Here is a 105597-nt window from a genome sequence, read left to right as displayed (position 1 = left end):
GTATTTACAACAATCATAACAATAAACACATTGCGATGACCAAACTGGCACATTGGTACAAGAATGTAGAAGATTCAGGGTTTAAAAATTTTAATATCCTTTTAAATACTATAACGGTTAATTACCAATCAATCTTAAACTATTTTGGCAATAGAAGTACTAATGCTTCTGCAGAATCATTCAATGCTAAAGTAAAAGCGTTTAGAAGTCAATTTAGAGGAGTGCGTAAAGTAGATTTCTTCTTGTTCAGATTATCTAATCTTTTTGCCTAATCCCCAACTTTTGCACCTGATCCTAAAGAACTGTACTTGATTTATTTCGTAAAAGCACAAAGTTCGTAAAGCTTTATTACAAAGCTTTGCGAACTTTGTGCTTTTTGAACACACTCTTGGATGAAAATCTTAGCGACCTTTGCGGTAAAAAAATGCGGTAAATTTTCTAATTCTACAGGTTTTTGTATTGATCCGATTTCTTCTTGTTCAGATTATCTAATCTTTTTGCCTAATCCCCAACTTTTGCACCTGATCCTTTATAATTAAACTTTGGACTTTCGAAGTTAGGCTTTCTTGGAATTTGGATTTTTTAAAATTGGAATTTAAATTTTCCAGAAGTATTAAAAACAAAAAACCCGAATATTTCTATTCGGGTTTTGTGGTACCTCCAGGGATCGAACCAGGGACACATGGATTTTCAGTCCATTGCTCTACCATCTGAGCTAAGGTACCTTTGTGTGCTTATTGCGGGTGCAAAGATAGAATCATTTTCCGTTTATCCAAAACATTTTTTTAAAAAAATCAATTCGTATCTTCGCAGAGGTAAAAAAATAAATATGGTTTTAGCAATTGATGTAGGGAATACGAGAATTAAAGCTTCTGTCTTTGAGGATAATACTGTCTTGGAAAATTTCGTTTTTGAAAAAAATGAGCTCGAAAAAAAAATTAAAAAAATTTTAGAAAAATTTCAAAATTGCTCCGATTTGATCGTTGCTTCGGTAGGAAATGTCGAAAAACAATCTTTTTTAGCTTTCGAAAAAGAGCTAAATATTCATTTTTTTACTCATGAAGATATTTTTCCCTTCACAAATAAATATTCGACTCCAAAAACTTTAGGAATTGACAGGATGATTTTGGCTTCGGGGGCGACTTTACAGTTTCCAAAACAAAATAGATTAGTGATTGACGCCGGAACATGCATTACCTACGATTTTATCGACGAAAATGATAATTATCTGGGCGGAGCAATTTCTCCGGGCTTACGTTTAAGGTATGAAGCACTCCATAATTTCACGGCCAGACTGCCTTTGTTGACTTTAGACGCGCCTGAATCCTATATAGGAGATTCAACTGCACAAGCCATTCATTCGGGAGTTGTCAATGGCTTCGTCTATGAGATTGATGGTTTTATCGATGAATATCAGGGAAACTTTGCAAATTTTATAATAATTTTAACGGGTGGCGATGCAGAATTTTTGGCTAAACGATTAAAAAATACCATATTTGCCAATTCAAATTTCTTACTGGAGAGTTTGAACCAAACATTTCAATATAAAATCGACAATGATTAAAAAAATTATAGTAAGCGCTTGTTTGCTTATCTCGTTCGTTTCATTCGCTCAGGAAGGTACCGCTTCTCCTTATTCTTTCTACGGAATTGGGGACGTAAGGTTTAAAGGAACTCTTGAAAACAGATCCATGGGTGGAGTTGCTGTGGAGCAGGATAGTATCCATTTAAACATTGAAAATCCTGCAAGTTATGCAAGTTTGATTCAGACAACTTTTACTGTTGGTGGAACATTTGGAACTTCAAAATTAAAGACAAGTGAAGAATCTGCAAAAGCGCAGAGAACTACTTTTGATTATTTGGCGATAGGAATTCCAATGGGAAAATTCGGTGCGGCATTTGGTTTGATCCCGGTATCTTCAGTTGGATATAAAATTAGAAACGACAGAACGGATACTGAAGGAGCAACAAGTTCGCAACTTAGCGGAACCGGTGGAATAAATAAAGTATTTTTTGGTGTAGGATATAAAATTAAACCAAATTGGACTATTGGTGCAGATGCTCAATATAATTTCGGAAAAATCACAACAACAAGTGTCGAACTTCTTACAGGGGTTCAAAACTCAACTGCAGAAACAAATGCTTCAGAGTTGTCAGGTCTTGGATTTAGTGTTGGTACAATGTATCAAACTAAGATTACTCAAAAATTACAATTGTTTACTAGTTTGAGCTATGCTTTTGCAACTAGTCTAAGTTCAAATACAACAAGAGTTATTTCGGTTGATGGTGATTCTACTCCAATTACATTCGATCCGCATGGTGATGATTTGAAATTGCCAAACAAAGTAACCTTTGGCGCAGGTATAGGACATGCCAGAAAATGGTTAGTTGGTACTACGGTTGCTTTTCAAGGAGATGGACAATTTGCAAATTATTATAATTCAGAGCAAAATGTACGTTATGAAAAATATCAAAAATATGCTGTAGGTGGATATTATATTCCTAATTATACTTCTTTCTCAAACTATATGAGCAGAATTACTTATAGAGCGGGATTGAAATATGAAAAAATAGGTTTAATAATCAATAATGAATCAATAAAAGACGTTGGTATGACTTTAGGAGCTGGAGTTCCGATTCCGGGATCTTTTTCAAATTTAAACTTTGGTGTTGAATTTGGAAAAAGAGGTACTGTTTCTTCGAACCTAGTTCAGGAAAATTATGTGAACTTTAGTGTGAGTTTCTCTTTCAATGATAGATGGTTCATTAAAACTAAATACAATTAAACATAAAATCTTATGTTTTTTTAAGCACATACAATTTACTACATTTGGCAAATGAATTTACCAAAGAGATATATTATAAATGTTGTCACAGTTCTCGCTGTGACACTGTTTTTTGGATGCGAAAGTAACTTTAAGGATGTTCAGAAAATCAACTTCTCTGAATTCGTTCCGGGCAGTGATGCTGATACCGTTAATATTAAATACACAGATTCAGGACGTATAACCGGAGTTTTGATAAGCAGGAAGATGCTGGATTATTCTAATCTGGACTTTCCTTTTACCGAATTTCCTTTAGATTTTAACGTTACTTTATACGACAAAAAACAAAAACGTACCTTTATACGATCAAATTATGCGATTTCTTATAAAAATACAGGCATAATAGATTTACAGGGAAAAGTAAAAATCACTTCTGAGACTGGTCAAATGCTGGAAACAGAACAATTGTATTTTGATCAGAAAAACGAATGGTTTTATACCGAAAGAAAATTCAAGCTAACAGATGCTAAAGGAGTTTCATACGGACAAGGAATAGATTTTAGCAAAGATTTTAAAGTGATTAATTCACAGCGTGTAAGCGGTGAAATTGAATCAGAAGAAAAAATATAATTATGGGAATTTTAAAATACACACAATATCTTTATCTGTTAATTGCAGCTGCTTTTATTTTTGATGGAGTTACAAAGCTAAATTCACCTGGTGAAAATCCGTGGTTAAGCTTTATAATTGCAGGCGTGAGTGTTTTTATGTTTTTCTTCAGAAGAAAATATGCCAAGAAATTTGATGACCATTATAAAAAACAATAAAAATGGAAATTAGTATTATAATACTATGTTTAATACTATCAGCCTTTTTTTCAGGAATGGAAATAGCTTTTATTTCCTCGAATAAAATTTATCTTGAAATTGAAAAAAAACAAGATAATTTTCTTTCTCAGATTTTAACAAAACTTACCGAAAACCCTTCGAAATTTATTGCCGCAATGTTAATTGGTAACAATGTAGCTTTGGTTGTTTATGGTTTTTTTATGGGAGATTTGATTCTGAAATGCATCATAAGTTTAGGATTTCATTTTTCTGATTTTAGCAGCTTACTGATTCAAACCGTAACTTCAACTTTTATAGTTTTAATGACGGCTGAATTTCTTCCGAAAGTTTTTTTTCAGATTTATGCCAATACATTGATTAAGGCCTTTGCGCTTCCGGCGTATTTGTTCTATCGTTTGTTTTATTACATTTCGACTTTCTTTATTTGGATTTCTGATTTTGTTTTGAGAAAATTTTTCAAAACAGAAGGAGATCAGGCGCAGCTTTATTTTAGTAAAATAGAATTGGGAAATTATATTACAGAACAAATGAATTCTGTCGAAGACGATGATGAGGTGGATTCTGAGATCCAGATTTTTCAAAATGCTTTAGAGTTTTCCGGAGTTAAAGCGCGCGACATTATGACGCCGCGAACAGAAATTGTAGATATTGATTTGTTTGATAGTATAACAGATCTCAAAGAATTATTTATTGAAACGGGATATTCGAAAATTGTAGTAAGTCAGAACTCGCTGGATGATATTGTGGGTTATGTGCACTCTTTTGACTTGTTTAAGAAGCCAAAAACGATTAAATCAGTTCTCATGACTGTTGAGTTTGTTCCGGAAACAATCCTGATAAAAGACGCCTTGAATTTGCTGATTAAAAAGCGAAAAAATGTCGCCGTAGTTCTGGATGAATATGGAGGGACTTCAGGAATTATTACAATAGAAGATATTGTAGAAGAACTTTTTGGGGAAATTGAAGATGAACATGATTCAGAAGAAGAAGAGTTGATTGAGGAAGAATTGGGCGACGGAAGATATTTGTTTTCAACACGCCTGGATGTGGAGTATTTAAATGAAACTTACAAGTTAACGATTCCAGAGGAAGATTCTTACGGCACTTTAGGGGGTTTTATTGTTAATTTTACGAAGGAAATCCCTCAAAAGGGCGATGAAATCGTGATTGACAACTATTATTTTGTGATCGAAGAGGCCACAAATAAGAAAATTGAATTAGTCAAAATGACAATAAAAGAGTGATTTTTTAAATTAATAAAAAAAATTGTTGAAAATAAAACGCTAGTTGTATTGTTATTAACTAGATAATTGTATTTTCGCAAACTGAATATAAAATTAACGATAATAAAAATGGCAGTTTTAGCAAAAATTAGACAGCGTTCCGCTTTATTGATAGGAGTTATTGCACTTGCATTATTTGCATTTATAATACAAGATCTTTTCACTAGAGGAAGTTTCGGTCAAAGTTCAAAAGATGTGGGAAGCATCGATGGAAAAGATATTTCATTTGAAGACTTTAGAGTTAAAGTTAGTAATGTTGAAAAAAGTGGTCAAGGAATTACTTCCACTGAAGCTGCAAACAGAGTTTGGGATCAAGAAGTTTCAATCGCATTATTATCTGCTCAGTTTGATAAATTGGGATTAAGAGTTGGTGAAAAACACTTACTTGAAGTTTTAAAAGCAGATCCAAATATTGGTAAAAACCCAATGTTCTTAAATGCTGCAGGAATGTTTGATGTTGCAAAATTTAAAGAGTACTTCAAAACAAATCCTGAAGCTGCTCAATATCTTTCTCAAAAAGAAGATGATGCTGAATTAAACGCAAAATATCAAATTTACAATACACTTGTTAAAGCTGGACTTTATACAACTGTGAGTGAAGGAAAGTTGAAATATGAAATGGAAGCTAACAAAGTAAACTTTGCTTATGCTGCTGCATTATATTCTTCTATTAAAGATAGCGATGTGAAAATCTCTGATTCAGATATTGTTGATTATATGAAGAAAAACGAGAAAAAATTCAAAGCAGATGAAACTCGTGAAATTCAATACGTTTTAGTAGAAGATAAAGCTTCAAAAGAAGACGAAGCTGAAATTAAAGCTAAAATCACAGCATTATTAAACGGAAGAGTAGAGTATAACGCAAAAACGGGTAAAAATGATACTTTAGCCGGTTTTAGAAATGCTACAAACATTGCCGAATTTGTAAACTCAAATTCTGATGTTCCTTACGATTCAACTTATGTTGCTAAAAATGCTTTGCCGGCTGTTGATGCTGATAAATTATTTAGCTTACCTGCAGGATCTGTTTATGGACCTTATGTTTACGGAAAATATTATGCTATCTCTAAATCTTTAGGATTTAAAGCTGGTGTTAATGCAAAAGCAAGTCATATCTTAATTGCTTATGAAGGATCTCAAACTCCAAATGCTAAAGAAAAAAGAACTAAAGAAGAAGCTAAAGCTAAAGCTGAAGAAATTTTAGCACAAGTTCAGGCTAATCCGGATAGTTTCATGATGTTGGCATTTACAAGTTCTGATGACTCATCTGCACAGCAAGGTGGAGATTTAGGATATTTTGGTCCAAACCAAATGGTTAAGCCATTCAATGATTTTGTATTCAATAACGGAATTGGAAAAATTGGTTTAGTTGAAACTCCTTTCGGATTTCACATTATCAAAATTACAGACAAACAAGACGGAATTCGTTTAGCGACAATTGCTCAGAAAATTGAGCCATCTGAAGCTACTTCTGATAAAGTATTTACATTGGCAACTAAATTTGAAATGGATGCTGCCGATAAAGATTTTAATGCTACTGCAAAAGAATTAGGTTTGAAAGTTGCTGCTCCGGTAACTGCAAAAGCTATGGATGAACAATTTGGTCCTTTAGGAAACCAACGTAACATCATCAGATGGGCATATGACAAAGAAACAAATAAAGGCGATGTAAAACGTTTTGAAATTGCTAATGTTGGACACGTAATTGCTCAATACAAAAGCGAAAACAAATCTGGTTTAGTATCTGTTACTTTGGCCAGACCTTATGTTGAGCCAATCTTGAAAAACAAGAAAAAAGCTGAAATGTTAAAAGCTAAATTGACTGGATCTAGCCTTGAAGCTATTGCTAAAAGTGCTGGTGTAACTGTTCAACAAGCTGCTAATGTTACTATGGATAACCCGGTATTACCTGGTGGAGTAGGTCAAGAGCCAAAAGTTGTAGGTAATGCATTTGCGTTGACTGCAAACAAAATCTCTGCTCCAATTGAAGGAAACACTGGAGTTTATGTGGTGAAAAACATTAGTACTATTAAAGCTCCTGCAGCTGCAAATCATGCTGAGTATGTTGCTAAAGTAAAAGCTCAAAGCGCATCTGACGCAAGCAGAATTTTACCAGCGTTGAAAAACAATGCTAAAATTGAAGATAACAGATTGCAATTTAACTACTAGTTTTTAGTAAGTAAATTTAAAATATATAAAAACCCGAAACGTTCATTTGAATGTTTCGGGTTTTTTGTTGAAAAATATAGTAGTTTTTGTAGTAAATTTTAGCCGCTTTTCTTAAAGTATATAGGAATAATAGAAATAAAATTTTAAAAATTTGTGATATTCAAATTATTACAGTTAATTTGCTGCGATTTGACGAACTAACTTCAGAGCTAAGACGTTAAGTTGAATAATTAATTAACGATGATAATAATCAAGTACGGTGGATAAACAAACATTTTATTTTTTTTATGTTTAATTTGTTGAGAAGAAAGCCTAGGGTATATTCCAAAATTGAAAATCATATTTTTGGAATAATTACAGAACTTTTAAAACTTGGAAGTACTGACATCAATAGTGATGAGCTGGGAGGTAAGTATTATCTGAGTAACGAAGAACAGCATTTTAAGGTTACAATTATGAGCAATGATTATGTCATTAGGCTCACAAATACTCGTGATTCTGTTGCTGAAAAATATGAAAAAGCTTTTGTTGAAGATGTTCTGAGAGCTGTAAAAGAGGAGAAACACCGTAGAATGGAAGTCGTTTATGATTCTATTAATAATAGTATTGAGAAAATGGCAGAGCGTTTACACAATACGTTGATTGAGTCTAATGAGCAGGAAACGCAAAAAGTTCGAAAACTAGAAACAAGACATATGAAAACAAAAAAAGTGAATTAGTAATTCACTTTTTTTGTTTTTAAGGTTGTCTGGAATGCAAAAACCTGTGGAGCTATAAAATTTGTTCCATCGGAACATCTCATCGGTAGAAAAAAAATGCATCGAGAGAAACATCGTCCCATTGGGACGTTTGAGAAATGGTGTACGTAATCTGTGTCTGTTTTTGACAATTATTATTTATAAAATCAAACGTTCCTACGGAACGTAAAAAAATACCGTATCTATTGGACTACTACTACCAATGAAATGTTCCGATGGAACAAAAACAAATTGTTCCATTGGATTTTTCTCTAAGTTAATGACATTGCCCGAAATTTCGGAATCGGGATTGCGAACTTTGTGTTTTTTAAACATACTATTAGATAAAATCTTAGTATGCTTTGCATTAAAATTATTTGCAATACAAAATGTTTTATGTTGCTCCACAGGTTTTTATGTTGACCCCATGTCTGGATACTCTGATGACTTTATTCTTGTAAAATCATTTCTTCATACGTTAGAATTGTCTCGTATCCTTTTGAGATAAAATATTCCCTTGGATTTTCTTTTGAAACTACCATTACAAAATCGCCGCCCCATGCGCCGAGACTTTTAACGACTCCATTAAAATCCGGAAAAGCAATTTCTTTGATGGTTTTCAGTTCTAATATATTGCTTAGATGTATTTCGTGTTTTTCTAAAGCGAAGGCAAACTCTTTTAGTGTTTTTGCATTTAGAACAGCTTCAGTGATTTTATTGTTGTCAAGAATGTTATGAGCCAGGTTTTGGTTTTTATTATTGTAATAAGCGTTTATAGCGGTTTTACTGTTTTGTTTTTTATTAAGGTAAACGAAGTAAATATTTTTAGTAAAATCCGGACTAAAATTAATTGTTTCTACAGTTGGTAAATTTTGTTGATCGAGACGATATATAATTGGAGTATTATTTTGCGCGCAGGCAATATCGTAACCACTGCCTCCAAAACTGTTTTTAAGAAGCGTAAAAGCATCAATTTTAGTCCATTGAGCAATATTGTTCAATAAGGTTGATGATGTGCCTAATCCCCAGTTTTTAGGAAAAGTAAGCTGTGTGCTTATTTTATATCCTTCGGCATTATTTATGAAATCCGGATTTAAGAGATACGCTTCGTGCAAAATGTTTACTAAAACACTTTTTACCGTTTCGATTTGGGTTGGAATATTGGCTGTAATTTCAGAAAATAAAATAATATCCTCAAACCAAAGATGTTGGTCAAAATCGTAACTTTTCCATTGGATTTCTTTGTTTGAACCATTTTCTACAATTAGATCTTGTCCAAATTTGGTTGGTAACGCAAAAGCTTTGGCGCCATCTAAAACTAGATATTCACCTGTAATCAAGAGTTTTCCGTTACTGTAAAAGGTTGTTTTCATTCTGTAATTTTAAAATAAATTCCAATATCTTAAATTCCAAATTCCAATTATTGTTGGGATTTGGAATTTTATTCGTAGGTTGTAATAATTGGAATTTTTATTTATTTTCTTATGTTTTCTATAAACTCTACAACGGCACTATGAGATACAGCATTTTTCTTAAAATGATTTTTAATTAAATGGCGTTCTTCGTCTGTTGCTTCAAATTGGTTGATTATGTTGTTTAAGTGCATTTTCATGTGTCCTTCCTGAATTCCGGTTGTAGTTAGGGAGCGTAACGCAGCAAAATTTTGAGCCAAACCGGCAACAGCTACAATTTCCATTAATTCTTTTGCAGATGGTTTTTCGAGTATTTCTAAGCTTAATTTTACTAATGGATGTAAAGAAGTTAATCCGCCAACGGTTCCTATTGCTAATGGAATTTCCAGCCAGAAAGTAAAAATTCCGTTTTCGATTTTAGCGTGTGATAAACTTGCATATTGACCATTTTTTGAAGCATAAGCATGAACTCCGGCCTCTACAGCTCTAAAATCATTTCCAGTTGCCAGAATTACAGCATCGACACCATTCATAATACCTTTGTTGTGCGTAACGGCTCTAAAAGGCTCAACTTCGGCAATTTGAACTGCCTGTACAAAACGGTCGGCAAATTCTTGGGGATTCGGAATGTGTTTTTCGGTTAAATCTTCAATTGGGCACGAAACTTCGGCTCTAACAAGGCAATTAGGAACATAATTAGACAAAATACTCATGATTACTTCAAGTGTTTCATTGCTTGAAAATAAATCAGAATTTTGAAATTCATCTTTTAAAGTCGTAGCGAATTGCTCTAAACAAGAGTTTATGAAATTTGCTCCCATACTATCTTTGGTTTCAAAAGTAGCGTGAAGCTGAAAGTAGTTTTCGAGTAAACTTCTTTTGTCTTTTAGTTTAATATCTAAAATTCCGCCGCCACGTTGTTGCATGTTTTTAGTAATGCTTTGAGTTTCAGTAAAGAATTTTGGTTTTATTTGATCAAAAAACGATTGCAGTTTTTCGGCGTCTCCACTGAAGGTAAAATGCACTTGTCCAATCTTTTCAGTATCAATTACGGTGGCTTTAAAACCTCCGCGTGTTGCCCAATATTTGGCTGCTTTTGAGGCAGCTGCGACTACAGAACTTTCTTCGATAGCCATTGGGATTGTTTTATATTTTTCGTTAATTAAAAAATTTGGAGCGACTCCTAACGGAATGTATAGGTTGGTTATTGTGTTTTCGATGAATTCGTCATGCAATTGTTGCAGCTTTTCGTCTGAATTCCAGTAATTTCTTATAATATTTAGGGCTTCTTGAGGCTCTGAAAAGTAGGTATTGGCGATCCAGTTAATTTTTTCTTTTTTGGATAATTTAGAAAATCCGGCAACTGCGTTGTTCATTCTCAGTGTATTAAATAATAATGTTGCGACAAAGATACCAATTTAAGAGTTTTGTTTGAAATCTATTTAAATTTAGAAACTACGCAATCGTTATTTTTTTTAACATTTAACACTTAAAATGTGTATTATGTTTATTTTTTTTACTAAAATTGGGCTCTTTTTTATATTTAAAATAATTCGGATGAATACAAGTAAAATTACTGTTATACTTTTGTTATTAGTTGCTACTGTTTTTGGGCAACAAAAAATTACAGTTGAGAATATTTATGGCGGTGTTTTTCGTGCCAAAGGAATGGATGAATTGCAATCCTTAAAAAATACAGACCAATATACTGTATTGAATGTGGATAACGCCAGTAGAAGTATGCAAATAGATTTATACGATTTTGCAACTTTAAAAAAAGTATCTAATTTGATTGACACCAAAAATCACGCAGCATTAGCAAACGGAATTAATAGTTATACTTTTGATGCTTCTGAAAAAAAGATCTTAATTGCTTGTAACTCCAATAAAATCTTCCGTCACTCCTTTACTGCAGATTATTATTTATATGATATCGCTTCTAAATCACTAACAAAACTTTTCGATTTTCAGGTTCAGGAGCCAACTTTCTCACCTGATGGAACTAAAATTGCTTATGCGAGAGAAAATAACCTTTATGTATATGATGTAGCTTCAAAAAAATCGACTGCCGTTACGACTGATGGAAAGAAAAATGCAATCATCAATGGTATTACAGACTGGGTTTATGAAGAAGAATTTGCTTTTGTCCGGGCTTTTGACTGGAGTAAAGACAGTAAAAAACTAGCTTATATCCGTTTTGACGAAAGCGCTGTTCCAGAGTTTTCAATGTCAATGTTTCACAAAGATTTATATCCAACAATCGAAACTTTTAAATACCCTAAAGCGGGAGAAAAAAACTCAGTAGTTTCATTACATATATATGATGCAGCTGCAAATGCGACCAAAAAAGTTGATTTAGGAAATTACAACGACTTTTACATTGCAAGATTAAAGTGGACAAATGATAATAATACATTGTCGGCTCAGGTTTTAAACCGTCACCAGGATAATCTTGATTTACTTTTTGTTGATGGAACTACAGCTGCTGCAAAAGTGGTTTTGAATGAAAAAGACAAAGCATATGTTGATGTTACGGATAATCTAACTTTCTTAAAAGACAATAGTTTTATCTGGACTAGCGAAAAAGATGGTTTCAATCATATTTATGTTTACGATAAAACCGGAAAACTTAAAAATCAGGTTACAAAAGGAAACTGGGAAGTAGTAGCTTACTACGGTTTTGACGAAAAAACAAAAACTATTTTCTACCAATCTACAGAAAATGGTTCTATCAACAGAGATATTTACAGTATTGCTTTAGACGGAAAAAACAAAGTGCGTTTGTCTAAAAACACAGGAACAAATGCGGCGACTTTTAGTCCAAATTTCCAATTCTTTATTAATACGTTCTCAAGTGCATCTCAGCCTACGACTTATACTTTAAATGAGGCAAAAACAGGAAAAGAAATTCAGGTTATCGAGAATAATCAGGCACTTGCCAATAAATTGAAAGACTATAATTTACCAACAAAAGAATTTTTTGTTTTAAAAACGGCTAAAGGAAATGAGCTTAATGCATGGATTTTAAAACCAAAAGATTTTGATCCTTCAAAAAAATACCCTGTTTTCATGTACCAATATTCTGGTCCGGGATCTCAACAAGTAAATAACGATTGGAATAATAGTGATGATTATTGGTTTGTTTCCCTTACACAACAAGGGTATATTGTGGCTTGTGTTGATGGCAGAGGAACGGGTTTTAAAGGTGCTGATTTCAAGAAAGTAACTCAAAAAGAATTAGGGAAATACGAAGTTGAAGATCAGATTGATGCTGCAAAAGTAATTGGAGCTTATCCTTATGTTGATGCTTCAAGAATTGGAATTTTCGGATGGAGTTATGGTGGTTTTATGGCTTCAAATTGTATTTTTCAAGGAAACGATGTTTTCAAAATGGCAATCGCTGTTGCTCCGGTCACAAACTGGAGATTTTATGATAGCGTTTACACAGAAAGATATATGACGACTCCGCAAGAAAATGCAAGCGGATACGATCAAAACTCTCCAATAAATCATGTTGATAAATTGAAAGGGAAGTTTTTATTGATACACGGTTCAGGTGATGACAACGTTCATGTGCAAAATTCTATGCAAATGATGGAAGCTTTGATTCAGGCAAATAAACAATTTGATTCTCAGATATATCCGGATAAAAATCATGGTATTTTAGGAGGGAAAACGAGAATTCAGCTTTATAATAAAATGACTAACTTTATCAAAGAAAATTTATAATTTAAAACTTTTAACCTTAAATAAATAATGAATAATATGGGAGAAACTCAAGTAAAAACTGCGCATCCAAAAGGACTTTGGGTATTGTTTGGAACGGAGATGTGGGAGCGATTCAATTTCTATGGAATGCGAGCTTTATTGACATTATTTCTTGTAAACTCATTATTGATGAAAGAAGAAGAAGCTTCTCTTATTTATGGAGGTTTTCTTGGGCTTTGTTATTTAACGCCAATGTTAGGTGGTTTTGTGGCCGATCGTTTTTTAGGTAACAGAAACTGTATTTTATTAGGTGGTTTATTAATGGCAATAGGACAAATGTTGTTGTTTACCAGCGGTACTGTTTTTGACGCTAATTTAGGTTTGGCTAAAATTATTATGTATTGTGGTTTAGGAGTTATTGTTTTTGGTAACGGATTCTTCAAGCCAAATATCTCGAGTATGGTTGGGAGTTTGTATCCAAAACAAGAAAAAACAAAATTAGACACTGCTTTTACGATCTTTTATATGGGAATTAATATTGGCGCTTTTTTGGGTCAGTCAATTTGTCCATTATTAGGAGATGTTGTTGATAAAGGTGGCGTTAGAGATATTCATGCTTTTAAATGGGGATTTTTGGCTGCTTCCATAGCAATGCTTTTGGGAACAATTCTTTTTTATGTTTTAAAGAATAAATATGTAGTTTCTCCGGAAGGAAGACCATTAGGAGGTTTGCCTTCTAAAAATGAGGCCTCAGATTTTGAAGAAGGAGAAGCTCAACAAGCTAATTTTTCTACAAAAGCTCTAATAGGTGCCGGGATTGCATTCGTGGCATTAGGATTCTTTTTTCATTACGTTGTTGGACAGAATTTAATTTATACTTTAATTTATTCAAGTGGATTAGCTTTAGCCGGATTGATTATTTCTGACTCATCTTTGACTAAAGTAGAAAGAGATAGAATTATTGTAATCTATATTGTTTCGTTTTTTATTATTTTCTTTTGGGCAGCTTTCGAGCAGGCTGGATCTTCGTTAACTTTTATCGCGAATAATCAAACCGACAGAAACTTCTTTGGATGGCAGATGCCACCATCGATGGTTCAAATTTTTAATGGATTATTTGTTGTGGTTCTTGCAGTTCCTTTCAGTATATTATGGGATTATCTAAGAGCAAGAAGCAAAGAACCTATATCTCCAGTAAAATTAGCTATAGGTTTGGTTGTGATTACTGTAAGTTTCTTCATGATTGCTACTCAGGTTTCTTATATCGGAACTTCTGGATTGTTACTAGTTAAATGGCTTATCTTATTGTATTTCTTAAATACTTGTGCTGAGTTGTGTTTGTCGCCAATTGGATTATCATTGGTGGGTAAATTATCTCCAAAACGTTTTGCTTCTTTATTGTTTGGTGTTTTCTTTTTGTCGAATGCTTCGGGTTATGCCTTAGGTGGAACTTTGGGGTCGATTTTACCTCCAACAGGTGATAAATATAAAGCGGCAGAAAAAGTAAATATTGATTTAGCGTCAATTTTAGAAAATAAAACTGTTGCAAATGGAGTGGAATTATTTGCTTTGGCAAAATTACAGATTGCTAAAATTGATAAAGATAAATCTAAAGAGTTTGGTTTAGATGTAGAAAAGAAAATTGAAACTATTGCTGAAATTAAAAGCCAAAAAGAATTAGCGGCTAAGACTAACGTGAAATTTGAGAATACTTTTACAGCAAAAGACACGACATTTACAGCAAAAGAATTTGATATTATCAAAGAAAAAAATATTGTAACTGTTTCTTATCCGGAATTTGCAGGATTTATAATTCATAACTTATATGAGTTCTTTATGGTTTTTGTTATTCTTACAGGTATCGCTGCATTACTGTTATTTGCTTTGACTCCATTCTTGAAAAAAATGATGCACGGAGTAAGATAACATGGAAAACAAAATCACATTAGAAGAAATTCAGAATTTTAAAGGCACTTATCCAAAACAACTGTGGTATTTGTTCTTTGTTGAAATGTGGGAACGGTTTTGTTTCTACGGAATGCGCGGGGTTCTTACCTTTTTTATGGTAGACCAGCTTTTATTAAAAGATGAACATGCCAATTTACAATATGGTGCCATTCAGGCTTTTGTATATGCCTTTACTTTTATTGGCGGTATTTTTGCTGATAAAGTATTAGGGTTTAAGAAATCATTATTTTTTGGAGGGATCGTAATGATTCTTGGCAATCTTTTGATTGCTTTTTCTCCTCAGACAATGTTTTATTATGGTATTGCTTTTTCGATTATTGGAACAGGTTTTTTTAAGCCAAATGTTTCTTCAATGGTTGGAGAATTATATCATGAAGATGACGGAAGAAGAGATGCCGGTTACGGAATGTTTTATGCCGGAATAAATGTGGGAGGTCTTTTAGGAGGTGCTTTGTGTATTTATCTTGGAAAATATTATTCTTGGCAGTTGTGCTTTTTATCAGCAGCTGTAGTAATGTTTTTAGGTTTAGTTACTTTTCTATTTACTAAAAAATATTTGGGACCAATTGGAGATTCTCCGTTGTTGCATTTAGATACCAGTAAAAGGAGAATACGTGAAATAGCAGTTTATGCATTGTCAATCCTTAGTTTGCCATTTATTTTTATAATGGTAAAAAATACAGATTATACAGACTATTTCATGTACACAATTGGTATAGTTGCAGTTTTGTATTTTACTTACGAATTAATAAAATTAGGCGATATAAAAATGCAGAAAAAGCTTTTTGCAGCCTTTTTGTTTGTCTTCTTTTATTTGTTGTTTAATGCAATTTATGAGCAAAGTGGTGGATCATTATCGCTTTTTGCAAAAGATAATCTAAGTAATAAATTACTGGGTTTTACTATTGATCCCAATGTGGTAAACAATAGTTCAAATACATTCTTTGTAGTGGCTTTAAGTCCGCTTATTGGTTTGTTGTGGATTTGGCTTGGAAAAAGAAGAATTGAACCAAACACCTTAATTAAATTCGGAATTGGATTCTTGTTCTTAGGGGCTTCGTTCTATATCTTTTATCTAACTAAGTTTTTTGCAAATTCAAAAGGTATTGCATCATTAAACGTATTTACGTTTGCGTATCTGGTAACAACAATCGGAGAGCTTTGCTTAGGACCAATCGGAATGTCGATCATTACAAAATTGTCTCCAAAAAGACTGTTTGGGATGATGATGGGATTGTGGTTTCTGGCGAGTGCTTTCGGACAATTGTTTGCAGGTAAATTAGGTGCCGAAATATCAAGATCAAATACAGGAGATACATTAATGTCTAAGTTGCAATCTTATACAGAAGGATATTACCAATTGGCAATTTATTCGCTTGTTGCCGGGGTTGTTTTAATTGCAATTTCGCCAATTATTAGAAAATTAATGCAAGAAGTAAAATAGACGACATTTAGCAATTCTTTTTTTGCTTAAATTTGTAGAAAATAATAAGGATATGAAAAAAATAATACTCGTAGCATTGTTTTTTGTTGGTGCATTTGCAACACAGGCTCAGGAATTAAAATGGTATACAGATGTAAAAGAAGCAATAACTGTAAGTAATAAAGCGCAGAAGCCAATGCTTTTGTTTTTTACCGGAAGTGATTGGTGTGGATGGTGTATTCGTTTACAAAACGAGGTTTTAAAAACTCCTGAGTTCAAAAAATGGGCTGAAGATAATGTTGTTTTAGTTGAGTTGGATTATCCTAGAGCTGTGCCTCAGACTCCGGAACTTAAAAATCAGAATAATGAATTGCAACAAGCTTTTGGTATTCAGGGATTTCCAACAGTCTATTTTACAAGTGCCGAATCAAAGGATGGAAAAGTAAATTTTAAAGGTTTAGGAAAAACGGGTTATGTTGCCGGTGGTCCATCAGCATGGTTAACGGTTGCGGAAGAAATTGTTCATCCAAAAAAATCTTAATTAAAGTAAATTCTATTTTAATAGTATAGAGCTCCTTGCATATTTTGCAAGGAGTTTTTTTTGTTTAGTAAGAAAAATTATTCACTATCCCGGTTGGTTTTGTAGTTTTATTATTTTATTATAATTAAAAAAATATATAATGTATTTTTTGTATCAATAAAAATTGGAAAATTAAAATAATATGTTAATTTAGTCGTGCTATACTAACCAAAACCAATTAATACTATGACCAAAAAATTACTTATCCTACTGTTTTTTTTAGGTTCATTTTTTCTGCATTCGCAAAATTTAGTTTGGAGAACAAACATGACAGATGCTATTGCAATTAGTAATGAACAGAGAAAGCCAATGTTAATTTTATTCACTGCCTCAGGTGTACCGGAAAATCTTCAAAACGAAATCTTTAAAACTCCTGATTTTGCCGTTTGGTCACGTGACAATGTGATCTTGGTGAAACTAGACTTGTCTGACTCGACTACGGCTGATGGAGATAGAGAACAAAATCTGAAACTGAAAAGTGCTTTTGGTGTCGAAGATTTACCAGAGGTTTGTTTCGCGAGCGCCTCTATTCGAAAAAACAAAACAACTTTTAGCGCATTAGGAAAAATTGCATACAAGCCTGGTGGCGCTAAATCTTGGATCGCAGAATCAAATGCAATTTTGCATCCAAGTGAATAAGATAGAATTTAAATTAAGTTTCTTAGTTTAATTTGTAGAATCCCTTTTCAGCTACGGTATGAAAAGGGATATTTTTTTTGAAAAGAGAACGTGATAACGGTGGTTTTAATTTTTTTTCGGGATTAAATTTTCATTTTGTTTAAAATTTAACGTTTAAACAGTAAAATTCATTATAATGTAACTTTTTATAAGTATTTATACGGGAAGTGTTTGTTAACTGGGCGTTTTTGTGTTAATTTGGATTTTGTAACCCCCAATGAAAAACCAATAATATTATGACCCGAAAACTACTTACACTACTATTTTTTTTAGGTTCATTTTTACTGCATTCGCAAAATTTAGTTTGGAATACTGATTTAAGTGACGCGTTTATAATGAGCGATGCACAAAAGAAACCATTGTTGATTTTTTTTACTTCTGCTAATGCCGGACAGAAAATTCAAAATGAAGTTTTTACCACACCTGACTTTGCAGTATGGTCTCGCGATAATGTTATTTTATTAAAACTGGATCTGTCTGATGCTTCCTTGACTGATGCAGAAAAAGAGAAAAATGTGATGATGAAAAATGCGTTAGGCGTCGAGGAATTGCCACAGGTTTGTCTTGTGATGATTACAATCAAGAAAAATAAACCAACAATTAGTAAGATGGGAGTTGTAGCCTATAAACTGGGCGGAGCAAAGAAATGGATTTCTGATTCAAATACAGTTTTGCATCCAAGCAGCGAATAAGATAAAATTCCTAGTTTAACTTATAAAATCCCTTTTCATTTGTTGCGTGAAAAGGGATGTTTTTTTAAGACATGTTGTTTCCCAACGCTTAATTATAGAATAAGAATTTGAGGCGTCTGCAATTATAATTATCGGATGTAAGTCTTTTAAAACCCGATCTAAATTTATCTTTGGAGATTGAGTAAGAAGTAAGATATCCGGGTGAGTTTTATTCTCATAAACACCCGTGCTGTCTATTATCAGGATTTTTTTGCCGTTGAAGAATAATGTATTCTTGATTTTACTTGTACTTTTTAAGATACCAAAATTCCCAACTAAATAGGAAGTTGAGATATTGCTTTTAGAAAGCGTATCGCTTGTGATAAAGCGGATGTTTTTTCCAATTCGTTCAGATATAAGAGTGTTTTTCTTTGTGTTGTAAATGATTAATTCCTGTTGGCTTTCGATTTCTTTTTTGGTATGAATAACCGAAATCTGAACTATAATAATGGTAAACATAACTAAAATTGTTTTATTGAAATTAGGCTTGTTCAACCAAATAGTGCCGGTAATTATTAATAAATAAATAGTTACCAGATAATAGAAATTGAAACTAATATCCCGAATTACAAACGATTCAAATGTTGCAACAAAGTGAATCATTAGATTTAAGAGATAAATACTTTTTTCAAAAATGACCACAAAAATCACTGGCGGACTATAAAAAACAGCAATGATCATTACTATAATTCCGGCAATCATTATAAATGATAATAAGGGAAGAATGATAATATTAGTTACAAAAAATAATCCCGGAAATTGATGAAAATAATATAAACAAACGGGCAAAGTACCTATTTGTGCGGCAAAAGAAACTGTTAATGCATTCCAGATATAGATTGTTATTTTATGTTTTGGAGTCCACATTTTTTTTAGAATAGGCTGTAGCCAAATAATAAAAAATAAGGCGAGATAACTTAGCTGAAAACCTACATCAAACAAGAAGTAAGGTTCAAACAATAATATCAATAAAACGGAAACCAGCAAAGTGTGATAAATGTTTCCGCTTCTGCGCAAATGGTTTCCTATTGCAAGAAATGAAAACATAACAACGGAGCGCAAAACGGGCGGAGATAAACCGGAGATTATGGCGAAAATGCCCAAGGATATTAATATTGAAATCAATTTTATAAAAGAACCTTTTCTATTATTTGGAATTGGCTTGAGAATAAAATTTATAAATAACATTATAAACCCTACGTGCAATCCTGAGACGGATAATACATGCGTGGTTCCTGAATATTGATAATCTTTTATAATATCTGCAGAAATCTCTTGTTGCTGCCCTAAAATAAGCGCCAGAGCAACGTTCATTTCGGCTTTGTTGAAATGTGCCTTTTCGAGATTATTTATTATCCTGGAATGTAAACGACCGGAATAATACCAAATGTCTTTTTTGAGATTTTTATTAATCGTTATTTCAGATTTTCGACAATAAGCTTGTCCGTAAATTTGTTTGTTGGATAAATATTTGGCATAATCAAACTGATTAGGATTTTTACTTGAAGAATTACGCTGTAAAATTGTTTTAACACGAACTATATTCCCTAAAATTAGCCTGTTTTTTGTGCTGTCTTTTTGAATATTTACAATGATTGTGCCTGAATAATTTTTGGTTCCAATCTGGTTTATAATGCCGATAAATCGATCGTTAAAATCATTGCTTTTTAATTTTTCACGTAAAGTGAAAGTTATAAATTGAGGTTTTTCAAATACTGTTTTAGAATGAATATAATTTGATTCCTGATAAGAATCTGTTTGTAACTGTAGCGTAATCAAGCCTATAAAAAAGGAAACGATAAAAGTGCTTATTCCAAAAAGAATATTTATTTTTTTATTTTCAGCAATAAAAAAGTAAAGTATGAACAATATTATTGCACTTATAATCAGGATTATTCCAGCAGTTAATATTGACGGTTTTGCATAGTATGAAACTATAATGCCGAGAAGAAAACTAATTGTAATTTTAGCCAAAGGAAAATCTAATACTTTCATTTTTTAAAAGTATTAAAATTTTGTAAGAAAAAAGATATATTTTGATTTATTTCAACTTATTCGATTACCCTGTTGATTTGAGCAAAAGAATTTCCGTAATAAGCTTCTTTCGTAGAGGATATTATTACTCCTTTTGATGTTGAAGAATGCACAAATTTAATTTCGCTTGAATTTACTTCGACTATAAGCCCAACATGATTAATTTGCTTGCTTTTGTTTGTTTTGAAGAAGATTAAATCGCCTTTTTGAGCGTCATTTGAATTGATGATTTTGCCTATTTTTGATTGTTCAAAGGAGCTTCTGGGAAGTTTTATGTTTTCGGACTCAAATGAAGTATATACCAATCCGGAACAATCGAACCCGCTTTTTGTTGTGCCGCCCGCTTTGTAGCGAACACCAATATTGTCTTCGGCTTTGTCGATTATTTTATTAACGGTATATCTGTTTTCTTTCTTAGGCTCATTTTTGCCCACAGCATTTGACGTCGATTTACACGAAGCCAAAGCAATTGCAAGAATAAGGAAAAGGAGTATTTTTTTCAAAACAAAAATTTTTAAACCTGTTTTAAATCAGCTACAATAAGTTTTGCCGTTTTTTTACTTGCACCAACTCCGCCTAATTTTTGCTCCAGAATATCATAATTTTTTAATAGTTTTTCACGATATTGAGGTTCAAGTAATTTTTGCAACTCTTCTTTAATGCGTTTCGTGTTGCAATCACTTTGAATTAATTCGGTTACAACTTCCTGATCCATAATTAAATTCACAAGCGAAATGTATTTTAAGGTTATAATGCGTTTTGCAATTTGATAAGAAACCGCACTTCCTTTATAACAAACTACTTCCGGAACTTTAAAAAGAGCCGTTTCCAGAGTTGCAGTTCCTGAAGTTACTAAAGCTGCCGTCGATGAACGAAGTAAATCATAGGTTTTATTCGAAACAAATGCGATGTTTTTGTTGCTGATAAATTGCTGGTAAAACTCAAAATCCTGACTCGGGGCACCGGCAATCACAAACTCATAATCCTGAAAATCATCAACAACACTTAGCATAACGCTTAGCATTTTGGTAATTTCCTGTTTACGGCTTCCTGGTAAAACAGCAATAATTGGTTTTTCTCCCAATTGGTTCTCTTTTCTGAAAGTTGCTTCATCAAATAAAGGTTGATTTTGGATCGCATCAATTAGTGGATGTCCCACAAAATCTACCGGAAAATGATGTTTGTCTTCGTAGAAACTTTTCTCAAAAGGCAAAATCACAAACATCTTGTCGACATCTTGTTTTATGGCCGTAATTCTGCTTTCTTTCCAAGCCCAAATTTGCGGAGAAATATAATAATGAGTTTTATAGTTTAAAGCTTTTGCCCATTTTGCAATACGCATATTAAAGCCAGGATAATCAATAAAAATCAAAACATCAGGTTGAAATTCAGTAATGTCTTTTTTGCAAATTTTGATATTATTTAAAATGGTTTTTAAATTGAAAATAACTTCAATAAAACCCATAAAGGCCAATTCACGATAGTGTTTTACTAATGTTCCACCAGCTTTTTGCATTAAATCGCCGCCCCAAAATCTAATTTCGGCTTGAGGATCTTCTTCATACAAAGCCTTCATTAAATTTGAACCGTGTAGATCTCCTGAGGCTTCGCCAGCTATTATGTAATACTTCATATAGATTTCTTTGAAAGTGTGTTTCGATTTTTAAACACAATATTTTTTTGCAGTGCAAAGATAAGATTTAAATAAATAAGGTAGAAATTGCCAAAACAATCACAGCCAACACGACTCCTCTTGCCATCAATTCTTTGTTTCTTTTTAGAAGAATTAAAAAAACAGCAAGATCTAAAATGGTTCCCAAAGTAATTACTTTTCCTAAATAACCTTGCTTTCTAATAGTTTCAATTCCTGTCGAAATGTCAAAAGTGGTAAAAAAGGTAATAAACAAATAACTTCCAAGAATAGAAGTAAAAATACCGATCATAAATCCGATAAGAATGTCTGCTTTATTCATTTAATTTCCAAGTATTAAGTTGTTGTATAGTATGGTGTGCCGTTAAGTCAAATTGTACCGGAACGACTGAAATATATCCGTTTTCTAAAGCCCATTCGTCAGTATCTTCGCCTTTGTCTTCGTTGGTGAATTTTCCTGTAAGCCAATAATAATCTTTCCCATAAGGAGTTTGTCGTTTGTCAAATTTCTGTGCATAATAAGCTTTCGCCTGACGACAAATTTTAATTCCCTTAATTTCGTTCTCTTTTAATTTTGGAAAATTAACATTTAAAACAACGCCTGGCGGTAATTTATTAGCCAGAGTTTCCAGAGTTATTTTTTTAACGAATGATTTTACTTGCTCAAAATCGGCATTCCAGTCAAAGTCTAATAAGGAGAAACCAATTGCCTGAATTCCTTCAATTCCGGCTTCAACTGCAGCACTCATAGTTCCGGAATAAATTACATTTATAGAAGAGTTAGAACCGTGATTGATTCCGGAAACACACAAATCGGGTTTTCGTTTTAAGATTTCGTTTACTGCCAGTTTTACACAATCAACAGGAGTCCCGGAGCAGCTGTATTCGGTAATAATGTCATCTTCTTTTGAGATTTTGTCCAGGAACAATGTATTATTAATGGTTATGGCATGTCCCATGGCGCTTTGAGGTTTGTCAGGAGCAACAACGATAACTTCGCCAATTGTTTCCATAACGCTTATTAATGCTCGGATTCCGGGAGCCAAAATACCATCATCGTTGGTAACTAATATCAGTGGTTTTTCGCTTTTCATTTACGAATTATAGTTTTTAATGTAGGATTTTAAAACAAATGTAGTGACAGATTTTGGTTGAATAGTCACAAATAAAGTAAAATTTGTCAACTAATTTGAAGAAGGTTTTAGCGCGTCAAACATTTTTATATCTTTAACAAAAAATTATAGTGGGCTTGGCTTTGTTGGCACAGTTTTTACCGTAACTTAGATTAAAAAATTTGATGAATGCTATTATTCAGTTTATGAAAAGAAATTATAAAATACTTATAGCCGTATTATGCTTGTCATTGACCTTGTTTGCTTTTAAAATTAATGCAGATAAGACGGTAGATCCGGACCCAAATAGAGATAAAACGCTTTTAGAATTGCTTGCTTTTGTTATTGAAAAAGGACATTACAGCCCTGCAGAAATAAATGATGAGTTTTCGAAAGGAATTTTTAAAGATTATATCGAGGCACTGGATCCTTCAAAAAGATTCTTCCTGCAATCTGATATTGACGAATTCAAACAATATGAATTGCAGTTAGATGATCAGTTTTTGAATAAAGATCTGACGTTTTTCAATCTTACTTATACTAGATTGATGAAACGTATGGAAGAAAGCAAAAAACGTTATAAGACTATTTTGGCGCAACCCTTCAACTATACTGTTGATGAGAGTTTTAATGCAGATTATGAGCATATTCCGTATGCAAAAAATCTGACTGAAATTAACGAAAGATGGAGAAAACAAATCAAATTGTCGACACTTTCTTCGCTTGTTGCTAAACAAAAATTAGAAGAGGATAAGAAGAAAAAAGATCCTGCTTATAAAGAAAAATCTTTTGAAGCATTAGAAAAAGAAACTCGTGACAGTTCTTTAAAATCATTGGACGACAATTTTGGTGTAATTAAAGATTTGAACAAAGAAGATTGGTTTTCTGTATATGTAAACTCAATCATGACTCGCTTTGATCCGCATACAAGCTATTTTGCACCGGAAGAAAAAGACCGTTTTGATGTTAATATCAGCGGAAAACTGGAAGGTATTGGAGCAAGATTAACTAAGAAAAACGATTTTACTCAAATTGACGAATTGATTTCTGGAGGTCCTGCCTGGAAAGGAAAAGAATTGGAAGCCGGAGATTTAATTTTGAAAGTGGCACAAGGAAACGAAGAACCGGTTGATGTAGTAGGAATGCGTCTTGATGATGTTGTGAAAAAAATCAAAGGACACAAGGGAACTGAAGTTAAGCTTACTGTTAAAAAAGTTGATGGAACAATTAAAGTGATTTCAATTGTCAGAGATGTTGTTGAAATCGAAGAAACATACGCTAAATCTAGTATTGTAGAAAGAAATGGATTGAAATACGGGGTGATTTATTTGCCTAAATTCTACATTGATTTTGAAAACAAAGATGGTCGTGATGCCGGAAAAGATATCGCTCTTGAAGTTGAAAGACTGAAAAAAGAAGACATCAATGGTATTGTGCTTGATGTACGTGACGACGGTGGAGGATCTTTGTCTACAGTGGTTGATATTGCAGGTTTATTTATTGAAGAAGGACCAATTGTTCAGGTGAAATCTGCCGGAAAAAAGAAAGAGGTTTTATACGATAAAGATAAAAAAATCGAGTGGGATGGACCATTAGTAATTATGGTTAATAGTTTCTCAGCATCTGCATCAGAGATTTTGGCTGCTGCAATTCAGGATTACAAACGTGGAGTTATCATTGGCAGTAAACAAACTTATGGTAAAGGAACGGTGCAAAATGTACTTGATCTGAATCAATTTGTGCGTAATGCAAATTATGGAGATTTAGGAGCTTTGAAAATTACCGGACAAAAGTTTTACAGAATCAACGGAGGTTCTACTCAGTTAGAAGGTGTTCATAGTGATGTTGTTATGCCGGATCGTTATGCTTATTTAAAAATGGGTGAGCGTGATATTGACAATGCAATGCCTTGGGATAAAATTGATCCTGCAGATTATAGCACTTGGACTTCCAACGAAAATTTTGCTAAAGCAATTGATAATAGTAAAAACAGAATCGCTCAAAATGCACAATTCAAATTGATTGAAGATAATGCAAAATGGATCGATGTTAAAAATAAAGAGAATACTTATAGCTTAAATATTACAAGCTTTAAAGCTACTCAGGAGCAAGTTGAAAATGAAGGTAAAAAATACAAACCTATTTCAGATTATAAAAACAGTTTGCTTTTTAAATCATTGCCTTACGAAGAACTTGAAATGAAAAATGACGCTACATTAAAAGAAAAAAGAGATGCTTGGCATCAAGCTTTATCTAAAGATGTTTATGTAGAAGAAGCTTTAAATGTTTTAGATGATTTACAGTCTAAAGGCTTTGTGAAAAACGCTGTTTCTCCAAAAATGAAAAAAGATAAATTAGTAAAATCTTAGTTCTACAAAGGATTAATTTGTTATTAAAACGCTCCATAAATTTAAATTTATGGAGCGTTTTTTTGTAAGTTTATATCTGGTAAGAAGTAATTTGTAATCTGTTTGAAAGTACTCATTGCGAGTCAAATATTGAAAAAAAAACTATTGTATGAAGAATTATATTGTTTTGGGATTAATTAGTTTTGTATTATGGTCTTGTAAAAAAGAAAGTAGTACAGAAAGTGTAACATTACAAGAAAAACAATCTCCTTTTTCTTCGGCTCAAAATACAACTGATTCTTTGTATACGATTGCATATTTGCCCACTTCAACCACAAAACAAATTGTAAAGCACAAATATTATACACTTTCTTATAATGAAAAATATGAGCAGGCTGAATGGGTTGCTTATGAATTAAAGAAAGAATATCTTAAAAATGGAGATTACAAACGTCCTTATTTTATTGAAGATCCTAAAGTAACGACTGGTTCTGCAGATTGGAGAAATTATAAAAAATCAGGTTATGATAAAGGACATCTTTGTCCTGCCGGTGACATGGAGTTTGACAAAAATGCTTATAATGATACGTTTTACACCTCTAATATTTCTCCTCAAAAACATGATTTCAATAGCGGAATTTGGAATAGATTAGAACAAAAAACACGTTATTGGGCAGATAAATACAATGATATTTATGTGGTAACTGGCGGAATTTTGAATGATTCGGATAAAAAAATAGGGACAGAAAATGTTGCTGTCCCTAAATATTTTTATAAAATTATTCTAACTAAATCAGGCAAAGAACATAAAGCAATTGCTTTTCTGGTTCCGAATGAAGATAGCGATAAGTCACTATATGATTTTGTAGTTCCTATTGAAACTTTGGAGAAAATGACCGGAATTGATTTCTTCCCTAATTTGAAAAACTTAAAAAGCAGTAAGGATTTCTAAATCAGTTTTTGAATTTTCTTGGGTTAAAGAGTATAAAACTCAAAATGGCTAATATCCAAACGCCAATTCCTCCATAAAGCAATATTATTTCAAAACCATGAGCAAGCGCGGAATGTAAGACTGAATTTGACGAATCTAATATTGCTAATTCCGGAAAATCTTGCTTAAGGGATGAAAAATTTCCTGCAGCTACTTTTTCTGAAATGGAACGCAATGCTGCTTTATTGACAGATCCTGAAAATGCAGTATTTAAGTGTGAAAAGATTCCTTCGACTAATATAAATCCCATTAATGCAATATTAATAGACAAGGTAATTAATCTTGCACTCATGTCTATTCCTGATGCCATTCCTGAGCGATTGGAAGAGACTGAACCTGTTGTTGTATTGGTTACAGGTGTATTGGTTAAACCTAATCCAATTCCTGCGAGTAGAGAACCGGGAAGCATTGTTAACCAACTTGCATGTTCAGCAGTACTGCCATATCTCATAAGAATAAAGCCTAATCCTATTACAAACAAACCTAACGGAATCACAATTCCCGTGCGATATCGTACCGAAAGATATTCGGCAAAAGGAGGGATAATTAAAGTTGGAAGAGTGTAAGCCAGCAAAGACAATCCTACAGTTACCACGTCATATCCTAAACAACTTTGGAAATAAATAGGTAAATAAATTATAAAGGGCCAAAAGCTAAAATTCATCCCGATAGATCCCAGAATGGCACCCGAAAAATTGCGGATTTTGAAAACCGAAAAATCAAACATTGGATATTGATTCGTTTTTTCGACTTTTAAAAAGATAATAAAACTTATAATTGTAAGGCTTATAATACTCAAAGCTATAGGACTGGTAAAACCAAGATCCGGACCTTGAGTAATAAAATAGGTTAACCCAAATACGGATGTAGACAAAGTAATCATTCCCCAAATGTCTATTTTTTTAGCGTCAGAATCTTTAGATTCGTCTACGTAACCGTAAACCAAAATAACAGCCAAAAGCGCTATGGGAACATGTATTAGAAATACCCATTGCCAGGATAACAGGGCTATTATTGATCCGCCTATTATAGGTCCAAAACCCAATCCAACGCCCAGAATAATTCCCCAGATGCCAAAAGCTTTACTGCGTTCTTTTCCTTCTTGAAATTGATGGGATAATGTGGCAACTTGGCAAATAAGCATTGCGCCGCCACTTATTCCCTGAAAAAAACGACTGATTATGAGCACAGCAATATTTTCTGCCAAACCACAAATTAACGAGGAAATGCCAAATAAAATTAAAGTAATTATTAGAATGCGTTTTCTGCCATATCGATCTGCTAATGTTCCGGCAGCCATAAGAACTGTGGTACATCCTATTGTATAGATGTTCATAATCCATTGCATGTCTTTGAGATTTGCATTAAGTACTTTTTCGAGCGTTGGGAGTATAACCGGAACACTTGAAATTTCCAAAGAAAACATCAATGTAGCCAGACAAATAGCGATTAAAACAATAGTGTTTTTGGCGGAGTAAAATTTTTGCTTCATTTTTTTTAATATTTTTTAGCAAAAATAAACTGAATTAATATTGTTTGTCAGTACAATTAAATGATAAAGAAGTACTTTTGCAAGATGAAAAAAGAGAATATGCATCAGTCTGTTGAAGTACTTTATAAGAAAGTAGATGAATGTCCGATTGTCAATTCGAAGTTTAGTTTTTTTCAGATGGTTTATGTGGTTTCAGGCACCGGATTTCTTCATATTAATGGAAATTCAATTTCTTATCAAACGGGAAATCTAATGTTACTGACACCAAATGATTATCATAATTTTGATATTACTACGACAACAGAGTTTTTATTGGTTAAGATTAATAATGAATATGTAAAAGAATATCGATCAAAAAGTATTGATCATATTGAATGTTTGCTGCATTATGCATCGCATTTGTCAGGCTGTATTTTGAAACGAAAAGCAGACGAATTTCTTGTGAGATCAATTGCCGAATCGCTAATCTATGCTATTGATAACAAAGATATTTATGATGAAGATTTAATTACTCATTATGTAAATGCACTTATAGTAATTGCTGCCCGAAACATTGCGATAATAAAACCATCCGGCGTAAAGGAAAATGCTGATAAAAGAATTTTGGAAATCATTAGTTATATTCAGACCAATATTTTCTTTCCAGAGAAATTAAAAGCTTCGGCTATAGCAGAGAAATTTGATATATCGGATACTTATCTTGGGAGTTATTTTAAGAGTAATTGCGGAGAAACGCTTCAGTCTTTCGTTTCAAATTATAAACTAAGACTGATAGAGCATAGGTTGACTTTTAGTGATATGAGAATTAATGAAATTGTAGATGAATTTGGTTTTTCTGATGAAAGTCATCTGAATAAATTCTTTAAGAAACATAATGAGATCAGTCTTACTGCGTATAGAAAAGCTAAAGTTTTATCGAATTGATTTTGCTTTTTAACCACAGATTTCAAGAAAGTGTGTTTGGGGCTTTGACAAATAGTAGCTAACTTGTGTAAGCGAATAAAGCCTTTAGTCCTAATTTTTAAAAGCTCTGGAGGAGCGCCATATTTATAGCTAATATTAACGTTCTTAGGGTTAAAGCTCCATCGGAGCGACATCTATATTAAGATCTAATTGCTAAGATGCCACCCCTATGGGGTTTTATCAACTAACCGTTAATTTTTTCTATAAATATGACGTCCCGCCAGGATTTATTTATCAGCAACTTAAAAAAATAGTTAGATAGAATTTAAAAGATAATATTTTAGGAGTTTCATAAAGAGTTACTAACTCAAAAAAAACTACTTAAAAAAGTTAGATAGAATTCTTAAGATTAAAATGATTTGTTGTTTCACGCAGATTTGAGAGATTAGAGCAAATCTAATTTTGGATTTTTATTAAATTAATCTGCGCTTATCTGTATAAATCTTTTTAAATCTGCGTGAAAAAATAATTCATGAATTGCTTCACTTGTTCACTATAGTTCGGTTCGTGGCAAAAAAAACTACTTAAAAGAGTTGGATAGAATTAACCGTGATTTTGCTGATTTTCTTAAGAAGACAGGATAGATTTAATTCAATAAAAAAGCCGAAGATTTCTCTTCGGCCTGTGTTTTTATATTTTTGTTTAATTAAAAAGTAGTCAGAGTTTTTAATTCTGCAACAGTTTGAGTTGGGTTTTCGGCTTTAAAAACAAAACTTCCGGCAACCAAAACATCCGCTCCGGCTTCTACTAATTGCTTTGCATTTTTGCTTGTTACACCGCCATCAATTTCGATTAATGTTGAAGCATTTTTGCGTGTAATTAAAGCTTTTAGTTTTTTGACTTTATCGTAAGTATTTTCGATGAACGATTGTCCTCCAAAACCCGGATTCACACTCATAATACAAACTAAGTCAATATCATTGATTACATCTTCTAGTAAATCAATATTTGTATGCGGGTTAATCGCAACTCCGGCTTTCATTCCTTCGGCTTTAATTGCTTGTAATGTTCTGTGCAAATGCGTACAAGCTTCATAATGTACTGTTAAGCCATTCGCGCCTAAATCGGCAAAAGTTTTAATGTATCGATCCGGATCAATAATCATTAAATGTACATCAATATATTTTTTTGCATGTTTTGAAATTGCTTCTAAAACAGGCATTCCAAAAGAAATATTCGGAACAAAAACTCCGTCCATAATATCAATATGAAACCAATCAGCCTGACTGTTATTGATCATTTCGAGATCACGTTGTAAATTGGCAAAATCAGCTGCAAGAACCGAAGGAGCTATAAGTGTATTCTTCATTGTGTAGTTGTGTGTGTTGTTTTTTTTACAAAGATATTACATTGAAATTTAACCGCAAAGCCCGCTAAGATTTACGCAAAGTTCGCAAAGTTTTTATGCCGAATGTTTGATGAGTTTATGAAGTTCAAAAAAGCTTTGCGTGAAGTTTGGTCAACATAAAGCTTTGCGAACTTTGTATTTTTACAAGATTCAAAAGATGAAAAACCTTCATGAACTTTGCGGTAAAAAACGTTCTGACAAAAAATAAAAAACTCCGGTAATCAGCCGGAGTTTCAATCATCAATCAAAAAACGAACAGTCAATCAAACTGTTGTTTGCTTTAATGTCCAATATAAGCACTTTCGCAATAAATTCCAAATCCCAACAATGATTGGAGTTTGGAATTTTAAAATATTGGAATTTATTTTTTATATGTTATCCTAAATAAGTTTTAAGGATTTTACTTCTTGAAGTGTGTTTTAATCTGCGGATTGCTTTTTCTTTAATCTGACGAACACGCTCACGAGTTAAATCGAAAGTTTCTCCAATTTCTTCTAAAGTCATTGGGTGTTGATCGCCAAGACCAAAATACAAACGAACAACATCTGCCTCTCTTGGAGTTAATGTTTCTAATGAACGCTCGATTTCAGTACGCAATGATTCGTGAATTAACTCTCTGTCCGGGTTTGGAGATTCTCCAGAACGTAATACGTCATAAAGGTTAGAATCCTCACCTTCAACAAGAGGTGCATCCATTGATAAGTGACGACCAGAGTTTTTCATAGACTCTTTTACGTCATTTACGGTCATGTCAAGTTCTTTTGCAATTTCTTCAGCAGAAGGTGGACGCTCGTTAGATTGCTCTAATAAAGCATACATTTTGTTGATTTTATTGATAGAACCAATTTTGTTTAATGGTAAACGAACAATACGCGATTGTTCAGCCAAAGCTTGAAGAATCGATTGACGAATCCACCATACAGCATAAGAAATGAATTTGAAACCACGAGTTTCATCAAAACGTTGAGCCGCTTTAATTAAACCTAAGTTTCCTTCATTAATTAAGTCAGGAAGAGTTAAACCTTGATTTTGATATTGTTTAGCAACCGATACAACGAAACGTAGGTTGGCTTTTGTTAATTTTTCTAATGCTTTTTGATCACCGGCCTTTATTCTTTGTGCTAATTCTACCTCTTCATCAGCGGTAATTAGGTCAACTTTTCCAATTTCTTGTAGGTATTTGTCTAACGATGCAGTTTCACGATTGGTTACCTGCTTGGTGATTTTAAGTTGTCTCATGTTTTTTGTCTCCTCAATTTTTAAGTGTACAAATAGTTATACGTAAGAAGATACAAAAAAGTTACAAATAGTTGGAAAATATTTTAAAAAAGAAAAACACTCCGGCATAAGTATCTAATTAGGAGTGTTTTATCAGGGTGGGGCAAAAGTTATTTTTACTCGGAAAAATCATCTGAGGTGTCTAAAATTTCGTCAAATATCTTTTTAAGTGATTTTATGTAGATCGGAAATGAGATTAACAATACTATATATTCTTTTCTAAGAACCGTAATATCATCCAGAATCTCGTATAAACATGGAATTATTACAGCTAATGAAACAAGAACTCCAACCCAGGGATTATTGATTATTTTTTTTATGATTACTAAAGGTCTCATATCGGGTTGGTTGATTAATGCAATTCTCATTTATAGTTGTTTTGTAGGTTACAAGCGTAAAAATAATTTCGATTTTGCTTTTTTAGCGGAGAAATGTCACGAAAGCCAGTTTTCCTGTCATAAAAATCTTTAAAAAAGGTTTTAGATCAGAATCTGAGCAAATAAGAAAACGACAAATCCTCTTTGAAACAAAGAGGATTTGTCGTTTTCTTATTTTAAAAGAATGTCTTTTTAGGATAAAATATTCATTTTTTTGATAAAATCTTTATAAGTATCGCTTAGATTTATTTTATGATTTCCTTTTAGGATCACAAGATTATCAGCGAGAATGATTTCTTCGATTTTGTCTGTATTGACAAGAGTGTTTCGATGGGTTTTTATGAATTTATTTTTGTCCAATAAATTACTGATTTTAGTCAGGGAGATTTGAATGACAAATTTTTCTTTTTCGGTAATAATATTGCAATATCGTTCTTCGACTTCAATGTATAGAATGTCGTTTATAGAAACTTTTTTTAGGGAGTTTTTCTTTTTTATAAATAAGTAATCACTGCTGATTACAGTGTCTTGTTCTTCGCTTAAAAATACATTGGTTTGTTCATAGAATTTCTCGACCGCCATTTCTATAGCATACAGAATTTCTAACTCATTAAAAGGCTTCATTAAAAAACTGAACGGTTTCGTGAGCTTTGCACGTTCAAAAATCTGACGATCATGCGAACTGGTTAAAAACACAAATGGTTTTGAAGCGTTTGGAATAATGTTTATGGATTCTGCAAAAGTGATTCCGTCTGGTTTTCCGTCAAGAAACACATCGATGATAATAACATCAACGGTGTTTTCGTAAAAAAGCTTTATAGCATCTGTAAAGTTTTTGGCTACTCCGGCAACGGTGTAATTGTTTTCAAGCAATACTTTGGTAAGAGCATCGCCTTGTTCTGGAGTATCTTCTATTATTAAAACATTGATATTATCCATTATTTATTGTTTTTGGGAAAGCAAGTATTGTTAATAAGACTTTTGGTGGAGTAAAGTAAAGAATTATTATAGAGAAAAGGATTGTTTAAGGCGTATTTTTTAAGGATGTTTATATAAACAGAGATAGTATGGTGATTTAGAGAATGCATTAAAGTAAAATCCCAATCTATTAATTTATAATCATAGATTGGGATTTTATAAAAAGATTAATCTCTTAAATTTGATTAGTTAAAGAAAAATTATGGATTATCAGGTATACTTGTCTTTGTGCCTCTAAAAATTTTCGGATCTTCGCCTCCTAAAACAGTTTGTAATTGTGTTCTGGAAAGAGCAGAGAAGTTTTTAAGGCTTGATGTTTTGTCTGTGTTTTTGGTTGCTTTGTTTTTCATAGGGTTTTATTTTTTGGTTATGGTTCGTCTGGTATACTTGTTTTAGTACCTCTAGATGTTACCGGATCTCCTGTTCCTCCTAAAATAGTTTGTAATTGTTTTCTGGAAAGAGCAGTAAAGCTTTTAAGGCTTGATTTTTTCTCTGTGTTTGTGGTTGTTTTATTTTTCATAGTTTTTTGAATTAATCTCCCGCACTTGTCTTTGTGCCTCTAGATAATGTTGGATCTGTTCCTCCTAAAATAGTTTGTAATTGTTTTCTGGAAAGAGGAGTGAAGTTTTTAAGGCTTGATGTTTTTGTTGTGTCTTCGGTTGCTTTATTTTTCATAGTTTTTAATTAATCTGACGCACTTGTTCTTGTACCTCTAGATATTGTTGGATCTGTTCCTCCTAAAATAGTTTGTAATTGCTTTCTGGAAAGAGGAGTGAAGTTTTTTAGGCTCGATATTTTTGCCGTGTTTTTGGTTGTTTTGTTTTTCATAGTTTTTTGATTAGTCTCCTGAACTCGTTCTTGTGCCTCTAGATGTTGTTGGATCTGATCCTCCTAAAATAGTTTGTAATTGTTTTCTGGAAAGAGCAGAGAAGTTTTTAAGACTTGATGTTTTCTCCGTGTTTTTGGTTGCTTTATTTTTCATCGTTTTTTGAATTAATCTCCTGCACTTGTTCTTGTCCCTCTTGATGTTGTTGGGTCTACTCCTCCTAAAACAGTTTGTAATTGTTTTCTGGAAAGAGCAGTGAAGCCTTTAAGATTTGATGTTTTTGTTTTGTCTTCGGTTGCTTTATTTTTCATAGTTTTCATTTTTGGGTTAATAAAATAAAAGTAGTCAAAAAAATAAGGCAACTATAAAAAATATAAGATAATTCGGAATCAGATGATTTTTTTGATCTGGCTAATAGACTTTTGAAGAAAACGATAGGATTGCTTTATTTTAAAAATAGGGTATTAAGCAATAGTTTTTGGGAAAGCCAAAATCATTTTTGTTCCCTTGTTCAGTTCACTTTCTATAGCTAAGGTTCCGCTGTTTTTTTTGATCATTTGTTTACACAATTGCAAGCCTAAACCAGTTCCTATAATTTCGGAGTTGTCTTTCTTTGCCAATAATTCTCCCTCTGAAAGCAATTCTTTAATAGTGTTTTCTTTCATTCCTATACCTGAATCTTCAATAATAAGTTTGCAAAAGTCAGTATTGGTGTCTTCTGTGTAAAAACTTATTTTTCCATTTTCATTAGAAAATTTAATAGCATTATCTAATAAATTTCGAAGCACAATTTTTAACGAATCAAGATCTACAAAAATGAAAATGTTTTTAGAAACTGAATTTTCAAAGGTTAATGTCTTATCAAGAAGTAAAGGTTTGTAATTGTACTCGATTTGTTGTACGATAGAGTACAAATGAACGGATTCTTTATGAAAATACAATTGTTTGGTTTGCAGCATTGCCCAATGCAATAAATTGTCTAGTAAACTGTAAGCGCCATTTGCAATACTACTATTTTGTATGATAAGCTGGTGTAGTTCGTCGTAATTTTTAGTTTCGAGAGTTGCGGATAATTTTGCATTACTGGTTTTTAATGCATTTACAGAAGATCTTAAATCATGACTTACAATCGAGAACAATTGATCTTTAGTCGCGTTGAGTTCGTCGAGTTTATTTTTTTGAAGTAATATAATTTTGGCATTTTTTACTTTTTGAGCATAAACATAAACACCGGCAGTTAAAATTAATAATAAACCAATTGCAGCAAAAAAGAAAGCGTTGCGTTCTGCGTTTTTAAGCTTGTTTTGGACTTCAAGTACTTTAATTTGTTTTTGTTTTTGCGCCACGGCAAACTTTTTCTCAAAATCAGCGACTGCCCATATTTTATTTTGATTGTTGAGTGAGTCTTGCCATTGTTCGGATTCTTTTCTATATTTTAAAGATTTCTTAAAATCACCTCTGTTTTCTTCTACAACAGCCATGTTGAATGCTGTAGTTTGTTTTAAGTTGAAATCGTTTATACTTTTAGATAAGGTGTAGGCTTTTCGAAAATAGTAAATAGCTTGTGAGTCTTTATATTGTTGATAATAAAGACCGGCAAGATTTATATTGGATCGAATTACATTTTTTGTAGCTCGTTTAGAATTTAAAAGGAGGTCTTTTTTAAAATAAGATTCTGCTTTTGCAAATTGATTTAAGTGTAAGTAGCATATTCCAATATTTGTATATAAATCAGCTATTTCGTTCTCATCTTTACGATTCAATATTTCATTTTCTGCCTTTAAAAAATAAACAATTGCTTTTTTTATTTCTTTTTTTAAAAGAAATAAATGACCAATATTGTTATCGACCAGATAATAATATTGGAAAGATTTGTTTACTAAGCTGAATTCAACTATTGCTTGTTTGTAAAGTTCTTTCTTTTTTAAGGAATAACCTCTAAAATAATGACAATAATCTTTTGTTTCTAAATCAGACTTAGAATTCAATTGCTTCATTGCATATACCAATGTTGAATCCCATTCTTTTTTTAAAAAAAAATAATGTGCTTTGTTAAAGTTGATTTGACTCTTATCCGACTTTGCTTTTTTTTGAATAGCAATCTCAAAATAATTCAAACTTTTATGTTGTTGTGCTAAAACTATTAAGGGAAAAAAAAGAAGTAGAAAAAGAAAGCGATTTATTTTTCGAATCATCAGTGGTATTTTGAAAATTACTAGATCTAATAATAGTATTGATGATTATCGTTTTATTGTAGGTGTCATTGCATCAAATACTTACAATAAAACGATAATCATCAACACATAATGATGGGAATCTATAAATTTAGCGTAGCACTGGTTTTGGATCAACCTCCTGAACTTGTCTTTGTACCTCTAGATAGTGTCGGATCTCCTCCATCGCCAGGGCCTACAACAGTTGTTGAAGGTGTATACTTTAAGTAAGTGATAACTTCTGTGATATCTCCAATAGTGTCAGAGGTATAATCTGTTTCTATGTAATAGACGTTATAAGTGTCTGGAGAGATCTCGTCCCATTCGTAGTCATAATAAATGGTTAAAGTGCTGTCGTCCTGTGTTGTTCTTTGTACTGTAGGTTTTTCTGTTCCTTTAGAATTGATATATACGGTAGAACAGACTTTTAAGGTTTGTACTCCGTCATTGTCATAAAAGTTTGCCGAAGCCAGCGGAGGAATTGGAAAAGTTATATTTTGTATGTCTTTAAATATAAAATCTTCGGTGTTGATTTTTGTAATCTGGATAACTTGATCGTCCATAACAGGGTTTTTAGGGTTAAAATTTTTATTTTTGGTAGGCTAAAGGTATTTTTTTTCTTTGAATAAATTATGAAATACCTTTAGTTTTTCTTTATTAACGCTAATTTTATTGACTATTTGTTAAAACTCTTCCTGAATTTGCCCCATTTTGTTAGTTAATTCCTCAAAAAAACCTGTTTTTTATTCCACACTAATAGTTTTAGAAAGATAAACGGGTTGTCCTTTTTCAGTAAAGCCTTCTAAAACAACTTCAAAGCTTCCTTTTACATCAGAGGTATAAAAAGAGATATCATCTTCTTTTTGATCTAATGTTACATCTGGTTTCCATAACAATTGGTATCTGTAATCCGGAATTCGCTGCAAATTGTTTCCAGCAGCATAATCCGGACTATAATATGATTTTTTTACTGAAGGTCTTAAAACAGTAGGTTTAAAGATGTAATTGTCTTTTTGTAAACTGGTGAAATTACCCTCTAGGGTAACAAAACTTATTACACCATTAAAAACTTGTGGACCTACATAATACTGACCCGTTATGATACTAATACTGTACACGTTTGCCATGTTAAAATTGAAAAGTTCATTTATATTTTGCAGCATAAAACCGTCAACTATCACTAATGGCTTTTCAGGTAATTGCGTATGAAGGCTATAATCATTTACATGCAAAGAATAATCGGCGCCGCTTTGTCTATAATACAGTTCTGTTGCTACTTCGGTAATGGTTTCTTTTAAAGATGGGAATCTTGTATAATCACTAAGAATATATTGTTTGGCAACCGGATAGTAAAACGGATTGATATAATCCGGTTTAATTATACTGTCTGTTTTGTCTGTATAGTAGGCGTTTTCGATTTGGCTCGCAACAGATCTTTCCAACAAGGTTTCTTCGATCTCGCCCGGTAAATTAAAATAGGATTGAAACGCTAATTTTGAATAATCCGGCTCGCTTGCTTTATCAAGTTCTATAGTGTAGTTTTCTTTTTGTTCCCCAATAATTTGTATAACGATCTCGTTGTTATAATAAGGTTTGTCTACATTAAAAATAAAACGACCAGCTTCATTTGTTTTTATAGCTTTATAAGCAAATGATTTTCCTGGTATAGACAATGCTACAATTATATTTTGTAGACTATTGTTTACAGAGTTTTTTGAAATCACTTTACCGGAAATCATTTCTCCACGAAGTTCAGGAAGAACTATTGCGTTTTTATTTTGGACATTATTTTCAATTTCAGATGGAATTTTAGAAAAATCACTTGCCGTTAATTGAGTTGTTGTTGGCAAATTGTCTTTTTTACGCACAGACAATGAATAGCTTCCTTTTTCTGGTGATAAAGCAGAAGATTCTATGCCTAATGTTACTTTTTCACGATTCGAGAAAACGTCTTTGTTTACTTTTATTTTAAAATTTTTGTCTGATGCGTTTTCTTCTGTTACAGATGAAGAAGTTAATGCTGAGTTTATCTGATTTGTTTTTTCAGAAACTGCTTTACTTTCTACTGCATTCGATTCGCTGATTTGATACGGGTTTATTATTTTAATATCAATTTGGAATATTTTAGAAGCATCTGAGTTTAACATCCAATTGGTGTATCCAATAAGTTTATAACCACCGGTTTTAATGGTTGTAGGGATAAAATAATCACCTTCTCCGCTGCTGTTTTTTAAGTAGAGTTTGTTCTTGAAAATGTTTTTTCCACAGGCGTCTATAAGTTCAACATAGGCTACTTTACTAACGGTACTTGGAGTTTTGTCTGTGTTTTTTAAGCTATAAATTTTATACAAAAGTTTCTCTCCGGTTACAAAAGTCGTTGCATTTGCATGGATAAATACACTTTCATTTATTGAAGTGTTTTGCGCTATAATCGGTTTTGTATTGATAAGCAATATCAATAGTAAAATGTATTTTATTCTTTCCAAAATGAAGGTATTACGTTAGACGAAAATTTTGTACAATCTCCACATATTGCTTCTACATAGCTACCAAAGTAGTATAATAGTCCACCACCTTGAAGGCCTGAAATTATGGTATATCCATCACATGGAGGGGTTGTATTAGCTTCAAAACAAAAGTTAAGTTTCATAGGCTCACATTCACTAATATAAGCAGGTTTATCTGTAGAAGGAAAAAAATCTGTATAGTTAAAAAAGATTCTTTGAGAGGATACCGATGCAACATCAAAATAGCCCATAACTTTTTCGTCTACATTACTAATACATCTTATGTTTCCGGAAAATACACCAGGCTGTTTTGGAGATAATACACTAGTAGAGCTCGATATCTCTTTCATAGTTTTATGAAAAGTATAAGCTGCTTTATTTTCTACATACTGTCTTACCAGGATACTGTATCTTTGGGCAATCTTATAATCATCTTGCTTGATAAATCGTACAGGAAAATTAACACGATCTTCTGTTAGATTGTTGGTACTGGTTACGATTATATCGGTTGATTTTTGTGTGGAATAACAGATTTTTTTGGCTGGATCATTGTCATCGTCTATTCGTATGTTTTTAGGCCCGGTTACGACAGCTCTTTCTGAAGTCCATCTGGGAGCTACAATTTTAAAAGTTTCTTCATATTCATAACGATAATAATTAGAAGTTCGGTTTGCATCATAGCTGTTTGCATTCATTTGTATACCAGTCTCATTTTTATTGTTTACGACCACGCTTGGAGTAATGTCAGTAATAGGACTTACGGTTGGTAAAGTTTCTGAAGATGATTTATAAACTTTACCATCTTTAGTTTTTATTTCCAAAGAATATTGTCTGCCGGAAACCACCTCAAACGCTGATTCCGAAACATACTTACCGGATTTCTCTGTAAAAAGATATTCGTTGTTAAGATTATCCTTTACAATCACATTTGCACCGGTTTCTACAGTGACTTCTTCGTCTTCGAATCGGGAAGTTTTGGTAATCTTTATTTCCTGGTTTTTAAGTTCATTAGTCAAAGTTGCCTCTATAACTATAGCTTCTTCATAAGTGTCTGTCTGTAAGTTATAGCTTTCTGAACAACTGCTAATGAAAAAACTTAGCAGAAAGAACAGAATGATTTTATTGGTATGTTTGATTATTTCAGTTTTAAAATGCATTTCGTTAGAATTTAAAATTATAAGTAATACTAGGAACCGGAATAGAAAATATAGACGTTTTGTATGCCTTTATTTGCCCTTTTTCGGTTACAAAATAAACAGAATACGGATTGCTTCTGCCTAACACATTGTACACGGATACATTCCAGAAACTATGTGCCAGTTTTTTTATTTTATGATTCCCTTCGATGTTAAGCCCAATATCTAAACGGATATAATCCGGAATTCGATATTTATTTCTGTCACTATATAAGGTATATTCAGCATTTCCATATTGAAACGTTCCAATAGGATATGTAATTGGTCTTCCGGTCTGGTATAAAAAGTTGGTTGATAAACTATAACGTTTTGTAAATTTATAATTTAAAACAGCACTCAAGTCATGAGGCTTGTCAAAATTTGCGGCAAAATATTTACCGTTATTTACTATTTCCGAATCAAATTTACTGTCCAGTTTTATAAGCGTTCTGGAATACGTATATCCAATCCATCCGTTTAATTTTCCAATTGATTTTTTTATTAAAAACTCAACACCATATGCTTTTCCTTCTCCTTGCAAAAGTTGGGTTTCTACATTGTCATTCAGGATTAATTCTGCACCAACTTTGTAGTCTAATATATTTTGTGATCTTTTGTAATAACCTTCCAGACTAAGTTCGATTTCGTTATCATGCAAGTTTTTGTATAAACCTAAAGAATATTGCTGTCCGCTTTGCGGTTTTACATTTGTATTTGATAAAGTCCACGTATCTGTTGGAGATTGAGTTACATTATTCGAAAGCAGGTGTATGTATTGTCTTGTTTGATCAAAACTGGCTTTTATAGAAAAATCATCTGTAAAGAAATAACGAGCAGCGATACGAGGTTCAAGACCTCCGTATGTTTTTATAACTTCATTGTTTCCGTAATGTTTTGTTTCAATATAGGATGCGTCATCCAGAGGTAATCCGCTTTGATATACTGCCTGATTGGCTTCTCCCAATGCTGCATAAAATGAATAACGTAATCCTATATCGATTAATAATTTACTGTTTAACTTAAAATTGTCTGATATAAAAATAGCCGATTCAAGACCCCTTTCTTTTTCAATGTCAATTGGAACCAAAGGTGAATCAGGACTTTTGGCATGTTGATATCCCGGATCAACATTGTATAACTTGCTCGAAATACCATAGTTTATACTATGTTTTTCACTGTACACATAGTTAAGCTTAGCCATAAGCTGTGTTTCGTTGATTTTGTATCCAAAATCAAAAGAATTATTTTTGTTGTTAGAATCGTAATCAATGTTGAATTTGTATTCACTATTGGTAAAAAATAAGGATCCTTTATTTTTCTTATTAAAAGTATGATCCCATTTTGCAGATGCAAGACGGTTACTGTATTTGTACAAGGAATCAGAGCTTATTCTAAAACGGTCATGGCTGTAATACAAAGTCGCTTCTACTGAATTGTTTTTGTTAATAGTGTTGTTGTATTTCATAATTCCGTCATAGAATCCGGCTTCACTATTTTTTAAATCTTCATTGTCTAAAGATTTTAGAATCCAGTCAGAATAAGTAGCTCTTAATCCAACAATAATGCTTGATTTATTTTTTTGAATAGGCATTCCAACCGTAATATTAGAAGTAATTGGACCTACGGCGCCTTCGCCTGAAAATTTTTCGGCGTTACCATTTTTTGTAGTTATATCAAAAACAGAAGATAAACGTCCGCCAAAATCAGCAGGAATACTACCTTTATAAATATCGGCTTTTTTGGCGGTATAAGGATTTATTGCAGAGAAAAAACCTAAGAAATGCTGCGGATTATAAAGTACAGCATTGTCCAGAAGCACTAAGTTTTGGTCTTCTTTTCCTCCACGAACATTAAATCCCGCAGAACCTTCTCCGGTAGTTTTTATCCCGGGGAAAGTAGTTGCTATTTTAAGGATGTCGCGTTCTCCTAATATTAAAGGAACCGTCTTTGAAGCTTCGATATCAATAGATACAAGCCCTGAAATAACACTTTCTACCGTTTTTGGTCTTTTGCTTCTTATAATAACTTCATCCAGTAAGTTGGTGTCTTCCTGAATTTCAATATCAAGCGGTCCATCATTATAAACCATTATTGTTTGTGCAAGCTTTTTAAAACTAAGTGTTTTAATTTCTATTACATTAATTCCGGGAGGAACCTGTAAGATATAATGTCCGTCCTGATCGCTAACGGCACTTATATTTTTGTTGCGTACCTTCATGTAGATATTAGGCTCAGGCTTGTTGGTCGAAGCGTTTCTGATATATCCGGAAATAGTAGAATTCTTTTTATCTGTAATATCAGTTTCTTTTCCTATAAAGGTTATCGCTAAGTTCTTTTTGGAACCACTACTATTTTGTAAAGAATCATATTGTTGGTAAAATATTGGATTTTGAATTGTTCTACCAGTTTGATTTGCTAAGTTATTATTTGATTTAGGAAAATAATTAGCAGGCAATTTATTGTGAATAATGCTGTTGTTTGTTAGAATTATTTTCGATTTAAGAACAAGAAAGTTAAGGTTCGTATTGCTGAATACTTTGTTTAATACTTCATCAATAGAAACATTTTTGTAGCTTCCGGTATATAAGTTTTTATTTGATTTAATCCATTCAGCGTCAAAATAGAATCTATAAGACGATGATGCTTCAATAGTTTGAATTACAGTCATCATATCCGCATCTTTAAATTCAAGAGATACTTTATCGCTTGTTTCCTGTGCAAATATGAATGGATTGAAAAGTAAAGTAAGTATAATAAGTAGAAGTTTTCTCATAAGATTATTTTTCTGTAATTAATAGAGAAGTGTTAATGAATTTAAGGAGATTGATCATAAATTGATCGTTGTCTGATTTTCGAATTTCTCTATTCATTGCATAAAAATCATTAATCTGTTTCTTTTGATCCGGGAATATTTTTATAATTTCACTTTTACTATTACTGGTATAAAAAGTCTTATTATAAAAGATGAAATAACTATTGTCTTCTGTAAAATAAGAATATGCTTTATAGTCTTGTGTCTTACTTTCCATCTTTTTAAAATGTTTGATGTAAAAGTTAAAGCCTTCACGAAGAGCAGTCAATTCATAATAACCTGTTGTCAGTTGAGGTAATGTAGACACCTCTTTGTTCAGTTTTACGAAGTTTTTTCCATTTACATAAAATGCAGATGTCTTGTCCTGAATAACTGCTATTGAAGAATATTTGGAGTCCCCAATTGGATTTATGATCAATTGATCGCTATTAATGTTGTATTTGATATTGATGTCGTAATAAATCTGTCCGTCATAAGTTACATTGCCCTTCATGAATTTATTAACATAGTACATATTATTATCGCCAATAGTTACATAAGTGTCTTTGTAAGCTGGTCCATTGTTGATACTTAAGTTTTCTTTGCCTACAGAATTGTCAAACCAATTGTAAAATGACTCTTCTTTATTGTTTTGGCTGTATAAATTTGAAATACTTAATAAAAATCCAAATATGATAATGCAGATGTGATTTTTTTTGTGATTTTTCAAAGGAATTATAGTTTTCATGTTTTTGGTTTGGTGGATCTCAAAAGTATTGAAAAATTATCTGACAAAAAATTCAACAAACGTTAAAATATAATAAAAAATTCGTATTTTTTTACGGGAAACCTCATTTTGTTTAATAAATAGGGTTATTTTGTAGACAAATGTCTTGAAAAACTAAAAACTAATTATTTTTTTTGAAAAATATTAAAAACCGAAAACCTCAATTCATTTATTTGAATAACCTTTAGTAAAGTAAGATAGGGGAGCGTTTTAATTTTAAAATAATAGATCAACTTGAGAATTAATCTTTTCGATATAATAATCAATTTTTCGAATGGCACGGTTAAAGAATAGATTTTGTTCCTTAATCCCTGATTGTCCCAAAGGTTTTGAATTTATAATTTGCTGTTTAAAAAATTGGTGCACGTTTTTACAGCTTTCTTCATTGTCAGTAATAAAATATCCCAGCAGTGTATAAGGAACGAACATCGTTAGTTTTTCTTCCGTTTCTATGAGCATATTATTGTTTAATAATATTAACTCATTGTAATAAATATTAAAGTTATTATTTGATGCATTACATTTTTCCTGAATTAAGTTGATGATTCTTTTCAAGTTTTTGCATAAGGCGTTTGCATTTTTTAGAGAAAGTAAACCTGCCTCATGAAAGTATAAAATTTGTTGTAAACTACTGTTTATAGTAGTGTCGTTCCAAATTTCATTTACTACAGTGTTTTCATATACACTTTTTAATTTTTGCATATATTCTGCAAATGATTCCTCGATTATAAAACTTTCAAAAGCCACTTTTTTTTGATTTGTGTTTAAAAGATTGAGCCAGACAAAAGCTTTGAATTTTGATAAGATTGTTCCATCCATAAAATAAAACAACGGAATATCTTTGGCAGAGTAAAATAGTGTTGTTTTAGGATTTCTAGTTAATATTTCGATTTGTTCTGCTGATGTCTTGAAATAATGAAGCATGTCTTTTAAGGTTTCTATTTCAATTGTTTTTTCGACAATTACCTTTTCTTTTTTAGAAAATAAATTATCCAGCGAGATATTAAAATGATCTGCCAGTTTGATCGTTTCATCTATCGAAAATTTACTTTTTTCAGATATTCTTCTATGCGATGCATCATAGCTTATCTCTAAAACTGTTGCAATTTCCTCTATTACAGAAGCTGATTTTGGGATTTTACTTCTAATTGCCTTTAAAAATGATTCTTGATATTTCATAATTTGCGATAATCACAAATATAAGAAATAGTTTTATTGATTTAAGCAAATCCATATGTGATTATTGCAATAGGTTTGCCCTGTAATTATTAAAATTAAAAGATGAAAAAAGTTCCCTTATTACTTATTGCTATTAGATTATTATTGGGTTTTGTAATGATTTTAATTGCGAATAACAATTTTGCGCATGTTAGAATGATTTTAGTATCATTAATGATATTCGGATTATTGACAGATATTTTTGATGGTATTATTGCCCGGAAAGTTGGTGTGTCATCAGAAAAATTACGGCGAATGGATAGTCAGGTCGATTTAGTTTTTTGGTTGTGCGTAGGTTGGTGCACATGGCTGTTAAATCCTGAGATTATTATTGAACATAAATATGCTATTATTTCAATTTTTGTAATGGAAGGTCTGACGTATGTTTTTAGTATTCTGAAATTCGGAAAAGAAACCTGTACTCATGCTCTTTTATCTAAATTATGGGGTATAACATTGTTAGTTGCTTTTGTTTCTATGATTGGTTTTGGTCATGCCGGAATTCCTTTTTTTCTAGCCGTATTTTTTGGAATAGTTGGTCATATTGATGTTTACCTGATTATTTATTTTTTACCTAAATGGACACATGATGTTCCCAGTTCCTATCATGCCTATTTAATTAGAGAAGGAAAATCAATCAAAAGACACAAATTGTTTAATGGATAGTTGTTTGAGAAAGTGATTTGAATTAAGAAAAAGATAAAAAACGAAAAACCCCAAGTCAAATAAATGAATTGGGGTTTTCTATGAATAAACCTTTAGTAAACTAAGATCTGATTACTCTTTTTTCTCCTCACGTGGAGGTCTTTGTAAAAGTGCTTTTCTTGACACTTTTTCTTTTTTAGTTTTAGGATCTACTCCCAGGTATTTTACTTCAAATACATCACCCATGTTTACAACATCAGTAACATTTTCAGTACGTTCCCAAGCTAATTCAGATACGTGTAATAAAACTTCATTTCCTGGCGCAGAAGTATATTCTACTACAGCTCCAAAATCTAACATTTTAATTACTTTAACCTCATAAGCTTCTCCCATTTGTGGTTTGAAAGTGATTGACTTAATTTTAGCCAATACTGCTTCAATTCCAGCTGGATCTGTACCTAAGATTTCGATAACACCTTCATCATTTACTTCGTTGATTACGATAGTTGTTCCGGTAGCTTTTTGTAATTCCTGAATTACTTTTCCACCAGGTCCAATTAATGCTCCAATAAAGTTTCCAGGAATAGTTCTGGTAATGATTTTTGGAGAATGTGCTTTAACATCTGCATTTGGTTTAGCAAGAGTTTCAAGTAATTTTCCTAAAATATGCAAACGTCCATCACGAGCCTGAGCTAAAGCCTGCTCCATGATTTCGTATTTCAATCCGTCAATTTTGATGTCCATTTGACATGCTGTAATACCTACGGAAGTTCCAGTTACCTTGAAATCCATATCTCCTAAATGATCTTCATCACCTAAAATATCAGATAAAACTGCAAAACGGTCACCATCAGTGATTAATCCCATTGCAATTCCAGAAACTGGACGAATCATTTGAATACCAGCATCCATTAAAGCTAATGTTCCTGCACAAACTGTAGCCATAGAAGATGAACCATTTGATTCCAATACTTCAGAAACAACTCTGATTGTATAAGGATTTTCAGCAGGAATCATGTTTTTCAATGCTCTTTGTGCTAAATTTCCGTGACCAACTTCTCTTCTTGAAGTTCCTCTTAACGGACGAGCTTCTCCTGTAGAAAATGGTGGAAAGTTATAGTGCAAATAGAATTTTTCTTCTCCTTGTTCAGATGGTGAATCAATTTGGTTTGCTTCTCTTGATGTTCCTAAAGTTGCAGTTGCCAAAGCTTGAGTTTCTCCACGTGTAAACAATGCAGAACCGTGAACAGATGGTAAATAATCTACTTCACACCAGATTGGTCTGATTTCTGTAGTTTTTCTTCCGTCAAGACGAGTTCCTAAATCTAAAGTTACGTTACGAACAGCTTCTTTATTGGTTTTGTAGAAATATTTAGAAACTAAATCTCCATTTTCTGCCAATTCTTCTTCTGTAAATAAGGCTTTTACTTCTTCTTTTACAGCATCAAATGCAGCAGAACGTTCGTGTTTAGCCGAACCAACTTTAGCAATGTTGTAAATTTTATCATAAGCCGCTGCTTTTACTTTTGCGTAAATAGCATCGTCAGTTTTTTCAGTTTCGTAAGTACGAACTTCTTTTTTTCCAAAAGCAGCCTGTAAACGTTCTTGAGCAGCAATTTGGTTTTTAATATGTTCGTGAGCAAATTTAATTGCTTCTAACATTTCAGCTTCTGAGATTTCTTTCATTTCACCTTCTACCATTGCGATAGAATCAGTCGAAGCTCCAATCATCATATCTATATCAGATAATTCTAATTGTGCACGAGATGGATTGATGATAAATTTACCGTCAATTCTTCCAACTCTTGCTTCAGAAATTAAAGTTTCAAAAGGAATGTCAGACAAAGCAAGTGCTGCCGAAGCTGCTAAACCTGCTAATGCATCTGGCATAACTTCTTCGTCATGAGACATTAACTGAATCATAACCTGAACTTCTGCGTGATAATCACTTGGGAAAAGCGGACGTAAAACACGGTCAACTAATCTCATTGTTAATACTTCGCTATCGCTTGGACGAGCTTCTCTTTTGAAGAAACCACCAGGGAAACGACCTGCTGCTGCAAATTTTTCGCGGTAATCTACCGTTAACGGTAAAAAGTCAATACCTGGACTTGCTTTTCTTGATGATACAACTGTTCCTAAAATAACAGTTTTACCAATTCTTACTACTACAGAACCATCAGCTTGTTTTGCTAAACGTCCTGTCTCGATTGTGATGCTTCTGCCATCACCTAAATCGATACTTTCTACAAATAATTGTGGAATCATAATTTTTTCCTTATTGGTTATACAATGGGTTTTAGTTGTGTTGTAGTTGTTGTGTGTAGTTGTTGTTTATTCTAAAACCCAATGAAAAACCAAACTTTTTTTCTTTTTAAAAATGCTTGTAATATATATAATCTGTAAAAACAAAAAGAGGCACTTTCGCACCTCTTTTCTATATTGATTATTTTCTGATATTCAATACTTTGATAATCTCACGATATCTGTTGATCTCTTTCTTTTTCAAGTAATCAAGTAACGATCTTCTTTTACCTACTAGTAGTACAAGTGAACGCTCAGTGTTGTAATCGTGACGATTTTTTTTCAAGTGTTCAGTTAAGTGTGAAATTCTGTAAGTGAACAATGCGATTTGACCTTCTGCGCTTCCAGTGTTTGTTGCAGCACCGTGTTGTGCGAAAATCTCTTCTTTCTTTTCTTTAGTTAAATACATTCCAATATTATTTAATGATTTTTATGTATGTCATACATCCTTTGTAAGACGGGTGCAAAATTAGTACTTTTTTTTTGAAAAAAGAATTTTATAGATCATTTTTTGCAATTGTGATAGGTAATGTAAAATTAACCTGTACTGGAATTCCTCTTTTTATTCCGGGATTCCAGTTTTTAGCAAAGTTAATTACGTTAATTGCGCTTTCATCTAATCCGTAACCAATTCCTTTTAATATTAGTGGCTCAATCAGCTTACCACTTTTATCTACTATAAAGGTCATATATATTTTTCCAGAAACTTTATTTCTGGCTTCTTGTGGAATATGTAAGTTTACTCTAATAAATTTATAAAAAGAATCCATGCCTTTTTTAGGAGCTGCAGGTTGATATACAACATCGTAAGGATGTTCAATATTTAAAGAATCGGTACTTATTCCGGAAATTAATTTTCCGTTTTCATAATTTTCAATAAAAGTATATTTCTCTTCCAGACTTTTTCCTTTCCAAGTACCATCAGGGACTCCATTTTTTACTTTTCCTCTTTCTTCATAACCATCCTCATCTATATCTTCGTAGTCACCATTTCCGTCAGAAACCATTCGCTCTTTTTGAAGATTCCAATAATTGTTGATTCTGGAATCTTTAGTTTTGTCTTTGTTCTCGAAATACTCAATCTCAGATTTTAAATTTCCATTGTCGTACCAATTATATTCTTTTCCTGCTTTTTTTCCGTTAGAGTAATAAACAGATGATTCCTTGTTGCCATTTTCGTAATAGTAAATGGTTTGCCCTTCTTTCTTTATAATGTCTCTGTCGGACGAAGCACTAATCATCTTTAAAGCTTTAGACTTGTAGAAATCTCTAAAAATGTATATTTTTTTTTCGGAATAATATTCTTCGATATGTCTTACATATTTATACTTTTCCTCTGAAGTTTCAGCCCACATAGAATCTAAATAAATTACTTTACTTACGGCTATTGGTGTTTGAGAAATTGATTTAGTACTTATCGATAAAAAAAAGATAATTGTAAAGTAATAATAAGAAAGGCCAAATTTCATTATAGATGTTTTAAGATGAAACAAATATAATAGTATTTTTAATACAATTTGGCAACTTCTTGATTTACAAATTCTAAAAATCTTTCGTCAGCTTCTGTAAAAGGGTCAATTACGTGACTATCAATGTCAATTTGTCCAATATTTATTCCGTTTACAAATAAAGGAACTACAATTTCAGATTTTACCGTAAAACTGCAGGCGATATAATTATCTTGAGCGGCAACGTCCGGTACTACAAAATTTGCATTGCTTTCAGCTACTTGTCCGCAGATTCCTTTCCCAAACGGAATAACAGTATGATCTGTTTCTGCGCCTACATATGGACCCAGATGTAAGGTTTTGTTTTCGTGATTGGCAAAATAAAAGCCAACCCAATTATAATATTCTACATTTGCATTTAATAGTTGGCAAATGGCTAAAAGTTTTTCGTCTCTAAGAGTATTAGTGTCAGCTATAATAGCGCTTATTTTTGGTTGTAATTCTTGAAATGTCATGATATAAAAATTTTATACAAAAGTATTTAAAGCTAAACTCAAAAAATACATAAATTTGAAAAAAAAATCCCTTTGAGAAAATATTTAATACAGTTCAAACCTTTCTTAGTTTTTATAGGTACTTTTTTTGTGACTTACATCGCGCTTACCTATATATATAAAATCTATTTGGATAGTTTTGAAGTAAGCGACCTTGACGGAATTACAAAAGTCGTAGGTCGCAATGTCGAACAATTAATGCAATTACTGAATGCTGATTTTATAGTGAGCAAGAATTTATCCAGTTCCTGGATGGATGTTTGGTACAATAAAAAACATATGACACGAATCATTGAAGGATGCAATGCTGTTAGTGTAATTATTTTGTTTGTTTCGTTTGTTGTCGCTTTTTCCGGAAAACTTAAGCCAACATTCTTTTTTATCTTATTTGGTATATTTTTAATTTATATTCTTAATGTTATCCGCATTGCCTTATTAGTTGTTTTGAAATTTAATTTTCCTGAATATGCACATTTCCTGCACGGAGTCTTTTTTCCTTTAGTCATATACGGACTGGTATTTGCTTTATGGTTTTTTTGGATTAATAAATTTTCAAAATATGCTGGATAATATAAAGGAACACAAATTAAAAATTCTGGTTACGATTCTGGTTGTGTTTTGTTTTGGAGTTATCAGAGCATTTGAAGATCAATTGTTTTATGACCCATTTTTAGTTTATTTTAAAAGAGATTTTAAAAACCTGCCTTTTCCTGAAGCGGATCATTTAAAGCTTTTTTTAGGGCTTTTTCTTCGATATATTCTAAATAGTATTTTGTCTTTAGCATTAATTTATGCATTGTTTCAGGATAAAGAAATTCTTAAATTCAGTACATTTATGTATGCCTTTTTTCTGGTGCTTCTTTTTGTAATGTTTTATGTAATTATTGAATGTTTTCCAGATGCAAACTGGCTTCTTTTTTATGTAAGGCGATTTATCATTCAGCCTATATTTATATTGTTATTTATACCTGCATTTTATTATCAGCAACAAAATCTTAAAAAATAACATTTCATTAAATCTTTTTCAAGTCTTTTTAGGTAGTTTTGCAGTATGAATGTAAAAAAGTGCACAGGATTATTTTTAGCGTTCCTATTGTTGGTTTCCAACATTGGGTTTGCTTTTGATGTGCATTATTGCGGAGGCGAAATTGCTTCTGTTTCATTAAATACTACAGCTTCTGCATCTCCTGAGAAAAAATGTTGTGGAGCATCTGAAAAGAAATCATCTTGTTGTAAAGACAAAGTAGTTCATTTCGAAAAAAAATCGGATAATGCTACTTTTAAGATTTTCTTTTTCCAACTAGCTTTTCCAGCGGTAATTCAAGAATATAAACCAATTGTTTTTGTATCAATTCCAAATTTCAAAAACAATCAGATTACTACGTATTATTCTGATGCGAATGCGCCGCCATTATTCAAATTATACAATCAATACATTTTTTATTCCTGATTTTAATGTTTAGAATCAAGCTGTTTATTGGCTTGTATTATGCTGTTTAGTTATTTCTCACTTATTGAAAAATTCTATAAAAGCAGCTTTTCTAATTAACATTAAAATCATTTTTTATGCAAAAAAATATCATGCTTTTTTGTATGGTTTTATTTTCTATATCTGCTTTTTCACAAGAAGATTTAGAGGAAGTCAAAATCACAAAGAAGCAAAAAGGAATAAAAAAATCCTATACACTTACTTCAAATACATCTGTTATTACAAGTAAAGAACTGCTAAAAGCAGCATGTTGTAATTTGGCCGAAAGTTTCGAAACAAATCCATCAATCGACGTCAATTTTTCTGATGCTTTAACGGGGACAAAACAAATAAAAATGCTGGGTCTGACAAGTCCGTATTTAATGATTACCGAGGAGAATATTCCTTCGGTACGGGGAGCTTCCCAGGCTTATGGATTGTCATTTACTCCCGGAACCTGGATCGAAAGCGTTCAGATCACCAAAGGAGCCGGAAGTGTAATTAATGGTTACGAGAGTATTTCGGGACAAATTAATACAGAACTTTTAAAACCATTAAACGACATTCCGTTCTTTTTGAATGTCTATGGTTCTACTGATTCAAGGTTTGAGGTAAATACACATTTCAACAAAAAGTTATCTGATAAATGGGCGACTAGTTTGTTTGTTCATGGAAATGCCCGTGTTGCAAAAAACGATATGAATAATGATGGTTTTCTGGATAATCCGTTAGGGAAACAAATCAACGTTTTAAACCGTTATCAATATTATAATGCCGAAAGCGGTTTGGTGAGTTTTATCAATTTCAGATATATGAATGATAAAAAACAAACCGGAGAAGTCGATTTTGATAAAGATAGAGATCGTGGAACCACAAATCATTGGGGTTCAGAAATCAATACAGAACGTTTTGATGTTTCGACTAAAATTGGTTATGTTTTTAAAGATATGCCATATCAAAGTATTGGTTTTCAGAATGCTTTTAACAGTCACAACCAGAATTCTTATTTTGGATTGAATTTATATGACATTAAACAGAATAGTTTTTATTCGAATTTAATCTTCAATTCGATTATCAATAATACGATGCATAAGTTTACCACTGGTTTGAATTTTTCTTACGATCAATATCAGGAATTTGTAAATACAACTGATTATAGCAGAATTGATAATTCAGTTGGGGCGTTTTTCGAATATACGTATGATAATACAGATAATTTTAGTTTGATTCTTGGAGGAAGAGTTGACAATCACAATCGTTTGGGCTTTTTTGTTACGCCTCGTTTACATATGAGATACAATCCCTGGAAAGATGGAGTTATTCGTTTTTCTGCCGGAAGAGGAAAACGTTCTGCTAATATTTTTGCGGAGAATCAACAGCTTTTTGCAAGTTCCAGAACATTTTCGATCTTAGATCATAGCGGAAAAATTTATGGACTGAATCCGGAAATTGCATGGAATTATGGGATTAGTTTTTCTCAGAAATTTAAAATTTTCAATAAAAATGCTGAGGCAGGATTTGATTTCTACAGAACAGATTTTCAAAATCAAGCCGTCGTGGATTTGATGCAGAGCCCGCAAGAAGTTTTGTTTTATAATCTAAAAGGAAGCTCTTTTGCAAATAGTTTTCAGTTTGAATTCAACTACGAATTGATTCATAATTTGAATTTGAGAACAGCTTATAAATATTATGACATTCAAACAGATTATTTGAAAGGAACTTTCCAGCGCCCATTGCAGGCAAAACATCGTTTTTTAGGGAATCTGGAATATGAAACTCAGTTAAGCAACGGAAAGCAATGGAAGTTTGATTATACTTTTAACTGGTCAGGAAAACAACAATTGCCTTACACGGCATCAAACCCCGTAGAAGATCAGTTTCCTGATTTTTCGCCATCTTATGCTGTTATGAATATGCAGGTAACAAGAGTGCTTTCGCCTGTTTTTGAGGTATATGCAGGAGGAGAGAATATTGGAAATTACAAACAACAGAAAGCGATTTTGGGTGCCGAAGATCCATTTGGACCCAATTTTGATGCTTCTGTAGCATATGCGCCAATTTTTGGACAAATGTATTACGCAGGATTACGATTTAAAATAAAATAAAGAATCCAATTTCAAAAATCAATTTCAATAACAATAAATAATATATAAAAATGAAACACTTAATTTTAATTGCAATGATCACTTTTTTAGGATTTTCGGCGCAAGCCCAAACTAAGAAAAATAAGAACTTAAAATACACCACAGAAGTAAATGGTAACTGTGAGCAATGTAAAAAACGTATCGAAAAAGCTGCGTTTGGTGTTCCCGGAGTTAAATCTGCAAGTTGGGATATAGGTTCGCATGAATTAACAGTGATTCTAAACGAAGAAAAATCGTCACCGGCAGATTTAAACAAAGCAATTGCTAAAGTAGGGCATGATACTAAAGAGGTTAAGGCAACGGATTCTGATTATGCTAATTTGCATTCTTGTTGTAAATACGACAGAGAAAAATAATCATAACGAATAATAGTTAGAGCCCAAGTGTAACTTGGGCTTTTTTAATAGTTAATTTATCTTTAAAATACCGTATTTTATTGTGGCTAAACTAAATTATTGTTACTTTCACGAACTTATAAATATAACCAAACGCATTTATGAATAATTTTGATTGGACTCAATTAATTAACCCTGAATTTTATATTACACTAAGTATCGGTGGTTTTCAAATTGGTTTATTTATTGTTTTGTTTATAGTTTTTGCTGAAACAGGACTTTTTGCCGGGTTTTTTCTGCCTGGAGACAGTTTGCTTTTTTTAGCAGGTATTTATAGCCGTGATCTAATTCAGAATGTTGTCGATATACCAGCTGATTTTGTAAACGTATTTATACTTTCAACTCTGGTTGCTATAATGGGAGTTTTGGGTAATATGACAGGGTATTGGTTTGGAGCTAAAAGTGGGTATTATCTGTTTAAAAAAGAAGATACATTTTGGTTTAAAAAGAAGTACTTATTACAATCTAAAGATTTCTTTGAAAAGTATGGTGGTAAAGCAATTATTTATGCGCGTTTCTTACCAATTTTCAGAACCTTCGCACCAATTATTGCAGGGATAGTTTCTATGGATAAAAAGAAATTTATGTTCTATAATATTCTAAGTTCATTTTTATGGTCCTTTATATTGATATTTGCAGGACATTATTTATATGGAGTATTTTTAAAACATGGAATAGATTTAAAAGAGCATATTGAGTATATCATTATTATAATTGTAATCATTTCTACGTTTCCTGTTTTATTAAAACTGTTGAAGAAAAGACCAAGTGAGAATATATAATACTGAGATATTAAAATAAATAAAAAAGTCCGAAGTTTAGAACTTCGGACTTTTTTTATGCTTGAAAGTGATTTGGAATATATTGTTATAGAGATTTCTCCGGAACTTAAGAATGACAAAAATATGGATACAAAAATGGACGGATTAAAATCCGTCTCTACCAAATGTTTCGTTCCTCCGGAACTTCGTTGAAACATTCCAAGGAAATGATTTGTATTGTAAGATGGATTTTGTCAATCCTTCTTAATAATAATCGCGATCTTGTCATTTCGACCGAAGGGAGAAATCACATAAAGTAGCTCGACAACAGTGGGTGCTCTCTGGATGTGATTTCTCCCTTCGGTCGAAATTGACAAAAGATGCGAAAACATTGAACTCTTTTGACCTATATAGTTAAATAGAATTCTATTATAAAAGTTGGAATTTGGTTCCGAAGCTTTGGGATTAAATTTGGAATTTAGCTAAATGTTCTACCACTCATTTACCTTATTTGCATCCATTTTTAAGAAGATAAACAACAAAATAGTGAATCCCCAAAGTCCTGAGCCTCCATAAGAAAAGAACGGCAGAGGAACTCCAATTGTTGGAAAAATTCCGATAACCATTGCGATATTTACAAAAAAGTGAGTAAACAGAATTCCTGCCACACAGTAACCGTAAACTCTGCTGAATTTTGTTTTCTGTCTTTCGGCAAGATAGATTACTCTTAAAAATAAACCAACAAAAAGCGCAATAACAACTATTGAACCAACAAAACCCCATTCTTCACCAACAGTTGTAAAGATGTAATCTGTATGTTGTTCCGGAACAAATCCTCCTTTTGTTTGTGTTCCTTCTAAGAAACCTTTTCCGATCCAGCCTCCAGATCCAATTGCAATTTCAGATTGATTGGTATTGTATCCAATACCTTTCATGTCAACGCTTTTTCCTAATAAAATATTGAAACGGTCACGGTGATGTTGTTTGAAAATATGATCAAAAACATAGTCTACAGACAATACAAAACCAGACATAACAGCTAATAAAATACCGCTTAAAATAATGTTTCGATCGACTGCCCGACCTTTAAAATGTATAATTGCTAATACTCCGAAAGCGATTAAAATAACAGCATAAGGTTCTAAAACAAGCGTTAATACAAACAATAGAATGGTAATGAATCCAGTCCAAACATACCAGGATGGTAAGCCTTCTCTGTATAACACAACGATGAATATACTGTAGATCAAGGCACTTCCCGGATCCGGCTGAGGTAAAATTAATAATACGGGCAAAAAGACAATTGCCAAAGCCTGAATTTGCCTGTTTGTCTCTTTCAGATTGATCTGGGTATCACTTAAATACTTGGCTAATGCCAATGATGTAGCAGCTTTTGCAAACTCAGAGGGTTGCAAAGTAAAACTTCCAATCGCATACCAACATCTTTGACCGGCAATAGTTTTTCCGAATAGAAATAAACCGGCTAAGGATAATAAAGCAACTCCAAAAATTATACTGGCATATTTTTCATAAAATTTTCCGTCAACAAAAAGTACGACAAAAATCAAAGGAATAGTACAACCAATAAAAATTAATTGTTTTTGATAGGTTCCTTCAGTTGATAATAATGATGATGAATAAATATTTAGCCACCCTAGTGTCACCAAGGCAATGTAGATAAAAACGCTTATCCAGTCCAGGTTATTTTTTACACTTTGATTTTTCATTTGAAATAATCTTTGTTAATTTTCTTTAGTGGTGTCTACAGGTATATTTTTGACTTCTACTTTCGGTTTTACAATTTTAGCTCTCATAACAGAATCTTTTGGAGTAGATTCAATTGCGCTGGCTGCTGTTAAACCACCAACTTTAGCATACTCGCTTAAAAGGCTTTTGTTTAAAACACGAATTTCTAAATCATTTCTCGTGATTTTCTTTCTCAAATATTTTTCGATCATCAAACTTGCAATAGGTCCTGCAACTGTGGCACCAAAACCTCCATTTTCAATCATTACCGCTATAGCAATTTTCGGATTGTCTTTTGGGGCAAAAGCCACAAAAATAGAGTGATCTTTTAGTTTTGTTCTGACTCCGTCAATCTTTGCGTAGTTTTCGGCGGTACCTGTTTTTCCGCAAATGTCAATTCCTTCAACTCTAAGTGCGTAAGCCGTACCTTTATTGTAAACATCAAATAAACCGCTTATAACAGGAGGGAAATATTTTTGATCAATTGTTGTAACGTGTTTAGTCGTGAACTTAGCATCAATTTTTTTTCCTTCAATCTTTTTAATGATATGAGGCGTATAATAGTAACCCTGATTGGCAACTGTTGCCATCATATTGGCTAATTGAATAGGGGTCATTAAAACTTCTCCCTGACCAATCGCATTTGATACAATCGTTGTACTTCTCCAGCCTCCGTTAGGATAGATTTTCTTGTAGGTTTTAGATGTTGGGATATTTCCTTTTTTACCTATTGGTAAATCATACCCCATAAATTGGCCTAACCCAAAACTCTTGACGTGATCGCTCCAAACATCTACTGCTTTTGCGGGATCTTTATATTTATTGATCGTTAACATGTAAGATTGCGCAAAATAGGTATTACATGAATTATAAATACCATTATGTAATTGATGTGGACCAAAACCGTGACATTTCATGAAACGACCTCTACCATAACTAAATCCATGATGACACATAAATGTAGTTTGCTCGTTGATAACGCCTTCTTGTAATGCTACTAAACCAGTCAGGATTTTAAATGGAGATCCAGGAGGATACTCTGCCAAAAGTCCTCTGTCGTATAATGGTTTTGCAATAGAATCGTGATATAAAAGAGTGTAGTTTTTAGATCTTTGTCTTCCAACTAAAATTCCGGGATCATAAGATGGTGCAGTAACTAATGCCAATATCTCACCGGTTTTAGGTTCGATGGCAACAATTCCTCCTCTTTTATTGATCATTAATTCTTCTCCGTATTTCTGAAGTTCGGCGTCAATGGTTAGATTAATGTCTTCTCCGGCAACGGCAATAGTATCGTATCTTCCCTCTTTGTAGGAGCCAATTTCTCTGTTGTATTTGTCTTTCTGAACGTATTTTACACCTTTAATTCCTCGTAATATATGTTCATAGCTTTCTTCAACACCTTGTTTTCCAATTAAGTCTCCGCTATTATAGTATGGGTTTTTGGCAATCAGTCCTTCGGTTACCTGTACAATAGAGCCAAAAATATTTGCACCATAATCTACTTCGTAATCACGAAGCGATCTTTTCTGGAAGTAAAAACCTTCATATTTTCTGATTTTTTCCTGGAAAGCGGCAAATTCATTTTTGTTTAATTGTGCCAGAAATACAGACGGAAGTCTTGGGCTATAGACTTTAGCCTTTGCAATTCTTTTGTCGTACTCTTCTCTTGTTATATCTAATAAAGCACAGAATTCAGGAATATTAAGGGTTTCCTTGATATCTCTTGGAATAACCATTATATCGTATGAAGCCTGATTAGCAACTAATAATTTACCGTGTCGATCATAGATATAACCTCTTTCAGGATAATCATACTTTTTCTTGATTGCATTATTTTCTGATTTTAATTTGAAAGAATCATCAACAATTTGCAAATAAAATATCCTGATCACTAGCAAAGATGCTGCAATAATAATTAAAGAGGGCAGCAGGACTTTTCTCATCTTTTATTGGGCTTAATAAGATAAATTATTATAATTGAAGTGATTATTGTAAATATTGAGCTAAATAACGTTCGAAGTAAAATATCCCAAATAAACTTAAATTGAAAAGCTTCAAGGATAAATAATACAATGTGATGCAATAGAACAGATACTAAAATAAATGAAAATCGCTCGGGAGTTAATGACTCGTTTAATCTGATTGTTTGATATTCGTAACTCAGTCCAAATGAAAACTTAAATATATAGGGTCTGTAATAGGCTAGGATTACACAAGCCGTAGCATGTATTCCGCCTGAATTACAAAATAAATCCATTGTCAATCCAAGTAAAAAACTCGAGATAATTAAACCCGATCTGTTACTGTTTACAGGATACAAAATAATGTATAAGATGTATGGAAAGGGACTTATGTACCCTAAAAAATTCATATTATTGAAAATAACAACCTGAATTGCTAGTAACATAATAAATCGAAAAATATTGACTAACAAAGCGCTATTCATTTTTTTCCTTGTTTTCTAAATTAATAAGTTCTTCTCTGTCCTTACTCTTGATAATATAAACGTGACCCAAGTTTGTCATGTCATTAAATAATTTAACTTTTATAACATAAAAACTGGTCTTGGTTTCTGTATAAACGGTCTCAACAGTTCCTATGTTGATTCCTTCCGGAAAAATTACAGATTGGCCTCCGGTTACAATAGTATCTCCTTTTCTAACAGAAGCTAATCTTGGTACATCTCTAAGTTGTACATATCCAGTGCTTTTTCCATCCCAGGTTAAAGAACCAAAATGGTTTGTCTTTTTTAACTTGGCATTGATTTGAGATTTCATATTCAAAATACTCACAACTGTAGAATATCTTGGTGAAGTATCGTCAACAATACCAATTATTCCTAAACTGTTTATTACACCCATATCCGGTTTTACGCCATCATTGGCTCCAGAGCTTAAGGTGATAAAGTTTTCATATCTGCTGTATGAGTTGTGAATTACTTTGGATACAATTATATCAGCAGGTTTTACTCCTTTTAAACTATCCATCAAAGGTAGTTTCGTGGTGTCTTCTTTGTTGAATAATAAACTTTTCAATCTTGCATTTTCAAGTACAAGTTCGTCATTTTCAGTTTTTAGATTCAAATATTCGTTTACACGATTGATTCTTTCGTAAACACCTCCACTCAAAAAGTTGGCAGAACTGATTACTTTGCTTCTATGGTAGGAATGCGATTGAATTGTGAGAGTCAACGAAATACCTAAAAGCAGCAAAAACAGCAATCGATTACTGTTTCTTATAATGAAATTAAAAATTTGCTGCATTTCTTGTTTGGTTATTTTGTTTCAGGATATGCTTTTGGTTTCAAAGTTTTATAAGAGTTGAATGAATTGAATTCAACTCTTATAAAAAAAATATTGATTGTTATTTTGAATCTTATTTAATTAAGATACTTTTAAATTTTGCAATGTTTTTAAGTGCCATTCCAGTTCCACGAACAACTGCTCTTAAAGGATCTTCGGCAATGTAAACAGGTAAATCTGTTTTTTGAGAGATACGTTTGTCAAGACCTCTAAGCATAGATCCACCACCAGCTAAATAAATACCTGTATTGTAGATATCCGCAGCTAATTCAGGAGGAGTTTGAGATAACGTTTCCATTACAGCATCTTCAATACGTTGAATAGATTTGTCTAATGCTTTTGCAATTTCACGGTAAGAAACGTCTACTTGTTTTGGTTTACCCGTAAGTAAATCTCTACCTTGAACAGACATATCTTCTGGCGGTCCATCTAAATCTTCGATAGCGGCACCAATTTGAATTTTTATTTTTTCAGCAGTACTTTCTCCCACAAAAAGATTGTGTTGAGTACGCATGTAATAAACGATGTCATTTGTAAATACGTCACCTGCAATTTTTACAGATTTATCACATACAATTCCACCTAAAGCAATTACAGCAATTTCAGTTGTACCACCTCCAATATCAACAATCATGTTTCCTTTTGGTTGCATGATATCGATACCAATACCAATTGCAGCTGCCATAGGTTCATGAATTAGGTAAACTTCTTTTCCGTTTACTCTTTCACAAGATTCTTTTACAGCTCTCATCTCAACCTCAGTAATACCTGACGGAATACATACTACCATTCTTAAAGCTGGAGTAAACATTCTTTTTTTCAGTGCTGGTATGCTTTTGATGAACATATTGATCATTTTTTCTGAAGCATCAAAATCTGCAATTACACCATCTTTCAAAGGCCTTATGGTCTTTATGTTTTCATGTGTCTTACCTTGCATCATATTGGCTTCCTTACCAACAGCAATGATTTTGCCTGATATTCTATCACGTGCAACGATTGACGGACTATCAATAACAACTTTATCATTATGTATGATTAAAGTGTTTGCGGTACCAAGGTCTATCGCAATATCCTCGGTCATGAAATCAAAAAATCCCATAAGTTTTTTAGGGGTTTAAAATGTTATAAATTATTTTGAACAAAGTTAAACAAATTAATGTTTAAAATGACGTGTTCCAGTAAATACCATTGCAAGATTATTTTCGTTGCAATAATTTATGCTTAATTCGTCTTTTATTGAGCCTCCCGGCTGAATTACAGCTGTTATTCCTGCTTTTTTGGCTAATTCTACACAATCCGGAAATGGGAAAAATGCATCACTCGCCATAGAAGCGCCTGTTAAATCAAATCCAAAAGCTTTTGCTTTGTCAATAGCCTGCATTAAAGCATCAACTCTTGAGGTTTGACCTGTTCCTGACGAAATTAATGTTCCGTTTTTTGCAAAAACAATCGTATTTGATTTTGTGTTTTTACAAATTTTTGAAGCAAATATTAAATCTTCTATTTCTGAAGCAGTAGGCTCTGTAATTGTAACGGTCTTTAAATGCTCTTTAGTATCTGTAATATTATTTCTGTCCTGAATTAACAAACCATTAAGACATGTTCTAACTTGTCTTGACGGTAATTCAACTTCATTTTGAACTAATATGATTCTGTTTTTCTTTTCTTGTAAAACGGCAATTGCTTCGTCATCATAACTTGGAGCAATTACTACTTCACAGAACAATTTGTTGATTTCTTGTGCTGTAGCTAAATCAATTTTAGTATTTGCAATCAAAACTCCACCAAAAGCAGATGTTGGATCACAAGCCAAAGCTGCTAAATAAGCTTCGCTAATCGTTTTTCTGGAAGCTAAACCGCAAGCATTATTATGTTTTAAAATTGCAAACGTTGGTCCGTCAGTTTTAAACTCATTAATTAAGTTTACAGCCGCATCAACATCTAGTAGGTTGTTGTAAGATAACTCTTTTCCGTGAACTTTTTTGAACATTGCATCAAAATCTCCAAAAAAGAAGCCTTTTTGATGTGGATTTTCTCCGTATCTTAAAATCTGACCATCTGCAATACTTTCTTTGTAAATAGTTTCGTCAGTATTGAAATAGTTAAAAATAGCACCATCATAGTGAGAAGAAACATGGAATGCTTTTGTAGCAAACAATCTTCTGTTCTCAAGAGTGGTAGCTCCATTTTGTTCTGTAATCAAATCAAGAAGCAAGCTGTATTCATTAACCGAAGCTACAATTACAGTGTCTTTGAAATTTTTTGCACCTGCACGGATCAATGAAATTCCGCCAATGTCAATTTTTTCAATGATATCTTGTTCACTTGCACCAGAAGCAACCGTTTTTTCAAACGGATACAAATCAACAATTACCAAATCGATTTGAGGAATATCAAACTCCTTCATTTGTTGAACATCACTCTCGTTATCCTGACGGTTTAAAATTCCACCAAAAATTTTCGGGTGTAACGTTTTTACTCGTCCTCCAAGAATTTCAGGAAATGAAGTAATATCTTCAACCGGAACTACAGGAATCCCAAGATTTTTAATAAAATCTTCAGTTCCTCCGGTAGAATAAAGTGTTACGTTTTGTTCGTGTAATTTTCTAACGATTGGCTCTAATCCGTCCTTTGAAAAAACAGATATTAATGCCGATTGTATTGTTTTAGTTGTGCTCATTGTGTAGTTATGATTTTCAGACTGCAAAAGTAGTTTTTTTAAATATTATTTTAAAGAAAATTAATGTAACATTATGCTAAAAAAAACTACTGATGAGTAAGTTAACTTTTATTAGGTTTTTGAATTTAAATTATTGAATTTTACTTTATTGAAAAATACGAAAATATGCTTGTTTATCTAAGATTATTAAAAGAAAGTTTAGGTTTTGCTATAAACGCTTTGCGAAATAATAAATTACGTACTTTATTGTCTTTGTTAGGGGTAACTATTGGAATTTTTTCAATTATAGCCGTTTTGGCGGCAGTTGATTCTTTAGATCGAAAAATTTCCAAAGATTTAAGCAGCTTAGATAAAAATACGATTTATTTAATGAAATATTGTTTTGGACCTTCTGAAATTCCACAATGGAAGCGAGAACAGTTTCCAAATGTGAAATATGACGAGTATATCAACTTAAAAAACTCCCTTAATAACACAGAACAGGTTGGTTACCAATTATTCGTAAATCATGAAAGTTTAAAGTATGATTCGAAAACCGTTGCCGATGTAAATATGGTTCCTTCTTCATTTGAAATGGTCGATATTGACGGATTAAGTTTCGATAAAGGGCGATTTTATAATGAATCTGAATCAAATTCAGGAACTCCTGTAATTGTTTTGGGATTTGATATTGCCAACGGACTTTTTGGAGATAGTGATCCAATTGGAAAAAGTATTCGTTTGTACGGACAGCGTTTTACGGTTATTGGTGTAATGGTAAAACAAGGAGCAGGATTTTTTGGAGACAGTAATGATACATCGGTTTATTTTCCGGCAAATTTTTTACGCCGTATGTATGGCGATAGTGACTCAATGACACCTGTAATTGTGTTAAAGCCTGTGAAAGGAATTGATATGGACGCTTATAAAGCCGAAGTTGCACAAAAATTAAGAGCGATCCGTGGAATGAAAGCGGGTGAAATGGACAATTTTTTTGTGAATGTACTCTCCGGATTTACAGATTTTATCGACGGAATTTTAGGTAGTTTAAGAATTGGTGGAATTATTATAAGCTTTTTCTCTTTCTTAGTTGGAGGTTTTGGAGTGGCAAATATCATGTTTGTTTCTGTAAAAGAGCGTACTAATTTAATAGGTATTCAAAAATCTTTGGGAGCAAAGAATCGATTTATATTGTTTCAGTTTTTATTTGAAGCTATAATACTTTGTTTAATTGGAGGTATAATTGGTTTGATAATCGTTTGGTTACTTTCGATTCTATTAACCAATTTATTAGATTTTGAATTTGTTCTAAGTATTTGGAATGTAATTATTGGAGGTGGATTGTCCATTTTTGTGGGATTAATTTCGGGAATTTTACCTGCAATTTCAGCTTCAAAATTAGATCCTGTAGAAGCTATTAGAACAGGAATGTAAATCAGAATATAATAGTTGTGAATAATATTTGGATGAAGAGTAGAGTTAGGTGAAACAAAATTTGCGGACTCAAATCAACAATAAGCGATAATTAACCCTTAATTATTGTTTTTACAACTTCAAGATTCCTTTTATTGCGAAATTTTGTCGTAATTTTAATACCCTAAATTAAAACACGATTCTATGATACCAGTAAAAGCTTACGCAGCATACGATGCTACAAATCCGTTAAAGCCTTATACGTTTGAAAGGAAAGAGGTTGGTGCAAATCAAGTTCAAATAGAAATTTTGTACAGTGGTGTTTGCCATTCAGATATTCATACTGCAAAAGGCGATTGGGGACCTGTAAATTATCCATTAGTTCCCGGGCATGAAATTGTGGGACGAATCATTGCTGTTGGTAACGATGTATCGAAGTTTAAAGTAGGAGAACTTGCGGGAGTAGGTTGTTTTGTTGATTCCTGTAGAACATGCCCAAGTTGTCAGGCAGGCGAGGAGCAGTTTTGTGAAGAAGGAATGACGGGAACTTATGCAAGTTTTGAAAGAGGAACCAATATTCCAACTCGCGGAGGATATTCAACTAGTATTATAGTTGATGAAAATTATACACTTCATATCTCTGATAAACTTGATTTACGAGGAGTTGCACCATTATTGTGTGCCGGAATTACAACTTATTCGCCATTGCGTTATTTAAATGTGGGTAAAGGGCATAAAGTTGGAGTTTTAGGACTTGGCGGTTTAGGGCATATGGCGGTTAAATTTGCCGTTTCTTTTGGTGCCGAAGTTACCATGCTTAGTCATTCTCCATCTAAAGAAGCTGATGCTAAAAAATTAGGAGCGCATAAATTTGCTCTGACTTCAAATCCTGAAACAATGGAATCTTTAGCAAACAGTTTCGATTTTATTCTAAACACCGTTTCTGCAAAACACGATCATAATGCTTATCTGAATTTACTAAAAACGAACGGAACCATGATTGTAGTTGGAGCTCCGCCAGCGCCTGCCGAAATTCCGGTTTTTACTTTAATCATGAAAAGAAGAAGTATTATGGGAAGTTTAATTGGTGGGATTAAAGAAACGCAAGAAATGCTGGATTACTGTGCAGAACACAATATTACTTCAGATGTTGAAATTATCGATATGTCATACATTAATGAAGCTTATGACCGAATGAATAAAAGCGATGTCAAATATCGTTTTGTAATTGATATGGCTTCTTTAAAATAGGTTCAAAGGTTCATAGTTGCAAAGGTTCAGAGGTTCAGAGGTTTCAAACGTTATAAGTTTTTTTGAATTGCCTCCAGCTTTAGCTGGAGATATAAAAATAGCGAGAGTAAATTGGCTTTAGCCGAATAATTTTAAATTGACATTTTGCGCCTTTTGATGCATTGGCGATAAAGTTCCGAAGGAACGATGTATTTTGTAGAAACGGAATTCATTCCGTTGGAGAATGATATATAAGGAATTTAACGTTTATTAAAAACAAAATATAAGAACAAAACATAAAATCAAAAAACCGAAGAAATATTTCTTCGGTTTTTTTGTTTGAATTCTTTAGTGTTGAAATAGAATGGATTAAAAATTCGATAATTTAAAAAAAATGTCACATCTTAATCGAAACCATTCAAACAGAAATAAAGGAATTTTTTTTCCTTGTAATATTTTCCTGTAAATGTTATGCTATCAAAATAATTGGATAAATTTGGTAAACAGACAATTATAAATTACGGAATAAATGAGCTTTATACTAAAACCTGTCGATGTTGTTGAATCTATTTCCAGAGAAGATTTTAAAAAGAACTATTTAAATAAAAGAAAGCCTTTAATTATAAAAGGACTAACAAAAGATTGGCCGGCAAGAGAAAAATGGTCAACCGATTATTTTAAGCAAATTGCGGGAGATATTGAGGTAAAACTAGTTGATAACTCAAAAGCAGATCCAAAAAAAATAATCAATGCCTCAATTGCCAGTATGAAATTTGGTGATTATTTGGATTTAATTAAAAGAGAGCCAACACAGTTGCGTATTTTTTTCTTCAATCTTTTTAAACATAGACCAGAATTGGTTCAGGATATAAAAGTTCCAAAAGAATTAATGGGCGGTTTTATAGAAAGTATGCCTGCGATGTTTTTTGGAGGTTCTAATGCTTTTACCTTTTTACATTATGATATTGATTTACCGCATCTTTTTCACACACATTTTGGAGGAAGAAAACATATTATCCTTTTTGATTATAAATGGAAAAAAAGGCTTTATTGCGTTCCAAACACCACTTATGCTTTAGAAGATTATGATGTTTCTAATCCGGATTTTGAAAAATTTCCCGCTCTAAAAGGTGTTGAAGGTTATGAAGTTTTTCTGGAACATGGAGATACTTTATTCATGCCAACCGGAATGTGGCATTGGATGAAATATATTGATGGTTCTTTCTCTCTGAGTCTTCGTGCCTGGGATCGATCAATAACCCGAAAAATGGCAAGCGTTTGGAGTTTATTCATGCATGGTGCATTAGATAGTGCCATAAAAATAGTTTTTAGAGAACGTTATGCGATTTGGCGCGAAAAACTTGCCGTTAAAATAGCGGAAAAAGAATTAAGAAATAACAGACCAAGAAAGAGTGTAATTTAGAATTAGCAAGCAATATTCCGTAGGAATTAAATATTGGTAGCAACGAGATTTATTCTGTTGAGAAGATTGAAATCACAAGTCAGGAAATATTCCATGGAAATCAAAGATTAGTAGCAACGGAATTTATTTTGTTTAGAATTAGTATTGAAAACATGGGTCAGGAAATATTCCGCAGGAATTAAATGTGGTAGCAACAAGATTCATTTTGCTTAAAATTAAGATTGAAATCGCAAGTCAGGAAATATTCCGGAGGAATTAAATATTGGTAGCAACGAGATTTATTTCGTTCAGAATTAAGGTTGAAATCTCAAAGTAAAAAAAATATTCCGTAGGAATTAGTGATTGGTAGCAACGGAATTTATTCCGTTGGGAGATAGAATCCCCGTGTTAACAAGTTCCGTAGGAACGACATATATTCGTTATTTAGGATAACAAAAAATCCGAAGAAATATTTCTTCGGATTTTTTATTGAACTCAATATGTTTTTGAAAATCTTATTTTTCTTTTAATAATTTTTCCAAAAACTCAACTTTTTCTTTTTCTGCCTGAAGCATACGTTCGTAAAGTTCGATTACTTTATCCAAGGGATTGAAATTGCATTGATTTGAATGAAACATTCCATTTGCCCCACTGCAACTATTGTCATAAAAATTATTGAAATAACTTATCATATTTTCATCAGTAAAGTTTTTAATTGCTTCAACACTTACTCCAAGAGCTTTTGCGATATCGGCAAGTTTTCCATCATCTATTGTTTCGCTGTTTTCAATAGCCGAAATTGCCTGTTGATTTGTTCCTAAAGCTTGAGCCAAAGCTTCTTGCTTCATGTCTTTCAGTTCACGAATACGGCTAATTTTTCGTCCTATATGATTTGGTTTTGTTGCTGCGCTCATAGTTCAAAGATATTTATAATGCTTTAAAAAAAATCGGTTTTAGTAAAAAACAGGTGAATTTATGTTTTATACATTTTCTAATAGTTTGCTTGGGTACAAAACTATTATTTGCGTTTTGGATATCAAACAAAAATACAATTTTTCAGACAAGTATTAATCAGTTGAGATTGAAATCGCAAGTTGAGAAAAATTCCATAGGAATGGAATATTTATAGCAACGTTTCAATGTCCTTAAGTTAAGGGAGAATCTATCCTGTCCTGAAGTTTCGGGATCGGGACTTTGCCGCATAAATCTCGCGCAAAGTCGCAAAGCCGCCAAGTTTACATACATTTTCTTTGCGTATTTGCGACTTTGCGCGATTTTTTTTAGTCTAAGTATCTAAAAACTTAATTTAATGACATTAGGTTTCGGGAGCAAAGTTTAAACACAATATTGTCATTTCGACGAAGGAGAAATCTTCGCGAGAAGCTCGACAAAGATTGGATTTTCGTTGCGAATGATGGATTGAAATCCATCTCTACAATATATTTTGTTCCTATGGAACTGCTAAAAAAAAACCATTGCTTGTTTTGTTATTCCTGACAAAAGCTTTGCGACTGAAGTTTCAGGATTATTCTAATGAGATTGAAAATACGCATATTCAGAAGTTCCTTAGGAACGACATGTTTATAGAATAAAAAAATCCCATCAGCCGAAGCGAATGGGATTTTATATGTTTAGAAGTTTAAAACTATCTAAGTGTATTATTTTGAATCAAATCGATATATAAGTTGATCTTATCTTTCAATTCTTTTCTAGGCGTGATAAAGTCAAGGAAACCGTGCTCTAATAAGAACTCAGCAGTCTGGAAACCTTCCGGTAAATCTTTACCGGTTGTGTCACGAACAACACGAGGACCAGCAAAACCAATCAAAGCTCCTGGCTCAGAAATATTAATATCTCCTAACATTGCATATGATGCAGTTGTTCCTCCGGTAGTTGGATCAGTACAAAGCGAAATGTATGGTAATTTAGCTTCAGCTAACTGAGCTAATTTTACAGATGTTTTAGCTAATTGCATTAACGAATAAGCTGCTTCCATCATACGAGCTCCACCAGATTTAGAGATCATTACAAAAGGCAATTTGTTTTTGATCGCGTGATTAATACCTCTGGCAATTTTTTCTCCAACAACCGCTCCCATTGATCCACCAATAAAGGCAAAATCCATACAGCAAATTACAAGTTCTTTTCCTTTAGATTTTCCCACTCCGGTACGCACAGCGTCTTTAAGGTGAGTTTTCTCCATTACATCTTTCAATCTTTCTGCATATTTTTTTGTATCAACAAAATGCAAAGGATCTTTCGATGTCATGTTTTTATCTAATTCAACAAATTCGTTGTTGTCGAACAAAATTTCAAAATAGGTTGCGCTTCCAATTCGAACGTGAAAATCATCTTCAGGACTAACAAATAAGTTTCTGGCTAATTCGTCAGCGTCAATAATTTTTCCAGTAGGAGATTTGTACCACAATCCTTTCGGAACGTCCATCTTATCTTCAGTAGCAGTCGTAATCCCTTTTTCGTGTCTTTTAAACCAAGCCATTTGTCTAGTATTCAGTGTTCAGTAATCCGTGTTCAGTAATCCGCTTTATAATAATCAGTTTTTAAGTATTCAGCATTTGAGCACTGAATACTTAAAACTTAAAACTGAATACTTTTTATAGTGTATTTACGTTATTCAAGTCTGCAAAAGCTTGCTCAAGTCTTGTATTGAATGTCACTTCGCTTTCACGTACCCATCTTCTTGGGTCATAATATTTTTTGTTAGGAACATCAGCACCTTCTGGGTTACCAATTTGAGATTTTAAATAGTCAATGTTTTTAACCATATAATCACGAATTCCTTCTGTGTATGCAAATTGTAAATCTGTATCAATGTTCATTTTGATAACTCCGTAGCTAATTCCTTCTCTGATTTCTTCAAGTGTAGAACCTGAACCTCCGTGGAAAACGAAATCTACCGGGTTATGACCAGTTTTGAATTTGTTTTGAACGAAATCCTGAGAGTTTTTTAAGATTTTTGGAGTTAATTTTACGTTTCCTGGTTTGTAAACACCGTGAACGTTTCCAAAAGCAGCTGCAATTGTAAATTTAGGACTTACTTTAGATAATTCCTCATAAGCATAAGCTACTTCTTCTGGTTGAGTATATAATTTTGAGCTATCAACATCAGAGTTGTCAACACCATCTTCTTCACCACCTGTAATACCAAGCTCGATTTCTAATGTCATTCCCATTTTGCTCATTCTAGCCAAGTATTCTTTACAGATCTCGATGTTTTCTTCGATTGGCTCCTCAGACAAATCGATCATATGAGAACTGAATAATGGTTTTCCTGTTTCTGCAAAATGTTTTTCAGAAGCATCTAATAAACCATCAATCCAAGGTAATAATTTTTTTGCACAGTGGTCAGTATGTAAAATTACAGTAGCTCCGTAAGCTTCTGCTAATGCATGAATATGTTTTGCTCCAGCGATTCCACCAGCGATTGCTGATTTTTCGCCTGCATTTGATAATCCTTTTCCAGCGTTAAATTGTGCTCCTCCGTTTGAAAATTGAATGATAACTGGCGCATTAAGTTTTGCTGCAGTCTCAAGAACTCCATTGATTGTGCTTGACCCGGTAACGTTTACTGCAGGTAATGCAAATCCTTTTTCTTTCGCATAATTAAAAATCTCCTGAACTTGATCTCCTGTAGCTACTCCCGGTTTAATATTGTGTGCCATTGTAAATTTTTTTATAGTTGTTTTTAGTTTTTAGGTTGCAAAAATAAGAATTAATTAGCATTAGAAAGGATAATTTATTCCAAAATTTAAAACAGAGTGCCCAAAATTGTATTCTTTAAACCAACGATCTCCTTTGTCATGTGCTGGATTATAAGTCTTAAAGCCCAAATCTAAACGAATAACAAAAAAGCTTAAATCGTATCGTAAACCGAATCCTGTTCCCAAAGCAATTTCAGCTAAATCGTTTAAGTTGTCGAATTTTGCTTTCTCATCAACCACATTATCGAGCACATTCCAGATATTTCCGGCGTCTGCAAAGATGGCGCCTTTAACATCGCCAAGAATTTTAAAGCGAAGTTCAGCACTCATTGCAATCTTCATATTTGCCTCGTTAAAGTCATTTACAGCATTTGTACTTCCCGGACCTAAAGCATAGGGTTGCCATGCACGGTTATCATTTGAGCCTCCGGCATAATAACTTCGCGAAAACGGAATGTAATTGGAGTTTCCAAATGGAATCGCTATACCAAAAAAGCTTCTTACGGCCAGTACTTTTTCTTTTCCAAAATCCCAGTGTTTAATATAATCGAATTCTGTTTTTATATATTCTGAATAAGCCAAGTTGAATATTTCGTAGTTGCCATTTGCATTCTTAGGTAAGTTTGCAATATTAGAAATAGCAGTTAATAAAGTACCTGCAGATTCTATTTTGGTTTTAAATTGATAAAAAGTATTATCAGCAAGGTCTTTTTTAGTAGTTTTTGTAAACGTGTAGCTTGTCGCCAGAATAAAATCATTTTCGGTCAGACGAACTCTTCTTTCTTCAATGCTTTCTACATTTTTATAGTCAGGATCTCCAGGTCTCAATACAGTCTGATCAGTTAGTACTTGTCTGGTGAATTTATTTGCTCCATCAGGAATAGTTAGATTTCCGTTGTCATCAACGTTTTCTGGAACGGTGTTATATTGATTGGCAATACCATTTAATTCATTATAAGAAGAAGTATAAACATTGAAATAGTTATTCGGATTTAAGTTTCGCACAAACTGCGCATTAAGCAATTCAAGTTTTGCGGTATTGTTTCTTTTTGGAGACCAATTGTAGGCAATTCCTCCTGTGAAATTTTCTTTATCTAAACCAATGTTCCTTTGCTTCGAAAAACCTGCAGAAACACTCGTTGACGGAATCATCCTTTTCGGAATAATTTTCTCCGTTCCAAAAGGCATCAGGATTCTTGGAAAGTTCAGTTTTAAATCAACACCATATTCAGATACATTGAAGAAATTATTATTTGGATTCGCCATATCTTTTGATGAACCAAGGTTTAAACGTGTAGAAATCTCCAGCGTTTCGGCTCTGTTGAATACGTTTCGAATAGTTTCAGAAATACTCGCTCCAATACCAAAATCCTGAATATTAGAGTGCGTCACGTCAAAAGTGGCACCAAAGCTGTATTTTTTTCTTGGTGTCAGATAAACATTCGCAATTAAGGATTGTGCCGTTGAATCGCGTTTGTCAACTTCATATTGAATCGAAGGATAATTGAAGATTTTCAGGTTATTTAAATATCTTGACGAAAGAGTCGTTCTCGTGTCAGAGAAAGTACTTCCTTTATTGATAAAAACAGCATCTGTAATAGCGCGCGGTTTGTATTTTAGTTTTTTGTAACTGTATAAATTGAAATTGTTGTACGTTGTACTATCCGTAATTTTCTTTTTGGCATTTGCAGCTGAGTAATCCGTATAAATGTTTACATCGCTAATCTTATACAATTTAAAAGGTTCCGTTCTGCTTGAATCCCTTTCCTGAATATTATTGTTGTTGACAATTAAAGTTACATCGGCTTTATTTTTTTTGCCAATAGTGTCAATGTCAAAAGTAACATAAGTGGGTTGAAAATAATAAGCACCGTGATTTCTAAAATAAGTAGTTACACGATTTTTTTCATCTTCAAAATCAGAAGTTTTATATTGATTTCCTGATTTTATAAGAGGTGCTTCCGGATTGGTTTTGTATAATGAGTCTAATGCCGGAGTCATTATATTGGTTTTGATTGTATCCAGAATGTAAGCAGGGCCAGTAGTAATATTGTAATTTATTTTGGCTTTTTTTCGTGCAACACTATCTATAGTATAATCGGTAGAAACATTAAAAAAACCGTTATTGAAATAATAAAATTTCAGGCGCAACAATGATTTTTTTGTTTTTGCTGTGTCAATGATAACAGGAGGTTCACCAGTACTTTTTAAGAATTCATGAATACCTTTGTAAAGAAATGATTGTCCCAGACGATCTACTTGTTTTGCTGATAATATTTTAGATTGACGTTCGTAAAGTCCTGGATGATTTTTGAATTTTGCCTGATAAGTGGAGTCTGGATTTAAGTTGGCTAAATTGTATAAATTAAGACGTAATTTAAAACCCAATAATGTACCGTTTGGTTTTTGATACATTTGATTTGCGGCAATTTCATCATTTGTATTCTTTCCGTTTACAACAATATTGTTTTTCACAAGAAGATTTTTTCCATTGGGAACTCTTTTTACGGCATTACAAGCGCAAATAAATATTGCAATTAGGATAAATGCTATTATTTTTGTGGAATTCTTTTTCAAGTGTTCTTAAATATTTAATTCAAAAGTACATTATTTTATGGTTAGTAAAAACCAAATAAAGCTTATCTCAAGTTTACATCAAAAAAAGCAACGTTTTGCAAATCAATTATTTTTTGCCGAAGGAGTAAAAGTAATTCAAGAATTGTTGCAATCCAATTTTGAATTAGAGCATTTATACACCACTCTAAATGATTTTGAAGCAGTTCAGCCTTCAAAACGCACACTTATAAATGAGCAGGAACTTAAAAAAATAAGTGCCCTGACAACTCCAAATTCTTGCTTAGCAGTCTTCAAAATTCCTGCCGAAAACAAAGTAATCGATTCAGGTTTGATCGTGGCTTTAGACGATATTCGTGATCCTGGAAATTTAGGCACGATTTTACGCCTTTGCGATTGGTTTGGAATCAAACAAATTGTTTGTTCGAAAGAAACTGTTGATATCTACAATCCTAAAGTTGTGCAAGCTACAATGGGTTCAATTGCCAGAGTAAACGTAAATTATGTCGATCTCAAAACTTTTATCAATCAAACGAATTTGCCGGTTTTTGGGACATTTATGGACGGGGAAAATATTTATCAATCAAATTTACCTCAAAACGGAATTATTGTTATGGGCAACGAAGCCAATGGTATTTCAGCAGAGATTGAAAATATAGTTACAAGCCGACTCACAATTCCGAGATTTGGTGACCTGCAAAAAACTGAAAGTTTAAATGTGGCTACCGCAACGGCAATTATTCTTAGTGAGTTTAAACGAAATAGTTAGGTTTTTGTTTTAATGAAAAGTAAAATTAATTAAAATTGCTCGCGATTTCATAGAATCAATATTTCCTGTCCAAGGGCTTGGTCCGTTTGCGGGATTATCACGAATTAATTCATCAGTAATACCAAACATACCTCTGATAGAAGGAGAGAAAATAAAGTATTCAGAGAAAAAGTCAATTCCAAAACCTAGTTCATAAGCAGCGGTCCATTGTTTTACTCTGAATTTACCTTCAAAATTATCATCTTTGGATTTTGCGTTGCTTGATAAGTTTAATGTACTCGACAATCCGCCAACTAAGTAAGGGCGAATGTTTCCGGTTCTTAAAGAAGAAAATTTCAATAATAAAGGAAAATGGATGTAAGTACTATTTACTTCTCTCATATAAAAAGATTCCGTGACACCAGGTGTATGCGGATAATATAAATCACGTTTTGTGTAATACAAACCCGGTTCAAATCGCAAATTGATATATTCCTGCAATCTTAAGTCAGCGACAACACCAACATTGAATCCAGTAGTTTTTTTGACCTGAATGTCATCCGGTACCGGAATTTTATAATCAATTTTAAAATCGAAGCTGTTGAATCCTAAATAATAACCAAAATACAGGCGTTGTTTTTGCCAGTTTTCAAGGTTAATAATAGGGTCTTTACTAAACATGCTTTTAGCAAATTGCGAATATCCTTTTGAGGATAATAAGACTAATAAAATTAAGATTACAGTTTTTTTCATACTATTTTTTAGACGCAGAATAAATGGTTGCAACACCAAAAGTTTGAGGTAAAGCTACAACATCTATAAACCCAATTTTTCTCAAAATATTGTTTAACTTTTCTCCATAAGGAAAAGCAGCAGCAGATTCAGATAAATAACCGTAAGCAGAATTGTCTTTAGAAAACAGTTTTCCTATAATTGGAAGTATGTTTTTACTGTAAAAAGTATATCCTTGCTTGTATGGTGTTTTATCCGGTACAGATGTTTCCAGAATTACAAAAACGCCATTTGGTTTTAAAACTCTTAAGATTTCAGAAAAACCTTTTTCCAGATTTTCAAAATTTCGAACCCCAAAACCAACAGTTATAGCGTCAAAATAATTGTCTTCAAAAGGTATGTTTTCAGAATCTCCTAAAACTAAATCAATAACATTGGATAGTTTTTTTTCTTCCACTTTCTTTTTTCCCACTTCAAGCATTCCTGCTGAGATATCCAGGCCAATTATTTTTTCGGCATTAGTTTGCGACATCAAAATGGCTAAGTCACCAGTTCCTGTTGCAATATCAAGAATGATTTTTGGTTTTGTATCCGAAACTATTTTTAATACTTTTTTACGCCATTTAACATCGATTCCAAATGAAATTACGCGATTCAAATTGTCGTAGTTCCCAGAAATGTTGTCAAACATTTGGGCAACCTGCTCTTTCTTGCCTAAAGAAGAGTCTTTATATGGAGTTATTTTTTCAGACATTTTTTTTATTTAGGCAAATATAAACAATCTAGGTTAACTGTAATTGAGTTTTTTTATTTGTAAATCAAATGTTTTTAAGAACGATTTTTCATTCTTAATCATAAACTTATTTCGGCATCACCAAAAGTGGGTATTTTGAAAAAATCACCTAAAGTGGGTATTGTGGGACATGTATTTAATGGCCACATTTGCTAAAGTAAAAATGATAAAAATTTAATGATTGGTAGTTATAAAATGACTCAAATCAAATGAATGCTTTTTTTGCACTGGCAGTTCATTTGTTCTTGAAAGTAGTTTTGAAAGTATTGTTCTTGGGGCCAATACTCTTTTAAAAGTGCGAAATACGTTCTTAGGATTAAATTTGTTTTTGGAAATTTTAATTTTCTTGCCTTTAATATCTTAGTGGTATTTGTTATTAAAGGCTCTTTGAGATTTGTTCTCAATTTTAACAGTAATGTTATTCAGTTTGTTCAGGTGTTCTTTATGAATGCTTGTAATTTTGCCAAAACTAATTTCTTGAGCGAGTCAAATCTAGAAATCAATCGTTTTTAAAAAACATCCTTCAAAAGAGGGTGTTTTTTTATTTCCGGATGTAAGTTTCGTAAGTATAATCATAAAGATGTTTCTCATCTTTAAAGTTTTCTTCAGTTTCTACAAGCTGCCATTCGCTTTCGTTAATTTTAGGAAAAAAAGTATCTGCTTCAAAAGTGTGATGTACTTTTGTTATTTCTATAATATCAGCATAAGGTAATCCCAGATTATAAATCTCACCTCCGCCAATAATATATGAATCTTCGTTTTCAGGACATGCGGCAATTGCTTTTTCGATACTATCGACAACAATACAGCCTTCCGGATGATAATTTGTTTGACGTGTAATTATTACGTGAACTCGATTTGGTAATGGTTTTGGAAAACTTTCAAAAGTTTTTCTTCCCATAATAATGTGATGATTGGTCGTAAGTGATTTGAATCTTTTAAAATCATTTGGTAAGTGCCAAACCAATTCATTGTTTTTTCCAAGGGCATTATTTTCGGCAACAGCCGCTATCATTATAATCATGATCTGCTAAAACTAAATTTTATTTTCCGTATCCTCATTTATTCTGGATTCTAATTGACTGATTCTTTTTTGCTGTAAAGCAACAAGTCTGTCAATTTGCTCTCTTTCCCATTTTTTATTCATAAATCTGTCTGTAATGTAAACTTTTATAAAGTGTAGAATAAAGACAAAAAACCATATTGTTATGGCCCAAATGCACCAATTTTGATTGGTAGTGCTACTTGCGCCAAAGCCAAAAAATCTGTTGGCGATAAATAAAAATAAACCTCCTAGTAGAAAAAGCACAAAATGAAAATAAAGCACCTTCTTTTGCCTAAGTCTTCTTCTGGCATATTCGTATTGTTCGTGTACTTCTTTTTCCATGTGATGTAAAATGAGATTATAAAGTTAAAATTTATTTTGAAAAGACAATATTTTGAATGCAGATTATTTGTTTTAAAATGAGTTACGAATTCGGAATGTAAAATTTATCAAGGTTTAAATTATTGATATGATTTAAAAAATAGTACGTTTTTGATATTATCGCAAATCGGTTGTGAAGGTATCAAAAGTTCGTTTGATTTGTTTAATTTAGTGTATGAATCTAAAAACTAAATAGTTATGTCTTTAAAGAAACAATTTATTAAAACGAAACCGGTAGTAAAAGTTACATTTTCAATAGATGCTAAAGACGCAAGTTCGGCAGCAGTTGTTGGAGATTTTAACAACTGGAATGTTGAAGAAGGAACTTTAAGCAAGTTAAAAAACGGAACTTTTAAAGCTACTTATGACTTAGTGAAAGATGCAATTTACGAGTTTAAATACGTAATTGACGGAAGTTACATTAATGATCCTGAGGCGGATTCTTATAAATGGAATGATTTTGCCGGAAGTGAGAATAGTGTTTTGGTAGTCTGAAAAAGATATAAAAAAATCCGCTTAAAATTTAAGCAGATTTTTTTATAATTTATACAGCAACACTTCCCTTTATTCCCGCATGCGGTTCGTAATCTAAAAGTGTAAAGTCATTATAATCAAAATCAAAAATGTTTTTAATCTCGGGATTCAAAATCATTTTAGGTAATGGTTTTGGCTCACGGGTTAATTGCAATTCTAATTGTTCAAAATGATTGTTGTAAATATGCGCGTCTCCAAAAGTGTGAATAAACTCACCATATTCTAAATCGCAAACTTGAGCAATCATCATGGTTAGTAATGCATACGAAGCAATATTAAAAGGAACTCCTAAAAATATATCAGCACTTCGTTGGTACAATTGGCAAGATAATTTGCCTTTTGTTTCGCCTTTTTCAATGTCGGGACTCGTAACATAAAATTGAAAAAAAGCGTGACAAGGAGGCAATGCTGCCTTATTGTTTGCTACGTTTTCTTCAAATGATTTTTTTGTATCCGGTAAAACTGATGGATTCCATGCAGAAACCAACATTCTGCGGCTGTTAGGGTTTGTTTTTAGTTCGGTAATTAATTCAGAAATCTGATCAATTTCTTCGCTATTCCAATTTCTCCATTGATGTCCGTAAACGGGACCAAGATCTCCATTAGAATCTGCCCAGGCATCCCAGATTTTCACTCCGTTTTCCTGAAGATATTTAATATTAGTATCGCCTTTTAAAAACCAAAGCAATTCGTAAATAATAGATTTTAAGTGTAATTTTTTGGTGGTAACCATTGGAAAACCTTCACTTAAATCAAAACGCATCTGGTAACCAAAAACACTTTTGGTTCCCGTCCCTGTTCTATCTCCTTTTTGACAACCGTTTTCTAAAACATGTTGTACTAAATCTAAGTATTGTTTCATTGTTGGTTTATTCGTTTAATTGTTTAATCGTGAATTTGTTTAATCGATTGAACGAATAAACGGTTTAGCGATTAACCATTAAATTTATCTTTTCGAAATTTCGTCTCTAATTTTAGCCGCTTTTTCATAATCTTCCTGAGAAACAGCCTGGTCTAAAAGTTCATTTAGTTCCTGTAAACTATGCTTGGCATAAACATCTCCTGATTGATTGGTTTCTTCTTCATGTCCAAAAGTATCAGGATTAGAAAGCACATCATCAATTTCCTGAGCCCCCTGATCGGCATCTGCAGTATTTGATTTTAGATAAATTCCGGCTTTGTCAAGAATGTTTTTATAAGTAAAAATTGGAGCGTTGAAACGTAATGCCAATGCAATAGCATCAGAAGTTCTGGCATCGATAATTTCTTCGATTTTATCTCTCTCGCAGATTAAACTGGAGTAAAAAACACCGTCAACAAGTTTGTGAATAATCACTTGTTTTACGACAATATCAAACCTTTCTGCAAAGTTCTTGAACAAATCGTGTGTTAACGGGCGAGGAGGTTTAATTTCTTTTTCTAAGGCAATAGCAATTGATTGTGCTTCAAAAGCGCCAATGACTATAGGTAATTTTCTTTCGCCATCAACTTCATTCAAAATTAAGGCATAAGCGCCATTTTGAGTTTGACTGTATGAAATTCCTTTTATGGATAATTTTACTAGACTCATATATGTGGGTAAAAAAGGGGCAATTAATGCCTCATTTTAATACTTTTTTTGATTGAAAAATAAAGGTGCAATTTTAATCAAAAAATATGGAACAAAAAAGCCACCTAAAGCAAAGATACGATTATCTTATTTTTAGGCAGCTATATTTTTATAGAGAATTTCTAAATTAAGAATGTTGAGCTTTGAAAGCTTTTAATTTCTCAATTAATTTAGGTACAATTTCAAACGCGTCTCCAACAACACCATAATCAGCAACTTTAAAGAAAGGAGCTTCCGGATCATTATTGATAACTACTTTTACTTTTGAAGAGTTGATACCGGCAATATGCTGAATAGCACCAGAAATTCCGATTGCAATGTATAAGTTTGTAGCAACAGGTTTTCCTGTTTGTCCAACGTGCTCACTGTGAGGTCTCCATCCTAAATCAGAAACAGGTTTAGAACAAGCAGTTGCAGCGCCTAATACAGAAGCTAACTCTTCGATCATTCCCCAGTTTTCCGGACCTTTCAATCCACGTCCGCCAGAAACTACAATATCAGCATCAGCAATAGATACTTTTCCGCTCACTTTTTCTACAGATTCTACTTTTACGCCAAAGTCATTGTCTCCAATAGTTGGGTTAAAGTCTTCTGTAGTTGCGGATCCTGTACTTTCGAAGATTCCGTAAGAGTTTTTAGCCAAGCCAAGAACTTTTACATCTGTACTAATTTCAGTAATATTGAAAGCTTTGTTTGAGAAAGCATTTCTTTTTACCTGAAAAGGAGAAGTGCTAAGAGGTAATCCAACAACATTTGAAGCAAAACCAGCATTTAAAGCCACTGCAACTAATGATGAAAGATAAATACTGTCTGTAGTAGAAGAAAGTAAAACTACTTTTGTTCCTTCTTTTTCAGCAGCTTGTTTAATAACGTCGGCGTAAGCCTTTGCTGTAAAACCTGCTAATTTATCATTTGTTACTTTTAATACTTTATCAACTCCGTATTTAGATAACTCACTAACATCACTGATGTTTACGGTCAAAGCCGTAACGGTAGTTCCTAGTGTTTCAGCTACTTTTTTAGCGTAAGAAGCTAATTCAAAAGCAACTTTTTTAAATTTTCCTTCTGCAGATTCTGCATATATTAATATTGACATAATAATTTTAGATTTTAGATTTTAGATTTCAGATTTTTAAAATTGAAATTTAAAATGATTATTGATTTTAGATTTTGAAGTGAATCAAATGTTGAATTGTAGATTTTCGTATTGCATTCAGCAATCTAAAATCTAAACTCTACAATCTTAAATCACCTTAGCTTCGTTGTGTAATAAATTGATTAACTCATCTAAATTATCAGGAGAAACTAATTTCACTGCTGATTTTGGAGCTGGTTTTTCAAATTTCACTGCTTTTGTATTTACAGGAGCGTCAACTGGCTCAAGAATAGTAAGTGCTTTTGTTCTTGCAGTCATGATTCCTCTCATGTTCGGGATACGAAGATCTTTTTCTTCAACAAGACCTTTTTGCCCACCAATGATTAATGGTAAAGTAGTGCTAACAGTTTCTTTTCCACCATCAATTTCACGAACAGCTTTTACATTGTTTCCGTCAACGGTTACAGATGTACAAGAGTTTAAAAAGTTAGAACCTAAAATTCCAGCGATCATTCCGGGAACCATTCCACCATTATAATCTAAAGATTCTTTTCCGGCAATTACTAAGTCGTAACCACCATTTTTAATTACTTCGGCAAGTTGTTTTGCAACAAAAAAACCGTCAGTTGGGTTTGCATTTACGCGGATAGCTTCGTTTGCACCAATGGCAAGTGCTTTACGTAAAGTTGGTTCTGTATCAGGACCTCCAACGTTTACTACAGTTACAGTAGCACCTTGTTGTTCCTGAAACCAAATTGCACGTGTCAAACCAAACTCGTCATTAGGATTAATTACATATTGTACACCATTGGTATCGAATTCTGAATCACCATTGGAGAAGTTAATTTTTGAAGTAGTATCAGGCACATGGCTGATGCAAACTAATATTTTCATAAGTATATATTTTATATTTATAATATTCTTTTACAAATTTAGAAATTAAAATCGGAATAATATACTATGCGTGCATAATATTTTTTAAAAACTATTACGTTTTCGCAGATTCTGAAATTTAGAAGTAGTTTTATTGTGATTGAAAAGAGATAATGCATTCAATTCTGTTGATTGTTAGTAATTTTGCAAAGTGGTGACCTTGAACAAGTGTTAAACTTTGGGTGAATTTATACTACTTTTTAAATCGTTACGTTTTAAAGAAAGATTTTTGAAAAGTCAGAATTAAACAAATTGGTTTGAGTTTGTCTGAAAAATGTTTTAGGAAGGAAACAATAACATTTACATCGATTTCGTAAATAGTGTAATAATTTTTAAAAAGTTAAAACCGTAAGGCGGGAGGAAGTTCATGTGATTTTAAATCCAATTTATGCTTTTAAGTTATTTAAAATATTTATTTTTGCTCTTCAGAAAATTCAACATACAATATAAATATGAGAACAATACAATTTAGAGAGGCCATTTGTGAAGCGATGAGCGAAGAAATGCGTCACGATGAATCCATATATTTAATGGGCGAAGAAGTTGCAGAATATAATGGAGCTTACAAAGCTTCAAAAGGAATGCTTGCTGAGTTTGGCGAAAAAAGAGTAATTGATACTCCAATTGCTGAGCTTGGTTTTACAGGAATTGCAGTAGGATCAGCTATGAATGGTTGTCGTCCTATTGTTGAGTATATGACATTCAACTTCTGTTTAGTAGGTATTGATCAAATTATAAATAATGCTGCTAAAATGCGTCAAATGACAGGCGGACAATTTAATGTGCCTATCGTTTTTCGTGGACCAACTGCTTCTGCAGGACAATTAGGAGCTACTCACTCACAGGCTTTAGAAAACTGGTTTGCTAACACTCCGGGTCTTAAAGTTATTGTGCCTTCAACTCCTTATGATGCAAAAGGACTTTTAAAATCTGCAATTCGTGATAATGATCCTGTAATTTTTATGGAATCTGAGCAAATGTATGGTGATAAAGGTGAAGTGCCGGACGGAGAATATACAATTCCAATAGGAGTTGCTGATATTAAACGTGAAGGAACAGATGTAACTATCGTTTCTTTTGGTAAAATCATTAAAGAAGCTTTTATCGCTGCTGATGAATTAGCTAAAGAAGGAATTTCATGTGAAATTATCGATTTAAGAACAGTTCGTCCAATGGATAAAGATACCATTCTTAAGTCTGTTAAAAAGACAAACCGTTTAGTAATCTTAGAAGAAGCCTGGCCATTTGCAAGTGTTTCATCTGAAATTACCTATATCGTTCAGGAACAAGCTTTTGATTTCCTTGATGCACCAATTCAACGTATTACAACAGCAGATACTCCTGCACCTTATTCTCCAGTATTATTAAAAGACTGGTTACCAAATGCAGGTGATGTAGTAAAAGCAGTTAAAAAAGTATTATACAAATAATACACATTTAAAATACTCACAAAACTTCATCATTCATAGTTAATTGATGAAGTTTTTTTTTTGCCCAGACAATGAAAAGAATAATTTTACTCAGCCTATTTTTTGTATTTGCGCTTGCAAATATTGCTACTGCACAAACGAAAGTGAGTGGAATTGTTTTGGATAAATCGAATCAGCCAGTTCCTTTTGCAAATGTTGTTTTTAAAGGATCAAATACAGGAATAGTTTCTAATGAAGATGGTCGGTTTTATCTGGAATCACCAGTTACCTATACCGCTTTATTAGTCACTTCTGCAGGATTTTCAGATAGAGAAGTGCCTTTGGAGAAAGCTGTAAATTATGATTTTAAAATTGTTTTAAGCGAAGCCGAAGTACTTAATGAAGTGGTAATTTATACCGGAAAAACTTCTAAAAAGAATAATCCGGCATTGGATATCCTGAGAAAAATTTGGGAACGAAAACGTAAAAACGGTTTGTACCAATTCAATCAATATCAGATGCAAAAGTACGAGAAAGTCGAGTTTGATATGAACACGATCGATAGTGCTTTTATGAAGAATAAACTCTTCAAAGGAATGGAATTTGTTTTTGCGCATGTTGATACATCAGATGTTACAGGAAAAACATATTTACCAATTTTCATCAATGAATCCGTTTATGATGTTTATGGAGATAATAAATTAAAGAAAGTAAAAGAGAACATAACGGGAAATAAAATGTCAGGTTTCAATGGAAATCAACAGATTTTATCATTCGTAAAAGATCTTTATTCAGACTATAATATTTACGACAATCATCTTAAGTTTTTTGATAAAAGTTTTACAAGCCCACTTTCAAAAACGGGAATTGATGTCTATAACTATGTGCTGAAAGACAGTGCATATATTGATAAAAAATGGTGTTACAATATTGTATTTTATCCAAGACGTAAAAATGAATTAACCTTTAAAGGAGATTTTTGGGTGAATGACACCACTTTTGCGATCAAGAAAATTAATATGGGTGTTACTAAAAGTGCCAATATTAACTGGGTAAAAGATATTTATATCGAGCAGGAATTTGAAGTACAAAATGATTCTGTCTTTCTATTAACCCGTGATTATATGATGTCTGATTTTGCTTTAAATAAAAAAGAAAAATCAAAAGGAGTTTACGGAAAAAGAACCACTTTATTTCGAAATCACCAATTCAATATTCAAAAGCCTGAGAAATTTTATAAAGAAGAAGTCAATTATATAGACAACGCTGTTTATGATCGACCGCCTGAATTTTGGGAGGAAAATCGTTTTGAAAAATTAAATAAAGATGAAGCCGGTATTTATAAAATGCTGGATACATTGCAAACCGTCAAAAGATTCAAGCAGCTTTATAGCCTCGTCTCTATATTAGGAAGTGGGTACGTCGAGTTTAAAAACTTTGATTTCGGACCAATTTTTTCAACATTTGGTTATAACGAAGTCGAAGGTTTGCGAATACGTGCAGGAGGAAGAACCTATTTTGGACCAAATGATCCTTGGCGTATTCAGGCATATACCGCTTATGGTTTTGACGATAATAAATTCAAATATGGAGTTTCCGGAAAATGGATGGTCGATAAGAAAAATCGAGTTATTATCTCCGGAGGAAACAGGCGCGATATAGAACAAATAGGTGCCAGTTTAACCACAACAAACGATATTTTAGGACGAAGTTTTGCTTCTTCGGCATTGTTTACAACGGGAAGTAACGGAAAATTAACCAATATTAATTTGAGTAATGTTTCTGTTGAAATGGAAGTTAAAAAGAACTTCGTAGTTCAGGCAGGGGTTTCCTATCGAACATTAGAATCGGCTTCACCAACTTTTAGTTTAGATTATTATACCACTTTACCAACAGCAGCAAATCCTGCCGGTGTTGTTGCAAGTGCAGTAAAACAATCAGAAGCAAATATTCAGTTTGAGTATATGCCAAATCGTAAAACTATTGGTTTTGGAGTAGAGAGAAGTCTCGTAGACAGTCCTTTCAGTCATTTCTTTGTTAACTTTAGTTATGGTTTAAAAGGGGTTTTGAACAGTGATTTCGCTTACGAAAAAATACAGATCTTTTACAAACAGCCTATTATTATTGGACCGTTAGGAAGATCAAATATAATTTTGGAAACCGGTAAAACCTTTGGAACAATTCCGTTAGGATTAATGAGTGTAATTCCCGGAAATCAGACTTACTTTACTATTGAAAATACATTCAGCAACTTGAATTTCTACGAATTCATAACAGATCAGTACACTACTTTGCAATGGAATCATGATTTTGGAGGAAGATTATTCGCCAGAATTCCATTTATGAGAAAACTAAACTGGAGAGAATTTGTTGGGGTAAAAGGAGTTTACGGAACCATTTCTAATGCCAACAGAGCTATAAATGCTTCAGATCAGCCCTATAATGCACCCGAAAATGTATATTGGGAATACAACGCCGGAATCGGAAATATTTTCAAAGTATTCCGTATCGATTTCTCCTGGAGAGGAAGTTATCTAAACGATCCGGGAGCTAATAAATTTGCAGTAAAAGGATCTTTTGGGTTCTATTTCTAATAAGTTAAAAGTTATTGTCACAAAGACGCCAAGTCGCTAAGTTTTATTTCTTGCAGCTTGGCGTTTTTGTTTATAGTAAAAGATACTTTGGATTATTTCACGCAGATTTTGCAGATTTAAGCTGATATACGCAGATTCTATAGTTTCATTTAAAGAAAAAATCTGCTTAAATCTGCAAAATCTGCGTGCAAAAAAACTTTACGACTTGGCGTCTCTTTTTTTAGCACTGTATAATTTCACGCAGATTTCACAGATTTAAGCAGATTAATGCAGATTTTTTTAATACAGTTTGAAGAAAAAAATCTGCTTAATCTGCAAAATCTGCGTGAAAACAAAACTTTGCGCCTCTGCGACTTTGCGAGATTTTTTATTTAATTTTAGAAGCTATTCCCGCTATCCGTTCCAATCTTTTATTTTTTAAAGAAAAAAACAAAAGGATTTCCACTGCAAACGAAGTTCACTGAACTCCGATTAAAATGAAAATTAAGTGAAGTAATCGGGGCTAAAAAAAAACATGTTATGCAAGAAGCCATCGATTTTCTATCAGCCAAAAATTCAATATTTCTGGAAATTATCGAAAAGTATGGGTTGCCGCCAATCCCGAGACGTCCGCAAGGTTTTGAGACTTTAGTATTATTAATACTCGAGCAACAAGTTTCTATAGATTCGGCGAAAGCCACATTTTTAAAAATCAAAGCCTATACAACTTGTAATCCAGAAACCTTGTCCGTTTTATCCGACGAAGAATTTCGCGCTTTAGGAGTAAGCCGTCAAAAAACAAAATACATCAAAATTCTTTCAGAAGCCGTTTTGAATAAAGAATTGGATATTGAAAGTCTGGCAGCAAAATCGGCAAAACAAGTTCGGGAAGAACTCATAAAGTTAAAAGGAATCGGAAATTGGACGATCGATATTTACCTCATGTTTTGTCTTCAGGAGCCGGATTTGATACCATTAGGAGACATTGCAGTCATAAATACGATCAAAGAATTGCTTGATATTCATGACAAACAAGAAATGGAAATTCATGCTCAGCAATGGAGTCCGTATCGTTCTTATGCTACATATTTACTTTGGCATTATTACTTAAATAAGCGAAACAGAAAAATTACATATTAACTGTCTGTTATTTAAAAGAAAAGTGCGTAGATTAATGCAGTTTTTTATTGTAAAAAAGGATTCTTTAGTTACTTTTGCAATCGAATTTATAGAAAAAATAAAAAACGAAATGACCGCAGACAAACTAACGACTTTCGATGTATTAATCGAAATACCAAGAGGAAGCAGAAATAAATACGAGTACGATTTTGAAATCAAAAGAATGCGTTTCGACAGAATGTTATTCTCTTCAATGATGTACCCAGCTGATTACGGATTTATTCCGGAAACTTTAGCTCTTGATGGTGATCCTCTTGATGTATTGGTTTTGATAAACGAACCAACTTTTCCTGGATGTGTTATAGAAGTAAAACCAATTGGAGTTTTCCATATGGCAGATGATAAAGGACCAGACGAAAAAATTATTTGTGTACCGGTTTCAGATCCAATCTGGAATTCGTTAAATGACCTTTCAGATATTAACGGACACTTATTGAAAGAAATTGAGCATTTCTTCCAGGTTTACAAAGATCTTGAAAACAAACAAGTAGATGTTGAAGGTTGGGGAGACGTAAACGAAGCTTTTACAATTATTGCTGAGTGTACTAAGCGTTTTAACGATATCGAAAACAAACCAGAAGGATTATTTAGTATTAAATAATTTTTGCATTCATATTTTATAAAAAAAGCAATATTCCGTTAGGAGTATTGCTTTTTTGTTTAAATTCGTTTTAGTTAGTTTATTGACTATTAACCAAAAACCGTTAAAATATTATGAATGCATTTATGATTTACTTGCCAATTGTTATGGCAATTATAGGATTACTTTTCATGGGAATAAAAAGGACTTGGGTTTTAAAACAAGATGCCGGTGATGGTAAAATGAAAGAGATTTCAGATCACATTTACGAAGGCGCCCTTGCATTTTTAAAAGCAGAATATCGATTGTTGACTTTTTTCGTAATTGGTGCCAGTTTAGTATTAGCAGGACTTTCTTTTCTAGTTCCTACCACACATATATTAATAGTTGTAGCGTTTATTTTTGGCGCATTCTTCTCGGCCTTAGCCGGAAATATGGGAATGAAAATAGCCACTAAAACGAATGTTAGAACCACTCAGGCTGCGCGTACAAGTTTGCCACAAGCCTTAAAGGTTTCTTTTGGTGGTGGAACCGTAATGGGATTAGGTGTTGCAGGTCTGGCAGTTCTAGGTTTAACAGGATTCTTTATTGTTTTCTTTCAAATATTCATGAACGGGGTTTGGACTTCATCTGAAGATATGACTAAAGTTTTAGAGACATTAGCCGGATTTTCTCTTGGGGCAGAATCAATTGCTTTGTTTGCCAGAGTTGGCGGCGGAATCTATACAAAAGCTGCTGACGTTGGAGCCGATTTAGTTGGTAAAGTAGAAGCTGGAATTCCGGAAGATGATCCTCGTAATCCTGCTACAATTGCAGATAATGTTGGAGATAATGTTGGTGACGTTGCCGGAATGGGAGCAGATTTATTTGGTTCTTATGTAGCAACTGTTTTGGCTGCAATGGTTTTAGGGAACTACGTGATCAAAGATATGGGCGGAAACATTCAGGATGCTTTTGGAGGAATAGGCCCAATTTTACTTCCAATGGCAATTGCAGGTTTCGGAATTTTATTTTCGATTATCGGAACAACATTGGTAAAAATATCAGATGATAATGCCAAAGAAGCACAAGTACAAAAAGCTTTAAATATAGGAAACTGGGTTTCGATTGTTTTAACAGCAATTGCCTGTTTCTTTTTAGTACGATATATGTTGCCGGAAACCATGCAAATGAGCTTTTTTGGTGAAGGATCTAAAGATATCTCATCAATGCGTGTTTTCTATGCTACTTTAGTTGGATTAGTAGTGGGTGGAGCTATTTCATCAGTTACAGAATATTATACGGGATTAGGTACAAAACCAGTTATGGCAATTGTACAAAAATCATCAACAGGAGCAGGAACAAATGTAATTGCAGGTTTGGCAACAGGCATGATTTCTACGTTTCCAACAGTATTATTGTTCGCAGCAGCAATCTGGATTTCCTATGCATTAGCAGGATTTTATGGAGTGGCGCTGGCTGCTTCAGCAATGATGGCAACTACCGCAATGCAATTGGCAATTGATGCTTTCGGACCAATTTCTGATAACGCAGGTGGAATCGCCGAAATGAGCGAGTTACCAAAAGAAGTTCGTACCAGAACAGATATTTTAGATTCAGTTGGAAATACAACTGCTGCAACCGGAAAAGGTTTTGCAATTGCTTCGGCAGCTTTAACTTCTCTAGCTTTATTTGCTGCCTATGTAACTTTTACAGGAATTGACGGAATTAATATCTTCAAAGCACCAGTTTTAGCCATGTTATTTGTGGGTGGAATGATTCCGGTAGTTTTCTCGGCTCTGGCTATGAATTCTGTTGGAAAAGCAGCGATGGATATGGTTTATGAAGTACGTCGTCAGTTTAAGGAAATTCCGGGAATCATGGAAGGAACCGGAAAACCGGAGTACGGAAAATGTGTTGAGATTTCAACAAAAGCCGCTTTACGCGAAATGATGTTGCCAGGAATCTTAACCATTGGTTTCCCAATTGCAATTGTACTATTAGGGAAATTAGTTTATGGTGATAACAACCAATTAATTGCTGAAATGTTAGGAGGATATATGGCTGGAGTTACAGTTTCAGGTGTGCTTTGGGCAGTGTTCCAAAACAATGCCGGAGGAGCTTGGGACAATGCTAAAAAATCTTTTGAGGCAGGAGTTTTAATCAACGGCGAAATGACGTATAAAGGTTCTGATGCACACAAAGCTGCCGTAACCGGAGATACAGTTGGAGATCCTTTTAAAGATACTTCTGGACCATCAATGAACATCTTAATCAAACTAACTTGTTTAATTGGTTTAGTAATTGCGCCTATTTTAGGAGAAGGACACTCTGCAGGTATGGCAGAAAAAGGTTCATGTTGTGTGAAAACAGAAATGCATGCCGGAGGTGTTTCCAAATGCGGGGATATGTCAGGAATGACCAAAGAAGAATGTGCTAAAATGTGCAAAGAAAAAGGATGTACAGCCGAAGAAACAGCAAAATGTTTAGCTCATTATGACGCAAACGGAAAATATGTGCATCAAAAAACAGATTGTTTCGATACAACGAAATATAGTAAAAACAGACTTGAGGTGAATTTATCTACTGTAAATGGCGTTACGGTGGGAACTGTAACGAAAACAGAAAACGGTAAAACAACTACTGAAGTTTATGAAGGTACAGAAGCTGAAGTAAAAGCTAAAATTGAAGCAGCGAAATAATTTACTTTCCTAACAGGTTTTTAAAACCTGTTAGGTTTGGTTATAACAAAAAATAAGTAAAAAGATATACCTAACAGGTTTTAAAAACCTGTTAGGAAAAGTCAATAGCAATAAAAATGCTTCTAAATTTTTAGAGGCATTTTTTATTTAACTAAAGCATATTCTTTAATTAAAGTTGAGGCTGGAATATGTAGTTTTTCGTTTAAAACTCTAATTTGAGTAATTGTTAAGGCTCTTTTTCGTTTAAAAATTTCTGAGACTCTGGAGCGGCTATTTAAAATAATTCCTAATTCGGCATCAGTAATTCCATTTTGTTCCATCATAAATTTGATAGCTTCGATAGGATCAGGCTCTGGAATTGGATAATGTATTTGCTCGTACTTTTCGATAAGTGTTACTAAGATATCTAACTCGTGAGATTCCTTTGTATTGGGTTTTGCATCAAAAAGGATGTTTACTCTTTCTAAAGCTAAATCATAATCTTGTTCTGTTTTTATAGATGATATCTTCATTTTGCAATTTTTATTATATTTATAAGGATAAATTAAAAGAAGTAAAAATAAGAAATAATTTACAAAAAAACTTTGACAAAGCTTTTATATACAAAAATTGCCTCTAAAATTTAGAGGCAATTTGTTATTCGTGTAATTTCGTGAAATTCGTGTTTCTAAAACAATCCGTTTAATTCCGCATCAATTCTATTAATGATGTTTCCTAAATCTTCTGGATTATCCACAAAATTGATATTATCTACATCAATAATCAATAATTTTCCTTTAGTATAAGTTTGTACCCAGGCTTCGTATCTTTCGTTCAAACGACTTAAATAATCGATCGAAATAGAGTTTTCGTATTCACGTCCGCGTTTGTGGATTTGTCCAACAAGGTTAGGAATAGAACTTCTTAAATAAATCAATAAATCAGGCGCTTTTACCAAGGATTCCATCAATTCAAATAATGAAGTATAATTTTCAAAATCACGGCTTGTCATTAATCCCATTGAATATAAGTTGGGAGCAAAAATGTAAGCATCTTCATAAATCGTTCTATCCTGAATGATTTTTTTTCCGCTTTCGCGAATTTGCAACACCTGACGGAATCTGCTATTCAAGAAATAAATCTGCAAATTAAATGACCAACGCTCCATTTGATGGTAGAAATCGTCTAAGTAAGGATTATCAACTACATCTTCATAATGAGGTTCCCATTTAAAGTGTTTCGCCAATAATTTAGTTAAAGTTGTTTTTCCTGCGCCTATATTTCCTGCTATTGCTATGTGCATTACGGTATTACGATTTTATAATTTGTGATTTCTTTAGATGTAAAAATAGATAAAATTTGGTCTTTGTAACAGAATTTGGCAAACGATTTTTCTAAAATATCAATTTCATAAACTACATCCGAATTTGGCTTACTAATATCTTTAAAATACAACAAATTAGCTTTACTGAAAATATATTGTTGAGGACTGATTATTTCAATTTTGTCAAAATCGGCTATTTTTCCTAAAGCAGTTGTTTTTCCAAAAATATCGCAGGAAAAGAAGTTGTTTTTTTTATCTATCCAATAAAAAGTATTAAAATCGGTTTGATAATATTTTATAGCTTCCGTTAATGGAGTAGAAACCGTTTTGTATTCATTTTTGAGATAGTCAAAAAGACTAATTTGTTGGTTTAAGGCATTATAAATCCATAACTGATTTTGCGTCGACATTCCAATTGCACTTACAACAATTGGGACGTTATTTAATGAAAAATTGATTTCTGTAATTTTATTTAGTTGATTGTCTAATAAAACTACACTATTAAAATCTTCGTAAAACAGGACTAATTTCAGTGGATTTTGCAAGTCGACTTTTGTGATTTTTCCTAAGGATACATTTTTGTATTCAAAAATCTCTTTTCCTTTGATTTTACTAAAAACATTGTTTTTTATCTGATAAGAATATCCAAAGGAATCATAGCCTAAAAATTCGTCAACATCAATTGTAAAATTAGAAATTGAGGTAGCTTTTATTTTTTGACTTTGCGAAAAAACAACTGAGAATGAGCCGGTAAGAAAAAGTAGAAATAAAAATTTACGCACCGTTTTGCTCATAAGATTTGGTTTTCTAAAAGAGCCAAATTACAAAAAACAACAGTAAGAATTACTTAAACAGGAGAGATTTAGTAGATTTTGTTTTTTATAGCTTTTTTAGCGTAATGGTCTTAAGAATAAGCAGTTTAGTCTATATCATAAGGGCATTGATATATTTAACTTTTGGAATATTAAAATTAATAATACATTTGAATGTAAGTTTTATCAGCTTTACGGAATTTAAAAGAAAATGCTATGAAAAATATAATTTTGTATATGTCTTTAATGCTTGTTTTTACTCAGGTTCAGGCACAAAAAGATTTTCAGGGAATGGCTGTTTACGAGTCAAAAACACAAGCACCAAAGTTTGAAGGTATGCTTGGGAATCGTGATATAACACCCGAAATGCAAAAGAACATGGAGGAACGTATGAAAAAAATGCTTGAAAAGACTTTTATTCTAAACTTCGATAAGTCGACTTCTATTTATAAAGAAGAAGAAAAACTGGAAACTCCGGGACAACAAGGAGGTTTTCGTATTATGGCCGGACTTATGGGCGGTGGCGGAACTTTTTATAAAGATGTGAAAAATAAATCGTACACAATTGATAAGGAATTTATGGGTAAGGAATTTTTGGTTGTAGATTCTTTACCAAAATTAAATTGGAAACTAGAGCAGGAAACCAAACTAATTGGCGGATATACCTGTTATAAAGCGACAGCAGTAAAAGAGGCTAGTAAAAGTGATTTTAGAAATTTCAGACCTAAAAATAACGACGATAAAAAGCCTGAAGAGAAAAAAGACGATACGAAGAAAACATCTGGCGAAACTAAAACCAATTTTGAAGATAATTTTGAAATGCCAAAGGAAATTACTGTAACAGCGTGGTATTCTCCAGAGATTCCGATAAATCAAGGTCCTGAAAATTATTGGGGTTTACCAGGTTTGATTTTAGAAATTAACGATGGAAAAACCACTATTTTGTGTTCGAAAATTGTTTTGAATGCTAAAGAAAAAGTAACCATAAAACCTCCTACAAACGGCAAAGTAATTTCTCAGAAAGATTATGATGAAACCGTAATTAAAAAAATGAAAGAGTTTAGAGAAATGAATGGCGGTCGCGCTGGAGGACCACCACCAATGATGGGAAAATAAGATTTTCTGATTCTTAAAATTATTTACTTTAAACCTCTTTTGATGAACAAGATACTTTGTTTCTTCGCTATTTTATGCACTTCTGTTTCCTTTTCTCAAAGTGTTCGTTTTGATGGTTTCATTCAGGATGAGCAAAAAAATCCGTTGGAAATGGCGAATATTATGGCGGTAAATACGACCACAAAAGCGATGGATTCGTATGGAATTACCAATGATAAAGGAAAGTTTCAGTTGACTTTGAAGCCTAATACTTCTTATTCGGTTAAGGTGAGTTACCTCGGAATGAAATCAAAAGAAATTGCTGTTTCGACCAAGACTGAAAATATCGTTCAAAACATTGTTATGGATGATACCGGAATAGAACTTGAAGGCGTTGAGATCGTTCGCGAAATGCCTGTTTCGATAAGTGGTGATACCATTGTTTATAATGCAGATTCGTTTAAATCCGGAACAGAAAAAAAACTGGAAGACGTTCTGAAAAAATTACCCGGAGTCGAAGTAAATGCTGATGGTGAAATTGAAGTTGAAGGGAAAAAAGTCAGTAAATTAATGGTCGAAGGCAAAGATTTTTTTGATGGCGATACCAAGTTGGGCGTTAAAAATATTCCTGCTGATGCGATTGATAAAATTCAGGTTTTAAGAAATTATAATGAAGTTGGCGCATTAAAAGGTTTAGAAAACGATCAGGATAATGTAGCGATGAATATTAAACTGAAAGACGGAAAAAAGAACTTTTGGTTTGGAGATGCAACCGCCGGAATTGGAGTTGGAGAATTGGACAGTCGTTATATTATAAACCCGAAACTGTTTTATTATAGTCCCAAATACAGTATAAATTTAATTACTAATTTTAATAATATTGGTGAATTGCCTTTGACCGCTCAGGATTATTTCAAGTTTACGGGCGGATTTAAAAACATGATGAAAAAGGGTGGAAGCAGTTTTAATGTTTCTTCTAATGACTTGGGGATTTCAGTATTGAGAAATAATCGCGCGAAAGAAATCGAAACGAAATTTGGCGCAACCAATTTTTCATATTCGGTTACAAAAGCATGGAATATTAGCGGTTTTGGAATTCTGTCGACTTCAAAAACAGATCTTGAAACCAAATCACAAACCACAATATTAGATTCGGGAGATCAGCAAAAACGAGATGAATTAACGCATCAAAAAAACAATCTTGGGCTTTTTAAATTGAGCTCGACCTATAAACCAAATGACAAATTTCAGTTTGATTACGACATCTTAACCAAATTATCCAAACAAGATGAAGATACTGATTTGTTGAGAGAATCTGTTGTAAATAAAACTTCGACAACAGAAACTATTTTTACGAATAAAAAACAAGATCCAACATCAATAAATCAAAATTTGAGTTTGTATTATACCCAAAGTGACAAGAATATTTTTGCTTTTGAAATGCAACATTTGTATCAGGATGAAAACCCGTTTTATAATGCTAATTTAAGAACGCAGCCTTTTGTTTTATCTGGTTATACTTCAGGGCAACAAAGAAATGATTTGAATCAGGATCGCTTTGTAAAAACAAATAAACTGGATGCTAAACTGGATTACTATTATATGGTAACGCCAAAAAGCAATATCAATGTAACTTTAGGAAATACCTATTCGTATCAGGATTTTAATTCTCACATTTTTCAAATGTTAGATAATGGAGATAGAAATGATTTGAATGATCCGCAAAATAACAATCAGGTTAATTATAATTTTAATGATGCTTTTTTAGGCTTTCATTATAAGATATTGACTGGGAAATTTACCTTGACTCCAGGCGTGAGTTTGCATTCTTACCAAATGACAAACAGACAAGAGGGAACAGATTACTCTCAAAGCTTTACTAAAATACTACCGGATTTCTTCGCCTTATATCAAATCAAAAAATCAGAAACTTTGACGTATAACTTCTCGTTAACGAATGATTTTACAGATGTTAATCAATTGGCTTCCGGTTATGTTTTGTCTGATTACAGTAGTTTATTTCGTGGAAATCGTACTTTAGAAAATGCAACTTCGCAAGTACATTCCCTTCGCTATTTTAAATACAACATGTTCAATTTTGAGAATATTTTTGCCAATGCAACCTATACTAAAAAAGTTGATGCTATTAAGACAGCGGCAGATTTTACGGGAGTAAATCAATCATCAGTGCCTTATAATTCTAATTTGGCTGATGAAACCTTTTCAGGAATGGGAAATTATGGACGTTCTTTTCTCAAGAATTACAAAGCTTCTGTTAATGCAACTTTAAACTGGTCAAAGTTTAATAATATTCAGAATAATGTTTTGGCAACTACAGAGAGTTTTAGTCAAAGTTATACCATAAAAGCTTCAACAAACTATAAAAACCTTCCTAATATTGAGTTTGGTTATAATGCTTTGATCAACAAATACAGTGGTTCAACCTATTATACAGACAAACCTTTTGCGAGATTAGATTACTATTTCCTGGATAGTTTTTCGTTTGTTTCTGAATATGAATTTTACCATTATTATAATGGAAATAAAACGGTCAATAATGAATATGACTTCTTAAATGCGAGCTTAGTTTACCAAAAAAAGGAAAGTAAATGGGAGTATAAACTTTCGGCAACCAATTTGCTGAATACTAAATATCTCAATGATGACAGCTTTTCGCAGTTTTCTACCAGAGTTTCGCAATACACCGTTCAGCCTCGTTACATCATCTTTTCGATGAAATATAATTTATAGTATTTTCAGTACAAACTTTATGTTTTGATGATTGTTTTAGTAAAGAAAGAAATATCTTTGTGTTTCTATTAACAAACAAAATTCTAAGCATGCGTAATATTATATGGAGTTTCCTGATGTTCTTTTGTTTAATATCTGTTACTTATTCTCAAACAAAAGGAATTGAAAAAGGATCCTATCTGTCTACAAACAAAGGTCAAAAAATCAAATTGAATTTATTGGACGATAATAAATACGAGTTGGTTTTTTATTCAGGAGATTATAAGATAAAAGGTGATTCGTTATTGTTTTCACAAGCTGTAAAATCAGGAGGTGCTTTTGATGTGGCATTTAAGAATGATAAAAATGCCAAAAAGGTTAAAATTAAGTTTATAGATCCCTCTTATTACACATTTTATATTGGTACACAAAACGGAATAGAACCTGTTCAATATCAAAAAATAACTGATATTAGAACAAAAGTAGATCCTGATTGGGTACAAATTGATTTGGATTTTGAAATTGACCGCGCTGACTTTTTGTATTTCGTTTATGAAGATTATCAGGGCGAAAGTAAAATTTCAAAATATGCTTTGCCAAAAGACGCTTCAGAAGTAACAGTAAAATACGAACTGGATGCTTTAGGTGATATTAATATTTCAGGATATTTTGATAAAAAGACAAATGAGCTGATGATTTCTGAACAAACAGGAAAGAATCCAATTGCCTTTGTAAATGCTAAAGATGCACAGCCTGATAAAACTTCAAACATAATTCCGCTTGAAAATAAGACAGTTTCAAACTGGACATATCCGGGAAAAGAAGCTTTGGTGAAAGATGATTTTGGTACAGAAGTTTCTGTTGATACTGCTTATGCCGATGTAGCTGCCACTCCTAAAATAGATTTTAAATTCAAAATAGAAGACAATTTAAAGAAAGCAATTACTGCTACTAAAGATTCTAAAAGTAAATTTTTGGTAGTTGCAATTGATGACAAAAATTCTTCGGCGAAAGCTGACTTTGATACTTTTATTAAAGATCAGCAAACACAAGTAGGTTATAATATGTATGACGTTTATAATCCGCAATATGACGTTTTTAATTATTATTTGGCTACAGCCGATGATAAAAAATGGTTGAAATCGAATAAAATTACAGATAATCCGAGTTTGGTTATCTTAAATGGAGACGGCGTAATTCTGGCTACTTCAAAATCCAAATTATCAGATAAACAATCGGAATTTAGTTATTATGATGAATTTGCCAAAAAGCTGAACAGGACAAATGCTTTTTATGCTTTTGATAAAGTATCTAAAAATAAAAAAGCAACAGATGTTGATATTATTTCTGCTTTTAAGCAAGCTTCAATACTTGATATCCCTTATGATTATGAATCTACTGATTCTGTTACGCAAGAGGTAAATCCGGCAGATTTTAAATTTGCAAAAGTTACTCTGGATAAAAAAGCAGTTGCTCAAACCTGGAAAAAAACAATTGAAGCGCATCAAAAAGATACTAAACCTAATAGAGATTTGGTAGAAACGATTTTGAGAGAAATAAAAAATGCAGGCTTTTCTAAACAATTTTTTAATGAAGAACGAGTTTTTAATGATACTGATTTCTTAGCAATTGACTATTTATTAAAACATTACGATGACATCGAAAAAATGAATATTGAAGATGAAAACGGAAATGCTTTAGTGTTGTTAAAAGGAAGTTTAAGTTTTGAAATCTCATCTGCATTACAACAAAATAGTGCTATGACATCAGAAGGTGTTACCGGAAAAGCAAACCAAAATAAAATAATTGCTATTTATAAAAAATTGATTGCAAGCGGTAAAGGAAGTTTTGATTGCTATAAAGCTTATTTTGATTATTTGAGTTCAGAAACTGAAAATTCTATAGATGATATACCTTACTTAAAAGAATTTAGTTCTTATTTTAATACCTATTTAGGAACCGATAAAGGAAATGCAATTGAAAAATTAGATGAGATGTATTCCGGTTTAGATGAGTCTTCTGATTATTCCTATAACGGATGGAATGCGTTTAAAGAGTATCATTCTAACTTATGTAATTCTGCAGCTTGGTCTGTAGTATTGAAACCTGCGAATTCTAATTTTTTAAAATCTGCAATTAGTTGGTCGGAGTATAGTTTGGTTGTAACCAAAAACAATCCGTATTATTTAGATACTTTGGCGCAGTTGTACTATAAAGACGATCAAAAACAAAAAGCAATCGAAACACAAACATTGGCCGTTAAATATTTAACTCCTGAAGTTGAAGCAGAAACAGCAACAGAAATCAAAGAAACGTTGGCTAAAATGCAAAACGGAAGTTATTAAAACAGAAAGCCTTTGATTTATTTCAAAGGCTTTTTTATTCATTTTTCTTTGTAAATTACTAAGTTTGGAATACTAAATTAAAACGTATGAAAAATAAAATGATCCTCGTTTTGATTGCTTATGGAGGAGTGGTTTTTTCGCAGGCAATTAAAAAACCGCTAGTTTCAGCAATTACAGATAAAGACCTTAAAACCGATATGTACCAAATGGCTGGTGATCATTTTAATGGTCGTGAAGCAGGAACTCTGGATGAATTAAAGGTATCAATGTGGCTCGCCAATAAAGCAAAAGAAGCAGGAATGGCTCCGGCTGGGGATGACGGAACATATTTTCAGTTTTTTGATTTGTACAGGCATCAGGTAACTCCGAATACAAAATTTAAAATTGGGCAAAAAGAGTATAAATTGTGGAAAGATGTTTTGGTAGCAGAAACTACAAATATCAAAGTTGATGCACCATTAATTTACTTGGGAGCAGCTACAAAAGAAGAAATCGAGAAAGCAGACATCAAAGGAAAAGCAGTTGTTTTATTAGCTTCGAAAGAAGGAATTGCAGATGATATTTCGCTCTTTGACAGACGTTATCCAGGTCTTGTTCGAAATAAATATTATGATCTTGTCGTAAAAAAAGGAGCAACAGCTTTAATAATGGTTGCAGATGCATTGGCAGAAGAAAGCTGGTCGCAAGTTGAACCACAAATGACAAGAGGAATTTACGGAATTGAAGGTTTCCGTGATAAAATTGGATCAACAATGCCCGTTTTTTGGGTACACAATGATCAGTTGGAATATCTAAAAAGTACAGAAGATCTTTTAGCTACAGAAGTAATTTCAGAGACTTATAAATATCCTTCCGTAAATGTGGTGGGTAAAATCGAAGGAACAGATGCTAAATTAAAAAACGAATACGTTCTTTTTAGCGGTCATCAGGATCATGATGGCGTAAGACAAAAATACGGTCAGGATTCTATTTATAACGGAGCTGATGATAATGCAAGTACTTGTGTAGCCATGTTAGCAATTGCAAGAGCGTACAAAAAACAACCCGGAAGAAGAACTTCTCTGTTTGTATTTCATGGTTCAGAAGAACGTGGTTTATTAGGATCAAGATGGTATTCATCTCACCCAACAGTTCCCGAGGCAGCTATTATTGCAGTTTTAAACGGTGATATGATTGGTAGAAATAATGTAAATCAAGCCGCTTTATTGGGTTCTAGTTCTCCACACGAAAATTCATCAGATTTAGTCGCTATTGCTAAAAAAGCAAATGATGAAGGTCCTAAATTTGATTTAGATAAACTTTGGGACAAACCAGAACATCCTGAGTATTTTTACTTTCGTTCAGACCATTTGCCGTATGCAAAAAGAGGAATTCCATCTGTTTTTTATACCAGTGTTTTGCACAGTCAATACCATACACCAATGGATGAATCTGAAAACATTGACTTCGTAAAATTGCACAAAATGACCGAATGGATGTATCGCACAGGCTGGATTTTATCGAATGATGCAAATCGTCCTAAAACATTGCCAAATGTAAAATTAGAGCGATAAGTCGTTTTATCTGTATTGGAAATTAAGACGCAGATGAAACGGATTCGCTATCGCGAAAACGCGGATAAAAACAGATTTTTTTCTTTATTACTTTAAGCAGAATATAAAATAAAATCCGTTTTTATCCGCGTCTTTACGAAGTAAATCCGTTTTATCCGCGTTCAAATAAACACCCAGATTTAAATAATAAAATAAAAGAGGCTGTCTAAATAAATAGACAGCCTCTTTATGTATGTAAATGTTTGAGATTGAATTACAATCCAAATTCAGCTTTTACTTTGTCAACAAAATCAAGTTTTTCCCAAGTAAATAACTCAACAGTAACTGTTTTTACATGTCCGCCCGGAGCCGAAAAAGTTTTAGTTACAACTTCTGGAGTACGTCCCATGTGTCCGTAAGCAGCAGTTTCGCTATAAATTGGGTTTCTTAATTTCAAACGTTGCTCGATAAAGTAAGGACGCATATCAAATAAGGCTTCTACTTTTTTAGCGATTTCACCGTTCGTTAAATTTACTTTAGCAGTTCCGTAAGTATCGATGAAGATTCCCATTGGCTCAGCAACTCCAATTGCATAAGAAACCTGTACTAAGATTTCGTCAGCAACACCTGCAGCAACTAAGTTTTTAGCGATATGACGTGTAGCATAAGCAGCACTTCTATCTACTTTACTTGGATCTTTTCCAGAGAATGCACCACCACCGTGAGCACCTTTTCCACCGTAAGTATCAACAATAATTTTTCTTCCTGTTAAACCAGTATCTCCGTGAGGCCCTCCAATAACGAATTTTCCTGTTGGGTTAATATGGTAGTTGATTTTATCATTGAATAAATGCGCGTGAGTTGGATTTTTAGCAATGATTCTAGGAATCAAAATTTCGATAATATCCTTCTTGATTTTAGCCAACATTGTAGCCTCTTCATCAAAATCATCATGTTGCGTTGAGATTACAATCGCATCAATACGAGTAGGTTTGTTATCATCGCTATATTCTAAAGTTACTTGCGATTTTGCATCAGGACGTAAATAAGTGATTTCTTTGTTTTCACGTCTTAAAATTGCTAACTCTTGTAATAATTTATGAGATAAATCAAGTGCCAATGGCATGTAGTTTTCAGTTTCGTTAGTTGCGTAACCAAACATCATTCCTTGGTCTCCAGCACCTTGCTCTTCTGGCTTAGCTCTGTCAACACCTTGATTAATATCAGCAGATTGTTCGTGAATTGCCGAAAGAATTCCACAAGAATTTGCCTCAAACATATATTCGCTTTTAGTATATCCAATTTTACGGATTACTTCGCGAGCAATTTGCTGCACATCAAGATAGGTATTCGATTTTACTTCACCTGCTAAAATTACCTGACCTGTTGTAACCAGAGTTTCACAAGCTACTTTTGAGTCAGCGTCAAATGCCAAAAAGTTATCAATTAATGCATCCGAAATTTGATCTGCAACTTTGTCTGGATGCCCTTCACTAACAGATTCTGACGTAAATAAATAAGCCATAATAATTTATTAAATTAAAATTAAGTGAGGAAAAATAATTGCTAAAAAGGGCTAAAGGAGAATTCCTGCTTTAGCATTTTTTACTACCGAAATCAATCTTTCAGTATTCATAACGAACCATTTCATTATGAAGAGGTTGCAATCAGTTCAAATTTTTCCTCTGTATTCGGGTGCAAAGGTATAAAACCATTTTGATTTGCAAATCAAAGTTTTCTTTTTTTTAATTTTTTAGATATAAATTTAACATAACATACTATTTTGATAGGGTAATAGAAATTATTTATGTTTTTGTTTGGTCGATTAAAAAATAGTTCGCAAATTTGCCCCATCAAATTAATCCAAAGAATGAAATCAACAATGTGCAATATGTCTTGTAAGATGCCGGAGCCTTCCGCAGAGACGCTGTTGTAGTTTTTTTTCAAAAAATACATATAGAAACCTCTGCCAACCGCAGGGGTTTTTTTATTTCCAAAAGAAACCAAATTGTAAATCGTTTTTAACCCAAAATAATAATAAATACCAAAAAGAAGTAATGAAAAAAAATCTAGTAATAGCTTTAGGACTTTTGACATTTTCTGGCATTTATGCACAGGAAAATAAAAAAGAACAAGACAGCTTAAAGAATAATGAATTGTCTGAAGTGACAATAGTTGGGTCAAGAAGTAAAAACAGAGTAAAAACAGATGTACCGGTTCCGGTTGATGTTTTTAATATTTCTGAAATTACAAAAGGCTCGCCACAAACCAGTGTAACTCAGATTTTAAATTATGTTGCACCCTCTTTTACCAGTAATGCAACTTCTACCGCTGATGCAACAGACCACGTAGATCCGGCGCAATTGAGAGGTTTGGGACCAGATCAGGTTTTGATTTTGGTTAATGGTAAACGAAGACATACAAGCGCATTGGTAAATATTAACGGATCTCCCGGAAGAGGATCTGTTGGAACGGATTTAAACGCAATTCCGTCATTTGCAATCGAAAGAATCGAAGTTTTACGTGATGGAGCTGCTGCTCAATATGGTTCAGATGCCATTGCAGGAGTTATCAATATTGTATTAAAGAAGAATGCGAATTTTATTTCAGGAGGAATCCAATATGGAACTAATTTATCTTCGGGATCTAATAATTTCAAAGGTGGAGCCGATGGTCAAAACCTACAAGTAGATTTGAATTACGGAACTTCTTTAGGTAAAGCAGGAAGCTTTTTGAATGTTACTGCAAGTGCCGTAACCAGACAAGCAACAAGCAGAGCGGGAATAAGAAGTAATGGAATTTTTAACGCCTACAATGCGGTAGAAAACAGAGCCGCTCAGGATGGCGTTGAAATAAATTCTTTGTTCAGTAATATTAACAACACTGCAAACTCGGCGCAAATTCTTAGTTCGCTGAAACAATATGCACCGCAGGTTTCTTATTTTACAACGGCACAGCAAACTGCAATTTCATCTGCTACAACAATTGCTCAAATGCAGACGGCTTTGGGATTTGACGCCACAAATAATGAATTGTCGTATAGAGGTCAGCAAAGAAGTGATTATAATATGAGTGTTGGTCAGTCAGAATTGGCTTCGGGACAAGCGTATTATAATTTAAAATATCCTTTAAGCGATATTACATCTTTGTATTCTTTTGGTGGAGTTTCGTATAGAAATGGCAAATCGTATGCTTTTAACAGATTGCCAAATGGTTCCGGAACTTTCACGCAAGTGTACGAAAACGGATTTTTGCCAGAGATAGAATCGGATATTCTGGACCTTTCATCTGCGGTTGGAGTAACAACCCAATTATTTGGTTTTGATACTGATCTTAGTACAAATCTTGGTACAAACTCCTTTAAATATGATGTAAACAATACGATCAATGCAACTTTAGGAACTAATTCGCCAACAAGTTTTTATGCTGGTAAAGTTTCATTTTTGCAAAGTACAACCAATTTAGATTTAACAAAAAAGTATGATGTTTTAGAAGGCCTGAATGTTGCTTTTGGTGGAGAATTTAGATATGAAAACTACCAAATCAAACAAGGAGACGAAGCTTCTTATGGATTGTATGATACAAACGGAGCTTTAGTTTCGGGAATTTTGCCAAGCAATTCACCATTAATCGTTACAGACTTTTTTGGAAATAAACGTGGAGCAGGAGCACAAGGTTTCTCTGGTTTCCAACCTTCAGATGCTAAAGAAAAAGACAGAAAAAGTGGCGCTGCTTATATCGATTTAGAATTAAATGCCACAGAAAATTGGTTGGTAAATGGAGCAGCACGTTATGAGAACTATTCTGATTTTGGAAGTACGGTTATTTTTAAATTAGCTTCTCTTTTAAAATTGACGGATAATATTAATTGGAGAATTTCCGGACAAACTGGTTTTAGAGCGCCATCATTACAACAGAAATATTTTGAAAGCAGTTCTACGCAGTTTATAAATGGCTCGCCTTATCAGGTAGGGTATTTTACAAATGATTCTCAGGCAGCAAAAAGTATTGGAGTTGAAAACCTGAAACCTGAAAAATCTAAAAGTATCAGTACAGGATTTACATTCAAAATTCCTGAAGCAAATATTACAATTGCAACAGATGCTTATTTTACAAGAATCGACGACAGAGTTGTATTAACCGGACAATATGCAAGACCAACAACTGCGCAGATAGATGCGGCAACATCGCCGGCACAAAAAGAAGCCTTAACATTGTTTCAGCAAGCATTTGATTTAAAAGGAGTAGAAAGAGCTTCGTTCTGGACCAACGGAATCAACTCAGAAACTAAAGGTATTGACGTAGTAATTTCTCAGAAATATGATGTTATTCCTGATTTTGTGATCAGAAATGATCTTGCTTTGAGTTATAATGAAACAAAAAGAGTAGGAGATTTAAACGTTCCTCAATCAATTATTGATGCTGGTGGAGATGCTTATAAATATTCGTTTTTTCCGGAATCAAGCCGAATTTACTTAGAAGAAGCAATTCCGAAATTGAAAGCGAATTTAATGACAACATTCAGTATTAAAAAACTGGATATTTATTTAAGAAACAGTTATTTTGGAGCAGTTACAGATCCTGGAGCGACAGATGTAAACTTAGACGGATCATCTTCGGTTTACGAACATCCTGTATACAGCGCAAAAATTGTAACGGATTTATCTTTTGGATATCAAATCAACGAGAAATTTAGATTCACGCTTGGGTTTAATAATATAGGAGATGTTTATCCTGACAGAAATAATCCTGCAACTCCTGCATTTACAAATACAACGCCAACATTGTCACCTGCGCCAAGTACAGATTTAACAAATGCAAATCAGTTTGCTTATTCCAGAGCAGTATCACAATTTGGATTGAACGGAAGATTTGGTTTTGCAAGACTAAGTTTTAAATTCTAAAAGAAAATTAGCCCACGGATTATACGGATTGAACGGATTCACACAGATTTTTTAATCTCTTTATCCCGTAGCTATTGGGAGTGGTTAAACTTTTTGACAGATGCGAATCATTTTTATTCAGAATATATAATGAGAATAGAAAATAAAGAGAATCCGCATTAATCAGTTTAAATCCGTATAATCCGTGGGCTAAATTTTTAAAGAAATACCTGCATTTACGGTGTTTGTAAAAATTTAAATGTTAAATATCAATTTTTGATTTGGTAGTTCTAAAAATAGTTTCTATATTTACTCTATCAAATTAGTCGAGTTAATAAAAGTGAATTAATTTAAATAAAATGAAAATGAAAACAGTAGCGAATAATATGATGATATGTTGTGAGATGATGCAAATGTGCATCCCAAATCGCTGTTGCCAAAAGTGAAAGAGTAAATCTTTGTTATAGTTAGAACTATAAGCCCTTTTGGTAGCCATCCGAAAGGGCTTTTTTTATTTTCAATCTTTTAAATTTTAAATCATGAATACATTAGATATAAACACAATTGCATTTCAGTACTTAATGAGAACGGATTCTCAAAAAAATAATGATAAATCAGAAGAACTAACAAGTGAAACTTTGAAGTATAATCCGGAACACTATATAAAAGGTCAAAAATCTTTATTATTTCAAATGTACAATCTAGAAGAAGAAGACCTTTATGTTTAGACTTTATCAATTTCAAAAATCAATTTCAATAACAATATATAATAGTATTAACAATACCTAAAAAACTAAGATCATGAGCACACAAAAATTCGCAACAAACGCACTACACGCAGGACACGATGTTACTAAAAATGCAGGAACCAGAGCGGTACCTATTTACCAGACATCATCATATGTATTTAATAATTCAGATCACGCTGCCAATTTATTTGGCTTAGCCGAAGCCGGATTTATTTACACTAGATTAAATAACCCAACAAACGATGTTTTGGAACAACGGCTTGCAGCGCTTGAAGGCGGAATTGGAGCTGTAGTTACAGCATCTGGAGCATCAGCAATTTCGACAACATTTTTGACTTTGCTAAAAGCGGGCGATCATATTGTGGCTTCAAACAGTTTGTATGGTGGAACTTATAATTTGCTAAAGGTAACTTTGCCACGTTTAGGAATCACAACGACTTTTGTAGATCCGTCTAAACCGGAAAACTTCACAAAAGCGGCTAAAGAAAATACAAGAGCCTTTTTTGTAGAATCTTTAGGAAACCCAAAATTGGATGTATTAGACTTGAAAGGAATTTCGGCGGAAGCCAAAAACTTCAAAGTACCTTTTATTGTAGACAATACAGTTGCTACACCATATTTATTGAACCCAATTGAGTATGGAGCAAATATTGTGATCCACTCTTTAACCAAATATATTTCAGGAAACGGAACTTCATTAGGAGGTGCTATTATTGACGCCGGAAATTTTGACTGGTCAAACGGAAAATTTCCTGAATTTACAGAACCTTCAGCAGGATATCACGGATTAGTATATCACGAAGCTTTAGGAAATGCCGCTTTTATTGCAAAAGCAAGAATTGAAGGATTACGTGATTTTGGCGCAGCATTAAGTCCTTTTAACGCTTTTCAAATCATTCAGGGATTAGAAACATTGCCAATCCGAATCCAAAAACATAGCGAAAATGCTTTGGCTTTAGCCGAATGGTTGGAAAAACAAGATGAGGTAGTTTGGGTAAATTATCCAGGTTTAAAAGCCAATAAATACTATGATTTAGCGCAGCAATATTTACCAAAAGGACAAAGTGGTGTAATCACTTTTGGATTAAAAGGTGGTTTTGAAGCGGCCAAAAAAGTAGTTGATGAAACTAAACTGTTCTCGCTTTTGGCAAATATTGGTGATACAAAATCATTAATTATTCATCCGGCAAGTACAACGCACCAACAACTGTCTGATGCGGACCAATTAGAAACAGGAGTTTCTAAAGATTTAATCCGACTTTCTGTTGGAATTGAAGATATCGAAGATTTAATAGCTGATTTGCAAACCGTTTTTACAAGCGTAACCCAATCGCAATACAGCATTAATAAAAATTAGGTTTTTTTGTTTTTTGTTTGAAAAATTGCCTTTAGTAGCGTGAGTTCTGCTAGAGGTGATTTTTTATAAAAAAGCAAATCCATATAAAAGTTTATTACCATATAAGCGATATAAGTTCATTTAAGTAGAGACGCACATTAGTAGAGACGCACAGCAGTGCGTCTAACATCAGATGGCGAAATTACGTTGACAATATTAAATGAACTTATATCGCTTATATGGTTTAATTAACCCCAATAAATAAAAAAATTATGTCAAAGCTTAAAATAAATATCATCCTTTTTGGAATTGGAAATATCGGAAGCACTTTGATCAATCAAATCATCGAAAGTCA

93 protein-coding genes and 1 tRNA gene (1 of these 94 running past the window's edge) are annotated in these 105597 nt (G+C 32.9%); 42 read left to right on the top strand and 52 right to left on the bottom strand.

Features of this window, described 5'->3' with window-relative positions; translation table 11 throughout:
- Nucleotides 1-272: transposase (locus tag EAH81_RS14340; protein ID WP_241676568.1), on the top strand; the 272-nt coding region annotated here is incomplete at its 5' end.
- 380 nt (nt 273-652) lie between these two features.
- On the opposite strand, the gene EAH81_RS14335 is transcribed toward EAH81_RS14340, so the two are convergent.
- Nucleotides 653-725 (bottom strand) — tRNA-Phe (locus EAH81_RS14335).
- A 104-nt stretch (nt 726-829) separates the two neighbouring features.
- Between EAH81_RS14335 and EAH81_RS14330 the strand changes: the two genes are divergently transcribed.
- The 7 genes from EAH81_RS14330 (at nt 830) to EAH81_RS14300 (ending at nt 7784) form a co-directional block, all read left to right on the top strand.
- A complete protein-coding gene (locus tag EAH81_RS14330; protein WP_140508219.1) occupies nt 830-1564 on the top strand; it encodes a type III pantothenate kinase in 735 nt (244 codons plus the stop codon).
- Entirely contained in the window at nt 1557-2786 is a 1230-nt protein-coding gene (locus EAH81_RS14325) for a hypothetical protein (RefSeq protein WP_140508217.1), read from the top strand. The genes EAH81_RS14330 and EAH81_RS14325 overlap by 8 nt, the downstream gene beginning before the upstream one ends.
- Nucleotides 2787-2837: 51 nt before the next feature.
- Nucleotides 2838-3395 carry an LPS export ABC transporter periplasmic protein LptC gene (lptC, locus tag EAH81_RS14320; protein WP_140508215.1) on the top strand — a complete coding sequence of 186 codons (558 nt, stop codon included), beginning with the start codon at nt 2838-2840 and terminating at the stop codon, nt 3393-3395.
- A 2-nt stretch (nt 3396-3397) separates the two neighbouring features.
- Nucleotides 3398-3592 (top strand): hypothetical protein, encoded by a 195-nt coding sequence (locus tag EAH81_RS14315; protein ID WP_140508213.1) that lies wholly within the window; start codon nt 3398-3400, stop codon nt 3590-3592.
- Between the two features lie 2 nt (nt 3593-3594).
- On the top strand, nt 3595-4857 hold the full coding sequence (locus EAH81_RS14310) for a hemolysin family protein (protein ID WP_140508211.1): 1263 nt from the start codon (nt 3595-3597) through the stop codon (nt 4855-4857).
- A 108-nt stretch (nt 4858-4965) separates the two neighbouring features.
- Nucleotides 4966-7065: a peptidylprolyl isomerase gene (locus EAH81_RS14305; RefSeq protein WP_140508209.1), complete on the top strand. Its 2100-nt coding sequence runs from the start codon at nt 4966-4968 to the stop codon at nt 7063-7065.
- 299 nt (nt 7066-7364) lie between these two features.
- Nucleotides 7365-7784, top strand: a complete 420-nt coding sequence (locus EAH81_RS14300; protein ID WP_241676567.1) for a hypothetical protein — start codon at nt 7365-7367, stop codon at nt 7782-7784.
- A gap of 467 nt (nt 7785-8251) precedes the next feature.
- Here the strand turns inward: EAH81_RS14300 and EAH81_RS14295 are convergent, their stop codons facing one another.
- Nucleotides 8252-9175: a GYDIA family GHMP kinase gene (locus EAH81_RS14295; protein WP_140508205.1), complete on the bottom strand. Its 924-nt coding sequence runs from the start codon at nt 9173-9175 to the stop codon at nt 8252-8254.
- A gap of 101 nt (nt 9176-9276) precedes the next feature.
- Entirely contained in the window at nt 9277-10590 is a 1314-nt protein-coding gene (locus EAH81_RS14290; protein WP_140508202.1) for a hydroxymethylglutaryl-CoA reductase, degradative, read from the bottom strand.
- A 181-nt stretch (nt 10591-10771) separates the two neighbouring features.
- Here EAH81_RS14290 and EAH81_RS14285 point away from each other — a divergent pair, with 181 nt between their 5' ends.
- The 6 genes from EAH81_RS14285 (at nt 10772) to EAH81_RS14260 (ending at nt 18263) form a co-directional block, all read left to right on the top strand.
- Nucleotides 10772-12943 (top strand): S9 family peptidase, encoded by a 2172-nt coding sequence (locus EAH81_RS14285; protein WP_140508200.1) that lies wholly within the window; start codon nt 10772-10774, stop codon nt 12941-12943.
- Between the two features lie 36 nt (nt 12944-12979).
- The gene (locus EAH81_RS14280; protein ID WP_241676566.1) at nt 12980-14848 is read left to right on the top strand and encodes a peptide MFS transporter; all 1869 of its coding nucleotides are present in this window, start codon (nt 12980-12982) and stop codon (nt 14846-14848) included.
- A gap of 1 nt (nt 14849) precedes the next feature.
- Nucleotides 14850-16334 carry a peptide MFS transporter gene (locus EAH81_RS14275; protein WP_140508197.1) on the top strand — a complete coding sequence of 495 codons (1485 nt, stop codon included), beginning with the start codon at nt 14850-14852 and terminating at the stop codon, nt 16332-16334.
- 52 nt (nt 16335-16386) lie between these two features.
- Complete coding sequence (locus EAH81_RS14270; RefSeq protein ID WP_140508195.1) at nt 16387-16854, top strand: thioredoxin family protein; 468 nt, start codon at nt 16387-16389, stop codon at nt 16852-16854.
- A 225-nt stretch (nt 16855-17079) separates the two neighbouring features.
- Nucleotides 17080-17532 (top strand): thioredoxin family protein, encoded by a 453-nt coding sequence (locus tag EAH81_RS14265; protein ID WP_140508193.1) that lies wholly within the window; start codon nt 17080-17082, stop codon nt 17530-17532.
- Nucleotides 17533-17807: 275 nt separating this feature from the next.
- Entirely contained in the window at nt 17808-18263 is a 456-nt protein-coding gene (locus tag EAH81_RS14260; RefSeq protein WP_140508190.1) for a thioredoxin family protein, read from the top strand.
- Between the two features lie 15 nt (nt 18264-18278).
- Here EAH81_RS14260 and EAH81_RS14255 read toward each other — a convergent pair whose 3' ends face one another.
- The 5 genes from EAH81_RS14255 to surE form a co-directional block, all read right to left on the bottom strand.
- The gene (locus EAH81_RS14255) at nt 18279-20297 is read right to left on the bottom strand and encodes a ComEC/Rec2 family competence protein (RefSeq protein WP_241676565.1); all 2019 of its coding nucleotides are present in this window, start codon (nt 20295-20297) and stop codon (nt 18279-18281) included.
- 56 nt (nt 20298-20353) lie between these two features.
- On the bottom strand, nt 20354-20839 hold the full coding sequence (locus tag EAH81_RS14250) for a C40 family peptidase (protein WP_140508188.1): 486 nt from the start codon (nt 20837-20839) through the stop codon (nt 20354-20356).
- An 11-nt stretch (nt 20840-20850) separates the two neighbouring features.
- Nucleotides 20851-21969 carry a lipid-A-disaccharide synthase gene (lpxB, locus tag EAH81_RS14245; RefSeq protein WP_140508185.1) on the bottom strand — a complete coding sequence of 373 codons (1119 nt, stop codon included), beginning with the start codon at nt 21967-21969 and terminating at the stop codon, nt 20851-20853.
- Between the two features lie 67 nt (nt 21970-22036).
- Entirely contained in the window at nt 22037-22309 is a 273-nt protein-coding gene (locus EAH81_RS14240) for a hypothetical protein (protein WP_140508183.1), read from the bottom strand.
- Nucleotides 22302-23081, bottom strand: coding sequence for a 5'/3'-nucleotidase SurE (gene surE / locus EAH81_RS14235; protein ID WP_140508180.1), 780 nt, complete (start codon nt 23079-23081; stop codon nt 22302-22304). The genes EAH81_RS14240 and surE overlap by 8 nt, the downstream gene beginning before the upstream one ends.
- Nucleotides 23082-23284: 203 nt before the next feature.
- On the opposite strand from surE, the gene EAH81_RS14230 reads away from it, so the two are divergent.
- The gene (locus tag EAH81_RS14230; protein WP_140508178.1) at nt 23285-25468 is read left to right on the top strand and encodes a carboxy terminal-processing peptidase; all 2184 of its coding nucleotides are present in this window, start codon (nt 23285-23287) and stop codon (nt 25466-25468) included.
- 148 nt (nt 25469-25616) lie between these two features.
- Nucleotides 25617-26399, top strand: a complete 783-nt coding sequence (locus tag EAH81_RS14225) for a DNA/RNA non-specific endonuclease (protein WP_140508175.1) — start codon at nt 25617-25619, stop codon at nt 26397-26399.
- 1 nt (nt 26400) lies between these two features.
- Here EAH81_RS14225 and EAH81_RS14220 read toward each other — a convergent pair whose 3' ends face one another.
- Nucleotides 26401-27930 carry an MFS transporter gene (locus EAH81_RS14220; protein ID WP_140508173.1) on the bottom strand — a complete coding sequence of 510 codons (1530 nt, stop codon included), beginning with the start codon at nt 27928-27930 and terminating at the stop codon, nt 26401-26403.
- Nucleotides 27931-28014: 84 nt separating this feature from the next.
- Between EAH81_RS14220 and EAH81_RS14215 the strand changes: the two genes are divergently transcribed.
- Nucleotides 28015-28854, top strand: a complete 840-nt coding sequence (locus EAH81_RS14215; RefSeq protein ID WP_194150824.1) for an AraC family transcriptional regulator — start codon at nt 28015-28017, stop codon at nt 28852-28854.
- Nucleotides 28855-29539: 685 nt separating this feature from the next.
- On the opposite strand, the gene rpe is transcribed toward EAH81_RS14215, so the two are convergent.
- The 17 genes from rpe to EAH81_RS14160 form a co-directional block, all read right to left on the bottom strand.
- Complete coding sequence (rpe, locus tag EAH81_RS14210; RefSeq protein WP_140508171.1) at nt 29540-30202, bottom strand: ribulose-phosphate 3-epimerase; 663 nt, start codon at nt 30200-30202, stop codon at nt 29540-29542.
- A gap of 414 nt (nt 30203-30616) precedes the next feature.
- Nucleotides 30617-31480 carry an RNA polymerase sigma factor RpoD/SigA gene (locus EAH81_RS14205; protein ID WP_140508168.1) on the bottom strand — a complete coding sequence of 288 codons (864 nt, stop codon included), beginning with the start codon at nt 31478-31480 and terminating at the stop codon, nt 30617-30619.
- Between the two features lie 155 nt (nt 31481-31635).
- Nucleotides 31636-31887 carry a hypothetical protein gene (locus tag EAH81_RS14200; protein ID WP_140508166.1) on the bottom strand — a complete coding sequence of 84 codons (252 nt, stop codon included), beginning with the start codon at nt 31885-31887 and terminating at the stop codon, nt 31636-31638.
- A 201-nt stretch (nt 31888-32088) separates the two neighbouring features.
- Nucleotides 32089-32835 carry a LytR/AlgR family response regulator transcription factor gene (locus tag EAH81_RS14195; RefSeq protein WP_140508164.1) on the bottom strand — a complete coding sequence of 249 codons (747 nt, stop codon included), beginning with the start codon at nt 32833-32835 and terminating at the stop codon, nt 32089-32091.
- Nucleotides 32836-33074: 239 nt separating this feature from the next.
- Nucleotides 33075-33224, bottom strand: a complete 150-nt coding sequence (locus EAH81_RS27445) for a hypothetical protein (protein ID WP_161595814.1) — start codon at nt 33222-33224, stop codon at nt 33075-33077.
- 17 nt (nt 33225-33241) lie between these two features.
- Nucleotides 33242-33394: a hypothetical protein gene (locus tag EAH81_RS27440; RefSeq protein ID WP_161595813.1), complete on the bottom strand. Its 153-nt coding sequence runs from the start codon at nt 33392-33394 to the stop codon at nt 33242-33244.
- Between the two features lie 11 nt (nt 33395-33405).
- Nucleotides 33406-33549, bottom strand: coding sequence for a hypothetical protein (locus tag EAH81_RS27435; protein WP_161595812.1), 144 nt, complete (start codon nt 33547-33549; stop codon nt 33406-33408).
- Between the two features lie 9 nt (nt 33550-33558).
- The gene (locus EAH81_RS27430; RefSeq protein ID WP_161595811.1) at nt 33559-33702 is read right to left on the bottom strand and encodes a hypothetical protein; all 144 of its coding nucleotides are present in this window, start codon (nt 33700-33702) and stop codon (nt 33559-33561) included.
- Between the two features lie 10 nt (nt 33703-33712).
- Complete coding sequence (locus tag EAH81_RS27425; protein WP_161595810.1) at nt 33713-33856, bottom strand: hypothetical protein; 144 nt, start codon at nt 33854-33856, stop codon at nt 33713-33715.
- An 11-nt stretch (nt 33857-33867) separates the two neighbouring features.
- Nucleotides 33868-34011 (bottom strand): hypothetical protein, encoded by a 144-nt coding sequence (locus EAH81_RS27420; protein WP_161595809.1) that lies wholly within the window; start codon nt 34009-34011, stop codon nt 33868-33870.
- A 153-nt stretch (nt 34012-34164) separates the two neighbouring features.
- Nucleotides 34165-35817: an ATP-binding protein gene (locus EAH81_RS14190; RefSeq protein ID WP_241676564.1), complete on the bottom strand. Its 1653-nt coding sequence runs from the start codon at nt 35815-35817 to the stop codon at nt 34165-34167.
- 230 nt (nt 35818-36047) lie between these two features.
- Entirely contained in the window at nt 36048-36476 is a 429-nt protein-coding gene (locus tag EAH81_RS14185; protein WP_140508161.1) for a hypothetical protein, read from the bottom strand.
- A gap of 180 nt (nt 36477-36656) precedes the next feature.
- Nucleotides 36657-38399, bottom strand: coding sequence for a hypothetical protein (locus tag EAH81_RS14180; protein WP_140508159.1), 1743 nt, complete (start codon nt 38397-38399; stop codon nt 36657-36659).
- The gene (locus tag EAH81_RS14175) at nt 38387-39577 is read right to left on the bottom strand and encodes a DUF4249 domain-containing protein (RefSeq protein ID WP_140508157.1); all 1191 of its coding nucleotides are present in this window, start codon (nt 39575-39577) and stop codon (nt 38387-38389) included. The genes EAH81_RS14180 and EAH81_RS14175 overlap by 13 nt, the downstream gene beginning before the upstream one ends.
- 4 nt (nt 39578-39581) lie before the next feature.
- Nucleotides 39582-42368, bottom strand: a complete 2787-nt coding sequence (locus EAH81_RS14170; protein ID WP_140508155.1) for a carboxypeptidase-like regulatory domain-containing protein — start codon at nt 42366-42368, stop codon at nt 39582-39584.
- Nucleotides 42369-42372: 4 nt separating this feature from the next.
- Entirely contained in the window at nt 42373-43134 is a 762-nt protein-coding gene (locus tag EAH81_RS14165; protein ID WP_140508153.1) for a hypothetical protein, read from the bottom strand.
- A gap of 255 nt (nt 43135-43389) precedes the next feature.
- Nucleotides 43390-44352, bottom strand: a complete 963-nt coding sequence (locus tag EAH81_RS14160) for a hypothetical protein (protein WP_140508151.1) — start codon at nt 44350-44352, stop codon at nt 43390-43392.
- Nucleotides 44353-44454: 102 nt separating this feature from the next.
- Here EAH81_RS14160 and EAH81_RS14155 point away from each other — a divergent pair, with 102 nt between their 5' ends.
- Nucleotides 44455-45057, top strand: coding sequence for a CDP-alcohol phosphatidyltransferase family protein (locus EAH81_RS14155; RefSeq protein WP_140508149.1), 603 nt, complete (start codon nt 44455-44457; stop codon nt 45055-45057).
- A gap of 111 nt (nt 45058-45168) precedes the next feature.
- On the opposite strand, the gene EAH81_RS14150 is transcribed toward EAH81_RS14155, so the two are convergent.
- From EAH81_RS14150 to EAH81_RS14135, 4 genes are all read right to left on the bottom strand, one after another.
- Complete coding sequence (locus EAH81_RS14150; protein WP_140508147.1) at nt 45169-47304, bottom strand: polyribonucleotide nucleotidyltransferase; 2136 nt, start codon at nt 47302-47304, stop codon at nt 45169-45171.
- Nucleotides 47305-47482: 178 nt separating this feature from the next.
- Nucleotides 47483-47749: a 30S ribosomal protein S15 gene (gene rpsO / locus EAH81_RS14145; protein WP_140508144.1), complete on the bottom strand. Its 267-nt coding sequence runs from the start codon at nt 47747-47749 to the stop codon at nt 47483-47485.
- A gap of 88 nt (nt 47750-47837) precedes the next feature.
- On the bottom strand, nt 47838-48809 hold the full coding sequence (locus EAH81_RS14140) for an energy transducer TonB (protein ID WP_140508142.1): 972 nt from the start codon (nt 48807-48809) through the stop codon (nt 47838-47840).
- 38 nt (nt 48810-48847) lie between these two features.
- Nucleotides 48848-49303 carry a GAF domain-containing protein gene (locus EAH81_RS14135; protein WP_140508140.1) on the bottom strand — a complete coding sequence of 152 codons (456 nt, stop codon included), beginning with the start codon at nt 49301-49303 and terminating at the stop codon, nt 48848-48850.
- A 72-nt stretch (nt 49304-49375) separates the two neighbouring features.
- Between EAH81_RS14135 and xrtF the strand changes: the two genes are divergently transcribed.
- The 6 genes from xrtF to EAH81_RS14105 all read left to right on the top strand — a co-directional run bounded on the left by xrtF (nt 49376) and on the right by EAH81_RS14105 (nt 54131).
- Complete coding sequence (gene xrtF, locus EAH81_RS14130; protein WP_140508137.1) at nt 49376-49912, top strand: exosortase family protein XrtF; 537 nt, start codon at nt 49376-49378, stop codon at nt 49910-49912.
- Nucleotides 49902-50348 (top strand): exosortase F system-associated membrane protein, encoded by a 447-nt coding sequence (locus EAH81_RS14125; protein ID WP_140508135.1) that lies wholly within the window; start codon nt 49902-49904, stop codon nt 50346-50348. The genes xrtF and EAH81_RS14125 overlap by 11 nt, the downstream gene beginning before the upstream one ends.
- A 45-nt stretch (nt 50349-50393) precedes the next feature.
- A complete protein-coding gene (locus EAH81_RS14120) occupies nt 50394-50792 on the top strand; it encodes an HYC_CC_PP family protein (protein WP_140508133.1) in 399 nt (132 codons plus the stop codon).
- A 116-nt stretch (nt 50793-50908) separates the two neighbouring features.
- Nucleotides 50909-52915: a TonB-dependent receptor plug domain-containing protein gene (locus EAH81_RS14115; protein ID WP_140508131.1), complete on the top strand. Its 2007-nt coding sequence runs from the start codon at nt 50909-50911 to the stop codon at nt 52913-52915.
- Between the two features lie 50 nt (nt 52916-52965).
- A complete protein-coding gene (locus tag EAH81_RS14110) occupies nt 52966-53310 on the top strand; it encodes a heavy-metal-associated domain-containing protein (RefSeq protein ID WP_140508129.1) in 345 nt (114 codons plus the stop codon).
- Nucleotides 53311-53450: 140 nt separating this feature from the next.
- Nucleotides 53451-54131: a DedA family protein gene (locus tag EAH81_RS14105; RefSeq protein ID WP_140508127.1), complete on the top strand. Its 681-nt coding sequence runs from the start codon at nt 53451-53453 to the stop codon at nt 54129-54131.
- Nucleotides 54132-54601: 470 nt separating this feature from the next.
- Here EAH81_RS14105 and rodA read toward each other — a convergent pair whose 3' ends face one another.
- The 6 genes from rodA to purH form a co-directional block, all read right to left on the bottom strand.
- Nucleotides 54602-55837 carry a rod shape-determining protein RodA gene (gene rodA / locus EAH81_RS14100; RefSeq protein ID WP_140508125.1) on the bottom strand — a complete coding sequence of 412 codons (1236 nt, stop codon included), beginning with the start codon at nt 55835-55837 and terminating at the stop codon, nt 54602-54604.
- A 15-nt stretch (nt 55838-55852) separates the two neighbouring features.
- Nucleotides 55853-57802: a penicillin-binding protein 2 gene (mrdA, locus tag EAH81_RS14095; RefSeq protein ID WP_140508122.1), complete on the bottom strand. Its 1950-nt coding sequence runs from the start codon at nt 57800-57802 to the stop codon at nt 55853-55855.
- Nucleotides 57799-58305 (bottom strand): rod shape-determining protein MreD, encoded by a 507-nt coding sequence (locus EAH81_RS27840; RefSeq protein ID WP_140508120.1) that lies wholly within the window; start codon nt 58303-58305, stop codon nt 57799-57801. Before EAH81_RS27840 ends, mrdA begins: the two co-directional genes overlap by 4 nt.
- A complete protein-coding gene (gene mreC / locus EAH81_RS14085; RefSeq protein ID WP_140508118.1) occupies nt 58298-59122 on the bottom strand; it encodes a rod shape-determining protein MreC in 825 nt (274 codons plus the stop codon). The genes EAH81_RS27840 and mreC overlap by 8 nt, the downstream gene beginning before the upstream one ends.
- A gap of 112 nt (nt 59123-59234) precedes the next feature.
- Entirely contained in the window at nt 59235-60263 is a 1029-nt protein-coding gene (locus EAH81_RS14080; RefSeq protein ID WP_007804822.1) for a rod shape-determining protein, read from the bottom strand.
- Nucleotides 60264-60317: 54 nt separating this feature from the next.
- Nucleotides 60318-61844, bottom strand: coding sequence for a bifunctional phosphoribosylaminoimidazolecarboxamide formyltransferase/IMP cyclohydrolase (gene purH, locus EAH81_RS14075; protein ID WP_140508116.1), 1527 nt, complete (start codon nt 61842-61844; stop codon nt 60318-60320).
- Nucleotides 61845-62009: 165 nt separating this feature from the next.
- Here purH and EAH81_RS14070 point away from each other — a divergent pair, with 165 nt between their 5' ends.
- The 3 genes from EAH81_RS14070 (at nt 62010) to EAH81_RS14060 (ending at nt 65889) form a co-directional block, all read left to right on the top strand.
- A complete protein-coding gene (locus EAH81_RS14070) occupies nt 62010-63257 on the top strand; it encodes an ABC transporter permease (RefSeq protein WP_140508113.1) in 1248 nt (415 codons plus the stop codon).
- Nucleotides 63258-63440: 183 nt separating this feature from the next.
- The gene (locus EAH81_RS14065; protein ID WP_140508110.1) at nt 63441-64487 is read left to right on the top strand and encodes an NAD(P)-dependent alcohol dehydrogenase; all 1047 of its coding nucleotides are present in this window, start codon (nt 63441-63443) and stop codon (nt 64485-64487) included.
- 508 nt (nt 64488-64995) lie between these two features.
- The gene (locus EAH81_RS14060) at nt 64996-65889 is read left to right on the top strand and encodes a cupin-like domain-containing protein (RefSeq protein ID WP_140508108.1); all 894 of its coding nucleotides are present in this window, start codon (nt 64996-64998) and stop codon (nt 65887-65889) included.
- A 494-nt stretch (nt 65890-66383) separates the two neighbouring features.
- Here EAH81_RS14060 and EAH81_RS14055 read toward each other — a convergent pair whose 3' ends face one another.
- The 4 genes from EAH81_RS14055 to EAH81_RS14040 all read right to left on the bottom strand — a co-directional run bounded on the left by EAH81_RS14055 (nt 66384) and on the right by EAH81_RS14040 (nt 72167).
- Nucleotides 66384-66782: a helix-turn-helix domain-containing protein gene (locus EAH81_RS14055; RefSeq protein WP_140508106.1), complete on the bottom strand. Its 399-nt coding sequence runs from the start codon at nt 66780-66782 to the stop codon at nt 66384-66386.
- A gap of 731 nt (nt 66783-67513) precedes the next feature.
- Nucleotides 67514-68368 (bottom strand): acetyl-CoA carboxylase, carboxyltransferase subunit beta, encoded by an 855-nt coding sequence (gene accD / locus EAH81_RS14050; protein ID WP_140508104.1) that lies wholly within the window; start codon nt 68366-68368, stop codon nt 67514-67516.
- A gap of 115 nt (nt 68369-68483) precedes the next feature.
- Nucleotides 68484-69551 carry a class II fructose-bisphosphate aldolase gene (gene fbaA / locus EAH81_RS14045; protein ID WP_140508101.1) on the bottom strand — a complete coding sequence of 356 codons (1068 nt, stop codon included), beginning with the start codon at nt 69549-69551 and terminating at the stop codon, nt 68484-68486.
- Between the two features lie 60 nt (nt 69552-69611).
- Complete coding sequence (locus EAH81_RS14040; protein WP_140508099.1) at nt 69612-72167, bottom strand: BamA/TamA family outer membrane protein; 2556 nt, start codon at nt 72165-72167, stop codon at nt 69612-69614.
- Between the two features lie 37 nt (nt 72168-72204).
- Between EAH81_RS14040 and EAH81_RS14035 the strand changes: the two genes are divergently transcribed.
- Nucleotides 72205-72933 carry a TrmH family RNA methyltransferase gene (locus tag EAH81_RS14035; RefSeq protein WP_140508097.1) on the top strand — a complete coding sequence of 243 codons (729 nt, stop codon included), beginning with the start codon at nt 72205-72207 and terminating at the stop codon, nt 72931-72933.
- 9 nt (nt 72934-72942) lie between these two features.
- Here the strand turns inward: EAH81_RS14035 and EAH81_RS14030 are convergent, their stop codons facing one another.
- From EAH81_RS14030 to EAH81_RS14015, 4 genes are all read right to left on the bottom strand, one after another.
- The gene (locus tag EAH81_RS14030; RefSeq protein ID WP_140508095.1) at nt 72943-73665 is read right to left on the bottom strand and encodes a porin family protein; all 723 of its coding nucleotides are present in this window, start codon (nt 73663-73665) and stop codon (nt 72943-72945) included.
- A 1-nt stretch (nt 73666) separates the two neighbouring features.
- On the bottom strand, nt 73667-74398 hold the full coding sequence (gene ubiE / locus EAH81_RS14025) for a bifunctional demethylmenaquinone methyltransferase/2-methoxy-6-polyprenyl-1,4-benzoquinol methylase UbiE (protein WP_140508093.1): 732 nt from the start codon (nt 74396-74398) through the stop codon (nt 73667-73669).
- A 580-nt stretch (nt 74399-74978) separates the two neighbouring features.
- Nucleotides 74979-75461 carry a dihydrofolate reductase gene (locus tag EAH81_RS14020; RefSeq protein ID WP_140508090.1) on the bottom strand — a complete coding sequence of 161 codons (483 nt, stop codon included), beginning with the start codon at nt 75459-75461 and terminating at the stop codon, nt 74979-74981.
- Between the two features lie 12 nt (nt 75462-75473).
- A complete protein-coding gene (locus EAH81_RS14015) occupies nt 75474-75824 on the bottom strand; it encodes a 2TM domain-containing protein (protein WP_140508088.1) in 351 nt (116 codons plus the stop codon).
- Between the two features lie 237 nt (nt 75825-76061).
- Between EAH81_RS14015 and EAH81_RS14010 the strand changes: the two genes are divergently transcribed.
- Entirely contained in the window at nt 76062-76358 is a 297-nt protein-coding gene (locus EAH81_RS14010; protein ID WP_140508086.1) for an isoamylase early set domain-containing protein, read from the top strand.
- Between the two features lie 49 nt (nt 76359-76407).
- Here the strand turns inward: EAH81_RS14010 and EAH81_RS14005 are convergent, their stop codons facing one another.
- The 4 genes from EAH81_RS14005 to EAH81_RS13990 form a co-directional block, all read right to left on the bottom strand.
- Nucleotides 76408-77259: a thymidylate synthase gene (locus tag EAH81_RS14005; protein WP_140508083.1), complete on the bottom strand. Its 852-nt coding sequence runs from the start codon at nt 77257-77259 to the stop codon at nt 76408-76410.
- Between the two features lie 84 nt (nt 77260-77343).
- The gene (locus tag EAH81_RS14000; RefSeq protein ID WP_140508081.1) at nt 77344-77967 is read right to left on the bottom strand and encodes a bifunctional nuclease family protein; all 624 of its coding nucleotides are present in this window, start codon (nt 77965-77967) and stop codon (nt 77344-77346) included.
- A 166-nt stretch (nt 77968-78133) separates the two neighbouring features.
- Complete coding sequence (locus tag EAH81_RS13995) at nt 78134-79102, bottom strand: electron transfer flavoprotein subunit alpha/FixB family protein (protein WP_140508078.1); 969 nt, start codon at nt 79100-79102, stop codon at nt 78134-78136.
- A gap of 147 nt (nt 79103-79249) precedes the next feature.
- Nucleotides 79250-79996 (bottom strand): electron transfer flavoprotein subunit beta/FixA family protein, encoded by a 747-nt coding sequence (locus EAH81_RS13990; RefSeq protein WP_140508076.1) that lies wholly within the window; start codon nt 79994-79996, stop codon nt 79250-79252.
- 491 nt (nt 79997-80487) lie between these two features.
- On the opposite strand from EAH81_RS13990, the gene EAH81_RS13985 reads away from it, so the two are divergent.
- The 5 genes from EAH81_RS13985 (at nt 80488) to EAH81_RS13965 (ending at nt 88457) form a co-directional block, all read left to right on the top strand.
- A complete protein-coding gene (locus EAH81_RS13985) occupies nt 80488-81465 on the top strand; it encodes a pyruvate dehydrogenase complex E1 component subunit beta (RefSeq protein WP_140508074.1) in 978 nt (325 codons plus the stop codon).
- Nucleotides 81466-81536: 71 nt separating this feature from the next.
- Nucleotides 81537-84038: a DUF5686 and carboxypeptidase-like regulatory domain-containing protein gene (locus EAH81_RS13980; RefSeq protein ID WP_140508071.1), complete on the top strand. Its 2502-nt coding sequence runs from the start codon at nt 81537-81539 to the stop codon at nt 84036-84038.
- Nucleotides 84039-84557: 519 nt separating this feature from the next.
- A complete protein-coding gene (locus EAH81_RS13975; RefSeq protein WP_140508069.1) occupies nt 84558-85157 on the top strand; it encodes a DNA-3-methyladenine glycosylase family protein in 600 nt (199 codons plus the stop codon).
- Nucleotides 85158-85266: 109 nt separating this feature from the next.
- A complete protein-coding gene (locus EAH81_RS13970) occupies nt 85267-85797 on the top strand; it encodes an inorganic diphosphatase (RefSeq protein ID WP_089354464.1) in 531 nt (176 codons plus the stop codon).
- Between the two features lie 113 nt (nt 85798-85910).
- Complete coding sequence (locus EAH81_RS13965) at nt 85911-88457, top strand: sodium-translocating pyrophosphatase (protein WP_140508067.1); 2547 nt, start codon at nt 85911-85913, stop codon at nt 88455-88457.
- Between the two features lie 143 nt (nt 88458-88600).
- On the opposite strand, the gene EAH81_RS13960 is transcribed toward EAH81_RS13965, so the two are convergent.
- The 3 genes from EAH81_RS13960 to EAH81_RS13950 form a co-directional block, all read right to left on the bottom strand.
- Entirely contained in the window at nt 88601-88969 is a 369-nt protein-coding gene (locus EAH81_RS13960) for a type II toxin-antitoxin system HigA family antitoxin (protein WP_140508065.1), read from the bottom strand.
- A 155-nt stretch (nt 88970-89124) separates the two neighbouring features.
- The gene (locus tag EAH81_RS13955; RefSeq protein ID WP_029271825.1) at nt 89125-89739 is read right to left on the bottom strand and encodes a deoxynucleoside kinase; all 615 of its coding nucleotides are present in this window, start codon (nt 89737-89739) and stop codon (nt 89125-89127) included.
- On the bottom strand, nt 89739-90554 hold the full coding sequence (locus EAH81_RS13950) for a hypothetical protein (protein ID WP_140508062.1): 816 nt from the start codon (nt 90552-90554) through the stop codon (nt 89739-89741). Before EAH81_RS13950 ends, EAH81_RS13955 begins: the two co-directional genes overlap by 1 nt.
- 234 nt (nt 90555-90788) lie before the next feature.
- Between EAH81_RS13950 and EAH81_RS13945 the strand changes: the two genes are divergently transcribed.
- The 4 genes from EAH81_RS13945 to EAH81_RS13930 all read left to right on the top strand — a co-directional run bounded on the left by EAH81_RS13945 (nt 90789) and on the right by EAH81_RS13930 (nt 98295).
- The gene (locus EAH81_RS13945; RefSeq protein ID WP_140508060.1) at nt 90789-91688 is read left to right on the top strand and encodes a GLPGLI family protein; all 900 of its coding nucleotides are present in this window, start codon (nt 90789-90791) and stop codon (nt 91686-91688) included.
- Nucleotides 91689-91730: 42 nt separating this feature from the next.
- Nucleotides 91731-94418 carry a carboxypeptidase-like regulatory domain-containing protein gene (locus EAH81_RS13940; RefSeq protein WP_140508057.1) on the top strand — a complete coding sequence of 896 codons (2688 nt, stop codon included), beginning with the start codon at nt 91731-91733 and terminating at the stop codon, nt 94416-94418.
- An 89-nt stretch (nt 94419-94507) separates the two neighbouring features.
- A complete protein-coding gene (locus tag EAH81_RS13935; RefSeq protein WP_140508055.1) occupies nt 94508-96742 on the top strand; it encodes a hypothetical protein in 2235 nt (744 codons plus the stop codon).
- Between the two features lie 86 nt (nt 96743-96828).
- Entirely contained in the window at nt 96829-98295 is a 1467-nt protein-coding gene (locus tag EAH81_RS13930; protein ID WP_140508053.1) for a M28 family metallopeptidase, read from the top strand.
- A gap of 253 nt (nt 98296-98548) precedes the next feature.
- Here EAH81_RS13930 and metK read toward each other — a convergent pair whose 3' ends face one another.
- Nucleotides 98549-99799: a methionine adenosyltransferase gene (gene metK / locus EAH81_RS13925; protein WP_140508051.1), complete on the bottom strand. Its 1251-nt coding sequence runs from the start codon at nt 99797-99799 to the stop codon at nt 98549-98551.
- A gap of 532 nt (nt 99800-100331) precedes the next feature.
- On the opposite strand from metK, the gene EAH81_RS13920 reads away from it, so the two are divergent.
- The 4 genes from EAH81_RS13920 to EAH81_RS13905 form a co-directional block, all read left to right on the top strand.
- Nucleotides 100332-103178, top strand: a complete 2847-nt coding sequence (locus EAH81_RS13920; protein ID WP_140508049.1) for a TonB-dependent receptor plug domain-containing protein — start codon at nt 100332-100334, stop codon at nt 103176-103178.
- 518 nt (nt 103179-103696) lie between these two features.
- Nucleotides 103697-103885 carry a hypothetical protein gene (locus EAH81_RS13915; protein WP_140508047.1) on the top strand — a complete coding sequence of 63 codons (189 nt, stop codon included), beginning with the start codon at nt 103697-103699 and terminating at the stop codon, nt 103883-103885.
- Between the two features lie 73 nt (nt 103886-103958).
- On the top strand, nt 103959-105263 hold the full coding sequence (locus tag EAH81_RS13910; RefSeq protein WP_140508044.1) for an O-acetylhomoserine aminocarboxypropyltransferase/cysteine synthase family protein: 1305 nt from the start codon (nt 103959-103961) through the stop codon (nt 105261-105263).
- A 251-nt stretch (nt 105264-105514) separates the two neighbouring features.
- Nucleotides 105515-105597: the beginning of an aspartate kinase gene (locus EAH81_RS13905; RefSeq protein ID WP_140508042.1), read on the top strand. It continues 1006 nt past the right edge of the window; the window shows 83 of its 1089 coding nt (coding positions 1-83); its start codon is at nt 105515-105517; the stop codon falls past the right edge of the window.

Source organism: Flavobacterium pectinovorum, from assembly GCF_006438875.1.
Classification (GTDB): Bacteria; Bacteroidota; Bacteroidia; order Flavobacteriales; family Flavobacteriaceae; genus Flavobacterium; species Flavobacterium pectinovorum_A.
This window is presented reverse-complemented; position numbering and strand designations above follow the sequence as displayed.

What these genes read in the sequence shown, in the direction of transcription:
- EAH81_RS14330 (WP_140508219.1), top strand. Translation starts at nt 830, where the DNA reads ATGGTTTTAGCAATTGATGTAGGGAATACGAGAATTAAAGCTTCTGTC.
- EAH81_RS14325 (WP_140508217.1), top strand. Translation starts at nt 1,557, where the DNA reads ATGATTAAAAAAATTATAGTAAGCGCTTGTTTGCTTATCTCGTTCGTT.
- lptC (WP_140508215.1), top strand. Translation starts at nt 2,838, where the DNA reads ATGAATTTACCAAAGAGATATATTATAAATGTTGTCACAGTTCTCGCT.
- EAH81_RS14315 (WP_140508213.1), top strand. Translation starts at nt 3,398, where the DNA reads ATGGGAATTTTAAAATACACACAATATCTTTATCTGTTAATTGCAGCT.
- EAH81_RS14310 (WP_140508211.1), top strand. Translation starts at nt 3,595, where the DNA reads ATGGAAATTAGTATTATAATACTATGTTTAATACTATCAGCCTTTTTT.
- EAH81_RS14305 (WP_140508209.1), top strand. Translation starts at nt 4,966, where the DNA reads ATGGCAGTTTTAGCAAAAATTAGACAGCGTTCCGCTTTATTGATAGGA.
- EAH81_RS14295 (WP_140508205.1), bottom strand. Translation starts at nt 9,175, where the DNA reads ATGAAAACAACCTTTTACAGTAACGGAAAACTCTTGATTACAGGTGAA.
- EAH81_RS14290 (WP_140508202.1), bottom strand. Translation starts at nt 10,590, where the DNA reads ATGAACAACGCAGTTGCCGGATTTTCTAAATTATCCAAAAAAGAAAAA.
- EAH81_RS14285 (WP_140508200.1), top strand. Translation starts at nt 10,772, where the DNA reads ATGAATACAAGTAAAATTACTGTTATACTTTTGTTATTAGTTGCTACT.
- EAH81_RS14280 (WP_241676566.1), top strand. Translation starts at nt 12,980, where the DNA reads ATGGGAGAAACTCAAGTAAAAACTGCGCATCCAAAAGGACTTTGGGTA.
- EAH81_RS14275 (WP_140508197.1), top strand. Translation starts at nt 14,850, where the DNA reads ATGGAAAACAAAATCACATTAGAAGAAATTCAGAATTTTAAAGGCACT.
- EAH81_RS14270 (WP_140508195.1), top strand. Translation starts at nt 16,387, where the DNA reads ATGAAAAAAATAATACTCGTAGCATTGTTTTTTGTTGGTGCATTTGCA.
- EAH81_RS14265 (WP_140508193.1), top strand. Translation starts at nt 17,080, where the DNA reads ATGACCAAAAAATTACTTATCCTACTGTTTTTTTTAGGTTCATTTTTT.
- EAH81_RS14260 (WP_140508190.1), top strand. Translation starts at nt 17,808, where the DNA reads ATGACCCGAAAACTACTTACACTACTATTTTTTTTAGGTTCATTTTTA.
- EAH81_RS14255 (WP_241676565.1), bottom strand. Translation starts at nt 20,297, where the DNA reads ATGAAAGTATTAGATTTTCCTTTGGCTAAAATTACAATTAGTTTTCTT.
- lpxB (WP_140508185.1), bottom strand. Translation starts at nt 21,969, where the DNA reads ATGAAGTATTACATAATAGCTGGCGAAGCCTCAGGAGATCTACACGGT.
- EAH81_RS14240 (WP_140508183.1), bottom strand. Translation starts at nt 22,309, where the DNA reads ATGAATAAAGCAGACATTCTTATCGGATTTATGATCGGTATTTTTACT.
- surE (WP_140508180.1), bottom strand. Translation starts at nt 23,081, where the DNA reads ATGAAAAGCGAAAAACCACTGATATTAGTTACCAACGATGATGGTATT.
- EAH81_RS14230 (WP_140508178.1), top strand. Translation starts at nt 23,285, where the DNA reads ATGAATGCTATTATTCAGTTTATGAAAAGAAATTATAAAATACTTATA.
- EAH81_RS14225 (WP_140508175.1), top strand. Translation starts at nt 25,617, where the DNA reads ATGAAGAATTATATTGTTTTGGGATTAATTAGTTTTGTATTATGGTCT.
- EAH81_RS14220 (WP_140508173.1), bottom strand. Translation starts at nt 27,930, where the DNA reads ATGAAGCAAAAATTTTACTCCGCCAAAAACACTATTGTTTTAATCGCT.
- EAH81_RS14215 (WP_194150824.1), top strand. Translation starts at nt 28,015, where the DNA reads ATGAAAAAAGAGAATATGCATCAGTCTGTTGAAGTACTTTATAAGAAA.
- rpe (WP_140508171.1), bottom strand. Translation starts at nt 30,202, where the DNA reads ATGAAGAATACACTTATAGCTCCTTCGGTTCTTGCAGCTGATTTTGCC.
- EAH81_RS14205 (WP_140508168.1), bottom strand. Translation starts at nt 31,480, where the DNA reads ATGAGACAACTTAAAATCACCAAGCAGGTAACCAATCGTGAAACTGCA.
- EAH81_RS14200 (WP_140508166.1), bottom strand. Translation starts at nt 31,887, where the DNA reads ATGAGAATTGCATTAATCAACCAACCCGATATGAGACCTTTAGTAATC.
- EAH81_RS14195 (WP_140508164.1), bottom strand. Translation starts at nt 32,835, where the DNA reads ATGGATAATATCAATGTTTTAATAATAGAAGATACTCCAGAACAAGGC.
- EAH81_RS27445 (WP_161595814.1), bottom strand. Translation starts at nt 33,224, where the DNA reads ATGAAAAACAAAGCAACCAAAAACACAGACAAAACATCAAGCCTTAAA.
- EAH81_RS27440 (WP_161595813.1), bottom strand. Translation starts at nt 33,394, where the DNA reads ATGAAAAATAAAACAACCACAAACACAGAGAAAAAATCAAGCCTTAAA.
- EAH81_RS27435 (WP_161595812.1), bottom strand. Translation starts at nt 33,549, where the DNA reads ATGAAAAATAAAGCAACCGAAGACACAACAAAAACATCAAGCCTTAAA.
- EAH81_RS27430 (WP_161595811.1), bottom strand. Translation starts at nt 33,702, where the DNA reads ATGAAAAACAAAACAACCAAAAACACGGCAAAAATATCGAGCCTAAAA.
- EAH81_RS27425 (WP_161595810.1), bottom strand. Translation starts at nt 33,856, where the DNA reads ATGAAAAATAAAGCAACCAAAAACACGGAGAAAACATCAAGTCTTAAA.
- EAH81_RS27420 (WP_161595809.1), bottom strand. Translation starts at nt 34,011, where the DNA reads ATGAAAAATAAAGCAACCGAAGACAAAACAAAAACATCAAATCTTAAA.
- EAH81_RS14185 (WP_140508161.1), bottom strand. Translation starts at nt 36,476, where the DNA reads ATGGACGATCAAGTTATCCAGATTACAAAAATCAACACCGAAGATTTT.
- EAH81_RS14175 (WP_140508157.1), bottom strand. Translation starts at nt 39,577, where the DNA reads ATGCATTTTAAAACTGAAATAATCAAACATACCAATAAAATCATTCTG.
- EAH81_RS14170 (WP_140508155.1), bottom strand. Translation starts at nt 42,368, where the DNA reads ATGAGAAAACTTCTACTTATTATACTTACTTTACTTTTCAATCCATTC.
- EAH81_RS14165 (WP_140508153.1), bottom strand. Translation starts at nt 43,134, where the DNA reads ATGAAAACTATAATTCCTTTGAAAAATCACAAAAAAAATCACATCTGC.
- EAH81_RS14160 (WP_140508151.1), bottom strand. Translation starts at nt 44,352, where the DNA reads ATGAAATATCAAGAATCATTTTTAAAGGCAATTAGAAGTAAAATCCCA.
- EAH81_RS14155 (WP_140508149.1), top strand. Translation starts at nt 44,455, where the DNA reads ATGAAAAAAGTTCCCTTATTACTTATTGCTATTAGATTATTATTGGGT.
- EAH81_RS14150 (WP_140508147.1), bottom strand. Translation starts at nt 47,304, where the DNA reads ATGATTCCACAATTATTTGTAGAAAGTATCGATTTAGGTGATGGCAGA.
- rpsO (WP_140508144.1), bottom strand. Translation starts at nt 47,749, where the DNA reads ATGTATTTAACTAAAGAAAAGAAAGAAGAGATTTTCGCACAACACGGT.
- EAH81_RS14140 (WP_140508142.1), bottom strand. Translation starts at nt 48,809, where the DNA reads ATGAAATTTGGCCTTTCTTATTATTACTTTACAATTATCTTTTTTTTA.
- EAH81_RS14135 (WP_140508140.1), bottom strand. Translation starts at nt 49,303, where the DNA reads ATGACATTTCAAGAATTACAACCAAAAATAAGCGCTATTATAGCTGAC.
- EAH81_RS14125 (WP_140508135.1), top strand. Translation starts at nt 49,902, where the DNA reads ATGCTGGATAATATAAAGGAACACAAATTAAAAATTCTGGTTACGATT.
- EAH81_RS14120 (WP_140508133.1), top strand. Translation starts at nt 50,394, where the DNA reads ATGAATGTAAAAAAGTGCACAGGATTATTTTTAGCGTTCCTATTGTTG.
- EAH81_RS14115 (WP_140508131.1), top strand. Translation starts at nt 50,909, where the DNA reads ATGCAAAAAAATATCATGCTTTTTTGTATGGTTTTATTTTCTATATCT.
- EAH81_RS14110 (WP_140508129.1), top strand. Translation starts at nt 52,966, where the DNA reads ATGAAACACTTAATTTTAATTGCAATGATCACTTTTTTAGGATTTTCG.
- EAH81_RS14105 (WP_140508127.1), top strand. Translation starts at nt 53,451, where the DNA reads ATGAATAATTTTGATTGGACTCAATTAATTAACCCTGAATTTTATATT.
- rodA (WP_140508125.1), bottom strand. Translation starts at nt 55,837, where the DNA reads ATGAAAAATCAAAGTGTAAAAAATAACCTGGACTGGATAAGCGTTTTT.
- mrdA (WP_140508122.1), bottom strand. Translation starts at nt 57,802, where the DNA reads ATGAGAAAAGTCCTGCTGCCCTCTTTAATTATTATTGCAGCATCTTTG.
- EAH81_RS27840 (WP_140508120.1), bottom strand. Translation starts at nt 58,305, where the DNA reads ATGAATAGCGCTTTGTTAGTCAATATTTTTCGATTTATTATGTTACTA.
- mreC (WP_140508118.1), bottom strand. Translation starts at nt 59,122, where the DNA reads ATGCAGCAAATTTTTAATTTCATTATAAGAAACAGTAATCGATTGCTG.
- EAH81_RS14080 (WP_007804822.1), bottom strand. Translation starts at nt 60,263, where the DNA reads ATGGGATTTTTTGATTTCATGACCGAGGATATTGCGATAGACCTTGGT.
- purH (WP_140508116.1), bottom strand. Translation starts at nt 61,844, where the DNA reads ATGAGCACAACTAAAACAATACAATCGGCATTAATATCTGTTTTTTCA.
- EAH81_RS14070 (WP_140508113.1), top strand. Translation starts at nt 62,010, where the DNA reads ATGCTTGTTTATCTAAGATTATTAAAAGAAAGTTTAGGTTTTGCTATA.
- EAH81_RS14065 (WP_140508110.1), top strand. Translation starts at nt 63,441, where the DNA reads ATGATACCAGTAAAAGCTTACGCAGCATACGATGCTACAAATCCGTTA.
- EAH81_RS14060 (WP_140508108.1), top strand. Translation starts at nt 64,996, where the DNA reads ATGAGCTTTATACTAAAACCTGTCGATGTTGTTGAATCTATTTCCAGA.
- EAH81_RS14055 (WP_140508106.1), bottom strand. Translation starts at nt 66,782, where the DNA reads ATGAGCGCAGCAACAAAACCAAATCATATAGGACGAAAAATTAGCCGT.
- accD (WP_140508104.1), bottom strand. Translation starts at nt 68,368, where the DNA reads ATGGCTTGGTTTAAAAGACACGAAAAAGGGATTACGACTGCTACTGAA.
- fbaA (WP_140508101.1), bottom strand. Translation starts at nt 69,551, where the DNA reads ATGGCACACAATATTAAACCGGGAGTAGCTACAGGAGATCAAGTTCAG.
- EAH81_RS14035 (WP_140508097.1), top strand. Translation starts at nt 72,205, where the DNA reads ATGGTTAGTAAAAACCAAATAAAGCTTATCTCAAGTTTACATCAAAAA.
- EAH81_RS14030 (WP_140508095.1), bottom strand. Translation starts at nt 73,665, where the DNA reads ATGAAAAAAACTGTAATCTTAATTTTATTAGTCTTATTATCCTCAAAA.
- ubiE (WP_140508093.1), bottom strand. Translation starts at nt 74,398, where the DNA reads ATGTCTGAAAAAATAACTCCATATAAAGACTCTTCTTTAGGCAAGAAA.
- EAH81_RS14020 (WP_140508090.1), bottom strand. Translation starts at nt 75,461, where the DNA reads ATGATTATAATGATAGCGGCTGTTGCCGAAAATAATGCCCTTGGAAAA.
- EAH81_RS14015 (WP_140508088.1), bottom strand. Translation starts at nt 75,824, where the DNA reads ATGGAAAAAGAAGTACACGAACAATACGAATATGCCAGAAGAAGACTT.
- EAH81_RS14010 (WP_140508086.1), top strand. Translation starts at nt 76,062, where the DNA reads ATGTCTTTAAAGAAACAATTTATTAAAACGAAACCGGTAGTAAAAGTT.
- EAH81_RS14005 (WP_140508083.1), bottom strand. Translation starts at nt 77,259, where the DNA reads ATGAAACAATACTTAGATTTAGTACAACATGTTTTAGAAAACGGTTGT.
- EAH81_RS14000 (WP_140508081.1), bottom strand. Translation starts at nt 77,967, where the DNA reads ATGAGTCTAGTAAAATTATCCATAAAAGGAATTTCATACAGTCAAACT.
- EAH81_RS13995 (WP_140508078.1), bottom strand. Translation starts at nt 79,102, where the DNA reads ATGTCAATATTAATATATGCAGAATCTGCAGAAGGAAAATTTAAAAAA.
- EAH81_RS13990 (WP_140508076.1), bottom strand. Translation starts at nt 79,996, where the DNA reads ATGAAAATATTAGTTTGCATCAGCCATGTGCCTGATACTACTTCAAAA.
- EAH81_RS13985 (WP_140508074.1), top strand. Translation starts at nt 80,488, where the DNA reads ATGAGAACAATACAATTTAGAGAGGCCATTTGTGAAGCGATGAGCGAA.
- EAH81_RS13980 (WP_140508071.1), top strand. Translation starts at nt 81,537, where the DNA reads ATGAAAAGAATAATTTTACTCAGCCTATTTTTTGTATTTGCGCTTGCA.
- EAH81_RS13975 (WP_140508069.1), top strand. Translation starts at nt 84,558, where the DNA reads ATGCAAGAAGCCATCGATTTTCTATCAGCCAAAAATTCAATATTTCTG.
- EAH81_RS13970 (WP_089354464.1), top strand. Translation starts at nt 85,267, where the DNA reads ATGACCGCAGACAAACTAACGACTTTCGATGTATTAATCGAAATACCA.
- EAH81_RS13965 (WP_140508067.1), top strand. Translation starts at nt 85,911, where the DNA reads ATGAATGCATTTATGATTTACTTGCCAATTGTTATGGCAATTATAGGA.
- EAH81_RS13960 (WP_140508065.1), bottom strand. Translation starts at nt 88,969, where the DNA reads ATGAAGATATCATCTATAAAAACAGAACAAGATTATGATTTAGCTTTA.
- EAH81_RS13955 (WP_029271825.1), bottom strand. Translation starts at nt 89,739, where the DNA reads ATGCACATAGCAATAGCAGGAAATATAGGCGCAGGAAAAACAACTTTA.
- EAH81_RS13950 (WP_140508062.1), bottom strand. Translation starts at nt 90,554, where the DNA reads ATGAGCAAAACGGTGCGTAAATTTTTATTTCTACTTTTTCTTACCGGC.
- EAH81_RS13945 (WP_140508060.1), top strand. Translation starts at nt 90,789, where the DNA reads ATGAAAAATATAATTTTGTATATGTCTTTAATGCTTGTTTTTACTCAG.
- EAH81_RS13940 (WP_140508057.1), top strand. Translation starts at nt 91,731, where the DNA reads ATGAACAAGATACTTTGTTTCTTCGCTATTTTATGCACTTCTGTTTCC.
- EAH81_RS13935 (WP_140508055.1), top strand. Translation starts at nt 94,508, where the DNA reads ATGCGTAATATTATATGGAGTTTCCTGATGTTCTTTTGTTTAATATCT.
- EAH81_RS13930 (WP_140508053.1), top strand. Translation starts at nt 96,829, where the DNA reads ATGAAAAATAAAATGATCCTCGTTTTGATTGCTTATGGAGGAGTGGTT.
- metK (WP_140508051.1), bottom strand. Translation starts at nt 99,799, where the DNA reads ATGGCTTATTTATTTACGTCAGAATCTGTTAGTGAAGGGCATCCAGAC.
- EAH81_RS13920 (WP_140508049.1), top strand. Translation starts at nt 100,332, where the DNA reads ATGAAAAAAAATCTAGTAATAGCTTTAGGACTTTTGACATTTTCTGGC.
- EAH81_RS13915 (WP_140508047.1), top strand. Translation starts at nt 103,697, where the DNA reads ATGAATACATTAGATATAAACACAATTGCATTTCAGTACTTAATGAGA.
- EAH81_RS13910 (WP_140508044.1), top strand. Translation starts at nt 103,959, where the DNA reads ATGAGCACACAAAAATTCGCAACAAACGCACTACACGCAGGACACGAT.